This is a genomic window from Georgenia sp. M64, from assembly GCF_038049925.1.
In the GTDB taxonomy this organism is placed as follows: domain Bacteria; phylum Actinomycetota; class Actinomycetes; order Actinomycetales; family Actinomycetaceae; genus Georgenia.
The window spans coordinates 1664202-1778510 of record NZ_CP145809.1; the positions used below are offsets into that span (position 1 = coordinate 1664202).

General features: G+C 70.7%; 102 protein-coding genes and 2 pseudogenes (2 of these 104 running past the window's edge). 53 read left to right on the forward strand and 51 right to left on the reverse strand.

Annotation, left to right across the window (positions count from 1 at the left end; genetic code table 11):
* The 3 genes from AAEM63_RS07515 to AAEM63_RS07525 form a co-directional block, all read right to left on the reverse strand.
* Window positions 1–515, reverse strand: partial view of a prolipoprotein diacylglyceryl transferase family protein gene (locus tag AAEM63_RS07515; protein ID WP_341361334.1) — the 5' portion only. The gene continues 265 nt to the left of window position 1, outside the view; the window shows 515 of its 780 coding nt (coding positions 1–515); the start codon lies at window positions 513–515; its stop codon lies beyond the left edge, outside the window.
* Between the two features lie 180 nt (window positions 516–695).
* A complete protein-coding gene (locus tag AAEM63_RS07520) occupies window positions 696–1712 on the reverse strand; it encodes a M23 family metallopeptidase (RefSeq protein ID WP_341360927.1) in 1017 nt (338 codons plus the stop codon).
* 953 nt (window positions 1713–2665) lie between these two features.
* On the reverse strand, window positions 2666–3109 hold the full coding sequence (locus AAEM63_RS07525) for a hypothetical protein (protein WP_341360928.1): 444 nt from the start codon (window positions 3107–3109) through the stop codon (window positions 2666–2668).
* 215 nt (window positions 3110–3324) lie between these two features.
* Here AAEM63_RS07525 and AAEM63_RS07530 point away from each other — a divergent pair, with 215 nt between their 5' ends.
* From AAEM63_RS07530 to AAEM63_RS07550, 5 genes are all read left to right on the forward strand, one after another.
* Window positions 3325–3567, forward strand: a complete 243-nt coding sequence (locus AAEM63_RS07530) for a hypothetical protein (RefSeq protein ID WP_341360929.1) — start codon at window positions 3325–3327, stop codon at window positions 3565–3567.
* A gap of 52 nt (window positions 3568–3619) precedes the next feature.
* Window positions 3620–4021: a cupredoxin domain-containing protein gene (locus AAEM63_RS07535; RefSeq protein ID WP_341360930.1), complete on the forward strand. Its 402-nt coding sequence runs from the start codon at window positions 3620–3622 to the stop codon at window positions 4019–4021.
* 123 nt (window positions 4022–4144) lie between these two features.
* Window positions 4145–5662, forward strand: a complete 1518-nt coding sequence (locus tag AAEM63_RS07540) for a multicopper oxidase family protein (protein ID WP_341360931.1) — start codon at window positions 4145–4147, stop codon at window positions 5660–5662.
* 244 nt (window positions 5663–5906) lie between these two features.
* Window positions 5907–6551, forward strand: coding sequence for a DUF305 domain-containing protein (locus AAEM63_RS07545; protein ID WP_341360932.1), 645 nt, complete (start codon window positions 5907–5909; stop codon window positions 6549–6551).
* A gap of 107 nt (window positions 6552–6658) precedes the next feature.
* Window positions 6659–7504, forward strand: a complete 846-nt coding sequence (locus AAEM63_RS07550) for a F510_1955 family glycosylhydrolase (protein WP_341360933.1) — start codon at window positions 6659–6661, stop codon at window positions 7502–7504.
* Between the two features lie 415 nt (window positions 7505–7919).
* Here AAEM63_RS07550 and AAEM63_RS07555 read toward each other — a convergent pair whose 3' ends face one another.
* Complete coding sequence (locus AAEM63_RS07555) at window positions 7920–8984, reverse strand: prolipoprotein diacylglyceryl transferase family protein (protein ID WP_341360934.1); 1065 nt, start codon at window positions 8982–8984, stop codon at window positions 7920–7922.
* Between the two features lie 840 nt (window positions 8985–9824).
* On the opposite strand from AAEM63_RS07555, the gene lnt reads away from it, so the two are divergent.
* The 3 genes from lnt (at window position 9825) to AAEM63_RS07570 (ending at window position 14075) form a co-directional block, all read left to right on the forward strand.
* Window positions 9825–11327 carry an apolipoprotein N-acyltransferase gene (gene lnt / locus AAEM63_RS07560; RefSeq protein ID WP_341360935.1) on the forward strand — a complete coding sequence of 501 codons (1503 nt, stop codon included), beginning with the start codon at window positions 9825–9827 and terminating at the stop codon, window positions 11325–11327.
* A gap of 1 nt (window position 11328) precedes the next feature.
* Complete coding sequence (locus AAEM63_RS07565) at window positions 11329–12126, forward strand: class E sortase (RefSeq protein ID WP_341360936.1); 798 nt, start codon at window positions 11329–11331, stop codon at window positions 12124–12126.
* Between the two features lie 701 nt (window positions 12127–12827).
* Window positions 12828–14075, forward strand: coding sequence for an IS256 family transposase (locus tag AAEM63_RS07570; RefSeq protein ID WP_341360937.1), 1248 nt, complete (start codon window positions 12828–12830; stop codon window positions 14073–14075).
* 156 nt (window positions 14076–14231) lie between these two features.
* On the opposite strand, the gene AAEM63_RS07575 is transcribed toward AAEM63_RS07570, so the two are convergent.
* Window positions 14232–14684 carry a cupredoxin domain-containing protein gene (locus tag AAEM63_RS07575; protein ID WP_341360938.1) on the reverse strand — a complete coding sequence of 151 codons (453 nt, stop codon included), beginning with the start codon at window positions 14682–14684 and terminating at the stop codon, window positions 14232–14234.
* 184 nt (window positions 14685–14868) lie between these two features.
* Here AAEM63_RS07575 and AAEM63_RS07580 point away from each other — a divergent pair, with 184 nt between their 5' ends.
* From AAEM63_RS07580 to AAEM63_RS07625, 10 genes and pseudogenes are all read left to right on the forward strand, one after another.
* Entirely contained in the window at window positions 14869–15300 is a 432-nt protein-coding gene (locus AAEM63_RS07580) for a hypothetical protein (RefSeq protein WP_341360939.1), read from the forward strand.
* A gap of 508 nt (window positions 15301–15808) precedes the next feature.
* Window positions 15809–18565, forward strand: a complete 2757-nt coding sequence (locus AAEM63_RS07585; protein ID WP_341360940.1) for a heavy metal translocating P-type ATPase — start codon at window positions 15809–15811, stop codon at window positions 18563–18565.
* 115 nt (window positions 18566–18680) lie between these two features.
* Window positions 18681–18947, forward strand: coding sequence for a metal-sensitive transcriptional regulator (locus AAEM63_RS07590; protein ID WP_123920551.1), 267 nt, complete (start codon window positions 18681–18683; stop codon window positions 18945–18947).
* Window positions 18948–19219: 272 nt separating this feature from the next.
* Window positions 19220–20275: a type II glyceraldehyde-3-phosphate dehydrogenase gene (locus tag AAEM63_RS07595; protein WP_341360941.1), complete on the forward strand. Its 1056-nt coding sequence runs from the start codon at window positions 19220–19222 to the stop codon at window positions 20273–20275.
* Between the two features lie 79 nt (window positions 20276–20354).
* Window positions 20355–22874: a heavy metal translocating P-type ATPase gene (locus AAEM63_RS07600; RefSeq protein ID WP_341360942.1), complete on the forward strand. Its 2520-nt coding sequence runs from the start codon at window positions 20355–20357 to the stop codon at window positions 22872–22874.
* Window positions 22874–23803 carry a DMT family transporter gene (locus AAEM63_RS07605; RefSeq protein WP_341360943.1) on the forward strand — a complete coding sequence of 310 codons (930 nt, stop codon included), beginning with the start codon at window positions 22874–22876 and terminating at the stop codon, window positions 23801–23803. The genes AAEM63_RS07600 and AAEM63_RS07605 overlap by 1 nt, the downstream gene beginning before the upstream one ends.
* A 62-nt stretch (window positions 23804–23865) precedes the next feature.
* Complete coding sequence (locus AAEM63_RS07610; RefSeq protein ID WP_341360944.1) at window positions 23866–27072, forward strand: beta-phosphoglucomutase family hydrolase; 3207 nt, start codon at window positions 23866–23868, stop codon at window positions 27070–27072.
* Between the two features lie 123 nt (window positions 27073–27195).
* Window positions 27196–27795: pseudogene (locus AAEM63_RS07615) on the forward strand (Na+/H+ antiporter NhaA); the annotation flags it as partial.
* Complete coding sequence (locus tag AAEM63_RS07620; RefSeq protein ID WP_341360945.1) at window positions 27735–28442, forward strand: Na+/H+ antiporter NhaA; 708 nt, start codon at window positions 27735–27737, stop codon at window positions 28440–28442. The pseudogene AAEM63_RS07615 and the gene AAEM63_RS07620, both read left to right, overlap by 61 nt.
* A gap of 27 nt (window positions 28443–28469) precedes the next feature.
* Window positions 28470–28871: pseudogene (locus tag AAEM63_RS07625) on the forward strand (hypothetical protein); the annotation flags it as partial.
* A 560-nt stretch (window positions 28872–29431) separates the two neighbouring features.
* Here AAEM63_RS07625 and AAEM63_RS07630 read toward each other — a convergent pair.
* Together AAEM63_RS07630 and AAEM63_RS07635 are read right to left on the reverse strand one after the other, a co-directional pair.
* Window positions 29432–29578: a hypothetical protein gene (locus AAEM63_RS07630; protein ID WP_341360946.1), complete on the reverse strand. Its 147-nt coding sequence runs from the start codon at window positions 29576–29578 to the stop codon at window positions 29432–29434.
* A gap of 145 nt (window positions 29579–29723) precedes the next feature.
* Window positions 29724–29945 (reverse strand): hypothetical protein, encoded by a 222-nt coding sequence (locus AAEM63_RS07635; RefSeq protein WP_341360947.1) that lies wholly within the window; start codon window positions 29943–29945, stop codon window positions 29724–29726.
* A 459-nt stretch (window positions 29946–30404) separates the two neighbouring features.
* Here AAEM63_RS07635 and AAEM63_RS07640 point away from each other — a divergent pair, with 459 nt between their 5' ends.
* The 5 genes from AAEM63_RS07640 to AAEM63_RS07660 all read left to right on the forward strand — a co-directional run bounded on the left by AAEM63_RS07640 (window position 30405) and on the right by AAEM63_RS07660 (window position 34213).
* A complete protein-coding gene (locus AAEM63_RS07640) occupies window positions 30405–31304 on the forward strand; it encodes a hypothetical protein (protein ID WP_341360948.1) in 900 nt (299 codons plus the stop codon).
* A 14-nt stretch (window positions 31305–31318) separates the two neighbouring features.
* Window positions 31319–31891: a hypothetical protein gene (locus tag AAEM63_RS07645; RefSeq protein WP_341360949.1), complete on the forward strand. Its 573-nt coding sequence runs from the start codon at window positions 31319–31321 to the stop codon at window positions 31889–31891.
* Window positions 31892–32112: 221 nt separating this feature from the next.
* The gene (locus AAEM63_RS07650) at window positions 32113–32829 is read left to right on the forward strand and encodes a hypothetical protein (RefSeq protein ID WP_341360950.1); all 717 of its coding nucleotides are present in this window, start codon (window positions 32113–32115) and stop codon (window positions 32827–32829) included.
* Window positions 32829–33905: a cytochrome b N-terminal domain-containing protein gene (locus tag AAEM63_RS07655; RefSeq protein WP_341360951.1), complete on the forward strand. Its 1077-nt coding sequence runs from the start codon at window positions 32829–32831 to the stop codon at window positions 33903–33905. The genes AAEM63_RS07650 and AAEM63_RS07655 overlap by 1 nt, the downstream gene beginning before the upstream one ends.
* Window positions 33905–34213: a hypothetical protein gene (locus AAEM63_RS07660; protein WP_341360952.1), complete on the forward strand. Its 309-nt coding sequence runs from the start codon at window positions 33905–33907 to the stop codon at window positions 34211–34213. The genes AAEM63_RS07655 and AAEM63_RS07660 overlap by 1 nt, the downstream gene beginning before the upstream one ends.
* Window positions 34214–34529: 316 nt before the next feature.
* On the opposite strand, the gene ccsB is transcribed toward AAEM63_RS07660, so the two are convergent.
* From ccsB to AAEM63_RS07680, 4 genes are read right to left on the reverse strand one after another with little or no spacing between them, the layout of a single operon-like run.
* Entirely contained in the window at window positions 34530–35513 is a 984-nt protein-coding gene (ccsB, locus tag AAEM63_RS07665; RefSeq protein ID WP_341360953.1) for a c-type cytochrome biogenesis protein CcsB, read from the reverse strand.
* Window positions 35513–37249 (reverse strand): cytochrome c biogenesis protein ResB, encoded by a 1737-nt coding sequence (locus AAEM63_RS07670; protein ID WP_341360954.1) that lies wholly within the window; start codon window positions 37247–37249, stop codon window positions 35513–35515. The genes ccsB and AAEM63_RS07670 overlap by 1 nt, the downstream gene beginning before the upstream one ends.
* A 5-nt stretch (window positions 37250–37254) precedes the next feature.
* Window positions 37255–37746: a cytochrome c biogenesis protein CcdA gene (locus AAEM63_RS07675; RefSeq protein WP_341360955.1), complete on the reverse strand. Its 492-nt coding sequence runs from the start codon at window positions 37744–37746 to the stop codon at window positions 37255–37257.
* Window positions 37747–37749: 3 nt separating this feature from the next.
* Entirely contained in the window at window positions 37750–38223 is a 474-nt protein-coding gene (locus AAEM63_RS07680; RefSeq protein WP_341360956.1) for a TlpA disulfide reductase family protein, read from the reverse strand.
* Window positions 38224–39165: 942 nt separating this feature from the next.
* On the opposite strand from AAEM63_RS07680, the gene AAEM63_RS07685 reads away from it, so the two are divergent.
* The 8 genes from AAEM63_RS07685 (at window position 39166) to AAEM63_RS07720 (ending at window position 48794) form a co-directional block, all read left to right on the forward strand.
* Window positions 39166–39951 carry a ferric reductase-like transmembrane domain-containing protein gene (locus AAEM63_RS07685; RefSeq protein ID WP_341360957.1) on the forward strand — a complete coding sequence of 262 codons (786 nt, stop codon included), beginning with the start codon at window positions 39166–39168 and terminating at the stop codon, window positions 39949–39951.
* Window positions 39948–41177: a heparan-alpha-glucosaminide N-acetyltransferase domain-containing protein gene (locus AAEM63_RS07690; protein ID WP_341360958.1), complete on the forward strand. Its 1230-nt coding sequence runs from the start codon at window positions 39948–39950 to the stop codon at window positions 41175–41177. Before AAEM63_RS07685 ends, AAEM63_RS07690 begins: the two co-directional genes overlap by 4 nt.
* A 338-nt stretch (window positions 41178–41515) precedes the next feature.
* Window positions 41516–41809 carry a hypothetical protein gene (locus AAEM63_RS07695; protein ID WP_341360959.1) on the forward strand — a complete coding sequence of 98 codons (294 nt, stop codon included), beginning with the start codon at window positions 41516–41518 and terminating at the stop codon, window positions 41807–41809.
* A 756-nt stretch (window positions 41810–42565) separates the two neighbouring features.
* Window positions 42566–44113, forward strand: a complete 1548-nt coding sequence (gene istA / locus AAEM63_RS07700) for an IS21 family transposase (protein WP_341361335.1) — start codon at window positions 42566–42568, stop codon at window positions 44111–44113.
* Complete coding sequence (istB, locus tag AAEM63_RS07705; protein WP_341360960.1) at window positions 44110–44892, forward strand: IS21-like element helper ATPase IstB; 783 nt, start codon at window positions 44110–44112, stop codon at window positions 44890–44892. Before istA (AAEM63_RS07700) ends, istB (AAEM63_RS07705) begins: the two co-directional genes overlap by 4 nt.
* Window positions 44893–45282: 390 nt before the next feature.
* Window positions 45283–46815: an IS21 family transposase gene (istA, locus tag AAEM63_RS07710; RefSeq protein WP_341358078.1), complete on the forward strand. Its 1533-nt coding sequence runs from the start codon at window positions 45283–45285 to the stop codon at window positions 46813–46815.
* Entirely contained in the window at window positions 46815–47624 is an 810-nt protein-coding gene (gene istB / locus AAEM63_RS07715) for an IS21-like element helper ATPase IstB (protein WP_341358079.1), read from the forward strand. Before istA (AAEM63_RS07710) ends, istB (AAEM63_RS07715) begins: the two co-directional genes overlap by 1 nt.
* Window positions 47625–47939: 315 nt before the next feature.
* Window positions 47940–48794 (forward strand): SGNH/GDSL hydrolase family protein, encoded by an 855-nt coding sequence (locus tag AAEM63_RS07720; protein WP_341360961.1) that lies wholly within the window; start codon window positions 47940–47942, stop codon window positions 48792–48794.
* On the opposite strand, the gene AAEM63_RS07725 is transcribed toward AAEM63_RS07720, so the two are convergent.
* The 18 genes from AAEM63_RS07725 to AAEM63_RS07810 all read right to left on the reverse strand — a co-directional run bounded on the left by AAEM63_RS07725 (window position 48765) and on the right by AAEM63_RS07810 (window position 65889).
* Window positions 48765–50417 carry an AarF/UbiB family protein gene (locus AAEM63_RS07725; protein ID WP_341360962.1) on the reverse strand — a complete coding sequence of 551 codons (1653 nt, stop codon included), beginning with the start codon at window positions 50415–50417 and terminating at the stop codon, window positions 48765–48767. The genes AAEM63_RS07720 and AAEM63_RS07725 overlap by 30 nt on opposite strands.
* Window positions 50418–50434: 17 nt before the next feature.
* Window positions 50435–51343 carry a F510_1955 family glycosylhydrolase gene (locus AAEM63_RS07730; protein ID WP_341360963.1) on the reverse strand — a complete coding sequence of 303 codons (909 nt, stop codon included), beginning with the start codon at window positions 51341–51343 and terminating at the stop codon, window positions 50435–50437.
* 1 nt (window position 51344) lies between these two features.
* A complete protein-coding gene (locus AAEM63_RS07735; protein ID WP_341360964.1) occupies window positions 51345–51623 on the reverse strand; it encodes a hypothetical protein in 279 nt (92 codons plus the stop codon).
* A gap of 250 nt (window positions 51624–51873) precedes the next feature.
* The gene (locus AAEM63_RS07740) at window positions 51874–53280 is read right to left on the reverse strand and encodes an NADH-quinone oxidoreductase subunit N (RefSeq protein WP_341361336.1); all 1407 of its coding nucleotides are present in this window, start codon (window positions 53278–53280) and stop codon (window positions 51874–51876) included.
* Between the two features lie 5 nt (window positions 53281–53285).
* The gene (locus tag AAEM63_RS07745) at window positions 53286–55316 is read right to left on the reverse strand and encodes an NADH-quinone oxidoreductase subunit M (protein ID WP_341360965.1); all 2031 of its coding nucleotides are present in this window, start codon (window positions 55314–55316) and stop codon (window positions 53286–53288) included.
* A 2-nt stretch (window positions 55317–55318) separates the two neighbouring features.
* On the reverse strand, window positions 55319–57250 hold the full coding sequence (locus AAEM63_RS07750) for a proton-conducting transporter membrane subunit (protein WP_341360966.1): 1932 nt from the start codon (window positions 57248–57250) through the stop codon (window positions 55319–55321).
* Window positions 57247–57564 carry an NADH-quinone oxidoreductase subunit K gene (locus tag AAEM63_RS07755; RefSeq protein WP_341360967.1) on the reverse strand — a complete coding sequence of 106 codons (318 nt, stop codon included), beginning with the start codon at window positions 57562–57564 and terminating at the stop codon, window positions 57247–57249. The genes AAEM63_RS07750 and AAEM63_RS07755 overlap by 4 nt, the downstream gene beginning before the upstream one ends.
* Window positions 57561–58130, reverse strand: coding sequence for an NADH-quinone oxidoreductase subunit J (locus AAEM63_RS07760; protein ID WP_341360968.1), 570 nt, complete (start codon window positions 58128–58130; stop codon window positions 57561–57563). Before AAEM63_RS07760 ends, AAEM63_RS07755 begins: the two co-directional genes overlap by 4 nt.
* 114 nt (window positions 58131–58244) lie before the next feature.
* Complete coding sequence (locus AAEM63_RS07765; RefSeq protein ID WP_341360969.1) at window positions 58245–59189, reverse strand: complex I subunit 1 family protein; 945 nt, start codon at window positions 59187–59189, stop codon at window positions 58245–58247.
* Window positions 59182–60357 (reverse strand): hypothetical protein, encoded by a 1176-nt coding sequence (locus tag AAEM63_RS07770; protein WP_341360970.1) that lies wholly within the window; start codon window positions 60355–60357, stop codon window positions 59182–59184. Before AAEM63_RS07770 ends, AAEM63_RS07765 begins: the two co-directional genes overlap by 8 nt.
* The gene (locus tag AAEM63_RS07775) at window positions 60348–60689 is read right to left on the reverse strand and encodes an NADH-quinone oxidoreductase subunit A (RefSeq protein WP_341360971.1); all 342 of its coding nucleotides are present in this window, start codon (window positions 60687–60689) and stop codon (window positions 60348–60350) included. Before AAEM63_RS07775 ends, AAEM63_RS07770 begins: the two co-directional genes overlap by 10 nt.
* A 157-nt stretch (window positions 60690–60846) precedes the next feature.
* A complete protein-coding gene (locus tag AAEM63_RS07780) occupies window positions 60847–61728 on the reverse strand; it encodes an ion channel (protein WP_341360972.1) in 882 nt (293 codons plus the stop codon).
* Window positions 61725–62918 (reverse strand): ATP-binding protein, encoded by a 1194-nt coding sequence (locus AAEM63_RS07785; RefSeq protein ID WP_341360973.1) that lies wholly within the window; start codon window positions 62916–62918, stop codon window positions 61725–61727. Before AAEM63_RS07785 ends, AAEM63_RS07780 begins: the two co-directional genes overlap by 4 nt.
* Window positions 62919–62941: 23 nt before the next feature.
* Complete coding sequence (locus AAEM63_RS07790; protein ID WP_341360974.1) at window positions 62942–63679, reverse strand: response regulator transcription factor; 738 nt, start codon at window positions 63677–63679, stop codon at window positions 62942–62944.
* Complete coding sequence (locus AAEM63_RS07795; RefSeq protein ID WP_341360975.1) at window positions 63676–64392, reverse strand: hypothetical protein; 717 nt, start codon at window positions 64390–64392, stop codon at window positions 63676–63678. The genes AAEM63_RS07790 and AAEM63_RS07795 overlap by 4 nt, the downstream gene beginning before the upstream one ends.
* Entirely contained in the window at window positions 64389–64625 is a 237-nt protein-coding gene (locus AAEM63_RS07800; RefSeq protein WP_341360976.1) for a hypothetical protein, read from the reverse strand. The genes AAEM63_RS07795 and AAEM63_RS07800 overlap by 4 nt, the downstream gene beginning before the upstream one ends.
* 180 nt (window positions 64626–64805) lie before the next feature.
* Window positions 64806–65414 (reverse strand): DUF305 domain-containing protein, encoded by a 609-nt coding sequence (locus AAEM63_RS07805; protein WP_341360977.1) that lies wholly within the window; start codon window positions 65412–65414, stop codon window positions 64806–64808.
* A gap of 73 nt (window positions 65415–65487) precedes the next feature.
* On the reverse strand, window positions 65488–65889 hold the full coding sequence (locus tag AAEM63_RS07810) for a four-helix bundle copper-binding protein (protein ID WP_341360978.1): 402 nt from the start codon (window positions 65887–65889) through the stop codon (window positions 65488–65490).
* Window positions 65890–66270: 381 nt separating this feature from the next.
* Between AAEM63_RS07810 and AAEM63_RS07815 the strand changes: the two genes are divergently transcribed.
* Complete coding sequence (locus tag AAEM63_RS07815) at window positions 66271–67932, forward strand: IS1634 family transposase (RefSeq protein WP_341360979.1); 1662 nt, start codon at window positions 66271–66273, stop codon at window positions 67930–67932.
* A gap of 150 nt (window positions 67933–68082) precedes the next feature.
* Here AAEM63_RS07815 and AAEM63_RS07820 read toward each other — a convergent pair whose 3' ends face one another.
* The 5 genes from AAEM63_RS07820 to AAEM63_RS07840 form a co-directional block, all read right to left on the reverse strand.
* Window positions 68083–68994: an ATP-binding cassette domain-containing protein gene (locus AAEM63_RS07820; protein ID WP_341360980.1), complete on the reverse strand. Its 912-nt coding sequence runs from the start codon at window positions 68992–68994 to the stop codon at window positions 68083–68085.
* Window positions 68991–70133, reverse strand: a complete 1143-nt coding sequence (locus tag AAEM63_RS07825; protein ID WP_341360981.1) for an ABC transporter permease — start codon at window positions 70131–70133, stop codon at window positions 68991–68993. The genes AAEM63_RS07820 and AAEM63_RS07825 overlap by 4 nt, the downstream gene beginning before the upstream one ends.
* Window positions 70130–71206, reverse strand: coding sequence for an ABC transporter permease (locus AAEM63_RS07830; protein ID WP_341360982.1), 1077 nt, complete (start codon window positions 71204–71206; stop codon window positions 70130–70132). The genes AAEM63_RS07825 and AAEM63_RS07830 overlap by 4 nt, the downstream gene beginning before the upstream one ends.
* 168 nt (window positions 71207–71374) lie before the next feature.
* Window positions 71375–72856 (reverse strand): gamma-glutamyltransferase, encoded by a 1482-nt coding sequence (locus tag AAEM63_RS07835; RefSeq protein WP_341360983.1) that lies wholly within the window; start codon window positions 72854–72856, stop codon window positions 71375–71377.
* Window positions 72857–73202: 346 nt separating this feature from the next.
* Window positions 73203–74258 (reverse strand): DUF418 domain-containing protein, encoded by a 1056-nt coding sequence (locus AAEM63_RS07840; RefSeq protein WP_341360984.1) that lies wholly within the window; start codon window positions 74256–74258, stop codon window positions 73203–73205.
* A gap of 631 nt (window positions 74259–74889) precedes the next feature.
* On the opposite strand from AAEM63_RS07840, the gene istA (AAEM63_RS07845) reads away from it, so the two are divergent.
* The 3 genes from istA (AAEM63_RS07845) to AAEM63_RS07855 all read left to right on the forward strand — a co-directional run bounded on the left by istA (AAEM63_RS07845) (window position 74890) and on the right by AAEM63_RS07855 (window position 78272).
* Complete coding sequence (gene istA, locus AAEM63_RS07845) at window positions 74890–76422, forward strand: IS21 family transposase (protein WP_341358078.1); 1533 nt, start codon at window positions 74890–74892, stop codon at window positions 76420–76422.
* On the forward strand, window positions 76422–77231 hold the full coding sequence (gene istB, locus AAEM63_RS07850; protein WP_341358079.1) for an IS21-like element helper ATPase IstB: 810 nt from the start codon (window positions 76422–76424) through the stop codon (window positions 77229–77231). Before istA (AAEM63_RS07845) ends, istB (AAEM63_RS07850) begins: the two co-directional genes overlap by 1 nt.
* 732 nt (window positions 77232–77963) lie before the next feature.
* Window positions 77964–78272: a hypothetical protein gene (locus AAEM63_RS07855; RefSeq protein ID WP_341360985.1), complete on the forward strand. Its 309-nt coding sequence runs from the start codon at window positions 77964–77966 to the stop codon at window positions 78270–78272.
* Window positions 78273–78669: 397 nt separating this feature from the next.
* Here AAEM63_RS07855 and AAEM63_RS07860 read toward each other — a convergent pair whose 3' ends face one another.
* The 3 genes from AAEM63_RS07860 to AAEM63_RS07870 form a co-directional block, all read right to left on the reverse strand.
* Complete coding sequence (locus AAEM63_RS07860; RefSeq protein ID WP_341360986.1) at window positions 78670–80196, reverse strand: FAD-dependent oxidoreductase; 1527 nt, start codon at window positions 80194–80196, stop codon at window positions 78670–78672.
* Between the two features lie 82 nt (window positions 80197–80278).
* Complete coding sequence (locus tag AAEM63_RS07865) at window positions 80279–80881, reverse strand: DUF305 domain-containing protein (RefSeq protein WP_341360987.1); 603 nt, start codon at window positions 80879–80881, stop codon at window positions 80279–80281.
* Window positions 80882–81924: 1043 nt separating this feature from the next.
* Complete coding sequence (locus AAEM63_RS07870; protein WP_341360988.1) at window positions 81925–82344, reverse strand: heavy metal-responsive transcriptional regulator; 420 nt, start codon at window positions 82342–82344, stop codon at window positions 81925–81927.
* A gap of 49 nt (window positions 82345–82393) precedes the next feature.
* Between AAEM63_RS07870 and AAEM63_RS07875 the strand changes: the two genes are divergently transcribed.
* Together AAEM63_RS07875 and AAEM63_RS07880 are read left to right on the forward strand one after the other, a co-directional pair.
* Window positions 82394–82705, forward strand: coding sequence for a thioredoxin family protein (locus AAEM63_RS07875; RefSeq protein ID WP_341360989.1), 312 nt, complete (start codon window positions 82394–82396; stop codon window positions 82703–82705).
* 23 nt (window positions 82706–82728) lie between these two features.
* Window positions 82729–84057: an NAD(P)/FAD-dependent oxidoreductase gene (locus AAEM63_RS07880; protein ID WP_341361337.1), complete on the forward strand. Its 1329-nt coding sequence runs from the start codon at window positions 82729–82731 to the stop codon at window positions 84055–84057.
* Window positions 84058–84218: 161 nt separating this feature from the next.
* Here AAEM63_RS07880 and AAEM63_RS07885 read toward each other — a convergent pair whose 3' ends face one another.
* The gene (locus tag AAEM63_RS07885) at window positions 84219–84851 is read right to left on the reverse strand and encodes a DUF305 domain-containing protein (RefSeq protein ID WP_341360990.1); all 633 of its coding nucleotides are present in this window, start codon (window positions 84849–84851) and stop codon (window positions 84219–84221) included.
* 1058 nt (window positions 84852–85909) lie between these two features.
* On the opposite strand from AAEM63_RS07885, the gene AAEM63_RS07890 reads away from it, so the two are divergent.
* Complete coding sequence (locus AAEM63_RS07890) at window positions 85910–86068, forward strand: hypothetical protein (protein WP_341360991.1); 159 nt, start codon at window positions 85910–85912, stop codon at window positions 86066–86068.
* Window positions 86069–86203: 135 nt separating this feature from the next.
* Here AAEM63_RS07890 and AAEM63_RS07895 read toward each other — a convergent pair whose 3' ends face one another.
* From AAEM63_RS07895 to AAEM63_RS07910, 4 genes are all read right to left on the reverse strand, one after another.
* Window positions 86204–88009, reverse strand: coding sequence for a hypothetical protein (locus tag AAEM63_RS07895; protein ID WP_341360992.1), 1806 nt, complete (start codon window positions 88007–88009; stop codon window positions 86204–86206).
* 314 nt (window positions 88010–88323) lie between these two features.
* Window positions 88324–88932: a DapH/DapD/GlmU-related protein gene (locus AAEM63_RS07900; RefSeq protein ID WP_341360993.1), complete on the reverse strand. Its 609-nt coding sequence runs from the start codon at window positions 88930–88932 to the stop codon at window positions 88324–88326.
* Entirely contained in the window at window positions 88925–89284 is a 360-nt protein-coding gene (locus AAEM63_RS07905; protein ID WP_341360994.1) for a cyclophilin-like fold protein, read from the reverse strand. The genes AAEM63_RS07900 and AAEM63_RS07905 overlap by 8 nt, the downstream gene beginning before the upstream one ends.
* A gap of 249 nt (window positions 89285–89533) precedes the next feature.
* A complete protein-coding gene (locus tag AAEM63_RS07910) occupies window positions 89534–90553 on the reverse strand; it encodes a zinc-dependent alcohol dehydrogenase family protein (RefSeq protein WP_341360995.1) in 1020 nt (339 codons plus the stop codon).
* Between the two features lie 1121 nt (window positions 90554–91674).
* Between AAEM63_RS07910 and AAEM63_RS07915 the strand changes: the two genes are divergently transcribed.
* The 3 genes from AAEM63_RS07915 (at window position 91675) to AAEM63_RS07925 (ending at window position 94520) form a co-directional block, all read left to right on the forward strand.
* The gene (locus AAEM63_RS07915) at window positions 91675–92973 is read left to right on the forward strand and encodes a vanadium-dependent haloperoxidase (RefSeq protein ID WP_341360996.1); all 1299 of its coding nucleotides are present in this window, start codon (window positions 91675–91677) and stop codon (window positions 92971–92973) included.
* Between the two features lie 213 nt (window positions 92974–93186).
* Entirely contained in the window at window positions 93187–94095 is a 909-nt protein-coding gene (locus AAEM63_RS07920) for a helix-turn-helix transcriptional regulator (RefSeq protein WP_341360997.1), read from the forward strand.
* Between the two features lie 11 nt (window positions 94096–94106).
* Entirely contained in the window at window positions 94107–94520 is a 414-nt protein-coding gene (locus AAEM63_RS07925) for a cupin domain-containing protein (protein WP_341360998.1), read from the forward strand.
* A gap of 112 nt (window positions 94521–94632) precedes the next feature.
* On the opposite strand, the gene AAEM63_RS07930 is transcribed toward AAEM63_RS07925, so the two are convergent.
* The 5 genes from AAEM63_RS07930 to AAEM63_RS07950 form a co-directional block, all read right to left on the reverse strand.
* Window positions 94633–95451: an oxidoreductase gene (locus AAEM63_RS07930; RefSeq protein WP_341360999.1), complete on the reverse strand. Its 819-nt coding sequence runs from the start codon at window positions 95449–95451 to the stop codon at window positions 94633–94635.
* Window positions 95448–96302 carry an oxidoreductase gene (locus AAEM63_RS07935; protein ID WP_341361000.1) on the reverse strand — a complete coding sequence of 285 codons (855 nt, stop codon included), beginning with the start codon at window positions 96300–96302 and terminating at the stop codon, window positions 95448–95450. The genes AAEM63_RS07930 and AAEM63_RS07935 overlap by 4 nt, the downstream gene beginning before the upstream one ends.
* 78 nt (window positions 96303–96380) lie before the next feature.
* On the reverse strand, window positions 96381–97112 hold the full coding sequence (locus AAEM63_RS07940) for an SDR family oxidoreductase (RefSeq protein ID WP_341361001.1): 732 nt from the start codon (window positions 97110–97112) through the stop codon (window positions 96381–96383).
* Between the two features lie 79 nt (window positions 97113–97191).
* A complete protein-coding gene (locus tag AAEM63_RS07945) occupies window positions 97192–97863 on the reverse strand; it encodes a flavodoxin (RefSeq protein ID WP_341361002.1) in 672 nt (223 codons plus the stop codon).
* A gap of 100 nt (window positions 97864–97963) precedes the next feature.
* Window positions 97964–98842, reverse strand: coding sequence for an aldo/keto reductase (locus AAEM63_RS07950; protein WP_341361003.1), 879 nt, complete (start codon window positions 98840–98842; stop codon window positions 97964–97966).
* 129 nt (window positions 98843–98971) lie between these two features.
* Between AAEM63_RS07950 and AAEM63_RS07955 the strand changes: the two genes are divergently transcribed.
* The 6 genes from AAEM63_RS07955 to AAEM63_RS07980 all read left to right on the forward strand — a co-directional run bounded on the left by AAEM63_RS07955 (window position 98972) and on the right by AAEM63_RS07980 (window position 104340).
* A complete protein-coding gene (locus AAEM63_RS07955) occupies window positions 98972–99904 on the forward strand; it encodes a helix-turn-helix transcriptional regulator (protein WP_341361004.1) in 933 nt (310 codons plus the stop codon).
* 401 nt (window positions 99905–100305) lie between these two features.
* Window positions 100306–101259, forward strand: a complete 954-nt coding sequence (locus tag AAEM63_RS07960) for an ABC transporter ATP-binding protein (RefSeq protein WP_341361005.1) — start codon at window positions 100306–100308, stop codon at window positions 101257–101259.
* Complete coding sequence (locus AAEM63_RS07965) at window positions 101256–102071, forward strand: ABC transporter permease (protein WP_341361006.1); 816 nt, start codon at window positions 101256–101258, stop codon at window positions 102069–102071. Before AAEM63_RS07960 ends, AAEM63_RS07965 begins: the two co-directional genes overlap by 4 nt.
* Before the next feature lie 44 nt (window positions 102072–102115).
* Entirely contained in the window at window positions 102116–103225 is a 1110-nt protein-coding gene (locus tag AAEM63_RS07970) for a sensor histidine kinase (protein ID WP_341361007.1), read from the forward strand.
* Window positions 103222–103827 carry a response regulator transcription factor gene (locus AAEM63_RS07975; RefSeq protein WP_341361008.1) on the forward strand — a complete coding sequence of 202 codons (606 nt, stop codon included), beginning with the start codon at window positions 103222–103224 and terminating at the stop codon, window positions 103825–103827. Before AAEM63_RS07970 ends, AAEM63_RS07975 begins: the two co-directional genes overlap by 4 nt.
* A gap of 72 nt (window positions 103828–103899) precedes the next feature.
* Window positions 103900–104340: a DUF1801 domain-containing protein gene (locus AAEM63_RS07980; RefSeq protein ID WP_341361009.1), complete on the forward strand. Its 441-nt coding sequence runs from the start codon at window positions 103900–103902 to the stop codon at window positions 104338–104340.
* A gap of 75 nt (window positions 104341–104415) precedes the next feature.
* On the opposite strand, the gene AAEM63_RS07985 is transcribed toward AAEM63_RS07980, so the two are convergent.
* Both AAEM63_RS07985 and AAEM63_RS07990 read right to left on the reverse strand, forming a co-directional pair.
* Window positions 104416–105183, reverse strand: coding sequence for a DeoR/GlpR family DNA-binding transcription regulator (locus AAEM63_RS07985; RefSeq protein ID WP_341361010.1), 768 nt, complete (start codon window positions 105181–105183; stop codon window positions 104416–104418).
* Window positions 105184–105358: 175 nt separating this feature from the next.
* Window positions 105359–106405: a zinc-dependent dehydrogenase gene (locus AAEM63_RS07990; protein WP_341361011.1), complete on the reverse strand. Its 1047-nt coding sequence runs from the start codon at window positions 106403–106405 to the stop codon at window positions 105359–105361.
* Window positions 106406–106578: 173 nt separating this feature from the next.
* On the opposite strand from AAEM63_RS07990, the gene AAEM63_RS07995 reads away from it, so the two are divergent.
* The gene (locus AAEM63_RS07995) at window positions 106579–108531 is read left to right on the forward strand and encodes a PTS mannitol transporter subunit IICBA (protein WP_341361012.1); all 1953 of its coding nucleotides are present in this window, start codon (window positions 106579–106581) and stop codon (window positions 108529–108531) included.
* A gap of 302 nt (window positions 108532–108833) precedes the next feature.
* On the opposite strand, the gene AAEM63_RS08000 is transcribed toward AAEM63_RS07995, so the two are convergent.
* Window positions 108834–109574, reverse strand: coding sequence for a glucose 1-dehydrogenase (locus AAEM63_RS08000; protein WP_341361013.1), 741 nt, complete (start codon window positions 109572–109574; stop codon window positions 108834–108836).
* Window positions 109575–109949: 375 nt separating this feature from the next.
* Here AAEM63_RS08000 and AAEM63_RS08005 point away from each other — a divergent pair, with 375 nt between their 5' ends.
* From AAEM63_RS08005 to AAEM63_RS08015, 3 genes are all read left to right on the forward strand, one after another.
* Entirely contained in the window at window positions 109950–110588 is a 639-nt protein-coding gene (locus AAEM63_RS08005; RefSeq protein WP_341361014.1) for a CPBP family intramembrane glutamic endopeptidase, read from the forward strand.
* A gap of 13 nt (window positions 110589–110601) precedes the next feature.
* Complete coding sequence (locus tag AAEM63_RS08010) at window positions 110602–111591, forward strand: serine hydrolase domain-containing protein (RefSeq protein ID WP_341361015.1); 990 nt, start codon at window positions 110602–110604, stop codon at window positions 111589–111591.
* Window positions 111592–111661: 70 nt separating this feature from the next.
* The gene (locus tag AAEM63_RS08015) at window positions 111662–112087 is read left to right on the forward strand and encodes a hypothetical protein (RefSeq protein ID WP_341361016.1); all 426 of its coding nucleotides are present in this window, start codon (window positions 111662–111664) and stop codon (window positions 112085–112087) included.
* Between the two features lie 70 nt (window positions 112088–112157).
* Here the strand turns inward: AAEM63_RS08015 and AAEM63_RS08020 are convergent, their stop codons facing one another.
* On the reverse strand, window positions 112158–112538 hold the full coding sequence (locus AAEM63_RS08020; protein WP_341361017.1) for a hypothetical protein: 381 nt from the start codon (window positions 112536–112538) through the stop codon (window positions 112158–112160).
* A gap of 290 nt (window positions 112539–112828) precedes the next feature.
* On the opposite strand from AAEM63_RS08020, the gene heR reads away from it, so the two are divergent.
* Together heR and AAEM63_RS08030 are read left to right on the forward strand one after the other, a co-directional pair.
* Entirely contained in the window at window positions 112829–113602 is a 774-nt protein-coding gene (gene heR, locus AAEM63_RS08025; RefSeq protein ID WP_341361018.1) for a heliorhodopsin HeR, read from the forward strand.
* A gap of 172 nt (window positions 113603–113774) precedes the next feature.
* Window positions 113775–114309, forward strand: partial view of an RNase H family protein gene (locus AAEM63_RS08030; protein ID WP_341361019.1) — the 5' portion only. Its footprint extends 242 nt past the window's final position; the window shows 535 of its 777 coding nt (coding positions 1–535); the start codon lies at window positions 113775–113777; the stop codon falls past the right edge of the window.

Genomic DNA, 114309 nt, shown 5'->3' on the forward strand with positions numbered 1-114309 from the left:
ACGGCGATGAGTGCGGCAGCGAGGGCCTCGTACACAGGGGTGGGGTGCACCGGCACATCGGTGGCGACGACCCCGGAGGGGAACCGCATGCCCCACGGCAGGTCGGTGGGGCGCCCGTACGTGCCGTCGCCGGAGACCAGGCATCCCAGACGTCCGATGCCGTACGCCACGGTGAGCGGGACCGCCGCCGCACCGGCGACGGTGCCCACCGGCAGGTGATGGCGGCGGATCACGACGAGTGCCGCCCCGAGCCCCCCGACGAGGCCGCCGTACCAGGTGAAACCCATGCCACCGAGGTCGTGCACGGTCACGTCCGGCAGGCTCTCGAGCAGGAAGTAGATCTTCGCGCCGGCGAACCCCCACACCGTGGCCCACAGGACCAGCGCGTGGGCGGAGTCCTTCTTCAGCCCAAGCGTGTCGAACGCGCGACCGAGCAACCACGCGGCCACGAGCGCGGCCAGTGCCTTGCTCAGACCGTAGCTCTGTACGTCGATCCCGAGGATCGAGAAAAGCACCGGTCGCAAGGCATGCTCCGTTCGGCTGCGGACGCGTGCACACCCCCGGCCGGTCGGCCGGTTCGTCGCGTCGGTGCCAGTCTTCCGGGCGCGCCCGAACGGCAGGTGGGCAGTACGGTCAACATCCGGTGAAGTTCGCCCCGACCGGCCGACGGCCGCACATGCCCGGCAGGGATCGCCCTACCGCACCTGCGAGATGTCGACCGCGCCTTGGTCCTCGAGCCACGTCAGCGGCTCGGTGGTGGTGAGGTCGTCGTCGGTGTGCACCTCGAAGTGCAGGTGCGGCCCGGTCGAGCGCCCGTAGTTGCCGACCCCGGCGATGACCTCGCCCGCGCTCACCTGCTGGCCGACCGCGACGTACATGCCGTCGGGATCCTCGTGGTTGTACCAGGTGTAGACGGTGCGGTCGTCGATCTCGTGCTCGAGGATGATGAGCATGCCCGACCGGCCTGCCTTGCCCGGACCCACGTAGGTCACCATGCCGTCGGCGACGGCGTAGATGGGCGTCTTCAGAGGGGCGGCGAAGTCGACACCGGCGTGGTAGTCCCTCCCGGGCCCCACCGGATTGTTGCGCCAGCCGTAGAGGGACGTGATCCGGTAGGTGCCCTGGGCCACCGGCATGACGATCCGCTCCCGTGGGGCAACCGCGGCCAGTGCGCCGTTGGCGCCGTCGATGCCGCCGGTGGGAAGAGCGCCGCGGATCCCTGCCCGCGACGCCTGGGTGATCAGGGCTCGACCGGCTGCCGTGGGATCGGCAAGCAGACCGGTCGGGGGAACCACCGTCGCCCCGGCTGCTGCGGCGTCGAGCGTGACAAGGACGCTCGCCCGCGTCGACACCGACGTCGCGGCGGACGCTTGCGCCCCGTGCCCCGGCTCTGCCGCACCCAGGAACGGGGCACCGATGGTCAGCACACCCAGCACGCCGGCGACCATGGCACGCCCTGCGGTACTGCGGTGCCCGCCCCGTTCGGCGGATCGCCGGCGCCGGTGCGTCGAGCCGGGCCGACGCTCGCACGGTGCCGGGGTCAGGACCTCGGTGCGGTCCTGCCCGACTGCCGGGTGCTCCGTTTCCCTTCGTGCCGCGCCGGCGGTCCCGACGATCGCCTGCCAACGCCGGTCCAGCTCTTCGGGAGCCACCGGCGCCGCCCGGGCGGCCTCCTCCGGTGCTGCCGACGTCGTCAGCGCGCCCTCGGGCACGGTCCGTCCTGAGGCGGCGCGGTCGTCGGGACGGACCGGCCCGACCGCGTGCTCGGGCGGGCGGACAAGGTCGCTGGGCGATGGAGTGGACGGGTTCGCGCCGCCCGCGCGCGAGGACCGCTTCGCCAGTTGAGCCGCTGAGGAGGACGTGGCCCCGTCAGTCGCTGGTCTCGGCTCCTCGGATGCAGCCGGTGCGTCGCTCGGCGACAGGGCCGCGGCAAGGCGTCCATCCGCCAGGGTGCGCAGCTCGCGACGGGTGCTCGCACCAGCTGACGCTGCCGACGGGCGGGACGCGGGGTTCGGTCCCGTGGCTGGTTGGGGGGTGGGCGGCTCGGACCGGTCAGCCTCGGCGGAACCGGCCTGACGGAGCTGGCGCCGGGTCGGTGCGGGAGTCGGCGGTTGGTCGGCCTGGCGGAGCTGGCGCCGGGTCGGTGCGGGAGGCGGCGGTTGGTCGGCCTGGCGGAGCTGGCGCCGGGTCGGAGCGGGAGTCGGCGGTTGGTCGGCCTGGCGGAGCTGGCGCCGGGTCGGAGCGGGAGGCGGCGGTTGGTCGGCCTGGCGGAGCTGGCGCCGGGTCGGAGCGGGAGCCGGCGGCTGGGTCCACGCCACTTCGCGGCGAAGCTCGGCAGATTCCCGGGCCGGAACCGGTGAGAGGCCGCGTCCGGCCTTGTCGCGTACATCGCGCCCGGTCGACCGTGCCCGAGCCTGCGATTCGGGCACAGCAGTGGACATGCGAGCAACCTCCGGACGGCGGGGAACGTGGACCGCGCGACGCCGAGCGGACAGTCACAGAACGATAACGGCCGGTCGGTCGCCCAGCGCACGGCGCAGGCGTCCTTCGTCGAATCTTCACCAACCCCACATCACCGGGTGCGGAGTCGCCTCGGCAACGTTGGTTGCCGTCAACGCTGTCGGCCCTGGGCTCCCGGTCTCCGGGGGTGGTGCCGGCCGCACGGTCAGGAGTCGTGGTGGCCCTCGTGGTCAACGGTCTCGGTGACGGAGGGCTGGGTGGGGCTCTCGGTCCCGCTGTCACCGCTGATTCGTGGCCCGATCACCAGGGAGGAGAGCGCGAACATGCCCGTGAAGACGACGAGGGCGATCGCCGGGGCCCACCAGCTCGTGAAGCGTCGCTTGAGCTTGATGAGCATGGGGATGGAGGCGACCAGACCGAGGGCGCCGAAGATGGCGGTGCCCCCGGCGCCGGCAACGACAGCGGTGCCGACCAGGGGTCCGACGTGGTGCAGGACGTGCGGGGCCAGTCCCATGAGTCCGCCCAGGACGCCCGTCAGGGCTGTCCAGACGCTGCGACGGCGGTTCGGCGCCATACCCGCGGGTAGGGCAGCGGGGTTCACGTCTTGGTCGAGTGCCTTGGCCGGGGTGGAGGCTTGAGTGAGGTTCATGACCATCATCGTGACCCCACGTTCCTGAGAGTGAGGGGCACGGACGGTGAAGGACTGGTGAAGTGCGGACCTGGCGCGGGGCACAGTGTGCGGGCGGCGCACCGGCTTCAGCGTTTCTCCATCGATCGGTCGCGGTGATCTTCGGTGTGCCGGGGAAACATGAGCTTGTGGGACGACGCGCCGGCAGGAGCCGACGCCGGCGGAGGGAGACTCTCGTGAACCACAGCGGTGACGGCCACCTCAAGGGGATCCTCCTCATCAGTGCTGGGGCTTTCGTCCTCCTTCTCCTGCTCGGCCTCACCCTGGCGCAGGCCTTGACTGTTGCGGCGCTCCTCGCGTGCCCCCTCATGATCGTGGGGATGGCGTTCGGTGGTCAGAGCCACCGCGGGGAGGGCCACGGCGAGGCGGACGCACGGGTGCCGCTCGGGGACGAGCACTCGTACCGCTTCCACCGGTAGATCAGGCGACGCGTCCGGATTCCGGCGCCACGACACAGAGAGGGAGGCGGGGATGACGCTTCCACGTGCGCTCGCCGCTCGGATCAGTGGCGCGGCGCAGGCCCCGCCCGCGCCGTCGAGCCCCGGGCTGTGCCTCGCTCAGGGAGACCGTCGCCGTGAGGCACCGACGTCGCAGCGGGCCGAGCTGACGGTGCGCGGCTCGTACTTCCCTCAGGTCATCCCCCTGGCTGCCGGCGTGCCCACGGTGCTGGGCATTCATCGCCAGGAAGGATCCTGGTGCTCCGAGCAGCTTCACATCCCCGAGCTCGGTGTCGTGGTCGACCTGCCCTGTTTCGAGCGCACGGAGGTCGCACTGCCGGCCCTGCCTGTCGGCCGGTACGAGTTCACCTGTGGCATGGAGATGCTCCGCGGCACGCTGGCCGTGGGCGAGTCCGGGGTCTTCAGCGAACCTTGACCGTCCGGCCGAAGGACCTTCGTCCGCACGAGGGATGATTCCAAGGACGGTCGTCCTTGCTGACACCGTCAGCCCCGCACCCCCTCAGGAGAGCACGCCGTGTCCCCCATATCCCCAGAGCGCATGGATCGTCGCCGCTTCCTCCAGGTCGGTGCCGCCGGTCTGGTGGTGATCGGTGGTGGGGCGTTCGCCGGGACGCGGCTGTTCGAGCAGCCCAACCCGGGGCCGGTCGGTCCTGGGTCTGCCGTCGTCGCGCGGACCGAGAAGGCTCGGCGCAGGAGCGGCACGGTGGTGCGTCGTGAGCTACGGGCGGCCGCGACCGAGGTCGATCTCGGAGGCCGGGTGGTGCGGACGTGGGCCTATGACGGCACCGTGCCGGGGCGGGAGATCCGCGTGCGGGCCGGGGACGAGCTGCAGGTCCGGTTGACCAACGACTTGCCGGCCGAGACGACGGTGCACTGGCACGGTCTGGCGTTGCGCAACGACATGGACGGCGTGCCGGGTCTGACCCAGGACGCCGTGGCGCCGGGCGCCGGGTTCGACTACTCCTTCGTGGTCCCCGACCCGGGCACCTACTGGTTCCACCCGCACGTGGGTGTCCAGCTCGACACCGGCCTCCAGGCCCCGCTGATCGTGGAGGATCCTGCCGAGCCCGGTGACTACGACATGGAGGTCGTCCTGGTCCTGGACGACTGGACGGACGGCTGGGGCGAGTCGCCGGAGACCATCCTCGAGCGCATGGGGCGCGAGGGCATGGTCATGGGTGGCACGGCGATGGACGGCATGGACCACGGAGGGACAGCGATGGGGGAAGCCATGCCCTCCCAGGACCGGCCCCTGGGCGCCGACACCGGCGACGTCGCCTATCCCGCGCACCTCATCAACGGCCGCCTGCCCGAGGACGCCTACGTCATCCGATCCCGGCCCGGGCGCCGGCTGCGGCTGCGGCTCATCAACGCCGCGAGCGACACCGCGTACCGGTTCGCGGTCGGCGGGCACACCCTGACCGTGACCCACACCGACGGCTTCCCCGTCGAGCCGGTGGAGGTCGAGACCCTCATCATCGGGATGGGCGAGCGGTACGACGTCGTGCTCACCGCGGGTGACGGGGCCTTCCCGGTGGTCGCGGCGCCCGAGGGCAAGGATGCAACGAGCGGGTTCGCCCTGCTGCGCACCGCCTCCGCGCACGTCCCGGTCCCGGGTGCGAGCCCCGCCGAGCTGCGCGGCCGGCTGCTCGCCTACAGCGCGCTGGTCCCCACCGAGAGCGCGCAGTTGGACCCGCGGGAGCCGGACCGCGAGCTCGAGCTGACCCTGCAGATGGTCGACGGCGGCCGGAGGTGGTTCCTCAACGGCGCCGGATTCGGTGACCACGAACCGCTGGAGGTCCGAGCCGGCGAGCGGGTCCGGCTGGTCCTGCGCAACGAGTCGATGATGTTCCATCCCATGCACGTCCACGGCCACACCTTCGCCCTCGGGGCGGCGGGTCGGTCGGGGATCCGCAAGGACACGGTCAACGTGCTGCCGATGGAGTCCTTGTCGGTGGATCTGCAGGCGGACAACCCCGGTCAGTGGGCGGTGCACTGCCACAACATCTACCACGCGGAGCTGGGCATGGCCACGGTGCTGTCGTACGTCGAGTGATGAAGGACAACGGTGTGCCCGGGGCGTCCGGCCCGGCCCGTTCGCAAGATGGGCGGCGACCGTGACCGCCGTCATGGTGAACCCGGTGCCTTGATGAAGAACCGGTGAAGTTCCGGCTCCCGGGTGGCGTCAGGGTGCCGTCTCCTTGTTCACTCGGACGGACAGGCCAGACCGGCCCGGGCCGGACGCGCTCACGATCATCTCGTGAGGACGCAACCGGACACCCCAGCAGAGAAGGAATCCCGTGAGACTTCGGACCCGCCCCGCCGCAGCCGCCGGCGCCCTCGCCCTGACCCTCGTGCTCACCGCCTGCGGCGGCTCCGCGGACGAGGCCGACAGCGGGGGTGAGGCCACCACGCAGGAGACGGCGACGCAGGTCGCACCGGAGGCGACGGAGCAGAGCGAGGCGGCGCACAACGGCGCCGACACCGCCTTCGCGCAGATGATGATCATCCACCACGAGGGCGCCATCGAGATGGCCGACCTGGCTGTGGAGAAGGCGGACTCCGCGGACGTGCGCAGCCTCGCCGAGGGCATCTCCGCCGCCCAGGGACCTGAGATCGAGGAGATGACCTCCTGGCTCGAGGGCTGGGGTGAGGACGTCACGCCCATGGGCGACATGGAGGGGATGGAGGGGATGGACAGCGGTATGGACATGGACGGCATGGACCAGGAGGGCGCCATGGCCGAGCTCGACGAGCTCTCCGGCGCCGACTTCGACCGCCGCTTCCTCGAGCTGATGATCGCCCACCACGAGGGTGCCATCGAGATGGCAGAGCTGCAGACGGCCGAGGGTGAGAACCCGACGGCCCTGGAGCTCGCCGAGAAGATCGTCCAGGACCAGCAGGGCGAGATCACCGAGATGGAGCAGATGCTGCAGGACCTGTGACCACCCTCCTCACCGCGGTGCCGGCGGCGGCCCACCCCCAGGGCCGCCGCCAACATCGTCCCGTCCGGACGAAAGGGCCGTCCTTGCTCTCGTTCACACGATCGGGCGTGGCGTTGCCGGCCCTGTCCCTCGTGCTCGCAGGCTGCTCCGCGGCACTGCCCGGAGGCACGGCCACCGAGACAGGTGCTGGCGCGGCGCTCGGGCACGTTCACGACCTGGCGCTCAACCCCGGTGACGGCCTGGTCTACGCCGCCACCCACCAGGGCCTGTACGCCCTCGACGGCGGTGAGCCGGCACCGGTCGGTGAGACCAGGTACGACACCATGGGCTTCACGGTGCAGGGGCCGGACACCTTCCTGGCCAGCGGCCACCCCGGACCGGGCCGGGAGGGCCCGGGGAACCTCGGTCTGCTCATCAGCACCGACGCCGCTGGTAGCTGGTCTGAGGTCTCACTCGGTGGCGTCAGCGACTTCCACGCCCTGACAACGGTCGGGGCCCGCCTCTACGGGCTTGACTCCTCCACCGGTACGGTCCGGCGCAGTGACGACGGCGGAGCCACCTGGGTGGAGGGCGCCGCGATCGCCGCCCGCGACCTCGATGCCCATCCGATCGATCCGGACCGCGTCGTCGCCACCACCGCCGAGGGCCTCATGGCCAGCGACGACGGCGGCGCCACCTTCACGTTAGGGGACGGGCAGCCGCCCGAGCCGCTCGTGGTCATCGACCACCTGCCGGCAGCAACCGGGGGCGCCGTCGTCGGCCTCGACGCCGCTGGGATCGCGTGGCGTTCGGCGCCGACGGGCTGGGTCTCCTCCGGTCCCCCCAACGGCGCCCCGGCTGCCTTCACCGCCGTCGACGAGGAGACGTACCTCGGGGCCTTCGACGGGACGGTGCTCCTGAAGAGCGAGGACCGGGGCGAGTCCTGGCAGCCGATCCTTGACGGGGTCAGGTGAGGACCGCGTCACCCCGCCGCTTGTGCGGTTCGGGGCCTCTCCTCGGGTGCGATGGCGGTGCTGAAGCGCCTGTCGCCCCGAGGAGGGGCAACATGAGTGTGCCGGGATAAAACAGGCCACCACGGTGCCGGGCGCGCCCAGCACCGGGTCGACGCGGCACGGGCGTCCCTGGACCTGTAACGGCCGATCGACCCGGCCCGGGCGCTCACCGACCTGGCCGCGGAGATCACCACCGAGGTCCGCCTGCTGCGCGTGGTCGAGGACGAGCTCACTGCTCACGCCCGCGACATGGGGCCGCACAGCCAGGGGCGTTCCGCTCCGACACCAGGCTGGTTCCACGGACCTCGGAGACCGGGAAGACGAGCGGCTAGGACCAGCCGACGTTCCAAGGCCGGCCTCTCCCTGCTTCAGGGAATCAGCCCAGCACCAGAGCGGTGGCAGATCCAGCGAGCACCGCGGCGGCTGCGACCAGGGTGACGTGACGTCCATGTGTCGTGGCGCGGGGGATGCTCCGTAGCGGGAAGAGGGTCTGGCGACCCAGCACGTAGGCCGCGACCGCGAGCACGAGTACCAGACCCGAACCGGCGGCCGGCGACCTCAGGACGAGAACGAGCGCGATGACCCCTAGCGCCGCGGAGAGAGCGGACTCGAGGAGCTGCACGGGTATCCGCCGCACCCCGACCCGACGATCGGAGGACCAGACACCCCACCTCGATGATGTCGGCCGGCCGGCGCAGCACCCGCCCAAGAGACAGCCGAGCCTGCCCACCGCCATCGCCACGAGCAGGCCCGGAGCGGTGACGTCGAGCACGGCTCCCAGTGGCAGATCGAGAAGGGATGTGCCTGCTACGAGCGCGCTCACGGTCGCGATGACAAACCCCTGCACGGACAGCCCCGGTGTCAGGAAGCTCCTCCGTTCCCGGGGGTGGGTAAGCAGGTAGTACACCTTGGCACCTACTAGGCCGAGCGTGCTCGCGGCGACCGTGAGCCCGGCGAGGCCCAGCCCTGGGATGTCGAACTGGCGGGCCAGCAAAGCCTGAAGGATCAGTGCCAGGACAAATCCCGTGCCCACGAGCGCCGGCCAGGCGCCCAGACGGACCCCCGGCGCGAGGCTTCGTACGAAAGGAGCGAGCGCGGTGCGGCCCGAAGCACTGCCCCGCGACAGGCCAGGTCCGGGCGCCTCCACCCACGGGGCAGGTCCTCCGGTTGGCGCGGGCCGTACCGGCGTGGCCACCACCTCCCACTCGCCCGCGGCGACGTCCTGGATCCGAGTCGTCAAGGCGATCCAGCCCGAACCGGGCACAACGTTCTCCAGCGACGACGTCACCGCGAACTCTGTGCGGCCTTCCGGCTTCGCCGAGCTGTCTTCCTCGCCGGAGCCCTGCTTCAGCCGGCCGCGGAGATGCACCGTCATGGTGTAGCGGTCGCCGGTAGGCTCCGCGTCGAACCAGTACGTCACACCCAGCGACTGCTGGTCCACGCCCTCGAGCGCACTGCAGCTCAGATCTGTGATGACGACTGCGGAACTGGGGATGTGCCGCACCAGCCGAGGTGGCGGACCGCTCAGCGAAGTCACAGCGACCGGAACAGCCTCCTCGGTCGATCCGCTCGAAAGGGGACCCTGCGCTGCGGCGACCTGTGTCGTTGCTGGGGCCCCCTCGTGAACGGACGCGACGGCGAGCCCCACGGAAGGTCGAGGGCCGGGACGCGCCGGTCTCACGTCCTTTGGACGAGCGGTAGACGACGGCGGAACTTGTGGACGGGACGGCGGAACTTGGGGACGAGGTGTCCGTACCTGCCGAAGAGCACCAGGGGACGGACGGCGGAGTGCTTTCGCGTCAGTCGGCGCCCGGAAGAAGGCTGCTCCGGCCCCCTGCATTGGCTCCTCATCTGCCGAGGTCTGGGGGGTCGCTCCCGTGGTGTTCACCGTATCGATTGTCGCCTAGCCGGGAGCCGTGATTGTCAACGATCGATGAAGGTTCGACGAAGGAATCTCGCCTGCGTGCCGGAGCGGTGGGCAGTTCTCACTGTCCTCCATGAATGGCCGCACCGGACTCGATCCTTCGACGGCCTGCCTGAAGATCTCCGGTGAGAGGATGTGAGTGCGCACCTGAGGCGCACACGTCCCACGCCCCCGGAGCAGGAGTTACGAATGCCGTCCAGCCCGTCCTCCTCTCGGCACCCCACCTCGGGCACCCGCACCGCGGACCGGGCGGCACACGTCGTCGCAGGCCTCCGGCCGCGCACGGCGCTGCCGGCGTCCTCGTGGAGCGCACCTGTCCCTGACCGCCCTGCGCGAACGTGGTCGGTGGTGCTCGCGGTGACCGGGGGGCTGGCGACCGAGACGGCGTTCCCGGAGCGGTCCTGGTGGCCGATGGCGTTCGTCGGCATCGCGTTGCTCCTGCTTGCGCTCCGGCGTGAGTCTGCTCGCTGGGGCTTCGTGGTCGGCGCGCTGTACGGGCTCGCGTTCTTCCTGCCGCACGTGTGGTGGGCGAACGAGGCGGTGGGGCGGCCGATCGGCTGGGTGGCGTTGGCGATCTTCCAGGCGCTGTACCTCGCCGGGTTCGGCGCGGCCTGGGTGTGGGTGCGGCGTGGGCCCTGGGTGCGCGGGCACCCGTGGGTGCAGGTGGTGGCGGTGGCGGTTCTGTGGGTCGGCGTCGAGCAGGTCCGCGGTCGGTGGCCCTTCGGGGGCTTCCCGTGGGGGACGCTCGCGTTCTCCCAGACCGAGGGCCCGCTGCTGCCTCTCGCATCGGTGGGTGGGGAGCCGCTGGTCAGTGGGGCGGTGGTCGTTCTGGGGGCGTTGCTGGCCCTGGTGGGGTTGCGGTTGAGCCGTCGGCGGTTCGCCGGGGCGGGAGCGTCCGCGACGGTCGCGCTGGCCCTCGCCTTCCTGCCCGCGCTGGTGCCGCTGGGTACTGGCGCCGAGGCGGGCACCCTGCGGGTCGGCGTGGTGCAGGGCAACGTGCCCGTGCAGGGGGCCGAGGCGATGGGCCAGGCTCGGGAGGTGGTCGAGAACCATGCGGACGGCACCCGAGCAATGCTCGAGCGCACGGAGCCTGGGGAGCTCGATCTGGTGCTGTGGCCCGAGTCCGCCTCGGACATCGATCCGCGCACGGATGCGGCCGTGGCGGCGGTGGTCGACGATGCCGCACGGGCCGTGGGTGCGCCGATCCTTCTCGGCACTCAGCAGTTCCTGCCCGGGCTGCGGTACAACAACTACATCCTCTGGGAGCCGGGGACCGGCGCAGATCCGCAGGTGGAGTATACGAAGCAACGGCCGGTGCCGTTCGGTGAGTACGTCCCCTACCGGGACTTCTTCCGCCGGATCACCTCGGCCGTGGACCTGGTGACCACCGACATGGTGGCGGGTACCGGTGAGGCACTGGTCCGGGTGGGGATCGAGCGGCTGGGACGGGCGGTGCCGATTACCGCCGCGATCTGCTTCGAGGTCGCCTACGATGACCTGATCCGCGACGGTGTGCTCGCCGGCGGGGAGCTGATCGTGATCCCTACCAACAACGCCTCCTTCGGGCTGACGCAGGAGTCCGCCCAGCAGATGGCCATGTCCCGGTTCCGGGCTGCCGAGCACGGCCGCGCGGTGGTGCAGGTCTCGACCGTGGGGGTCAGTGGCCTGATCGGGCCCGACGGTGAGGTGCTGGATCGGACGGGCCTGTTCACCGCTGAGCAGATGGTGGCAGAGCTGCCGTTGCGCACCTCGCTCACGACGGCGGACCTGTTGGGGGAGTGGCCCGGGACGGTCGTGAACGTGCTCGCGGTGGTCCTCCTCGTCGGAGGACTCGCCGGCCGTCGCCGGCGTGAGCGGTGAGATGAGGGCGGGCGCCACCGCCCGGCACCGCACGGCTCTCCTGCCGGACGCCGCCGACCCGGCGCGGGCCACCAGCGCCTCTATCCGGCGTCCGCGCCGGGGTCTGGCGGTGCGGGCTGTCGGTCTCGCCGGTGAGCTGCTGCTGACCGGCGGAGTGCTGCTCGCGCTGTTCGTCGTCTGGCAGGTGTGGTGGACCGACGTCGTCGCCGCCAGGGAGCAGCGAGCGACGGTAACGGCGATGGAGGACAGCTACACCGTTCCCGAGGTGCTCGAGCCGGCCCGGGCGCGGACCGAGGAGCCGCCGCCCGAGGTTCGTGCGGTGAGCGAGGGGGAGCCGTTCGCGACGCTGCACGTGCCCCGATGGGGGCGGGACTACGAGGTACCCATCACCGAGGGCGTCGGCACGGACGTGCTCGACACCGGAGCTGCCGGTCACTACCCCGACACCGCGTTACCCGGCGAGATCGGCAACTTCGCCCTGGCCGCGCACCGCCAGACCTACGGTGCGGCCTTCCGGTACGTCGACACCCTCGAGGTCGGGGACCCCCTGATCGTCGAGACCGCCGACGCATGGCTGGTGTACCGCGTGCGGGAGGACTACATCGTCGAGCCCGACAAGGTCGAGGTCCTGGCCCCGACCCCCAACCAACCGGACGTGCCGGCGACTGAACGCCTGATCACCTTCACCACATGCCACCCGCTGTGGAGCACCGCGCAACGGTGGATCACGCACGGAGTCTTCGAGCGGTGGATCCCCAGGTCGGAAGGCGTTCCTGCCGAGCTGTTGCAGGACGGCTGACGCCAGCAGCGCCTGGGTGGACCGGGCGACAGTACCGCCATCACGAAGTACGGAACTCCTGCCCCAGGCTGTACGCCAGGCACGAGGACACCCCGCGGGCCGGGTCGGCCTCCCGAACCGCAGGGTCAGCACGGTCGCCGCAAGGGTGGCACCCGAACCGACGAACGGGTGTGCCGGCAGCCGCCGGCGCACCAGAAGAGCACGGAGCCGGCTCGTCGCGAACCCGGCTGGTGACGCCTCGGCAGGTGGCGAACCCGCCGCAAGGGGGGCGTGGCTCCTACCCAACCCGCCAGGTCGTCGCTCACACGCCCAGTTCGCCCGTGCGTCGCGCGTGGCCGTGAGGAGTGTCGCAGCGTTCGGGCCGGCGGTTGACACCGTCGACGTCAAGGGAACCCGCCGGCCGGTGCAGGTCAGCGCGGCGCCGGCGTCGCGGTCGGCCGTGTCCAGTCCCAGCGGCACACCTCCCGCGCGCAACCGCTCGGGCATGCACCGAGGTGCGAGCCGATGGTCCGACCGCGTCCCCGCACCACCATGTCCAGGCGGAGGATCACCGCCTCCCGTCATGGGACGGCACCGGCTGGAGTTGCGGCCTGCAGAGTGGTGTACCGGTAGCCCGGTGAGCGTGTCGTCGTAGACGAGTGCGGTCACCGCGTGATCCTTCGAGTGATCTCTCACAACCGACTCGAAGAGGACCTACAGCGATGACCGCACCATCGATTATCGACCCTGCCCGCTTCCTGGAGGAGCACCTCGCCCAGGCGTCCCCGGACCTGTTGCGGCAGATGCTCACCACGTTCATCAACGCCCTGCTCTCGGCCGATGCCGACGCGGTCTGCGGGGCGGGTTACCGGGAGGTGAGCGAGGCCCGGTCGAACCGGCGCAACGGTTACCGCCACCGCGACTTCGACACCCGCGTCGGGACCATCGACGTCGCGATCCCGAAGCTGCGCACCGGGTCGTACTTCCCGGACTGGCTGCTCGAGCGGCGCCGCCGCGCGGAGGCGGCCCTGACGAGCGTGGTGGCGACCTGTTACCTCCTGGGCGTCTCGACTCGGCGGATGGACAAGCTCGTCCAGTCCCTGGGGATCACCGGGCTGAGCAGGTCGCAGGTCTCACAGATGGCCAAGGATCTCGACGCCCAGGTCGAGGACTTCCGCACCCGGCCCCTGGACGCCGGCCCGTACACGTTCCTCGCCGCGGACGCGCTCACGATGCGGGTCCGGGAAGGCGGCCGGGTGGTCAAGGTCGCCGTCCTGGTCGCCACCGGGGTCAACGCCGACGGCCACCGCGAGGTCCTCGGCGTCCAGGTCGCCACCGCCGAGTCCGGGGCCGGCTGGCTCGGGTTCTTCCGCGACCTCGTCGCCCGGGGCCTGACCGGGGTCAAGCTCGTGACCTCCGACGCCCACGCCGGCCTGGTCGAGGCCATCGGGGCGACCCTGCCCGGGGCGGCGTGGCAGCGGTGCCGCACGCACTACGCCGCGAACCTCATGGCCAAGTGCCCCAAGGCGCCCTGGCCGGCCGTGAAGGCCATGCTGCACTCGGTCTACGACCAGGTCGACGCCCCCGCCGTCCAGGCCCAGTTCGACAAGCTCCTCGACGCCGTCCAGACCCAGCTGCCCGACCTCCACGCCCACCTCGACGACGCCCGCGGCGACATCCTGGCCTTCACCGGCTTCCCCAAGGCCCTGTGGCGCCAGATCTGGTCCAACAACCCCAACGAGCGCCTGAACCGCGAGATCCGCCGCCGCACCGACGTCGTCGGGATCTTCCCCGACCGCACCAGCATCATCCGACTCGTCGGCGCCGTGCTCGCCGAGCAGCACGACGAATGGGCCGAAGGCCGCCGCTACTTCGGCCTCGAGGCCCTGGCCAAAGCCCGCCTGACCCTCATCACCAACACCGAGACCGGACAGGAGGACCCCACCCTCGCCGGCGCCATCAGCGCCTGACACCCCACGAAGGAATCACGCCGAACCCGTACACCACCCCAGAGGACTTGACCCCGGCTGGTGCGGGCGTGACCACGGGCAGTGCCTCCAGGGGTGTCCCTATCTTCATCGTTCGACGAGCGGGGTTTGTGGGCTGCCTACGCACGCAGCCCACGGTCATTCCAGCGCAGACCCGCGGACAGTGGCTCGATGGGACCGGCGGTGCGCCTCGACACCGCGTCCCGGCTGTCCGGGAGGGCGCGGGCGAGGTGGGCCGATCTCGACTGCGCCGCGCAGCCTGCCCCGACCGCAGGAGAAGTCGTAGCGCCCTTCGGGTAGGCCGGGAAGCGGCACGGTCATGCTACCGAAAGCGGGAACTGCCACGTCCACCCCGAGGTCATGGACGATGAAGAACTCCGAACACGGATTGTCCTCCTCCCGGATGATCTCCAGGCGCGTCGGGACGTACGCCTCCAGCCGCAGCGTCGGTGGCTGGTAGCCGTCCCGGACGGTGACCCCGGCCTCCTGCGTAGCGTTGACGCCTGGTGGCTCGGGGCGGGGCTCGGGCGTCCTCATCGCGTTTCTCACAGTCAGCCACCTCCACACCACGAACGGGTAGGTACAGGTCATCGCAGACTGATGTCGGTGGCCACCGCCGGATGATGAAGACATGACGAAGACTCCGGCCGTCCGCCTCTTCAGGGCCTCGTGCCGGGGCGGGAGATCCGCGTGCGGCCGGGGACGAGCTGCGGGTCCGGTTGGTCAACGACCTGCCGGCGGAGACGACGGTGCACTGGCACGGTTCCACCCGCACGTGGGCGTCCAGCTCGACACCGGCCTCCAGGCCCCGCTGATCGTGGAGGACCCGGCCGAGCCGGGCGGCTACGACATGGAGGTCGTCTTGGTCCTGGACGACTGGACGGACGGGTGGGGCGACTCGCCGCAGACGATCCTCGAGCGCATGGCGCGAGAGGGCATGGTCGTGGGCGGCACGGCCATGGACGGCATGGGCCACGAGGGTAGCGCGATGGAGGACGCCATGCCGTCCCCGGACCGGCCACTGGGCGCCGACACCGGCGACGTCGCCCACCCCGCGCACCTGATCAACGGCCGCCTGCCCGAGGACCCCTACGTCATCCGCTCCCGGCTCGGGCACCGGGTGCGGCTACGGATCATCAACGCCGGGAGCGACACCGCCTGCCGTGGACGTGCATGGGGTGGAACAACCACGCGGGGATCGGCATGACCACGGTCCTCTCCTTCGTCTCCTGGGCACCCAGCCGTCACGAGTGGCCCGGGGTTGAGTGACAGCGACTGTACATCGGATCTTCACCGTCTTGCTGTCCTGACATTCAGGGCAGCAGAACTACCGTCATGGGTACCCCCTGGGGGTACGAAGTCGGAGCAGCTGAGGAGGACATGATGGCCGTGAGTGAGTTCGGGGTCACCGGGCCCGTGTGCGGGGTGTGCTTGGCCGAGCTGTTGGAACAGGTGCGCACCATCGGCGGCGTCACGAACGCCGCTGCGGACCTCGGGTCGGCCGGTACCGCGTTGTTGGTCCTCCGCGGCCCCGCTCAGGTGAGTACCTCCGAGCTTGGCGGAGCTGTGGCGAGGGCGGGCTTCGCGCTCACTCCGGCGCGCCGGGCGAGGAGTCGCGCCCGGTACCGGGAGCCCTTGCTGGCGGCCGGTGCAGCAGGGGATCGGGATGGAAACGATGTCGGAGGTGTTCGGTGATTTCAGGGTCAGAGGTTGTCGTGATTGTGGTCGGGGTCGTGCTGACCGCTCTGCTCTGGTGGTTCTTCTTCGGTCCGAAGAAGGTTCGCCAGGCTGAGATGGACGACGGTGTGCAGGTGGTCAGGATCAGGGTCCAGGGCGGCTACAGCCCGGACGTGGTCCAAGTCGCCCAGGGCATACCGGTGCGGCTCGAGTTCGACCGCCAGGAGGCCGGGGACTGCTCGTCCCGGGTAGTCATGCCCGACTTCAAGGTCAATCAGGTTCTGCCGGCGTGGGAGACCACGACCGTGGAGTTCGTTCCGCAAGCATCCGGCGACTTCGGGTTCGCCTGTGGCATGAACATGATGCGCGGTCGTTTGCAGGTGCTCGAACGAGCCCCTGAGCGCGGGGGAGTGGGAGCGCCTGCGCCAGCGGGCGGTACTGCGGAGACCACCGCCCACGTGGCGGACGTGCCGGCCCCCTCCCAGACCAAGGACGCCCGCCCCACAGCCGCCGGTGAGGGCGACGGCGACGCCGAGGAGCGAGAACGGGCCGCGGAGATCGCCGACCTGGGACGGCGGGTGATCATCGGTTCGATCCTCAGTGCCCCCGTCGTCTTCGCCGTGATGGCGATGGAGGTCTTCGGGGCAACATGGGTGCCGGAGATCTTCATGAACCGGTGGTTCCAGCTGGCCCTGATCGCCCCGGTGTTCTTCTACACGGGCTGGCCGATCCACCGCACCGGCTGGCTCGCGCTGTCCCACCGAACCGCGGACATGAACTCGCTGATCACGCTGGGCACGATCGCGGCCTTCGGTTACAGCCTGGTGGTGACCTTCTTCCCTGGGGCGCTACCGGAGAACGTCCGTGAGGTGTACTACGAGGCGGTCGGTGTCATCATCACCCTGATCCTCCTGGGCCGGTTGCTCGAGACCAAGGCCAAGGCCGGGACGGGCGAGGCGATCCGAGCCCTGATCGGGCTGCAGCCGCGTACCGCCCGGGTGATCCGCGGCGGCGAGGAGATCGAGGTCCAGATCGACGACGTCGTCGTCGGCGACGTCGTCGTGGTCCGCCCGGGGGAGAAGCTCCCGGTGGACGGCGAGGTGGTCGAGGGCACCTCCGCGGTGGACGAGTCCATGGTCACCGGCGAGCCCATCCCGGTGACGAAGCAGGTGGGCGACACCGTCATCGGCGCCACGATCAACCAGACGGGCGCGTTCCGGTACACCGCCACGAAGGTCGGCGCGGAGACGATGCTCGCCCAGATCATCAAGCTGGTGCGCGAGGCACAGGGGTCCAAGGCTCCCATCCAGCGGGTCGTGGACAAGGTCTCCGGCTACTTCGTGCCCGCGGTCATCGCGATCGCCATCTGGTCCTTCGTGGTGTGGGCGCTGGTGGGCCCGCCGCCGGCGATCATCTTCGCCCTCGTCGCCGCGGTGTCGGTACTGATCATCGCCTGCCCCTGCGCCCTGGGCCTGGCCACACCGATGTCGATCACGGTCGGCACCGGCAAGGGCGCCACCAACGGCATCCTCATCCGCTCCGCCGAAGCCCTGGAGACCGCGCACAAGCTCGACACGGTCGTGCTGGACAAGACCGGCACCATCACCAAGGGCGCTCCGGCCCTCACCGACGTCCTGCCGGCCGAAGGGTTCGCGCCGGACGAGCTCCTGGCGCTGGTGGCCGCCGTCGAGGCCTCTTCCGAGCACCCGCTGGCCACCGCGATCGTGATCGGGGCACGGAATCGCGGTTTGAGCGTCCCCGAGACGGCCGCGTTCGACTCCATCACCGGCCAGGGTGTGCGCGCTCTGGTGGAGGGTCGGGAGGTCCTCGTCGGCAACACCCGGTTGCTGTCCGCAGCGGGGATCGAGCCGGCTCCGCTGACCGCCGACCTGCGCCGTCTGGCCGCGGACGGCAAGACCCCGATGCTCGTGGCCGTGGACGGGAAGGCCGCGGGCGTGATCGGCGTCGCCGACACCGTCAAGGAAGGATCGGCGGCGGCCGTGGCGGCCCTGCAGAAGCGCGGCATCGAGGTCGTCATGATGACCGGTGACAACCGTGACACCGCGGCAGCCATCGCCCGTCAGGTCGGCATCACCCGGGTCGTGGCCGAGGTCATGCCCGAGCACAAGGCCGCCGAGGTCAAGCGCCTTCAGGCGGAGGGCAAGGTCGTCGGGATGGTCGGTGACGGCATCAACGATGCTCCGGCCCTGGCCCAGGCCGACGTCGGCTCCGCCATCGGCACCGGCACGGACGTGGCCATCGAGTCCTCGGACATCACCCTGATCTCCGGGGCCCTGTCCGGGCTCGTCACGGCCGTGGACCTGTCCCGGGCGACCATGCGCAACATCCGCCAGAACCTGGTGTTCGCCTTCATGTACAACGGCGCCGGTATCCCCATCGCGGCGGGAGTGCTCTACCCCGTCTTCGGCCTGATGCTGAGCCCGGTGATCGCCGCGCTGGCGATGGCGCTGTCCTCGTTGTCCGTGGTCGCCAACGCCAACCGGCTGCGCCGCTTCAAGGCGCACCCGGTCCCCGACGTCGTCCATGTCCTGGCCACCGACCCGGTGGTGGAGATCGGGCGCGATGAGGAAGAAACCCACACCGAAACACCAATGGAGGAAGACATGTCCCAGAAGTCCGCGAAGGTCACCGACCCGATCTGCGGGATGAGCATCGACCCCGCGACCGCCGCCGACAGCGCCGAGTACGAGGGCGCCACGTACTACTTCTGCTCCAACCACTGCGCGGCGACCTTCAAGGCCGAACCGGCCAGGTACGCCACCACACCGGCATGACACCACCGCCTGCCGGGGCGGCACCGCCGCCCCGGCGGGCGCCGACAGCCGGCCGTGCCGGTCGAAGGAGAGCGGAGCCGTGGGAACGACGACACCGGTGGCCGGCGGCGACGCAATGGCCACTCACCAACTGATCAACCGGCTGCATCGGATCGAGGGCCAGGTCCGCGGAATCGCGAGGATGGTCGAGCAGGACACCTACTGCATCGACGTCCTCACCCAGGTCTCGGCCGCCTCTCGAGCGCTACAGGGCGTGGCGCTGGTGCTCCTGGAACAGCACATGCGCCACTGCCTCGCCGAAGCTGCCCGGATCGGCGGGTCCGTCGAGGAGGCGAGGATCAAGGAGGCGTCCGATGCCATCGCGCGACTTGTGCGCAGCTGAGGCGAGGACACGTTCCGGACCTACCCGCTCCCGGTCCGGGAGCGGACGAACCAGAGGCTGAGCCGGCCGATCTCGTCCGTCGCCGCAGCGGGCCGGCCACCGTCGTCGGTAGCCAACCGGGGCGTACCGGCCAGCCACGTCTCGGTAGTCCCGGTGCACGACGGCCTCCGGCTGACACTCGGCCACAAGATGAGGCACGAAACACCCAGCAACGACACGAGACACACCCACACACGAAAACGACACGAGACGAACGAGCACGGGAGGCTGTCATGACCATCAAGGTCGGCGTCAACGGTTACGGAGTGATCGGCAAGCGGGTCGCGGACGCTGTCCGCGCCATGCCGGACATGGACCTGCTCGGGGTGGCGGACGTCGCCACGGACTGGCGGGTGCGAACCGCCGCCGGGTTGGGTTTCGGGGTGTTCGCGGCCACCCCGGACGCGGACACAGCGATGCGGGCGGTCGGGGTGCCCGTGAGCGGCACATTGACAGACCTGCTTGACCAGGTCGACGTGGTGGTGGATACCACCCCCAAGAGGGTCGCCGCGGGCAACCTGGAGGCGTACCGGGCGGCCGGGGTCAAGTCCGTCTTCCAGGGCGGGGAGTCCCACGACACCACCGGGCACTCCTTCGTCGCCCAGGCCAACTACGAAACCGCCGTGGGCCGCGACACCACGCGGGTGGTCTCGTGCAACACCACCAGCATCGTGCGCGTGCTCGGGGCCCTGGAGCAGGCCGGCCTGCTCGCCCGCGCGCGCGGGGTCCTGATCCGGCGGGCCACTGACCCGGGCGAGTCCCACCACGGCGGGATCATGAACACGGTGGTCCCCGAGGCCTCGATCCCCTCCCACCAGGGCCCGGACGCTCGCACGGTGCTGCCCGACCTGGATGTGGTGACCATGGCGGCCAAGGCCGCGCACACCCAGTCCCACAACCACTTCTGGACCCTGCAGCTGACCCGACCGGCCAGTCGCGAGGAGGTTCTGGACGCACTGCGCGCCGCACCCCGGATCGCCTTCATCCGCATGTCGGACGGGCTGACCGCACTGAACACCACAGTGGAGCTGATGCGCGACCTGGGCCGGCCCCGCGGGGACATGTGGGAGGTGGCCGTGTGGGAGGACGTCCTGAGCGTCGCGGGGGATGAGGCCTACCTGACCTACCAGGTCTACAACGAGGCCATCGTCGTGCCCGAGACTATCGACGCGATTCGGGCGCTGACCGGGACTGTGACCGACGGCGCCGCATCCATCGCGACGACGGACGAAATCCTCGGCGTGCGCCGGGAGTTCCTTCCCGAACGGGTCGAGGCGATGCCGGCCTGATCAGGGAAACGGGCCGGCACCCGCTGAGCCCGTCGGTGCACCACCTGTCGGCCACCGGCCGGGAAGGAAGGAATCGATCATGAAGAATCGGACCACGGTCGTGGAGGTCGGTGGCCTGCACTGGGCCACCTCGGAACCGGTGATCGAGAAGACCCTGCTGAGCCGCCCCGGCGTGCTCGCCGTCGAGGCCAGCGCCGTCTCGCAGACCGCGACGATCACCTACGACGCGGACAAGACGTCGGTGGCCGTGCTCGTCGGCTGGGTCAACGACTGCGGCTACCACTGCGCGGGGCAGTTGGTGCCCGACCACATGTGCCACCCGATGACCGAACCGGGCGCCGCGGGCGGAGCGCATGACGCGCATGACGCGCACGCCGGGCATGACGCGCACGCCGGGCATGACGCGCACGCCGGGCATGACGCGCACGCCGGGCATGACGCGCACGCCGGGCATGACGCGCACGCCGGGCACGCCGGCCACGGCGGCGGCGCCGGCGAGGAGACGGACCGCTCCGCGCAGGCGGTGATGGGCCACGGCGGGCATCACGGCGGCGGGTCGGTGGAGGACATGGCACGGGACATGCGCAACCGTTTCCTGGTCGCCTTGATCCTGTCGATCCCCATCACGATCTGGTCCCCGCTCGGGCGTGATGTCCTGGCGCTGAACCCACCGCTGGTCTTCGGACTTCGTGACGACATCTTCACGTTGATCCTGTCCGTGCCGGTGATCTTCTACTCGGCGTGGATCTTCTTCGACGGCGCCTACCGGGCGTTGCTGGCGAAGACGTTGGACATGATGGTCCTGGTGGCCGTGGCCGTGGGAGCCGGCTGGCTCTACAGCTTGGTGGTCACCCTCACCGGCGGTGGTGAAGTCTTCTACGAGGCAGCCACCGTGCTGACCACGTTCGTCCTCCTCGGCCACTGGCTGGAGATGCGCGCACGTGGCGGCGCCAACGACGCAGTGCGGACCTTGTTGCAGCTGGCGCCGTCGCAGGCCATCGTGCTGCGGGACGGCGAGCCCGTGGAGGTGCCCACATCGGAGGTGGTCGTCGGTGACCTGCTCCTCATCCGTCCAGGGGCGAAGATCCCCACCGACGCGGTCGTGGAGGAGGGCGAGTCCGAGCTCGACGAGTCCATGGTCACCGGGGAGTCCATGCCGGTGGAGAAGGGGCCGGGTGCGCAACTGATCGGTGCGTCGATCAACACCACAGGAACCCTGCGGGCGCGGGCGACCAAGGTGGGTGCGGACACCGCTCTGGCGCAGATCGTCAAGATGGTGCAGGAGGCGCAGAACTCCAAGGCCCCGGGCCAGCGCCTGGCTGACCGGGCCGCGTTCTGGCTGGTGTTCGTCGCGCTCATCGGCGGCACCGTCACCTTCACCGTGTGGATGCTCGCCGGCGCGGGCGTCCCTCTGGCGATGCTGTTCGCGATCACGGTGGTGGTCATCACCTGCCCCGATGCCCTCGGCCTGGCGACCCCGACGGCGATCATGGTCGGCACCGGGCTCGGCGCCCAGCGCGGGGTCCTGTTCAAGAACGCCACCGCGCTGGAGGGCACGGCCAAGATCGACACCGTGGTGATGGACAAGACCGGCACCCTGACGAAGGGCGAGCCGGAGGTCACCGACGTGGTCGCGGCCGGCATGAGCGAGGAGGAGATGCTTGCCGTGGTCGCCGCCGTCGAACGCGAGTCGGAGCACCCCCTGGCCCGAGCCATCGAGGCCTACGCGGCCGAACGGGGTCTGCCCGCGTTGAGCGCGAGCGAGTTCATGAACGTCCCCGGGCACGGCGCGACGGCAACGGTCCGAGGGCGCCGTGTGCTGGTGGGCAACCGCCGGTTGATGGCCAGCGAGAACGTCGAGCTCGGCGACCTGGCCGAGCGACGGGACGAGCTGGCCGCATCCGGGCGCACCGCGGTGCTCGCTGCGGTGGACGGGCGTGCGGTGGGCGCCATCGCGCTGGCCGACGCCGCCCGGGACACGGCCGCGGCGGCCGTAGCGGCCCTGCACGAGTCCGGGATCGAGGTCGCCATGCTGACCGGTGACAACGAGGCAACCGCTCGGCGTATCGCGGAGCAGCTGGGCATCGACACAGTCATCGCCGAGGTCCTGCCCGGCGACAAGGCGGACAAGGTCGCTGAGCTGCAGCGCGCCGGCAAGACGGTGGCGATGGTCGGGGACGGCGTGAACGACGCCCCGGCACTGGCGAAGGCGGACATCGGCATCGCGATCGGAGCCGGGACGGACGTGGCGATCGAGACCGCGGACATCGTCCTGATGCGCTCGGACCCGCTGGACGTGTCCGTCGCACTGCGCATCGGCAAGGGCACGGTGCGCAAGGAGCGCCAGAACCTGGCGTGGGCGATCGGGTACAACGCCATCGCGTTGCCCATCGCGGCCGGGGTGTTCTACCCGGCCTTCGGACTGATGCTGCGTCCGGAGATCGCGGCGCTGACGATGTCCGGTTCCACGGTGATCGTCACGATCAACGCACTGCTGCTCAAGAAGCTGCGGCTGCCGCAGCAGCACGCACCGGCCGCTCCGCAGGACGTGAGCCGCAAGGTGGAGCCCACGGCCCCCGTCCCGGCGGGCACCCGCTGATGTTCCACGCCCGCAGCGCCCCCGCCGCGCCCGCGGCCGGGACGCTGCGGTCGCCCCGGCCCTGGCGCATGGTGGGGATCACCGCCGCCTGGGGCGCCTGCTTCGTGGCGATCGAGTGGGGCCTGAGGGACGCGCCCCTGCTGTGGTACGCCGCGCTGCGGGCCCTGCTTGCCGGGGCCGCACTGCTGGCCCTGGGCGCCGCCCTCCGCCGCCCGGCCCCGTCGGGCGCGCGGGACTGGGGGCGGATCACCGGGCTGGGACTGATCAACGTGACGGTGGCGTTCGGGGCCATGTTCGCCGGCGTCGCCGGCCTGGCCACCGGAACCGCCGCGGTGCTTGCCAATGCCCAGCCCCTGCTGATCCTGCTGCCGGCGTGGTGGCTGTACGGCGAGAAGGTCTCGGTACGTACGAGCGTGGCGCTGGTCGTCGGCTTCACCGGCCTGGTCCTCGTCGCCGTGCCCGGTGGCGGTGGCAGCGGCGCCGCGCTGTCGCTGCTGTCCGCCGCGGCGATCACCGCGGGGACCCTGCTGTCCCGGCGCCTGGGTGGCCTCGACGTGGTGGTGTTCACGGGATGGCACCTCCTCGTGGGCGGCGTCGCGCTCGCCGCGCTCGCCGCGGTGGTGGAGGGGGCCCCGGTGATCGCCTGGACCCCCCGGTTCGTCCTGTCCCTGCTGTTCCTGGCGCTCGTCGGTACGGCGGCTACCACCGTGGTGTGGTTCACGGAGGCGCGCCGCTCCCGCCTCGACGTCCTGACCGCCTGGACCTTCCTCACCCCCGTGTTCGGCATCGTGCTCGCGGCCGTGGCCTTTGCCACGGTGCCGGCCGGGTGGACCGCGGCGGGCCTGGCCGGGGTGCTGGCGGCCATGTGGGTCATCGTGCAACCTCACCCTCGTCCGACGGCACGCCCGGTTCGGGCGGGCCCGCCCTGAGCTGGCCGGCCCGCCACCCGCGCGGTCCAGCGAAACCTGCTCGTCGACCCTGGAGGAGACCCATGACGCGTACCGGTCACGCCGGCCCGACCCCGGCACCCGCCCCCACCGGGGCGGTCCCGCCACAGGAGGCGGTGATCTTCGACATGGACGGGGTGGTGACGGACACGGCGGCCGTGCACGCGGCCGCCTGGAAGCGCCTGTTCGACGACGTGCTGGCCGACCCGCGGCTGAGCGGCGGACCGTACGCCCCGTTCGACATCACCGAGGACTACCGGCTCTACGTCGACGGACGCTCCCGGGAGGACGGCGTGGCCGCCTTCCTGGCCGCCCGCGGCATCGACCTGCCGACTGGCGGCGCCGACGACGGGGCTGACGCCTGGTCGGTGCGCGGCCTCGCGGCGCGCAAGAACGCGATGTATCTGGATCTGCTCGCCGAGCAGGGCCTGCGGGTCTTTCCCGGCACCGTGGACCTGCTGCGCCGCCTCCGGGCAGGTGGGGTGCCGGTGGGCCTGGTCACCGCCAGCCGCAATGCCCAGGAGCTGCTCACGGCGGCGGGCCTCGGCGGGGTCTTCGACGTCGTCGTGGACGGCCGGGAGGCACACGAGATGGGGCTGCCCGGCAAGCCCGAGCCCGCCATGTTCCTGCGCGCCGCCGAGCTGCTGGGGGTCGATCCGGGCCGGGCGGCGGTGGTCGAGGACGCCATCGCCGGGGTGCAGGGCGCCCGTAGCGGTGGCTTCGGCCTCGTGGTCGGGGTGGACCGGGTGGGGCAGCGTCAGGCTCTCGAGGAGGCCGGGGCCGACGTCGTCGTCGCCGACGTCTCCGAGCTGGACCTCGGCTCCCTGCGCACCGACCCGTGGACGCTGGTCTACGAGGGGTTCGACCCGGCCCACGAGCCGCACCGGGAGGCGCTGACCACGCTGGGCAACGGCTACCTCGGCACCCGCGGCGCGGCCCCGGAGCGGGCGGCGGACGGGGTCCACTACCCCGGGACCTACCTGGCCGGCGTGTACAACCGGCTGACCTCGACCGTCCACGGGCGCGACGTGGAGGACGAGCACCTGGTCAACGCCCCCAACTGGCTGCTGCTGGACCTGCGCATCGGTGGCGGAGGGTGGTGGTCGGCCGGGGGGCTCACCGCCGCCGACGAACGCCGGGAGCTGGACCTGCGCCGCGGGGTGCTCACCCGCACGGCGGTCCTCACCGACGGCGCCGGGCGCCGCCTGCGCCTGACGCAGCGCCGCGTCGTGTCCATGGCGCGGCCCCACCTGGCCTGCCTCGAGACGACGCTCGAGGCCGAGGGCTGGGACGGTGCCGTCGACGTGGCGTCCGGAATCGATGCCGGCGTGCGCAACCGCAACGTCGCGGAGTACCGCGCGCTGGCGGACCGGCACCTGCAAACCGTCGCGGTGGACGACGTCGACGAGAACACCCTCATGGTGGAGGTGGAGACCACCCAGAGCCAGGTGCGCATCGCGACCGCCGCCCGCACCACGGTCACCGGGACCGACGCCGCCCCGCCGGTGCACGAGCACCGCGGGGACCGCCACGTCCTGCATTTCGACCTGACGCTCCAGGCGGGCAGGCCGGTGACGATCACCAAGACCGTCGCCGTGTTCACCTCCAAGGACCACGCCATCGCCTCCCCACCGCTGGCCGCCGTCGGGGAGCTGGAGCGGGCCGCCGGCGGGCTCGCCGACCTGCTGCCCGCGCACGAGGCAGCCTGGGCGCGGCTGTGGGACCGCTTCGCCATCGAGCTGGACGCGGACCGCCAGACCCAGTTGGTGCTGAACCTGCACGTCTTCCACCTGCTCCAGTCGGTCTCGGCGCACACCGCGGACGTCGACGCCGGCGTCCCGGCACGCGGACTGCACGGCGAGGGGTACCGCGGCCACGTGTTCTGGGACGAGTTATTCGTCCTGCCGGCGCTCACCGCCCACCTGCCCTGGGTGAGCCGGGCGATGCTGGAGTACCGGTACCGGCGCCTGGACATGGCGCGGCGGGCGGCGGCCGAGGCGGGACGGGAAGGGGCGATGTTCCCCTGGCAGAGCGGCAGCGACGGGCGCGAGGAAACCCCGAGCATGCTCTTCAACACCCGCTCGGGGCGCTGGATGCCGGACAACTCCCGCCGGCAGCGGCACGTCGGCCTGGCCGTGGCGTACAACGCCTGGCAGTACTACCAGACCACCGGGGACGTGGCGTGGCTGGCCCACCGCGGAGCCGACCTGATCATCGAGGTTGCCCGGTTCTTCGCGTCCCTGGCCACCTACGACGGCGCCGAGGACCGGTTCCACATCGTGGGGGTGATGGGACCGGACGAATACCACGACGGCTATCCCGGTGCGCCGGGCCAGGGGCTGCGGGACAACGCCTACACCAACGTGCTCGCCGCCTGGGTGTGCGCCCGCGCGGCCGAGGTGTTGCGCGTGACCGACGGGCACGAGTGCGACGAGGTCTATGCGCGGCTGGGCGTCCGTCCCGAGGAGCCGGCCCTGTGGCAACGCCTCGGCCGCCGCCTGGCGGTGCCCTTCCACGACGGCGTCCTCAGCCAGTTCGACGGCTACGGAGCCCTGGCGGAGCTGGACTGGGCCCACTACCGACGCACGTATGGCAACATCGGGCGCCTGGACCTCGTCCTCGAGGCGGAGGGCGACACCACCAACCGGTACCGGCTGGCCAAGCAGGCCGACGTCCTCATGCTCGTCTACCTCCTGGGCCCCGACGGCGTCCTCAGCACCCTCGAGCGGCTGGGCTACCCGGCCGACCGGGAGCTGCTGGCCCGGACCGTCGACTACTACCTGGCCCGCACGGCTCACGGGTCCACCCTCAGCCGGGTGGTACACGCGTCCGTGCTGGCCCGCATGGACCCGGCCCGCGCCTGGCAGACCTTCCGCGACGCCCTGGCCGCCGACCTCGACGACACCCAGGGAGGGACCACCAGTGAGGGGATCCACCTCGGGGCCATGGCGGGCACCATCGACATCGTCACCCGCGCCTTCGCGGGGCAGCACACCGAGGGGGACACTGTCGCCCTCGACCCGAACCTCCCGGTCGGTCTCCGACGGGCCCGGTTCTCCCTCGTGCACCGTGGCCAGCGGCTGCGGATCAGCCTCGACCACTACTCGCTGACCGTGTCCGCTGACCCGTGCGCCGCCAACCCCCGGGTGCGGGTGCGGTTGGGTGGCCGGACGGAGGCCGTCTCGGCGGCTGGGGAGATGCTGTTCACCCCGTACGACCACGAATGTGGCGGCGATGAGCGCGACGACTGAGGAGATCACCCCCCGCCCCCCGGCCGTGTCGGCGCGCTGGGACGATTCGTGGCGGCCGAGCACAGCAGCGCCCTGCTGATGCTCGTGGCCACCACGGCGGCTCTGGTGTGAGCCAACTCGCCCTGGGCTGGGGGCTACGAGGCGCTGTGGGGCACCGAGCTCGGCATCCGGCTCGCCGACGGCCACGTCTCACTCGAACTGCGTGAATGGGGCAACCAGGGGCTCATGGCGCTGTTCTTCTTCGTCGCCGGCCTGAAGATCCGTCGCGAGCTCGACATGGGCGAGCTGCGCGAACGCCGCCGGGTCGCCGCTCCGGTGCTGGCCGCCCTGGGCGGGATGACCGTGCCCGTCCTGCTGTACCTCGCCCTCAACGCCGGGCAGCCCTCGGCGGCGGGGTGGGGCATCGTCATGGGTACCGACACGGCCTTCGCCCTGGGCGTGCTCGTCCTGGTGCGCGGCGCGTCCGCACGGGTGCGGACCTTCCCCCTGACCCTCGTCGTCGTCGACGACGCCGTCGCCCTGACCGTCGTCGCGCTGGCCTACACCGATGACGTCTCCTGGGCGGCGCTGCTGGTGGCCGTCGCCCTGTTCGCGGCGGCGGCGCTGCTCCGCGCGGCAGGCGTCACCCGGGGCGCTCCCTACGCGCTCCTGGGCGTCGGGGTGTGGGGAGCCACGCTGGCCTCGGGGGTGCACGCCACCGTCGCCGGCGTGGCCCTGGGACTGATGGCCACCGCCTACCCACCCAGGCAGGAGGGACTGCGCCAGGCCGGCGCCCGCTGGCGCGTCTTCCGCGTGAATCCGACGCCCGCGCTGGTCCGCCGCACCAGCTGTTCCGTCATCGCTCCGTCTCTTCCAACGAGCGTTACCAGCACCTCTTCCACTCCTGGACCAGCTACCTCGTCGTCCCGCTCTTCGCCCTGGCGACCGCCGGGCTCGCGCTCGACGCCGGCGTGCTCGCTCGTGCGGCAACGTCACCGATCACGATCGGGATCGTGCCGGGACTGGTAGCGGGCAAGGTGGTCGGGATCGTGGGGGCCACCTGGGCGGCGGCATACAGGGGCGGCCTGCCGCTGCCCCTGCCGTGGGCACAGCTTGTAGGCACCTCCACCCTGGGAGGGATCGGGTTCACCGTCTCGCTCCTGATCGCCGGCGTCAGCTTCACCGGCGAGGCCCTGGAGGAGGCCAAGGCAGGCATCCTCGCCGCCTCGCTCCTGGCCGCCGCCCTGGCCTGGGTGGTCTTCCGGGTGCTGACCCGGCTGCCGGGCCGGGCGCGCACGGCCGGGGCGGATCGCCGCGCCGATCACCGACCTGGCGGACCGCGTCGACCCCGAGGTCGACCCACATCCTCGGCGACCCGGACGCACCCGTGACCCTGGTGTGAGGGCGACGTCGAGTGTCCGCACTGCCGCCACGCCCACGAGGTGGTGAGCCGACCGCGCCGGGAGATCGGTGCGGAGCTGGCCGTGGTCTTCCGCCATCTGCCGCTGCCGGAGATCCACCCCCACGCCCAGCTCGCCGCTGAGGCCAGCGAGGCCGCCGCCGCGCAGGGGCGGTTCCGGCCGATGCTCGAGACGCTCTACAGGAGCGATGGAGGCCTGAGTCGCCAGGACATCACCGTGCGGGCCGCCGGTCCGGGGCTGGACGTCGAGCGGTTCACCAGCGACCTGTTCGAGCGGCGTCACACTCTGCGCGTCGAACGCGACATCGACAGCGCCTACGCCTCCGGGCAGCCAGGACCCCCACGTCCTCCACGGTCATCGCTACCGCGGCCGTCACGACGTCCCGGCCATGGGCGCTGAGATCCACCGCCTGCTCGGCGTCCGGGCGTCGCCGGGCTCCGGCCGCGGAGATGACGTCCGAGGGCGATGACCACCGCTCCGCCCCGGTCGTCCTGTGCCCGCGGCCGTGCGGCGGCGGAATGATGGCGCTGCCCTCCCGGTGGCTGTGCCGCATCCTTCCTGGGGACCGCCCTGTCCTCGATGCTCCCGGGCGGTTGCGGATCGACGTCGGCCGCGGACTCAAGGACAGCTCGCAGCGGCACCCCGCCATCGACGTGCTGGTCAACCGCTTCGACCCCCAGCACAGTTCACTACCGAGGAGCAGGGACGATCGCAGAGTCGACGCAGCACATCCACGAGTCGGCCCGGGGCCTGGACGGGGGCGACGCCTGGGTCATCTGCCCCGACGGCGGCACGTTCACCGAGGCGCGCGGGCGGCAACGCATCGTGGCTCCACCAGACGGCCTGCACCAGATGGAACGCGGGCCGAGGAATGCGCCATGTCATGGCGCCTCGTCCGCGGGATTTCGGCGGCGCTCGACCTCCTGGCAGTACGTCGCCAGCGAGGCCTCAACCATCCGTCAGCCGCCGTTGGGCACGATCGCGCGCCTGATCGGGGTGTCGGTCTGCGGGCCGACGCCGAGCTCGTTGTCCTGGTCGATGTGACCGGGGGCGTAGGCGGTCGTGCCGGCGAGCGTCGGACGGCTCGTGAAGACGGGCAGCTCCAACTCACCCAGGTCTACGCCGAGCTCGGGCCGAAATCCGGGGTGGAGCCCGTCGGCCGTACCCGGGCTGGGGGCCGGCCCGCCCTGGCACGGGCACCGGCGCCTCGGGCTCCTGCGAAAAGGGGTCCGACCCTCTGGCAAACCGGGGTCAGTGCTGGTGTCCTCCGCCCGGCTGCCGACCGGTGCGGGCGGTGGTGTCGGGGCGCTGGACTCCGCCCTGTCCGTGAGTGTGCCCGCCGAGGTGCATGACCATCATGAGCGCCACGAGCGCGAGGGTGACGATCGTTGTCGTGGACACGCCGGCCGTCCACAGGACCACGCCGAGGACCACGACACCCGCGTAGAGCCACAGCTGCTTGCGGTTGATCATGTCGTCCTCCGGCTGCTTGGCGCGCCGCGTACCGGTGCGCTCCCTCGATCCTCTCCCGAGGCGGGGGCCCGAGTCACGAACGTTCGTCGACAGTCCACCGAAAAGACGTCATTTCGTCAGGCTCGCCCTGAGCTCACCGCGGGAGCGGTCAAGCAGTCGCGTCGCCGCTCGGCTCGAGCATCCACGGGTGCGGTGCCGTGAGCCGCTGGGCCTCCGGCGGGCCCCACGACCCCGGCGGATAGGGGAGGGGGAGTGGACGGTCCGGCCCCTGCAGCGGCGCGAACGCGGTGAAGGCCGAGCGCAAGCTGTGCGAGGTGGTGAACAAGGTGTGATCGCCTGCGAGCACGTCGTAGAGCAAGGAGGCGTAGGCGGAGATCGGCTCACCGCCCGGCACGTCACCGGAGCGCAAGGCCTGCGCGGCCCAGGGGCAGCTCCGGGTCCGGCCCAGGAGTCTGGACGGTGACGCCGACGCTGATGTGCCCCGGGCCACTGAAGTCGATCTCGATGGTGTCCGGGGCTGGCGCCTCGCCGGCGAGCGGGCCCTCCGGCGCAGCGCATCACCAGGGTGATCCGTTGCGCCTTGAGCGCCATGCGCTTGCCTGTGCGGAGGACGAAGGGCACACCTCGCCACCGGTCCATGTCGATCCACAGCCGGGCCGCGACGAAGGTGTCCTGAGTGGAGTCCGACGGGACGCCGTCGATGTCGGTGTACCCGTCGAACTGGCCCAGCACGACGTCCCGGGCAGGATCGAGGGGGCGAAAGCGGCTCATGACGGCGTCCCGGGCAGCCACGATCGCCTGCGGGTCGCGCAAGTCGGCCGGCGGGTCCATCGCGGCCTGGCTGGCGACGTGGAACAGGTGCGTGACCAGCATGTCCAGGGCGACACCGGTTGCCTCATAGAAGGCGGCTCGATCGGCGACGTCGAGCGCCTCGGGGACGTCGATCTGGACCTGCTCGATGCTCCGGGCGTCCCACTGGGACCCGAAGAGCCGGTTCGCGAAGCGGAGGGCGTAGATGGACTGCACGGCCTGCTTGCCGAGGAAGTGGTCGATGCGGAAGACCTGGCCCTCGGCCAGGAGCTGCCGGACGGTGGCGTCGAGCTCCTTCCGGACGACCGGCGTCCCGGGGTTCTTGCGGGCATCTGCCGGCTCAGCGGTGGGCCGAGGCTTCGTCGGAACTTCGTCGTCGCCACACCGGACAAGCACGAATTGGGCGTTGACTTGTTGCTGATACATCACGGTTTCGGCAGTCAGCCGGTGCTTGTCGACGCGGGGGGCCCGGCCGACGAGGCGCGGCCTTCTCGGTCAGCGGGATCGTCCCTCGTCCGCCAGTCCATGGACCCCTTCGTCGCGCAGTAGACACTGGAGCCAGGATGACAACCACCATCGGCACCGACCCCGGCACGGCGTCGGTGCAAGCCCATGACGCCGCTGTCGAGAGCGAGCTGATCAGGCTCACGGATGCGCTCCTGGCAGCCGTCGGTGCCCGCGAGACGCACGAGCTCGCTCAGCGAGCGCTCATGCCGGTCCTGTGTGACCAGATCCTGCCTCAGGTCGCCGCCGAGCAGATCGTCTTCGGGGACACGCCGGCCGCTCCACGCACCGACCTTGTCGGTGCCGCCATGGCGGCCCAGGAGCGTCACCTCATCGGTCTCGTCGCGGAGGTGGACCACGCCGCGACGGGCATCGAGGCTGTCCGGGCTGCCGACGCCGTCGCCGCCCTCCCCATGATCCGTGCCGAGGAGATGACGGTGCCAGCGCTCGCTGCCTACGGGTCCCCGGTCGGCGCCGCGGCGCCGACCGGGAGAACCCCGACGTCGTGGACCTGCACGCGATCGGCTACGCCCCGAGGAGGTCGCCGCCGACTTCTCCCTGCTGGCCGCCGCGCTCAACCTCGCCCGCCCGGGGCGTCGTCCGGCGCCCGCCCCAAGACCGGGTCGGGATGAGCCGCGGCCCGGCCTGACCCGGGGCAGGCGGCACTGGCCGGCCCACAGGCCGCTCAAGGCCCACGGGCGACCACCACCCCGGGAAGACGCCTGGACGAGAGGACTTGGCCGAAACTTCATCGTCGCGACGGTGGATCGAGTATCAGGAGCGGCGTTGACTGATGCTTGATCAACTCCGGGCATCGAGAGAAGCGGATACGGACCAAGAAGGGACGCGAACCATGATGGACCTCAACCACTGGCGCCGCGACGACGAACCGGAGGATCCGACAACCCCGCTGCCCGAGGTCAGCCGCGCAGCGCTCGCGTCGCTGCCGGAGCACGACGTCGAGGAGGCACACTTCAGCAGCGGTGACGTGGGCGTCACGGAGGACGGTCGCCCGGTGGGCCGGATCTCCGCGCTCCTCGCCGTGGCTGTCGTCTTCGCCCTCACCCTCTGGGGGCCGCCCGCCTGGGCGAACCCCGACGAGGAGGAGAGCGAGTTCGCGGTCGACCTCGTGCAGCAGGCGATCTCCCTGATCGCCAACAGGGGCGGTGCGGACCGGGCGCTGGAGAAGATGGAGGACGCCCTCGAGGCGCCTGATCCGTCCGGTGTCGACCTGGCGCTCGTGCAGCAGGCCGCGACCGTGGTGGAGGAGGCCGCACCCGGCGCGGCCCGGGAGGAGTCGCTCGCGCAGAGCCGGCAGATCCTGCTGCAGGCGGCACCGGCGCTGAACGAGCCCTCCCCGGTGGCCATGACCGGGGGCCTGATGACCGGCACGACCGTTGTGCTCGACGACCTCACGCCCGCCCGCGGAATCAGTGACGGAGGCGACATCGTGCTGCTCGTGCTCGCCGCCGCCTCCGCCGGGCTGGGCCTGTATCTGGCACGGCTGTGGCGCCCGCATCACAGCCTGCGGCAGCTGCGGGCACGCGGCGCTCGGAAGGGGGTGGCGTGATGAGCGCGCGCACGGAAGGGCACACCTCGTCGCAGGCGGCGGGCCGGCGTCCCACACGGTGGCGTCGCGTCATCGACGCGGTGGACGAGCGGATGGGACTCAAGGCGCTGGCGTACGACGTGCCCGAGCACGCGAACAACCTGGCCTGGAGCATGGGGGCGCTGACGGCCATCTCCTTCTTCCTCCTGCTGGTCTCGGGCATCTACATCGCGCAGTGGTACAACCCCATGCCCGAGGTCGCCAACCAGTCGGTCCGCACGATCATGACGCAGGCCCCACTCGGCGCCTTCGCCCGTGGGTTGCACTACTGGGCGGCGCAGGCGATGTACATCCTGGCGCTGGTGCACATGCTGCGCGTCTTCTTCACCGGCTCCTTCAAGCGTCCCCGCGAGGGCAACTGGATCGTCGGTGCGGCCATGCTGCTGCTGACCTTCCTCGCGGTATTCACCGGCACGGTTCTCAAGTGGGACCAAGAGGGCTTCGAGGCCCTGACGCACAACCTGGACGTCGCCGAGCTGATCGGCGGTCTGGGCATCTGGTTCACGGGTGAGCTGGCACCGGAGGTGCCCCTCGTGCTGCGCCTGTACACCGGGCACGCCGTCATCATCCCCGGCCTCATCCTGGCGCTGTTCGTCATCCACGCGCTGCTGGTCAAGCGTCACAAGATCTCGCCGCATCCGGACATCCTGCCCACCACGCTGGAGGAGCCGGCGCCGTTCACCGAGCACCTCAAGAGGGCCGGCGCCTACGGTCTGGTGCTGCTCGGGATCCTCACGGCGTTGTCGGTGCTGCTGCCGCCGATCATCGGACCCACCCCGGTGGAGGGAATCGAGACCACCCGGCCGCTATGGATGTTCTGGTGGTTCTTCCCCTTCGAGCAGTGGTTCGGCGTCAGCTCGGTGGGCATCATCATGGGTGTCGTCTTCTTCGCACTGTTCTTGGTCCCGTTCCTGGACCGGAGCCCAGAACGTGGCTGGCGCCAGCGGAAGCTGGCCGTCACGCTATTCGGGTTGTTGGCGCTGTTCATGCTCGTGGTCAGCGTGTACGTGTGGATCAACAACGCCCAGGGCCACTGATGGCCTCCGTGGCCGTCAGCGCCGCGCGGCGCCGTGCCCGACGGTGGTTCTGGTCGCTCCTCGTCATCGCCGTCCTGGGCATGGGGGTCGTCTACCGGTCGATCGATGCCCCGTCCTCCCCTGCCGTAGGGACGGCCTTCCTGCTCGGCTCGGTGGTCGTGCTGGCTGCGCTAGTGCAGGCGACCCGGATCTGGGCGGCGCTCGAGGGACCGGTCCGCGTGCCGCGCTGGTTCCGGCGGCACAGGAGCGCGACCACCGCTGGTGGGCCCTCGCGGGACGACCCAGCGGGACCACGGCGGGAACGATAGAAGGGCCCGCAACGGTAGAAGGCTCGCCCCGGGTTCCTGGACCCAGGGCGAGCCTGTACGCCACGGTGGTGCACGCCGCCGGATCCGCGTCGAACATCTCAGCGCAGTGCCCGCAGCAGAAGTAGAGCGCTCAGCCGGGTGGTCGCGCGCCAGCCCGTCCGCCTCGGCCCGTGAGCGACCGTCGCGTTTGCCCTTGGCTCACCGGGGTTGCGGGTGGGTGAGTCCTCCGCCGACCATGATCATTCTCAGTCAGTTGTTGTCTTTGTCGCGGAAGAAACGGGCGATGCGGCGGTGTGGCTCGATGATGGCTCGAGCGTTATCCGATGCCGCTGTAGGAGTGGAGGCTGTTGAAGACGAGGTTGACGAGGAAGTAGTTGGCCAGGATGGCGACGAACCCGGCGATGGAGAGGTACGCGGCCCGGCGTCCTTCCCACCCGCGGGTAGCGCGAGCGTGCAGGTACGCGGCGTAGATGACCCAGATGACGAAGGACCACACCTCCTTGGCGTCCCAGCCCCAGGGGCGGCCCCAGGCGTACTCGGCCCAGATCGCACCCGCGACGAGGGTGAAGGTCCACATCATGAAGCCGACTGCGTTGAGCCGGAAGGCGAGGCGTTCGAGCTCGGCCGAGGAGGGCGCGACGTCGAGCAGGTGCCCCCACAGACCGTGCGGCTTTGTCCGCGCTCGTTCCTGGGCCAGCGTGGTGGTCGCCGCCGCACCGTCCGGCCGAGGCGCCGGAAAGGGGGGTGGGTGCGGGATGGCTGTACGGGACTGGCGCTGCTCGGCGCGTTCCTGGACGAGCTGGAGTGTCGAGAGGGTCGCGGCGATGGTGAAGACGCCGACGGCGAGGGTGGCTATGGAGACATGGATGATGAGCCAGTAGGTCTGCAGGGCCGGTTGGAGGCCGTCGGCGCGGACGTAGAGGACGGAGACGGCGACACCGAGCATGAGGAGCACGGGGCCGAGGACGAAGGTGCCGAGGAAGCGCATGTCCCGGCCGCGTTGCAGGGCGAGGAAGATGACCATCGCGACGAGGGAGGAGAGGATGGAGAACTCGTACATGTTCGCCCACGGCACGCGCGCGGCGGCGACGGACCGGGTGATGACACCGAGCAGGTGCAGGGCGAAGCCGAGCCAGGTGGTGGTCATCGCGATGCCGACCGCGCGACGGCGATCGCGGTGCGGACCGCGGCCGCGCAGTCCGGAGAGGTCGATGGCGAAGGCGGTGAAGCCGACGGTGTAGGCGGCCATCGCTCCGTAGATGAGTACGAGGCTGATCTGGCCCAGGGCGGTCTCGGGCATCAGTGTCCTTTCCGGGCTGGGTCGGGGTCGGCGGGTGCCGTTGTCGTTGGTCCGGTGGTGCCGTCTGCGTCGTGCGTTTCCGTCGTCGTCCGGCGCGGCGGGGCGACGGGGGAACCGGCGCTCCGGAGCACGCGTGCGAGGTCGCGGGCTAGGCCGGGGTCGTCCCCGCGGGCCAGGGCCGCCCCGGAGACGACGGTGCCCCCTCCGCTGGGGGTGTCGGTGAGTTTGACCCACAGGCGTCGGCGGGGGACGAACAGGGAGGCGAACAGGCCGAGCAAGGCGAAGACGGAGGAGCCCAGCAGGTAGGGCAGGGTGGGGTCGTAGCGCAGGTCGAGGCCGACGAAGCGCGGGAGGGAGCCGAACGTCACGGTCCCGAGTCCCTCGGGCAGCTCCACGCTCTCACCCGGGGAGAGGAAGAGGGTCACCGGCTGTTGGCCCTCCTCGGCGGAGCCGGGGGAGCCGTCCGGGGCCTCTTCGTAGATCTGGCGCATGTCGTCGGTGTCCAGGACGTAGACGTTCTGGGGCACACCGTCGTCCAGGCCGAGATCACCGGCCCAGAGGGTCAGGGCCATCAGTGGGGCGTTGGGCTCGGGGTGGGCGGAGTACACCCCCGAGCCGTCCTCAGCCATCATGGCGGTGGGCAGGAAGGCGCCGGTGAGCCCGAGCTGCTCACCGACGCTGACGTCGGGCACCTTCACGACACCGCGGGAGGTGTAGACGGAGTCCTGGGGCAGGAACGGGACCGGCCCGGAGAAGGCGACCTGTCCCGCACCGTCGCGCACGGTGATGTCGGGGGCGAAGCCGTTGCCCATCAGGTAGAGGTTCGCCCCGCCGGCGTCCATCGGGTCGTTGACCTTGATGACCTCTCGGCGGGTCGATCCGTCCGGCTCGCTCACGCGCACGGTCGCGGCGAAGTCACGCGCGAGGGCATCGGGGGTGAACTCCGACGCGAACTCCTCCAACGTGAACGTGAAGGGCGCGAGGGAGTCGGGGTCGAAGAAGGTGCCCGGTTCGAAGGTGTCGTAGTCGAGCACGGAGTTGGCGAAGGACTCCCCCTCCACGACGATGAACTGCCCGCGGTAGCTGTAGAGCTGGCCGGCCGCGAGAGAGAGGAGGACTCCGATGAGGGAGAGGTGGAAGACGAGGTTGCCGCTCTCGCGCAGGTACCCCCGCTCGGCGGTGATGCCCTCGGTCGTGACCGCCGCACGGTAACGCCCCTTCAGGGCGGCCATGAGGTTCGCCTCCACCGCCGGGCGGGACTCGGTGACCGCGAGCTCCTCCCGCACCGGGAACCGCTGGAAGCTGCGGGGCACCCGCGGCGGCCGCGCGTGCAGCGCCCGCCAGTGGACCCGGACGCGCGGCACGATGCACCCGATCAGTGAGATGAACAGCAACAGGTACACCGCGGCGAACCACGGCGAGCCGTACACGTCGAAGAATCCGACCCGCTCGAGCCAAGGAGCAAGGCGCGGGTAGGCGGAGAAGTACTCATCCACCCGTGCAGGGTCCTGCGGCCGCTGGGGAAACAACGACCCCGGCAGTGCGACCACGGCCAGCAGCAGCAGCAGCAGGATCGCGACCCGCATGCTGGTCAGCTGGCGCCACATCCACCGGAGCCAGCCGGTCACACCCAGCGCGGGCGACTGCGCCCGGCCCGTCCCCACCTCGGGGCCATCTTCCCCCTGCCCAGCCTTGGAGCTCAGGTTCGTCGCATCGACCTCAGTGGCGGTCCTCAAGGCGCTCACACCACCGTCTCGAAGTCGGCGACCATGCCCTGCAGGTATCCCGAGAGCAGGCCCCACAGCCCGGTGACCATGGCCAGCCCGAGCGCGACGAGCAAGGCCCCGCCCAGACGTCCCATGAAGGCCAGCCCCATGAGGATGACGAGTACGCCCATCGCGCGCACGATCGCGTCCATCCAGGCGGCGAGAACTATTCCTGCCCAGGCGAACACCACGCCGAGCAGCACGAAGACGGCGGTGAAGCCCGCCACGAAGAGCACCACACCGGTGAGCATCCGCCCGTTGCCGACCCATGATCGACGGTCACGTTCGGAATCTCCTTGAGCGCCGACCATGCCACCGAGGTAGCCGACATAACCGGGAAGCAGGGGGAGCACGCACGGGGAGGCGAAGGAGATGGCTCCGGCGACCCCGGCCACGGGCAGGGCGGCGAGCATCGGTCCGGTGAGCACGGTCGACTGAAAGAGGTTGGCGATCTGGTCCCAGTCCATAGGTCAGATCTCCTCGGCCAGGGCGTCGTCGATCAGGCCTCTGAGGATGGTCGGGTCGACCTGGCCCAGCATGCGGGCGGACACACGCCCCTGGCGGTCCATGACTACCGTCGTGGGCATCGCCTGGAGGGGGACGAGGCCTTCGAAGGCAGCCACCCCGCGGGCGTCGGCGTCGTTCAGCGAAGGGTAGGGGACTTCGAAGGTGCGCTCGAACGCCTGCGCCGTTCCTACATCGTCGCGGGGGTTCACGCCGAGCATCTCCACGCCGTCGGGGGAGTAGTCCTCGTAGATGGCCCTCAGATCTGGTGCCTCGGCACGGCACGGCGGACATGCGGCGTACCAGAAATTCACCACCACCACGTCACCACGCCAGTCGGCCAGGTCCAGCTCGTCCCCGGCGTAGGTGGTGCCCACCAGGGAGATGGGCGCGGCGCGCTCCTCCGGGGCCCAGGTGGCGAAGGTGCCATCTCCGGCCACATAGCCACCGCCTGCGCTGTCGGACGCGGCGACTGTCGAACCGCCAGGCGCGCAGGCGCTGAGCAGCAGGGCCAGGACCGCAGAGATGGCTACTGCGAGGTTTCTACGTGTGCGCAAGCGTGCCGGCCGGGGACGCCAGCGGTGGGACGAACTGCGGCTGACGACTGGGTTCACTGCAGACACTTCACAACTCTCGGTAACGGTCGACCCCGTGGGGCTTTGCCTGCCTGCCTGCCATGGGTGGATACCAAGACTCGGCCGGACATGCCGAAGACGGGACCATCGTCTCTGGTGGAACCAAAAAACTCCAACGACGCCCCTCACGCGACCTAATCTTCATTGAATCTTGATGAGCCCGAGCGGAAATCGAGGCGCCAGACGCAGACCCTGTCGGACCCTGAGGGGAGCTGGGCATCCGGGTTCTGGTTCTCTCCCTGCCCGTCACCACGAGTCGGGCAAGGTCCTACCACGCGCGGGAAGGTCCACCATGCGCGGGCAACGCCTTCATCGCCATACCCAGTATGGGTATAAAGTCCTGCTGACTTTACGCGGATGTCGCCGGCGTGCGTGGTCGACACCCACGAACGTGAGCCGTGAGCTCGGTGGCCCGGGACCCGGTCCGCGCGTACCGGCCGGCGCCGACCGCGGCCGTGGCCTCGATCAGTTCCCGCATCGCGACATGAACACACTCACGGATGGGACACATCGGGTGTCTCGCCGGTGGCTCACCGAAGCCGCGCCACAACCTCCATCCGCACCACTCGACGGGGCTCTGTCGGCCGGCCGAGTCGTCTCACAGGTGCGAGCCACGGGATTTACGGGTCGACTTCACCGCCTCCCGCCTGCTTCCCTTATCGTGACACATAGTGGGGCGTGAACCGTTGGTTCGAACCGTCGCCGCACGACGTCCACACAGCGCCGACGAGCCCCGGGAGACGCCCGATGTCCACTGAGCACGTCCGCCGCAACGTTGTCGATCCGGACGCCGGCCCGACACTGCGCGACTCACCTCAGGCGGCCGCGGCGTGGCGATCGGCATCGGTCCGTCACAGCGTGCTCGCCGTCGCGACGCTGGTGCTCGTCTTCGCCTTCTGGCGCAGCAGAATGGAGTGGACGCCGGACATGAGGCTGTGGCGGGCCCTCGGTGATGCAGCGGTCGTCCTGCTCTTCGCCTCCCTGGCGATGGGGCCGGCGGCGCGGCTGTCGGCGGTCGCTGCTCGAGCGCTGTCCTGGCGGCGACAGGTCGGCGTGTGGGCAGCGCTGGCGGCGTTCGCGCACTCGCTGCTCACGATCGACGGCTGGGCGAGGTGGAGCGTGCGGCGGTTTCTGGGCTACGAGTTCGTCCCTGAGCTGGGGCGGGAAGTCCGTCTGGAGCCCGGGTTTGGCCTGGCGAACCTAATCGGACTAGTTGCGGCCGGCTGGCTGCTGGTGCTGCTCGCGACGTCGTCCGACCGGGCCGTGCGCTGGCTGGGCCCACGCGGATGGAAGTGGCTGCACGGAGGGTCCCACGTCGTGTTCTACCTCGTCGTGCTACACGCGGGATACTTCTTGTTCATGCACTACACCGCGTCCTTCCACCGTGCTGTCCCGGCCGAGAACTGGTTCCGGTTTCCCATGCTCGTGCTCGCCGCGATGGTGCTGGTTCTCAAGTGGGCGGCGTTCACTCGAACCATCCGTCGCAGCCGAGCCCGCGCGGCTGGCCCGGCCCGGATGGACAGGAGGAGGTGACCGTCACCCCGGTTCCGGTCGCGGCGAGGAGCCGGCTGTTGGATCGGCGGCGGCTCCTCGGCGTGGACGTGGCGCGCGGCATCGCCTTGATCGGCATGATGTCGGTCCATGTCATGCCGTCCCTCGCGCCGGACGGGGCGGTTACGTGGGCTTACCGGCTGTTCGCAGGGCGGGCCTCTGCCCTCTTCGCCGTGTTGGCAGGGTTGTCGCTGATCCTGGCCCTGAAGGGGGAGAAGGACGCGCCGCCGGAGTTTGGGGCACGCCGAGGGATCCTTGGACGGGCTGCGGTTGTCGCTGCGGTGGGTCTGTTCCTCGGCTCTCTGGGCTCCGGTGTCGCGATCATCCTGGTGCACTACGCGGTACTCTTCGCGATCGGAGCGTTGTTCATCGGTATGGGTGCCCGGCCACTCCTGCTGACGGCAACTGCGTGGATGGTGCTGAGCCCGGTCGTTGGCCATCTGCTGCGTCAGGACATGCCCGCCGGTCCGGGAGCGAGTCCGTCGCTGGCCTCCCTGGCCGACCCGGGACAACTTGTTCTCACGATCCTCCTCACGGGCTACTACCCGGTGCTGCAGTGGACTGGGTACGTCCTCGTCGGGATGGCGTTGGGTCGCCTGCCGCTCCGGCGGACGGCAATAGGACTTTGGCTGCTGGTCATCGGCGTTTTGCTCGCCGTGGCTGCCAAACTTGTCTCGGCAGTGCTCCTCGGACCGGCGGGTGGCCTGGATCGGCTGACCGTGCCGCGATCGTCGGCGCTCGCCGGTCGTGAGCTCGGCACGATCCTTCAGACGGGAATGTACGGGACGACGCCGACCTCGTCGTGGTGGTGGCTTGCGGTGTCGACGCCGCACTCCGCCGTTCCCCTGGACCTGCTCCACACGACGGGGACGGCCGTGGCCGTGATCGGAGGCTGCCTCGTGCTCGTCACGGGCCTGCGCGCCCGGTGGCGGTGGCTGGTGCTTCCCGTCGCGGCCGCCGGGTCGATGACGCTGACCCTCTACACGCTGCACGTCACCAGTCTCGCGGTCATCCGCGGCGTGACCAGCGCGACGACAACGTCTCCGACGGCCCTCTGGGCGGTGAGCGTCGTCGTTGCCGTCCTACTGGCGCTGGCGTGGCAACTCACCGGTCGCCGAGGTCCGCTCGAGAACGTCGCGTCCGTCATGAGTGCCGCCGCGCGTGGGGGCGCGAGCGCTGGTTACCGCTCGTCCGCCCCGCCGCGCTGACTTCAGCACGTCCACCACCTGGGCTGCGTGTCAAGCCGGGGTTCCGCGCAATCGGTCTGGTCCAGGCGCCTTGTCGGGTTGGTGGCAGTGCGGCGGCGCCGAGTGCTCGGTATCACGACTCGTTCGGGCGGCCGGTGCGGTTCACACCGGCACGGTGGAACTCCTGGCTGCCCGAACCGGCTCGTCGAACCGGGTCTCGCACAGGGTTGTGGCAGGAAGTGCAGGCTCAGACCTGGACGGCCGGCGAGATTCTTCATCATCAATTGACCGGAGCGTGATCGGTCGTTTCTCCCGTGATGCCATGGTGGGTCGCACCGGAGGTCGGAGGGGGTGGACACGTGACGGCATCGGGCAAGGCACTTGAGGTGACGGTGGTCGAGGCGCCCGAGGAGCTCTGCGCCGACCTTCAGGCGCCATCGGCGTCTCTTGCTGGGCGCTTCCCGATCGTGGTCGTCGCAATGGAGCAATGCACTGACGAGGACCGGGCGGTCGTCGAGCCGCTCCGGCCGGCGACAGACCTCTCGGTCATGCTCGACGGCAGGTACGCGGACTTCACCGGCGAGTACGGGCTCCGACTCGAGAAGATCATCCTCACCGCACTGAGGACCGCCATGGCCGCCGGGCGGCCGTAGCCGCTCGGGGCTGCCACCGACCGAGGCCGCACGGTCGAAGGTCGGCCGGCGGAAGGCAGGCCCTCCCGGGTGAGGACCTGGCGACGGCGACGCGCTGTTGTTTGCCGCCGGAGAGCTGCGGGGCGACGGCGGCCGCCGGGACCGGGCGCGGCGGTCGGGCTGGCTCACCCGCTCGACTCGAGCCCCGGTTGTGGTGGGGTCCTCGACGACGACGACGGCGACGACCAGTGCCAGGGGGTCAGTGGTAGCCGGGGTCGGCCCTGGGGGGCGGCGTCCGTTCGGTGGTGTTGGCGCGGCCGGTCGGTGCCGCCGGAGGCTCCGCTGCCCGCGCCGTGGCCGTCGAGGTGCATCACGACCATGGCGCCGAAGAGGGCGAGTGGCAGGATCGTCGCACCTGAGACGCCCGCCATCCACATCACCGCGGCGGCGACGGCGATACCGGCTTTACGGCGTGGCGGGAGCGCTCTTGATCGACATCTCGGTCTTCTGCTTCCCGGGCAGCAGGGCGCCCGTCGGGGTGGATGCCCGGATTCCTCCGTCCGCATGACGCATGCTCGGTGCAAGCGGACATGCCAACCTCCCTGTAGGCGGACACGTACTTCCCTGTTGACGGACAGCTGATCTCCCTGTCTGTGGCCATGGACCGAGTCGTGTCGGTCCCGACGTAGGCGTCCCTCCGGGGATTTGCTCGAGGTCTTCGACCACCACGAGCAGGTTCCACCGGAGGGACGCGTGAAGAAGTCTGACAGGGAAATCATGGAGATTCTCGAGGCGTTCGACGCCACGGAGAGTGCGCACTCGGCCGCGCGGTTGGCCGGGGTCGATCCCAAGACGGTGCGGCGCTACGTCGCCGCCCGGGATTCGGGCCGTCCGGTGACGGGGCCGGGTCGGCGGCCACGGATGATCGACGGGTACATGCCCAAGATCGAGGAGTGGGTCGAGCGCGGCAACGGCAAGGTCCGCGCGGACGTGATCCACTCCCGCCTCGTCGCCCTGGGGTTCACCGGGACCGAGCGGACCACCCGGCGCGCGGTCGCACGCGCCAAGGCGGCGTGGCGGGCCGGGCACCGCCGCACGTACCGGCCCTGGATCACCGAGCCGGGGCTGTGGTTGCAGTTCGACTGGGGCGAGGGCCCCAGGGTGCCGGGCCCGGACGGGACGCTGCGGCGGACGTTGCTGTTCTGCGCCTGGCTGGCCTGGTCGAGGTTCCGGGTGGTGATCCCGGTATGGGACCAGAGCCTGCCGAGCCTGATCGCGTGCCTGGACGCCACGCTGCGCCGTCTCGGTGGGGTGCCGACCTACGTGCTGACCGACAACCCCAAGACGGTCAGCGTCGACCACGTCGCCGGAGTACCGGTGCGTCATCCGCAGATCGTTCAGGTCGCCCGCCACTACGGCACCCAGGTTCACACGTGCGTGCCGTACGACCCGGAGTCCAAGGGTGGGACCGAGGCCACGGTCAAGATCGCCAAGGCCGACCTGGTCCCGACGGAGGCGAACCTGCGCGAGGCCTATGCCTCCTTCGCCGAGCTCGAGGCGGCCTGCGAGGAGTTCTGCGCCAAGGTCAACAGCCGCAAGCACCGCGAGTCCGCGCGGGTCCCGGCCGAGGCGCTGGTGGAGGAACGTGCCCGGCTGCATGTCCTGCCGGCCGCACCACACACGATGGCGTTGGGCCAGACCAGGAGCGTGAACACCGATCAGACGGTGCGGTTCGGGTCGGTGCGGTACTCCACCCCGCCGGGCCTGGTCGGCGCCGAGGTCTGGGTCCGCGTCGCCGGGACCGAGCTGGTCATCGTCGCCGACCTGGACGCCCTCCCCGTCGTGCCGGACTGGGCCGGGGACCGGCGCGGGCTCGTCGAGGTCGCCCGGCACCGGCTCTCCACCCCGGGGAACCCGCGTATCGACCTGGGCCACTACCCCGGTCACCCGCAGGACCCCGACGGGGCGCCACGGACGCCGCGGCCGAGGGCGCGTAGCGCCGCGGAGCGGGACTTCCTCGCCCTGGGCGACGGCGCGCACTCCTGGCTGGTGGAGGCCTCCGCGGCCGGGACCGTGCGGATCCGGGCGAAGATGGCCGCCGCCGTCGAGCTCGCCGCCCTGGTCGGCACCGAGACCGTCGACGCCGCCCTGGGCGTCGCGGCCACCGCCGGCAGGTTCGGTGAGGGCGACCTGCCCGCGATCGTCGAGCACCAAGCGAGCGGCGCGACGTCCGCGGACCTCGTCATCGCCGACGAGACCCACTCCGCCCAGCCCGGCACCGCCGCCTGGGCCAACTTCGGCACCAGCAAGGAGACCACCCGATGAACCCCACCACCACGATGCCGGCACCGCCGCTGCCCGAGGACCTCACCGCGGTCCTGCGGCGCATGCGCCTGCCCTACCTGCGCGCCGCCGCCCCCGACGTCCTGGCAACGGCGAAAGCCCAACGCTGGGACCCCACCGAGGTCCTGCGCGTCCTGCTCGCCGAAGAGGTCCGCGGCCGCGACGAGGCCACCCGGGCCATGCGCCGCAAGGCCGCCGGCCTCCCAGCCGGGAAGACCTTCGCCTCCTGGCGCGAGGCCGACTCCTCCATCCCGGTCCCGACCCAGTCCGCCCTCGCCGCCCTGGAGTGGGTCCACCGAGCCGAGAACCTCGCCATCTCCGGGCCCTCGGGAACCGGGAAGACCCACTTCGTCGAGGCCCTGGCCCACAAGGTCATCGACGCCGGCATGCGGGTCTCCTGGTTCACCCTGGAGTCCCTCACCACCGCCATCGGCCGCGCCGGCGCCGACGGCTCCATCAGCAAGGTCATCGCCAAGATCACCCGCGCCGAGCTCATCGTCGTTGACGACATCGGCATGCTGCCCTCCGGCCAAGCCGCCGCCGAAGCCTTCTACCGCCTCGTCGACGCCACCTACGAACGCCGCAGCCTGGCCGTCACGAGCAACATCCACCCCTCCGGATTCGACACGATCATGCCGAAAACCCTCGCCACCGCTGCCGTCGACCGGCTCCTCCACCACGCCCACGTCATCATCACCGAGGGCACCTCCCTCCGGCTCAGCGAAGCCACCGCCGGACGCGGGGTGATCCCCTTGAACTAACAACCAGGGAGATCAACTGACCGCGGACAGGGAGATGAACTGTCCGCCCACAGGGAAATCACCTGTCCGCCCACAAGGACATCCCACTGTCCGTTGACACTCGGGGAGGACGGTCCTTTGATCACGTCCGTCGGCCGTGGGTGGCCCGGAACAACGATTCACCGAACGTTCATCAGATGGTGCACGCCTGTACCCCCGATGTTGGCGGCCACGGGAGACTGCCCGGAGGCGGCCAGATAGCTGCCCGGTGGCGGTCGTGAGAGTTGCCCGCTGACGGTCATGGGATCTGCCCGACACGACATTCCTGCCCTGCCGCGCTGACGCGGTTCGGGGCCCCTCCTCGGGTGCGATGGCGGTGCTGAAGCGCCCATCGCCCCGAGGAGGGACAACGTGAAGTCTGCCGAGGAGATCATGGAAATTCTCGAAGCGTTTGATCTGACTGGTTCGTACAGGGACGCCGGCGAGCTCGCCGGGGTCTCCCATCACACCGTCGCCCGATACGTCGCCGCTCGTGACGCGGGACGGTTGAGCGAGAGGCCGGCGGCCCGTCCGCAGCTGATCGATGAGTTCTTGCCCAAGGTCGAGGAGTGGGTGGACAAGAGCAACGGCAAGATCCGCGCCGACATCGCCCATGACAAGCTGGTTGCCCTGGGATTCACCGGGTCGGAGCGGACAACCCGCCGGGCGGTCGCGGCGGTGAAGAAGGCTTACCGGCAGGGCAGGGCCCGGGTGCATCGGCCCTGGGTCACCGAGCCGGGGCTGTGGTTGCAGTACGACTTCGGTGACGGCCCGGTCATCGACGGCGCGCGGACGGTGTTGTTCTGCGCGTGGCTGGCGTGGTCGAGGTTCCGGGTCGTGCTGGCGATCAGGGACAAGACGATGCCGAGCGTGTTCGCCGCCCTGGACCAGGTCTTCCGGGTTCTGGGTGGGGTGCCGACGTATGTGCTGACCGACAACGAGAAGACCGTCACCGTCGAGCACATCGCCGGGATGGCGGTGCGGAACCCGCAGATGGTGGCCTTCGCCCGGCACTACGGGGTCAGCGTGCTCACGTGCGAGCCGGCCGACCCGGCAAGCAAGGGCGGGACGGAGGCCACGGTCAAGGTCGCCAAGGCCGACCTGGTCCCGAAGGAGACGAACCTGCTGCCCGGTTACGCCTCGTTCGCCGAGCTCGAGGCGGCCTGTCAGGCGTTCACCGATCTGGTCAATCACCGGGTCCACCGGGTCACCCGGCGGGTCCCGGCGGAGATGCTGGCCGAGGAACGCGCCCGCCTGCATGCCCTGCCGGCGGCCCCGCACACGGTCGCGTTCGGGCTGACACGGCAGGTGCCGGCGAACTCCCCGATGGTGACCTTCGAGGCCGGGCAGTACTCCGTGCCGCATCACCTCCTCGGGGAGAGGGTGTGGGTCCGCACCTACGGCGCCGGGCCTGGGGAGCAGGTCGTCATCGTCCACGCCGGCGAGTCCGGCCCGGTCGAGGTCGCCCGCCACGCCCGCGCCACACCGGGCTCCCCGAGCATCGACGACGCGCACTTCCCGCCCGCCCCGGCCGGTGCCCTGGAGCGCCGGCCGCGTCCGAAGAGCGCCGCGGAGATCGAGTTCCTCGCCCTGGGTGACGGGGCCCGGCTCTGGCTGAGCGAGGCCGCCGCGGCCGGCACGACGAAGATGCGGGTCAAGATGGCCGAGGCCGTCGCCCTGGCCAAGCTCTTCGATCCCGGTGAGGTCGACTGGGCCCTGGGCCACGCCGCCGTCCACGCCCGCTTCGCCGAGGCCGACCTGCCCTCGATCCTGAACCACGCGGGCACGAGCGACGGTGAGGTCCACCGCGCCGGGGAGGACCGCTCCTTGACCCAGGGCACCGCCGGCTGGGCCGCCCTGGGCCAGCAACCGCCCGCCAGCCCCGGCGTCGAGGAGGTGGCCTGATGACCACCACGACCACACGCACGAGCGTGCCGGCCCTGGGAGTGCCGTCCGCGCCGCCGCTACCCGGCGACCTCGAGGCCCTGCTCCGCCGGCTGCGCCTGCCCCACATCCGCCACCAGGCACCCGAGGTCATCGCCACCGCCAAGGCCCAACGCTGGGAACCCGTCGAGGTTCTACGGGCCCTGTTCGCCGAGGAGGCCGCCGGCCGGGACCGGGCCTCCCTGGCCACCCGCCGGACCGCGGCCGGGTTCCCCACCGGCAAGACGTTCGACGCCTGGGACGAGGCCGCGTCCTCGATCCCGGTCCCGACCCAGCACGCGCTACGGACCCTGGAGTGGGTCCACCGCAAGGAGAACCTCGTCGTCTGCGGGCCGTCGGGGACCGGGAAGACGTTCCTGCTCGAGGCCCTGGGGCACCAAGCCGTCGAGCAAGGCCTGCGGGTCTCGTGGTTCACCCTCGAAGACCTCGGCGCCCTCCTGCGCAGGCACCGCGCCGACGACACCGTCACCAAGGCCATCGCGAAGGTGCTGCGCGCCGACCTCGTGGTCGTCGACGACATCGGCCTCCTCCCGGTCGCCACCGACGCCGCCGAGGGCCTCTACCGCCTCGTCGACGCCGCCTACGAGAAACGAGCCGTCGCGATCAGCTCCAACCTCCACCCCGCCGGGTTCGACGAGCTCATGCCCAAGACCATCGCCACCGCGACCGTCGACCGGCTCCTCCACCACGCCCACGTCTGCCAGACCAGCGGCGAGTCCGTCCGCCTGTCCCAGGCCCTCTCCGGTCGAGGAGTGACGCCCTTGGCCTGACCACCCGGGCCGGTGATGGCCAGCCCCTGGGCAGATCCCATGGCCATCACCGGGCAGATCCCGTGACCGTCACCGGGCAGGTCTCACGACCGCCCCTGGGCAGTTCCCACTGTCCCTTGACACCCCCGACGCGGGGGAGACTTCACCCACCCGAAGCCCCTACCCCCTCCGGGTATTCGAACCTGTGACGAGAGGACGACGAAGATGCGAACGGTTGACCTCCAGCGCCCCGGCGACGAGCTCGGCGCCCAACGCGCAGGAGACCGTGTGAGGGGTGGCGCGGTCGGGGCCATCGGAGGAGGGGCACTGGCCCTGATGACGGTGATGACGGCCCTGGCCGCGGCGCTCGCCCGGGCCCAGGTGGCCGCGTTGCGCCGACGGGACTGGCCCTCGACGGCCCCCCTGGCGGTGGATGTGACGGTGACCCCGTCCACGGGCGCCGGTGCCGACGCCGGCGTCGTCGAGCTCGGGGCGTTCGGTGACTCGGCCATGGCGGGCGTCGGCGTCGACCGGCTCGACGACGTCCTGTCGGTACAGCTTGCCCAGCGGGTGGCCGACGCGACCGGGCGTGCCGTGCACGTGGTGGGCTACGCCCGTTCGGGTGCGCGGACCCTGGACGTGCTGACCCGGCAGGTCCCGGCGGTGCGCCGGACACCTGACGTATCGGTCCTGGTTGTCGGGACGAACGACGTCATCCACGCCACCTCACCGCTCGCGTTGACCCGCACTTGTGAGGCGATGCTCGACGCGCTCGAGACGATCGGTGCGCCCGTGGTGATGTCGAGCCTGCCGGAGTTCCGGGCCATGCGGGCGCTGCCGGGCCCTGTGATGTCGGCGGCACGCGGGTACGGCAGCATGGTCGGGGCGGTCCAGCGCCGCGCAGCGGCCCCACGGCCGCGGGTGCGCCTGGTCGACGTCGTCGGTGCCGTGGGTGAGGAGTTCGTCGAGGACCCGGACATGATGAGCACCGACTCCTTCCATCCGTCGGCGATTGGCTACGGCCGGATCGCCGACGCGTTGGCGCCGGCCGTCCTCGCCCACCTGGGGTCGTCCGAGCGCTGGCGGGGCATCCCGCAGGGCGCTACCGGGCATCTCGCAGGCAGGCACGAGGAAGGTGTGGCAGGGGATGCCGGTACCTGTTCAGGTGCCGGGCCGTCCGGGGTCCCGTGAGGAGGTACGCGTCAGGTAGGCGATCAGCGCCGCGAGGCCTCCGGCTCCCGTGAGGACCAGTCGTGCGCGCAGCGCGGACCACCGGTCAGGGGCGGTGAAGACCGCCCGGCCCAGACCATCGACGACAGTGGCTGCGACAACTGCGGCGAGGATGCGGTTGCCCACACGGTCGACGTGGTCGAGCACGGCACGGAGCTCGTCGGTGCGTCCTGGTCCGTCGACACTGCCTTGCTCGAGCGCCTCGATCAGGCCGCGCAGTGCGCGAGGCACGCCGGCACCGGCTGATCGTAGGTCGTGGGTGAGCGCGGTGATCAGCCGGGGCAGGGCGTCGGCGGAGAATCGCTGGGAGACCAGATTTTCGGCGTACGGCGCGAGGACGTCGACGAGTCGGAAGTCGGGGTCCAGCCGTTCCCCCAGCCCCTCGGCCATGATCAAGGTCTTGAACAGCAGAGCCATGTCGGTGGGCATGCGCAGGTGGTGACGGCGAAGGGTCACCAGGAGGTCGTTGATCAGGGCGGTGACCGGGAAGTCGGCGAGCGAGCGGTTGCTGAATGTCTGCACCAGCCGTGCGAGGTCAGCACGCAGGGCGGGCCGGTCGACGGTCCCGCCGGACCGGTTGAGGTGGAGGACTGCGTCGGTGGCCCCGTCGACGTCCGAGCCCATGACGGCGACGAGGAGGTCGCCCAGGTTCTCTCGGAGGGCGTCGTCGATCTCGCCCACCATGCCGAAGTCGATGATCCCGAGCCTGCCGTCGGCCTCGACGAAGAAGTTCCCGGGGTGAGGGTCGGCGTGGAAGAAGCCGTCCTCGAAGACCATCTTGCACAGCACGCTCGCGGCCCGCCGGGCCAGGGCGGGCCGGTCGATCCCTGCGGCGACCAGCGCGTCGGCGTCGTCGATCTTGACCCCCCGGATGCGTTCGAGCGTCAGGACCCGGGAGGTGGTGGTCTCCCACAGCACTGCCGGGATGTGGACCGCGGGATCTGCGGCGAAGGCGGCCGCGAATCGTTCGGCGTTGCGGCCCTCCCGGAGGTAGTCGAGCTCGTTGCGCAGCGTGGCGGCGAACTCCTGGGCGATCCCGACGACGTCGTGGTCGCGGGCGACCTCCCAGTGGCGGGTCGCGCGCGCCGCGAGGTCCTGAAGGATCTCCAGATCCTCGGTGACCACTGCCACCACGCCGGGCCGGCGGACCTTGACCACGACCCGCGCCCCCGCCACGGTGGCCGCGTGTGCCTGACCGATCGAGGCGCTGGCCAGGGGGTCGCGGTCGAGGGTGTCGAAGATGGTGACAGCGCCCAGCTCCTCGGTGATCGTCTCCAGCACCGCGGCGACCGGCACCGGCGCGACGTCGTCCTGGAGCCGGGCTACCTCGGTGAGGTAGCCCGGTGGCAGCAGGTCGGCACGGGTGGACAGGATCTGCCCGATCTTGACGAACGTGGGGCCCAGCTCCTCGAGCGCGAGCCGGAGGTGCTCCGGCTGCGCGTACGTCCGGCCCCTTTGGTGGCCGGGTAGTCCCCGCCGGAACGGGAACCTGCCGGTCATCCCCATGGCGCCGACCGCGAAACCGAAGCCATGCACGGACAGGATCTCCACGATCTCGCGGTAGCGCTGCGTCCTCGGGCTCATGTGTGCCGACCCCCGCGTTACCGGCCGAGCGTGATGGGGTAGCGGACCTCGAAGGTCCTACCGCCGTCGGTCGAGGTGTAGACGCCCGTGTCGGTGGCGACGTGGACGGTGGCGAGGTCCTCGGCCGTCAGGGCTGCGGCCGGTCCGTCCAGGGTGCCGCGCGGCTGCCAGGTCGTGCCCCCGTCGGGGCTGGTGAGCACCGTCCCATCGGGGTCGGTGCCGTACACCACACCGGGGTCCGGCCACGCCAGCGTGGCCAGGACCGGGGTTCCCGGCAGCGGTGTGAAGGACCGACCGCCGTCTTCGCTGCGCCGCAGCCCGCCGTCGGCGGCGACGGCCAGGAGGGTTCCGGTGTCGGCCGGGTTGGCTGCCAGGGCAGTCATCACCATCGTGGACCGCGGCTGCCACGTCTCCTGGTCAACGGTGACGAGCAGCCGGCCGGCGGTGCTGTCGTAGCCGTAGAGGAGGCCGCCCGCGGGCTGCAGGACGTGGAAGTCGCTCACGCCCTGCCGGGAGAGCGCCTCCCAGGTCCCCCCGGCGTCGCGGCTCTCGATGAGGCCGAGCATGTCCGGTTCATCCTCGCGCAGGTCCGGGTGGCCGCTGGCGAGGAACCGGTTGGGTCCGACCACGGTGAAGGCCATGGTGTCCTGCCATCGGTCGGCGACCCGCTCGGCCTTGCCCGAGGGGTCCTCAGGAAGGCGGAACAGGCCCGTGTGGCTCGCCGCGTACAGGACACCGTCGGCGGGGTCGACGCCGAGGCCGTGTACGTGCATGAGGACGTTGGCGAACTCGTCCGTCGGCTGCGCCTGCCCCGGCACCCCCCGCAGCACCAGCCACGTCGCGCCGCCGCCCAGTGCAAGGGCGATGGCTGCGACGGTAAGGGTCGCGTGCCGGACACGCCGCACGGGTCCTGCACCATCGGGCATGTCAGGCGGCGGTGTACGCCAGCGGGTCGGCGTCGAAGGTCTCGGCGCAGTGCCCGCAGCAGAAGTAGTAGCGCTCGCCCTCGAAGTCGCGCACGAGCCCGCTCGCCTCGGCCCGCGAGCGCACGGTCGGGTTGCCCATCACCGCGCAGGTGACCACGTCGTCGCCGGGGCCAGCGACGACGTCGCCGTGGTGGCCGTGGTCGTGGCCCCCGTCGGAGCAACAGCCGCCCCCACCGTTACCCCCGTGCTTGTGGTCGTGGTCCTCGTGCTTGTGATCCATCACGCTCCTCCTTCGGTCGTCGTGCCATCTCGTGTCGAGGCTACCCCCGCGGGGTATGGCGTCAGGCGCGCGGAAGCCCGAACGGGCCATGTCTTCAGCGAACCTTCACGAACTCTCGGCCGGCGCCGCCGTCAGGATCCAGCCGGTGCCGGCGGCCACTGGACGGCGGCACGGGCGATCCGTCCGTCGTGGACTACCGAGACGCGGGTCCGGGCTCCAGCCCACGGTGGGCACTCCGACACTGTGGGGCTCAGGCGGCGACCAGGGTCAGCCACGCGCCGGCGCCGACCCCGAGCACAACGGAAGTCACGGCTGCCGTGTGAGCGGTGAGCAGCGGAAGACTTCGCCGCGCCCGGGTGGTGCTGGATGGGCTGCTGCGCCTCACGGCCGGGCCGAACCACCGCAGGTAGTAGAACAGGCTGGCGACAGTGTTGACCGCTGCCAGCACCACCAACCATCCCAGCGCCCCGTCGGCCGCGGCCGAGAACACGGCCAGCTTCGCCACGAAAACCGCGGTGGGCGGTGTTCCTACCAGGCCGAGGAGGACGACGACAAGGCTGAGCACCAGACCGGGCTGGCCCCGAGAGGCGTCCGCCCACTGCGTCAGGGTCCGAGCCTGCGGTAGCGCCGCCCCCGCGGCAAAGGCGCCGATGTTGGTCACGGCGTATCCGGCGAGGTAGATGGCGAGGGCCGGGAAGGCGAGGTCGGTGCGGGCCGCGACCGCCACCACCATGAAGAGGTATCCCACCTGGCTGACCGTGGAGTACCCGAGCAGCCGCAACACCTCTTGCTGCTGGAACGCCGCGAGGTTGCCCAGCGTCATGCTGCCCGCCGCGATCACCGCGACCACCAGCGGGACGTCGAGCGCGATCCCGGAGAGGGGGTCGCGGACCAACCGGAATGCCGCCACCGCTGCACCGATCTTCGGGATGGTGGTGAGAAAGGCAGCGATGGCCGGGGTGGTTCCCGCGGTGACGTCGGGCACCCAGAAGTGCACCGGTACCACGCCCGCCTTGAAGCCCACGCCGGCCAGCAGCCCGACCACGCCCACCGCGACCAGCGGGACCGGGGCTTCGGGCAGTCCGGCTCCCAGGCTCGCATAGTCGGTGACGCCTGCGGCAAGGACCAGGGCGGCCACACCGAGGAGCATGAGGACTCCCGCGAAGGCCCCCATGAGGTAGTACTTCAGCGTCGCCTCCACCCCGCGGTCGTCCTTGCGGAAGCCCGCCAGGGCATAGAGGGGCACGCTGGCCAGCAAGTACCCGGCGACGAGCATGAGCAGATCCGACGCGGCCGCCAAGACCATCGCCCCGGTCGCGCCGAGGAGCATCAGGACGTAGGCCTCGGTCTGGCGCGGGTGTCCCCGCAGCGAGGAGGAAGCGAGGACGATGACGGCAGCGGTGGCCAACGTGATGGTCAACCGCGCCGCTCCCGCCGCGTCGTCGACGGTCCACGTACCGCCGTACACCACCCGCCCCGAGCCCAGCGCCGAGGCTGACGCGACCGCGCTGCCCAGTGCCGCCAGGACGGCCACCGCCCCGGCGCGGACCTGCAACGCCTGAGGCGTCCACAGGCCCAGAAGCAGGGTGGCGACGGCACCGAGCACCAGGACGAGCTCGGGAAGCAGGTCCACCGGGCTGCCCGACATCCCCTCCATCCCGGTCACCGGGAGACGAGCGACACGAGGGCCGCAGCGGCCGGCTCGACGACGTCCAGCAGGAAGCGGGGCAGCAGGCCGACGATGACGGAGAGCGCGAGCAGGGGCAGGATCGCGGCACCCTCCCGGCCGGAGAGGTCTGCGAATTGCGCCGCACGGAGCGGCCCGTCCGGCCCGTCCGGTGCGACAGGCGGAGCCTGGTCCACCGGGTCGGTCACGGGCGCAGCGTCGCCTGCCGTGAGGTCCTGGTGCTGGTCCTGATCCTGATCCTGATCGTGCCGAGGCGGGTCGTCCGCGGCCTCTTCGGGGGCGGTGTGAGTGTTGTGGTGGTCGGTGTGACCACCGTGAGGTGAATGGCCGGTGGGGTGATCCATCGCGCCGCCGGTGCTGTCACCCCTGGCGTGTCCGTCGTGGCCTCCGTGGTCAGCGGTGTGTCCGTCGTGTCCGTCGTGGTCGGCGGGCCCCCCGCCGTGGGTCTGGTGTGCACTGTCGTGGCCGCTGGTGCTGCTGTCGTCACGGCGACTGTTCAAGCGGGGACCGTCGGGGTGGTGGTGGCCACCGGCCATGTGACCCGCGTGCCCACCAGCGGTGATGACGGCCGGGACCACGGTGTCGTCCACACCGAACTCGTCCGCGCCGAACTCGTCCCCGTCGTCATCTCGGGCCTCGTCGCGCTCCGTCGCGCTCAGCAGGGTGCGGCCCGTGAGCAGTCGCTGCACCGCAAGCAGGAAGAGCCCGGCGGTAACAAGGATCCCGGTCACGGCGATGACCCCCGCCACCGGGGCCGCCTGCAGCGTGCCGGTGAAGATCTGGAACTCGGCGATGAAAGAAGAGAACCCGGGCAGGCCCAGCGAGCCAAAGGCGGCCACGGCGAAAGCGGCGGCGAACAGCGGCGCCGGGCGCGCGAGGCCGCCCCACCGGCTGAAGTCATAGGTCCGGCCGCGCGTCCAGAGGACCCCGGCGAGCAGGAAGAGCGCCCCCGTGAGCAGCCCGTGGCTCACCATCTGCACCAGCGCTCCGACGGTCGCGATGGTGCGCGCCTGCTCGTCGGCCGCCACGAGGCCGGCCGCCCCCAGCCCGAGAATCACGTAGCCCATGTGGTTCACCGAGGTGTAGGCGATCATCCGCTTGGCGTCGCGCTGTGCCAGGGCCACGAAAGCCCCCCACAGCACGCTGATCACCCCGATCACCACGGCGACCATGGCCCAGCGCTGCCAAGCCCCCGGGAGCATCGGCATGGCGATCCGGACGAAGCCGTACGTGCCCAGCTTCAGGAGGACACCGGCGAGGATGGCCGAGCCGGCTGCCGGGGCGTCGGTGTGCGCGTCGGGCAACCAGGTGTGGAACGGGAAGAGCGGCGTCTTCACCGCCAGGCCGAGACCGATCGCCAGCAGTACCAACCCTCCGAGCAGCGGGGAGTCCTCCAGCGGTGGGTTCGCGGCGAGCCGGACCATGTCGAAGGTGCGCTCCTCCCCGCCGAGGAACAACCCGATGAAGCCGACGAGCAGCGCGAGCGAGCCGACGAAGGTGTACAGGAAGAACTTCAGTGCGCTGCGCCGGTTGTTGCCGTGGCCCCATCCCGCGATGACGAAGTACATCCCCACGATCGACAGGTCGAAGAAGACGAAGAAGAGGATGAGGTCCAGCGCCGCGAAGGTGCCCAGGCTGGCGGTCTGGAGGAAGAGGAACAGTGCGGCGTAGCGGCGTGGGCGCCGGTCCTCACGCAGCGACCAGACCGCGGTCGCCAGGAACAGGACCGCGGTCAGAGCGATGAGGGGGAGGGACAGCCCGTCCACGCCCACGTGGTAGGACGCGTCGACGGTCGGGATCCACTGCACGCTCGTCTCGTAGGCGATCCCGTCCACGATGCCGCGGGCGCCGGTCCCGGGGTCGAAGTTCACCCACATCCACACCACGAGGGCGAGGTCGACGGCGGCCGCCCCGACCCAGACGCGCAACGCGGCGCGGTCCGAGACCGGCAGCACCAGCAGGGCGCCGGCCACCACGACCGGGAGCAGGACGACAACGGTCAGCATGGTCACCTCACCAGGAGCACAACAAGAAGGACACCCAGACCGAGCAGTGCCTGGGCGTAGTACTGGTGCAGCAGGCCGGTCTGCGGTCGGCGCATGAATCCGCCGAGGCGTCGAACTGCCGCACCGAAGGCCATCACGGCGGCGTCGACGACGCGGCCGTCGACGGCGGCCATGACATGGCCTCCCCGTCGCGTGCCGGCGGCGAGCGCTCCCACGGCACCATCGACGATGGTGTCATCGGCACGGCGCAGGAGCGCAGCAACGCGCAGCGCAAGGGCACCGGCCGCGTGCACGCCGCGGTCGATGACCTGCTCGTCCACGGTCGCGGCGCCGCGCGCGACCGCCAGCCACGGCCGGGGGCTCAGCAACGACCCCAACCCCGCCCACCCGGCGAGTCCGCCGTGCCGCAACGGCGCGAGTACGTGAGGCCGGGACACGACCAGGCCGAGCGTCACCACGGCGATCCCACCGCTCACGGCGAGCTCACCCAGGCTCGGCGGGTGCGCCGCATCCCCGACCGCGAGGGCAAGCCGCTCGGCGACCGCTGGTACGCCGAGCAGGGCGAGCGCCGGCGTCGCCAGGGCGAACATCCACGCCACGGCGGTGACCGAGACCGGGACCCGACCGGTCCCGCGCGGTTCACGAGCCGGTTCGCCGTCGCCCGCCCCGGGCGGGGCGGCCAGGACCACGGCGAGTACACGCCCGGCGTACACGGCGGAGAGCGCCGCAGCAACCAGGGCCGTCAGGCGCAGCGGGCCCTCCGCCCCGGCCATCGCCCAGTCCTTGGTGACCCACAGGGACAACGGAGGGACCCCGGCCAGCGCGAGCGCTGTCACGGTCACTGCCGCGCCCACGCCGCGATGACGGCGGGCCGCTCCCCGCAGCTCGGAGAGCTTCTTGGTGCCCAGGGAGGTCAGCCACACCCCGGCGATGACGAACAGCCCCGCCTTGACCGCGGCGTGGGCGAGGAGCTGGGCCGTGCCACCCGCCACGGAGCCGACCCCGGCCGCGAGCACGACGAACCCGATCTGCGCCGCGGTGCTCGCGGCGAGGAGCTGCTTGAGGTCGGTCTGGGCCGCAGCCACGAGGCCCAGCACGACGGCAGTCAGGGCCCCGATCCAGGCCGCCGCAGGGCCGGCCCATCCCTCGAGCAGCGGCTCCAGGCGCAGCAGCAGGTACCCGCCGGCTGCGACCATGGTCGCCGAGTGAAGGAGGGCGCTGACGGCACTGGGACCCTCCATCGCGGCAGAGAGCCACGCCGAGAACGGCAGCTGGGCGGACTTCCCCAGCGCCGCGAGGAGGACACCGGCGGCGGCCACGTCCCGCCACCCCCCGGACGCCGTCGCCAGACTCGTCAGCTCCAGGGAGCCCGTCCCGGCGAGCGCCGCCCCGGCCGCGACATACAGGCCCAGATCACCTGCCCGGGTGGCGAGGAAGGCGGTGGTGCCGGCGGCCACCTTGCCGGCCTGGTACCAGTGGAACCCGATGAGCGCGTAGCTGGTCGCACCCATGACCTCCCAGGCCAGCAGCAGCGTCGGCAGCGTCGTCGCGGTGACCGTGGCGAGCATCGCGGCGGTGAAGAGCAGGAGGTAGCCGAAAAAGCGTGCCCGGGCCGCCGCGCGCGCCGTGTCGGCGACGGCGAAGATCATCACCGCCGCGGCGACGACGGCCACCCCCACCACCAGCACCGCGGAGAGGCCGTCGACGGCCAGTGCGAGCTCACCGCCGTCGACCAGACCCAGGAACGGTGCCGTGGCCCTGGGCCGGAGCGTCGCGACGACGGCGGCCAGGGCGCCGGTGAGCGCGGCGGCGACGACGGCCACCGGGCCGGCCGCCCGGTCCGCCCGGCGGCCGGCCAGGAGCAGGGCCAGCCCGGCAAGGGCGGGCATCAGCACCAGCGCGGCCAGGGCGGCGGGCGCGGCCTGGGCGGTCACCCGCGCAGCTCCGTCGCCATGTCCACCATGTCGACCTGCCTGGCCCGGTAGATCGCGATGGTCGCGGCGAAGCCCATGACCATCTCCACCGCCATGACCACCAGGGCCAGGACGACGAGCATCTGCCCGTCCGGTGCGTCCGGACTCAGGAAGTACCAGGCGGAGGCGCCGGCGAGGAGGATGCCGTTGACCAGGAGCTCCAGGCCCATCATCACCATGACGATGGACTGCTGGGACAGGGCCCCGAAGATCCCCACCCCCACCAGGGCCGCAGCCACGGTGAGAAGCAGCTGGAGCAGCAGCGTCTCGCTCATCGCGCCAACCCCCCGGGCACCGGGTCCTGCGGCTGTCGACGGCTCAGATCAGGGCCGAACCGGTCGTAGCGGCCCCGTCCGGTGGCCAGCACGGTCCCCGCGAGAATGGTGGCGAACAGGCTCACGCCCACCACGATCATGACGAGCATGTACTCGCCCATCACTGCCTGGCCGATCTGCACGGTGGCGTCCGCCGGGGTGGTACCGCGGCGGGTCGGCCAGTCGGCCAGCCACACCCCGGCGGTCAGGGCGGCGAACACCGCTGCCCCGGCGACCGCCGAGCCCCTCGCGTTGTGCACCATGGTCATGGGCATCAGCCCCGCCGGGTTCATCATGAACATGATCATGAACACCGCCATGACCGCCATCTCCATGGTCATCATCAGCGCGGTGACAAGCGCCAGGTAGTGCAGGTCGAGAACGAGCATGATGCCGGCGACGGCGAGGAAGGAGCCCAGGAGGGCGAAGGTGGCCCGGGCCATGGAGTCCACCACGAAGACGAAGACGCCCAGGACGACGGCGACCACCCCCAGCGTCAGCGCTGCGACGGGAAGGATCTCACTCATCGACATCGGTACTGACCTCCACGCTCGACTGTGTGTCCCTGCCTGCGGCGGCCGGACCCGACCTCCCCGTCGGCGGGTGCTCCTCCGCTTCGCGCATGCTCCTCGGTCCGGCCCTCATGGGTAGAACCCGTTCACCGCAAGGACGGCCACCACCAGGGCCTGGAGCAGCGTCAGCGGCACAAGAACCATCCAGGCCACCTCGACGAACCGGTCCGGCCGGATCAACGGCAGCCGCCGACCTGTGACGACGACGAGCACGACCACCGCCGCCGTCTTGAGCAGGAACCACACCGGGCCGGGCAGGACCGGGCCGGTGTGCCCCCCGAGGAACAGCGTCGTCGCCATGGCGGCAGTAGCGCCGAGGAAGACCGCCCGGCCGGTCTCGACGAGCAGGCGGTCCGGTCCGGAGAGCTCGGCGAGCACACCGCCTGCGATGTCAGCCCCGGCCGGTGCAGCGAACGGACCCCAGAACGCGAACGCGGCACCGCTGGCGAGGAAGACCGCGAACGCCAGCGGCATGGAGACGATGAACCACAGATCGGCCTGCGCGGCCACGATGTCGGTCGTGCGCAGAGAGCGGGCCGCGACGGCGGTGGTGATGAGCGTGAACATCAGGGGCAGCTCGTACGCCAGCCCCTGGGCAAGGAACCGGTACCCCCCGACGAGCGGGTGAACCGCGTTGGGGGCCCATCCCACGAGCCACACGGCCGCCCACAGCAGCGCCTCGGCGGCGTTGAACCAGACGATGTCCGCGCTGGTGGAGACCAGGCTCCGCCCGGTCAGGGGGATCACCGCCACCGAGAGCAGGGCGAGCACCAGCACGGCACCGGCACCGATGCGGCCGAGCAGTCGGTCGGGCGCGAGAGTGGTGCGTCGCTGCTCGATGAGGGCACGGAGGGCCGACCGCACGGGATCCACCGCCCCGCCGAGCCGCCCACCGTTGAGGACCACACGGTCGACGGCCGCGACCAGCAGGCCCAGCGCCAGGCCGACCGCAACGACCAGGACGACGGCGAGAAGCATGCCGACGGAGTCGGACAGGGTGAGGGACTCAGGCATGGCCCTGCCCGCCGCCCGCCGGAACAGGAGCGTGTCGCAGCTCCACACTGGCTACCGCCAGCCGGGCAGCGGCGAGTTCCATCCCCTCGAGGGCAGGTGCGAGCTCTTCCAGGGTGACGGCGTGGGCGGGTGCCCCGTGCTCAGCCGTGTCGCACCACCGGCGCACCCGTCCCAGCACGTCCCCGCCGCCGAGCGTGGGGGCGATGCCGCGGACCGACCAGGCCAGCGTCCGGGAGCGGCTCACCTTTCGGGTGAGGCGGTTCACCAGCTTCAGGGCCTCCGCCTGATCGGGCGACGAGCGCCGAGCGTCTCGAGCCTCGCGTGCCTCCCGCGCCGCGGCGGGCCAGCCCGCCACGATGAGGAAGCGGCTCAGCGCGTCAAGCGCGCGGACGGCCGGTTCGGTCCCCGCGTCCAGGGGTGGAGCGGCGTCGGCCCAGCTCAGGTTGACGTCAGTGAGCACATCCCCCTGCATGGAGCTTCGAAGCACGAGGCCGGTGGGCCAGCCGGGCAGCACCGGTCCGAGCCGGACGGTCAGGGCGTCGAGCGTAAGTCCGTCACGATCTGCCGAGGTCTTTGCCATCGGCAGACCCGCTACGTCGCCGCCGTGACCGCCGTGGCCGCCGTCGCCGCCGTGACCGCCGTGGCCGCCGTCGCCGCCGTGACCGCCGTGACCGCCGTGACCGCCGTGACCGCCGTGGTCTGCGTGGCCGCCGTGGTCTGCGTGGTCTGCGCCGTGGTCGGCGCCGTGGTCTTCGCCGTGGCCGCCGTGGTCTGCGCCGTGGTCGGCGTGGGCTCCGGTTGAACGCCTCACCGCGAGCAGGACCACGGGGTCGTGGTTGGACTCGTCCCGGGCCCACGCGCCTGCGCTCATCAGGGCTTCGGCGGCGGTGTCGAGCTGGCTGGCAACCGGCCCAGCGGTGAGCGATGTCCGGTGACAGGGCGTCGGTACCTGGGACCACAGCACGTCTGCGGCCGCGGAGAGCTCGTCGCCGAGCCGGCCCACGGTGAGGAGAATGTCCGTGCGGGCCGGCGACTTCGCCAGGACCCATCCCCGCCGGTCGAGCTCCGCCTCGAGATCCCACCGGAGCTCGTTTGTCCCCGGCCCGTCCACGACCAGGACCCTGGGCCGTGCCAGAGCCCAGGGTGCGAGCCGCGCGATCAGGTCCACCGCAGTGCCCCCTCTCGCCACACGTACAGCACGCCGACGAGCAGCAGCAGAAGGAAGACGAACATCTCCACCACGGCGGCGGCGCCGAGCTGGGCGACCACGACCGCCCAGGGGTACATGAAGATCATCTCCATGTCGAAGGCGAGGAAGAGCACCGTCACGGTGTACCAGCGCACGTGGTAGCGCGAGACTGCGTGTTGCTCGGGAAGGCCACCCGACTCGAACGGCAAAGACTGCGCGGGCTGCCGCGTCCGGGTGGCAGCACGAGCCAGCCCGAAGATGCCGCCGACCAGGGCGAGCGTCGCAAGGAGCATCGACGCCGCCGCTGCCATCGGACCTCCTGCGGGCAAATCGTCGGGACTGGGCGGGACCAACAGGGCGCCCCAAGCGAGTGGGTGCCAGGTTAGGTGACGTGTCCGTCCGCGGCCAGCGGAACGGTTGGGGCCGCCGGCGCGCCGCAGCCGGATCGCTCAGGTTCTGACGGACCGATCAGCCGCGACCTCGCGCTGACTCCGCGTGGTCGGCGGTGTAGACGCTCAAGACGTCCGTCGTCTCGCGTCCGGTGTGGAGGAACTGAGCGTCCAGCACGTGCGCCAAGCCCACCAGGGTGTGCTCGAGGACGTCCGCCGCTAGGCGGACGTCCTCTCGGGAGGAGCGCTGGCCTGCCGCGGCCAGCTCGGCGGCGTACCCGATGGTTCGTGCCAAGGAGCCTTCCGGCGTGACCTCGCGGAAGTAGTAGGTCTCCGTGTACTGCGTCAGGTCCATCCGTACCTCGGTCAGCCCGGCGGCGAGGTTCTCCAGGAGCCGAGCGGCGGTGCACTCACTCAGCTGGTCGAGTCGCTCAGCCGTGTGTGCCTTCGCCAGGGCAGCGAGCCTGAGGGAGAGCACTCGTCTGCGGGTCAGTGCCGGGTAGATCTGGAGCGTCCAGGTGACCGCACCGGTCAGGAGCGTGAAGCCGATGAGGGCCTGCAGGGGGATGAGGAGTCGAAGCCACGGGGCGGTGGGCACGATGTCCCCGAAGCCCAGCGTGGCCACGGTGACCAGGGAGAGGTAGAGGGCGTCGACAAGCATGTTGCGGCTCGGCGGGTCCAGGCCGGCGCCGTAGCTGAACGACTCGGGGAGGTGAGGGAGGTAGACGAGGGCTGCGCCGACGACGACGAGCAGTCCCCACGTACCGATCACCATCAGTACACCCGCCGGTCCGGCGAGCCTTCTGGCTGATCGGCCCAGCCGCTTGGACAGCCGCCACGCCAGGGCCAGCAGCCGGCTGCTGAGGGCGCCGTGCCCGCTGGGATGGGCAAGTGTGTGGAAGAGGTCCCACAGTGCGGTCGCCACCAGGGTGCCGCCGAGGATCTGGGTCAGGACGTTCAATGGGTGGTCCTTCCGGGATCGGGGTGGTGTGGCGGCCCTCCGCGTCCGCTCGGCGGGTCCTCCGGCCGGGTCCGCGCCGACCGGGGCCGTGGCGGAGGGCTCGGTCTGTCGAGGTCGGTCGGTAGCTTCACGGAGAATGTCGTGCCTTGGCCCGGGCCTGCGCTCTCCGCTGCGACGTGCCCGCCGTGGGCCTGCGTCAGTGCGCGGACGATGGCCAGGCCGATGCCGCTGCCGCCCTTCTGGCGAGAGCGACCTGGGTCCACGCGGTAGAAGCGCTCGAACACCCGTCGCAGGTGCTCCGGTGCCAGGCCCTCACCGGTGTCGGTCACTGCGAGCTCGACGACGCCGGGCCCGGGCCGTGCGCTGACCGTGACGACGCCCTCGGGCGGGGTGTGCCGCAGGGCGTTGTCCAGGAGGTTGGCCAGCACCTCCTGTATCCGGTCCTCATCAATGCTGATCGGAGGCAGGTCGTCGGCGACGGCGAGCTGGAGGTCCACACCGGCCCGCGCGAACCGTGCCCGCGCCGCGTTGACGGCGGCGGCCACCACGTCGCGCGGTGCCACCGCCCGCAGATGGAGGTCCAGGCGGCGTTCCTCCGCGCGGGACACGGTGCTCAGGTCGTCCACGAGCCGCTCGACGCGCGCGAGCTCGGCGTGCATGGTGTCGACGGCGTCCCCGTCGAGGGGCAGCACCCCGTCAGCCAGGGCATCGATGTAGCCTCGCAGCGCGGTCAGCGGCGACCGCAGCTCGTGCGCGACGTCGCGAAGCATCTCCGCCCGCGTCCGCTCGGTGGCTGCCAGCTCGTGCGCCGTCAGGTCGAGCGCACTGGCCAAGGAGGCCAGCTCGGGGCCCGACCTCGTCATGTGCACCCGTGCCGTGTAGTCGCCCGCCGCGATCCGCCCGGCCGCTGTCGCCATGGCCTCGACGGGCCGGACGACACGCCGGGTCACGAACCAGCTGACGGCCAGCGCGGTGATCAGCGAGGCAAGGATCGCCACGGACAGGGAGGTGAAGGTGGCCCCGCTGAATGCCGCGTCGATGTGCTGCCGGGTCGTGTCGTCGATCGGCTCGGGAACCCTTCGGAGGTGCTCCTCGAAGAGGCCTGGTGCGAGGATGAGCGCGACGACGGCGAGGGTCGATGCTCCGGCCACGATGACGAGGGCCTGGGCGAGGAAGAGTCTCGCCCCCAACCGGGGCCCCTCGGGGGAGCGTTTCACAAGTCCCCGCCGAGGCCGTAGCCGAACCCGCGGAGGGTGCGGATGTAGCGCGGGGACTGCGCGTCGTCGCCGAGCTTGCGACGGAGGTTCGCCACGTGCACGTCCACCACGTGACGGTCACCGAACCACTGGCCGCCCCATACCTGCTCGAAGAGCTGGTCGCGGCTCAGAACCCGTCGGGGATGCTCGGAGAGGGCGTCCAGCAGGTCGAACTCCGTGCGCGTGAGCTCCACACGATGCGCACCGCGACGCACCTCCCGGGCCCCGACGTCGATGGTGAGGTCACCGAGCTGCCGGACCGACTGGCCCTGTCCCGCGCCGGACCGGGGCCGGCGGAGCATGGCCTTGACCCGTGCCACCAGCTCTGGGGCGGAGAACGGCTTTCCGACGTAGTCGTCCGCACCGCTCGACAGTCCCACCAGCCGGTCGATCTCCTCGGTGCGGGCGGTGAGCATGATGACGTAGGCGTCGGAGAAGGTCCGGAGCCGGCGGCACACCTCCAGCCCGTCGATGCCCGGCAGCATGAGGTCCAGCACGACGACGTCCGGCGAGCTCTCCCGTGCAGCGGTCACACCGGTCTCGCCGTCGGCCATGACCACGACCTCGAAGCCCTCGCGCTCGAGGTAGCCACGGACGACCCGGGCGATCGCAGCCTCGTCCTCGATGACGAGGACCCGCGGACGTGAGACCTCGCCACGGTCCGCGGGCTGTCCCGCGCGGCCACCAACGGTCACCCGTCCTCCGACATCGCGACGAACGCACCGTGCCAGCTGTGGTGCCACACCTCACCTGTCACGGCGTTGACGGAGAGCATGCCCTCGATCTCGCCCTCGCGGACGGTGTGCAGGGTGTAGTACCCGGGGAACTCTTCCGGCGCCCCCACGGTGAGGCCTTCCTCGTCGACCTCGCGCTCGGCCACGGCCAAGGCCTCGTCCGCCGAGAGCTTAGGTGCGGTGTCGGCGCCGCGCACCATCCCGTAGCGGGTGTTCCACATCATGGCCGGCCCGTACTCCGGTCGTACCACTCCTGTCCGGGAGTCGACCAAGATCTCGGTGACGCCCGCGCCGTCGGCGTCCAGAAGGTCGGCGTAGTAGTGGTTCTCGAACTCCATGATCTCGCCGACCTGCAGCTCGCCGTCGAGGTCGCCGGCGTACAGCTCTGCCCGATCACGAGCCTCAGCGAGATCGTCGACGGGCGTGCCGTTCCCACTCGACCCACCTCCCGTCATCATGCCGTTGACGCCGTAGCCCATCATGCCGGTGCTGCCGTAGCCCATCATGCCGGTGCTGCCGTAGCCCATCATGCCGGTGCTGCCGTAGCCGTCGCTGGCTCGCGAGGTGGTGGAGGCCCATGCGGGGCTCTCCTGGGTCAACAGCCAGGTGCCGGAGCCGAGCGCTCCGGCCAGGGCGACCGTCGGCACCAGGAAGCGTGTGATGCCGATCCTCATGGCAGCTTCCTTCCGAGCTGGCCTGCGGCGAGCGTGTCCTGCATCGACCGATAGGTCTCGACGTCCAGCTCACCGGCGGCGAAGCGCCGGTCCAGAATCTCCTGGGGGGTCTCCGGTCGCGCTCCGGGCTCATCCTTCGCCGCGCTCGGGAACACGCGCATGACCGCCCAGACGATCAAGGCGATCAGCGCCACCCAGAACACCACCATGGCGATCCAGCCGCCGACACCCATGCCCCATCCCCAACCCATCATCGTCCTGTCCTCTCTCGTGGTTGACCGCTAACGAGGACAACGATGCAGGGCCAGGGTGAAGCGACTGTCAGACGAACCTCTAGATCGGATCAAGATGGCCGGATCGGTCGGCGCCTGTCTGTGGTCCCCGAGGAGCGGACCCCGGGGACCGGTCGCTCCCTACGCGGTCTCGACCGGCCGACCGCCGCGCACGTCGTACCACTGGGCGAGCCAGGTCTGCATCTGCTCAATCTCACCGAGCTGGGCCGCGTAGATGTCCTCGCACAGGCCGAGCAGCTCGGGGTGCTCAGCGTTGTGGAGGCACGTCTCGGCCTCCCGGATCGCACCCCAGTGGTGGCGGATCATCGAGCGCATGAATGCGATCTCGAACTCCGCGCCGTCGAGCTCCATGAGGCGGTGCATGGACTGCATGCCGGTCATGTCCGGTTCGTGGGTTGCGCCGTACCAGTCCTGAAGCCAGCCCTGCATCTGCTCGATCTGCGCGGACTGTGAGGCGATGATCGACTCACAGGTGCTGACGAGCTCAGGGTGGACGGCCTTGTCCACGCACATCTCGGCCATCATCACCGCCATGGCGTGATGGTCGATCATGTCCTTGAGGAAGTCCTCCTCGAACCTGGCGGCCTGCGCGTCGGCGGCCGGGGCCTCGGCGAACGCCGGCACTGCGGTGACAGCGATGCCGGCACCCGTGAAGGCGCTCACACCGAGCGCTCCGGCGGCGAGGAAGGCCGCGGGGCGGCGGGTGCGACGGTGGTGACTGACGTTCATGACTCGCTCCTTCGTTGACTCCTGCTGTTCGGTCGGGATGTGTGTGCTCCAGTGGTGACAGAAGCGACCGGGGTCAGCCGATCGCGGCGAGGAGCTCGGTGCACGCCTGCTCGCAGCGGCGGTAGCTCTCGGCGCAGACCTTGCAGTGCTCGTGCATCTCCGCGTGCGCGGAGCACTCGTCCCCGCAGGAGCGGCACGCCCGGACACAAGCCTCCAGCTGGGCGCGGGTGATGTTGGCGTCGTAGCCGGTGTGCCGGGAGAGCACACGTGCGCTGGTGCCGCAGATGTCCGCGCAGTCGAGGTTGGTGCGGACGCACTGACGGAGCTCGGCGACCATGTCCTCGCTCAGGCACGCGTCGCCGCAGGCGGTACACGCCTGGCTGCACTCGACAAGGGCGTCGACGGTGCGGGCGAGGAGGTCACGGTCGAGGTTGATCTCGGCCGGGTAGGTCTTCATCATCGCTGCTGTCTGCACCGGTTCCTCCGTGTGTCGTCGCTGAGACCGCACGAGGGGCAGTGCCCTGACCAGGTCGACGCTAGACACGGGCCCGCTGGGCCGCACCCCGGGATACCGGTGGGCACCATCAAGATTTGATGAACATGGTGAACACTCCACGACTCGTAGCAGACGTCGGCGGCAGGAGCGGTCGCTCACCAGGTCAGGTGCCCCGCGTGCCCTCGGTCGCACCGTTCGACCGCGCGCCCCCCGTCCGCGGTTCGGCAGGCATCCTGTGCCGATGGAGCCCTGAGTTTGGTCACTGGGTCGCGCTCCGGGGTCGTGTAGTTCGCTGACCTGCGGTGATGGGAGCGTGGGAGGCGGTTCTGAGGCACTAATTGGTGCTCTACCGTGGGGTTTGTGGCGTGGATCCGGCGGGTGCGGACGGCCTCGGGGGCGACGGCGGTGCAGATCGCTGAGTCCGTCGGGGGTCGTCGGCGGATCGTCGTGCACGTCGGGTCGGCGCATACCGAGGCCGAGCTCGGGCTGCTCGTCGAGCGGGCGCGGGAGCTGCTGGACGACCCGGGCCAGGGCGAGCTCGACCTCGGCCTCGAGCCGGCGGCGCCCCGAACGGCGCTGATCGGCCGGCCCGGAGTGGCGGCTCTCTTCGGCGAGCCGGGCTCCCCGGTACGGGAGCGGGGAGCGGTCGCACCGCCTCGGGTGGTGGCGACCTCCTCTCGGGTGCTCTACGACGCACTCGCCGCGGTGTTCACCGATCTGGGGTTCGACGCCCTGGGTGACGAGGTGTTCCGGGACCTGGTGATCGCCCGGATCGTGGAGCCGACCTCGATCCTGGATACCGCCCGGGTGCTGACCGACCTGGGGGTGAGGCCGGTGAGTGAGAAGACGATGCGCCGCACCCTGGCCCGGGCCGCGGCCGGCGAGGGGCCAGGTGCGTACCGGGACAAGGTCGCCGCGTTGTGCTTCACCCGCGCGGTGACCAGCGGTGACGTCTCGCTGTGCTTGTACGACGTGACGACGTTGTACTTCGAGGCGGAGAAGGAGGACGACCTGCGCAAGGTCGGCTACTCCAAGGAACGCCGCGTCGACCCGCAGATCGTCGTCGGCCTGCTCGTCGACCGGCACGGGTTCCCGCTCGAGATCGGCTGCTACGAGGGCAACCAGGCCGAGACCGCCACGATCGTGCCGATCGTCAAGCAGTTCCAGGACCGGCACGGGATCGAGGACATGGTCGTCGTCGCCGACGCCGGGATGCTCTCGGCGGGCAACCTGGCCGCGCTGGAGGAGGCGAACCTGCGCTTCATCGTCGGCTCGCGGGTGACCAAGGCGCCGATGGACCTGGCCTCGCACTTCCGCTGGCACGGGGACGCGTTCACCGACGCCCAGGTCATCGACACCCTCACGCCCCGGACCGGGCGGCACCGCAGCGAGAACAACGAAGCGGTCAAGGTCGAGCCGATCTGGGACCGTGACCGCCACCCCGGGTCGTGGCGGGCGGTCTGGGCCTACTCGACCAAGCGGGCGGCGCGGGATGGGAAGACGTTGACGTTGCAGGAGAACCGGGCCCGCGCAGTCATCGCCGGGGAGAAAGCCACCCGGACCCCGCGGTTCGTCAAGACCACCGGTGACGCGCGCAGCCTGGACGAGGCCGCCCTCGCCAGGGCGCGGCGCCTGGTCGGGCTCAAGGGCTACGTCACGAACATCCCCGCCCGGCTGATGCCCGCGGGTGAGGTCATCGGGTCATACCACGAGCTCTGGCACGTCGAGCAGTCGTTCCGGATGTCCAAGACCGATCTGGCCGCCCGGCCCATGTTCGTTCGCACCCGGGACGCGATCGAGGCACACCTGACCATCGTGTTCACCGCACTGGCCGTCTCCCGCGAGGTCCAGGCCCGCTCCGGGCTCGCGATCCGCAACGTCATCCGCCAGCTCCGGCCGCTGCGCTCAGCGACCATCACGGCCAACGGCGCCACCCAAACCATCCCGCCGCAGATCGACCCCGACCGACGAACCATCATCGACGCCCTCACGACCGGGAAATCTCAGGCACTAAGCGAATGACCGAACTCAGGCCTGACCAGGTCGACGCTAGACACGGGCCCGCTGGGCCGCACCCCGGGATACCGGTGGGCACCATCAAGATTTGATGAACATGGTGAACACTCCACGACTCGTAGCAGACGTCGGCGGCAGGAGCGGTCGCTCACCAGGTCAGGTGCCCCGTGTGCCCTCGGTCGCACCGTTCGACCGCGCGCCCCCCGTCCGCGGTTCGGCAGGCATCCTGTGCCGATGGAGCGGTTCCCTCCGGGAGCCCTCGGTGAACTCGTCGCGGCAGCCCGCTGAGCAGAACCAGTAGATGACTCCACCCCGCTCGAGGTGCGGGCCGGTGCGCTCGACATCCATGCCGCAGACCGGGTCCCGCGCCAGGGATGCGAGCTCACGGAACTGGCCGTCCTCCAGCCACAGCACCCGGTCGGCGATCTCGCGCAGGCGGGTGTCGTGGCTGACGATGACGACGGCCCTGCCCTCGTCAGCGAGCACCCGCAGCAGCCGGGCGAGGTCGCGTCCGTGTGCGGCGTCGAGGTTGGCGGTGGGTTCGTCCGCCAGCAGGACCTGCGGGTCGTTGGCCAGGGCTCTGGCGACGGCGACGCGCTGCTGCTCCCCGCCGGAGAGCTGCGCGGGCCGGAACCGGGCGCGGTCGGCGAGCCCGACCCGGTCGAGGAGGGAAGCCGCCCGTGCGGAGGCCGCCCGGCCCGCGACCCCGGCGAGGGTGCAGGCCACCTCGACGTTCTCCGCCGCGGTCAACGCGCCCAGCAGTGCGTAGTCCTGGAAGACGAACCCGAACGTGACGGCCCGCAGGGCCGGTAGCGCGCGCTCCCCGGCGGCGGTGACGTCCACCGGGCCCACCGGGCCTTGCACGGTGACGTTCCCGGAGGTGGGACGTAGCAGCGCTCCGAGCATGAGCAGCAGGGTGGTCTTGCCCGAGCCGCTCGGACCCATGACCAGGACGACCTCACCGCCGCCGACGTCCAGGTCGACGTCCCGCACCGCGTGCACGACGCTCGGCCCGGACCGGAAGTCCTTGGTCAGTCCGCGCACGGCAAGGATCGCAGAAGGTGTCATCGTGAGCTCCGGAAGGCTGTGGCGGCGTCGATCCGAGCGAGACGCCAGACGGGGATCAGGGCGCCGGCGAGGCCCGCCGCGAGGGCGCCGATCGCGGCGCTCGCGACGCTTCCTGCCGTCACGCTGAGCCCTACCGTGGAAGCGAGGAGGGGCACCAGGGCCGAGAGGACCACCGCCAGCATCGTCGCGATCGCGACGGCGAGGCCGGTGATCCAGAGCACCTGGCTGGTCACCGTTCCGGCGAGCCGGCGGGTGGGCGCTCCCAGTGCCTTGAGGACGCCGTAGTCACGCAACCGGTCCAGGGTCGACGTCATGAGGCCGAGTGCGATGACGGCCAGCGCGATCAGGTACCCGACGAGGTCCATCAGCGTGAGCAGGTCGGCACTCATGTCGCCGACGACGGCGGACTCCGAGGCGATGAACTGCTCCCGTGTCTGCACGGTGGTTCCCGGGAGCACCTTCTCCACCTCCGCAGCCAGCTCATCGGAGTGCGCCGAACCGTCGCCGGCGACCAGGACGTAGGAGACCGTGGGCGCGACGAGATCAGCGAACTGCTCGGCGGAGACGAAGACGGTGGTGTTGGTGATGCTCGTGCCACCCGAGGCGAGACCGACGACGGTCAGCGGGACACCCTGCACCGTGGCGGCCGAACCGACGGCCAGGCCCAGCGCCGAGGCAGCGGCGTCGTCGACCAGGGCCTCTCCCCGCCCGGGGGCCCGTCCCTCCTCGATGCGCACCGGGCCGCCACGGCCGGTCAGCGTGTCGTAGCCGATGAGGTAGGTGAGCAGGCGTCCGTCGGGGCCATCGACAGCGGTGGAGGTGAACGCCACCGGCACCGCCCACGCCACCCCAGGGACGGCGGCCGCCTTCTCCGCGGTGTCCTCGGGGAGCGCGGAAGCACTCATGTGCATGGTGCGCACGCCCTCCTGGGACACGACGACGTCGGCGCTCGAGGTTCGGATGTAGGCCGTGACGCGCTCCAGGGCACCGACCCTGAGGGCATCGAGGACGAGGACCAGCAGGAGCGCCACGGCCACCCCCGTGATGGTGAGAACCCCGCGCCGCCGGTCACCGAAGAGCACCCGGCGACCCAGGGGTACCCGTCGGCGAAGGTCCGTGAGAAGCCGGAGGTGGCTCATGACCCGCTCCGGAACGCGGTCGCGGCATCGACCCGGCTGACCTGCCGGGCCGGGACCCACGCGGCAAGCAGCGCCATGGCCGCCGCGGCGGCGGCGGTCCGGCCCAGCGCCGCCGGGGTGACCGCGACGATGAACGCGGGCTGCCAGGCACTCACCGCGAGCCGGGCCACGACGAGAAGGCCGACGGCCACCAGTGCCCCGACGACACTGAAGCCCAGCGTCAGCGTCAGGGTCACGAGCCGCAGGCGCGCGGCCGGCGCACCGATGGCCTTGAGGACACCCAGGTCGCGGCGGTGCTCCGCGACAATGGTGTAGGAGACGAGCGCGACGATGAGGACGCCCGCGGCGAAGGCCACGGCGACCATCAGCCTGATCGGCACACCGAAGATCCGTGTCGTCAACTCACGTGCGGCACCGGCCAGCTCCTCGGGGGTGCGCACCGTCAGTCCCTGCGACCGCAGGCGCTCGGCCGTGGCTTCCGGGTTTCCGGTGGTCACCAGGACGACACCGGTCGTGCCTGCAGCGCCGAGGACGTCGGTCAGCGTCGACTCGGTGACGAAGACGAGCGGCGTCATGAACATCGCCGTGTCGTCGGTGAGACCCACGACGGTGAGGTTGCGCCCCATCAGCGGCAGGGTGTCGCCGAGCGCGAGCGCGAGCCCGTGCTCCTGGGACAGCAGCCGGTCGACGGCGACCTCGCCGTCCGCCGGGGCGCGGCCCTCGGCGAGGTCCCACGGCTCCCCAGGTCCACCCGGAGCGAAGCCGACGACGGCGGCCGCTGCCTTGTCGCCGTGCAGCTCGAGGATCGTGTACATCGTCCGGGCCCGGCTGGTCCCGGTCACGCCGGGCACGGCAGCGACGACGTCGGCGAGCTCGGCCGGGAGGGTGCTGCGATCGGAGAAGAGCGACTCCGTCCCGGGCGCCACCACGACGAGATCCGCCCCGAGGTGGTCCTCGTAGGTGGTCGCGCGCTCCTGCACGCCTGCCCACAGGCCGTCCAGGAGCAGGATCATCATCAGCGCCAGCCCGATCGCGAGCACACCGGCAACCAGCCGCCCCGGGCGCGCAGTCATCAGCCGACGTCCCAGTGGGACCTTGCCTGCCGTCGCCCACCGCACCACTGCGACCACCTCCGGGCCGGTCCCGGCCCGGGTTTCTGTGGGGCGCTGACGGCCTGTTCACCAGTGTGCGAAGACGGACCACCGGCCAGGGTCAAGACCCGATGAGCGTTCGATCAACTCTTACCGGGCGGTGGCCGTCACGGCGAACGTCGCCTCCCGGCGGTTGTCCTCGGCCCCGGTGATCTCTCCGCTGTCGTGGTCGACCTCGAGGGCCTGGACCGACCCGAAGACGGCCTCCTCGACGGTGACGACGTCGCTGGCCCAGCCGAGGTCGTCCAGTCGTGCGGAGAGCTCGGGGGAGGGGGGCTCCTCGAGGGTGAGCGTGCCGTCCTGGAGGTGGAAGCGGGGCGCCGCGACGGCATCCTCGAGCGGCTGGTCGTGCAGCGCCCAGCGGGCAAGGACATTGGCGAGGATGGTCGGGATCTGGTGGCCACCGGGGGTGCCCACTCCCAGGACCGGGCGGCCCTGTTCGTCGAGGACGACGGTGGGGGTGGCCCAGCTGACCGAACGCCGGCCCGGTGCGGGCTGGTTCTGCGGGGTGTCGAGCGCGGCGAAGCGGGAGAGCTGGTTGTTCAGGAAGAACCCGCCGACGGCCTGGGCGTCGCCGCCGCCCCAGAAGCTCGTGATCGTGTTGGTCATCGAGACCATCAACCCGTCGGCGTCGACGACCGTGATATGGGTCGTGTTGCCCGGGACCAGGTCCGCGGCGCCGGCGACGTTGTCCGACCCGAACACTTCGGCGGACGCGGCGGAGGTCGTGATGTCGTCGGCGAGGTCGGCGTTCCTGGCCTGGTCGGTGAGCTCGTCGACCGGGACGTCGACGAACGCGGGGTCTCCGAGGTGCTGCGCGACCGACCCGTCCGCGACCAGCCAGCTGTTGGAGAGCGTCTCGACGTAGTCCGCCGAACCCGGTTCGGTGCCGGCGATGCCCATCGCCTCGGCGACCTGGAGCATCTGGACGAGGGCCACGCCGGGCAGGGCCGGGGCGGCCGAGACGATCTCGTAGTCTCCGACCCTCCCGCGGACCGGCTCCGAGCGGACCACGTCGTACGCGGCGAGCGAGGCGAGGTCGATCCCGTCGACGTCGTCGAGCCGGTCGGCAATCGAGCCGGTGTAGAAGCTTTGTGGCCCGTCCTCGGCGAGGACGGTGAGCGTCTCCGCGAGCTCTTCTTGGACGAGCTCGTCGCCCGCGCCCAGGGGGAAGATGCCTCCGAGGCCGTTGAACTGCCGCTGGTCGGAGACGGCGGCCGGTCCGTAGTCGCTGCGCATCCGCAGGGCGAGGAAGTCCGAGATCGGGAAGCCGTCGGCGGCGAGGTCGATCGCGGGCTGGACGAGCTGTGCCCAGTCCAGTCGGCCGTGGTCCTCGTGGAGGGCGGCCATACCAGCGACGAACCCGGGGATGCCGGTTCCGGACTCGGGGATGGTGCCGTCCTGGGCGACGACCTCCCGATAGTCGTAGTTCAGCGGCTCGCCGCCCGTGGATGCCACGATCGCCGACCCGCCGCCGCCGACCCCCGATGCGAACGGCTCGACCACCGACACCGCGAACGCTGCGGCGATCGCCGCGTCGACCGCGTTGCCGCCGCCCGCCAGCACGCTCATGCCCGCCTCGACCGCTGCCGGATGCGCCGCACTGACGGCTTGGTTCACCAACGCCGATGGGGACTGCGTCGTCGGTCCCGGGCTCGTCGGCGGCTCCGACGCGTTGGGGGCGGCTGAGGGTGCGGGGGCTGGTGTCGGCGAGGGCGCAGGGGCCGGTGTCTGGGAGCATCCGGCCACGAGGGCGAGGGCGAGCGCCGCGCCGGCGGCAGGGACAGATCGGCTCAGGCGGGCTAGCAACGGGTTTCCTCCTCTGCGCAGCTCACGACGCCGAGACTGCAGAGCGTCTCGTGACGGGCGGCGACGGTTGATGGTCGGCATGGGATCCGGAATGGGGATCCTGGGCGGGTTACCGGGAGGCAGAAAGTCGTCCGGGAGCGGCCGACCGCTGGGTGAGGATCTCGCCGAGCCCGTCCGGGGCGTTCGCCTCTCTCCACGGCGGCCGGAGCAGCCGTTCAAGCGGTCCGCGGTCGAAGTTCCGGCGCCACCAGGTCGCGAAGATCAGTGCTGAGGCGCTCAGGGCGAGGCTGATGGCGATGCCCTCGGCGAGGACGTGAGGCTCGGGCCGGACGAGCAGATCGAGAACCAGGAGGTGGGCCACGTAGATCGTCAGTGCCAGCTGTCCCGCGGCGACCAGCGGCCGCAGTCGGCGTTCCACAACGGTGCCGGCTCGCAACAGCAGACCGAGGACGAGGACACCGCTCCCCGTGCCACTGATCAACCAGAGCGGCATCTGTGAGTGGGCAACCGAGGTCACCAGTCGGTCGAACCCGACGGCCTCTGCTGGATCACCCTGCCATGCGACCAGGACCAGAGACACAGCGCGACCGATCACTGTCGCAAACGCACCGAACAGGATCATCCGGTGCTGAAGGGCCCGGTCAGCCAGATCGAGTCGGCCCAGCCACATGCCGAGCAGGAAAGGCCCGGCCCACGTGATGACGGGATAGGGGCTCGAGAGAAGTACGTTGTGCAGGATCTCAGACGGCGAGTCGGCAGCCGTCGCCGACCGGACGTCCCAGGTGACCCCCTGAATCCTTTGCAGACCGATCCATGCGACTGGGCCAAGCACGGTGAGCGCGACGGCAAGAAGCCCGACGACGCGGCTGCCCGCGCGAACCAGCGGGATCGCGATGACAAACAGCAGGGCGTAGGTCGGCAGGATCACGCTGACGCCGTGGTCCAGCAACTGAAGCGCAAGCCCTCCCGCCATGAGCAGGCCCGCGCGCCAGAGCAGGGTGGACCAGGGTAGGCGGCCCCCCGGCAGACGGGCCCGCCTCGTGAGAAGCGAGATGCCCACCCCGGCGAGGAGGACGAACAGGAGAGAGGCTCGCCCGAGGGGAAGCCGGTAGAGGACCTCGGCGATGCTGTCCCCGCTGCGCGGGCCGACGTTAACGACGATCATGCCTATGACGGCGAGGGCGCGGGCGGCGTCGATCGCCGCGACCCGTCCACGCCCATGGGAGGGCGGTGAGCTGATGGGGGCCGCGGGGGCCGGTCTGACTGCCGTCACCAAGATTCCGATCTCACTGTGGCACGAGGAGCTGCGCCTGCTAGGGGCGGGCACCGATGGGCCTTCTTGTCCGAGTGCCGCAGGGTGTCTCCGAAGTGCATGCTTCTCGCACGCGAGGTTGGGCGGCAGCGGGACACGCCTGTCCGAACGCCGGGTTGCGATCCACAGGGAGCCACGCTAGCTGCACGGCCCACCTGTGTCACATTTTGGTAACGGCCTTCATTGCTTCTTCATACCCGGGCTCGTCCTCGCCGGCACCCGCGGGCCGTACGGAGGGTGGACAAGGGATGTGGTTATCGACACGCGACACGCAGGGCCTGCCGGCGGTGGTCTGTTGGCGGCCACGGGAGACTGCCCGGAGGCGGCCAGATAGCTGCCCGGTGGCGGTCGTGAGAGTTGCCCGCTGACGGTCATGGGATCTGCCCGACACGACATTCCTGCCCTGCCGCGCTGACGCGGTTCGGGGCCCCTCCTCGGGTGCGATGGCGGTGCTGAAGCGCCCATCGCCCCGAGGAGGGACAACGTGAAGTCTGCCGAGGAGATCATGGAAATTCTCGAAGCGTTTGATCTGACTGGTTCGTACAGGGACGCCGGCGAGCTCGCCGGGGTCTCCCATCACACCGTCGCCCGATACGTCGCCGCTCGTGACGCGGGACGGTTGAGCGAGAGGCCGGCGGCCCGTCCGCAGCTGATCGATGAGTTCTTGCCCAAGGTCGAGGAGTGGGTGGACAAGAGCAACGGCAAGATCCGCGCCGACATCGCCCATGACAAGCTGGTTGCCCTGGGATTCACCGGGTCGGAGCGGACAACCCGCCGGGCGGTCGCGGCGGTGAAGAAGGCTTACCGGCAGGGCAGGGCCCGGGTGCATCGGCCCTGGGTCACCGAGCCGGGGCTGTGGTTGCAGTACGACTTCGGTGACGGCCCGGTCATCGACGGCGCGCGGACGGTGTTGTTCTGCGCGTGGCTGGCGTGGTCGAGGTTCCGGGTCGTGCTGGCGATCAGGGACAAGACGATGCCGAGCGTGTTCGCCGCCCTGGACCAGGTCTTCCGGGTTCTGGGTGGGGTGCCGACGTATGTGCTGACCGACAACGAGAAGACCGTCACCGTCGAGCACATCGCCGGGATGGCGGTGCGGAACCCGCAGATGGTGGCCTTCGCCCGGCACTACGGGGTCAGCGTGCTCACGTGCGAGCCGGCCGACCCGGCAAGCAAGGGCGGGACGGAGGCCACGGTCAAGGTCGCCAAGGCCGACCTGGTCCCGAAGGAGACGAACCTGCTGCCCGGTTACGCCTCGTTCGCCGAGCTCGAGGCGGCCTGTCAGGCGTTCACCGATCTGGTCAATCACCGGGTCCACCGGGTCACCCGGCGGGTCCCGGCGGAGATGCTGGCCGAGGAACGCGCCCGCCTGCATGCCCTGCCGGCGGCCCCGCACACGGTCGCGTTCGGGCTGACACGGCAGGTGCCGGCGAACTCCCCGATGGTGACCTTCGAGGCCGGGCAGTACTCCGTGCCGCATCACCTCCTCGGGGAGAGGGTGTGGGTCCGCACCTACGGCGCCGGGCCTGGGGAGCAGGTCGTCATCGTCCACGCCGGCGAGTCCGGCCCGGTCGAGGTCGCCCGCCACGCCCGCGCCACACCGGGCTCCCCGAGCATCGACGACGCGCACTTCCCGCCCGCCCCGGCCGGTGCCCTGGAGCGCCGGCCGCGTCCGAAGAGCGCCGCGGAGATCGAGTTCCTCGCCCTGGGTGACGGGGCCCGGCTCTGGCTGAGCGAGGCCGCCGCGGCCGGCACGACGAAGATGCGGGTCAAGATGGCCGAGGCCGTCGCCCTGGCCAAGCTCTTCGATCCCGGTGAGGTCGACTGGGCCCTGGGCCACGCCGCCGTCCACGCCCGCTTCGCCGAGGCCGACCTGCCCTCGATCCTGAACCACGCGGGCACGAGCGACGGTGAGGTCCACCGCGCCGGGGAGGACCGCTCCTTGACCCAGGGCACCGCCGGCTGGGCCGCCCTGGGCCAGCAACCGCCCGCCAGCCCCGGCGTCGAGGAGGTGGCCTGATGACCACCACGACCACACGCACGAGCGTGCCGGCCCTGGGAGTGCCGTCCGCGCCGCCGCTACCCGGCGACCTCGAGGCCCTGCTCCGCCGGCTGCGCCTGCCCCACATCCGCCACCAGGCACCCGAGGTCATCGCCACCGCCAAGGCCCAACGCTGGGAACCCGTCGAGGTTCTACGGGCCCTGTTCGCCGAGGAGGCCGCCGGCCGGGACCGGGCCTCCCTGGCCACCCGCCGGACCGCGGCCGGGTTCCCCACCGGCAAGACGTTCGACGCCTGGGACGAGGCCGCGTCCTCGATCCCGGTCCCGACCCAGCACGCGCTACGGACCCTGGAGTGGGTCCACCGCAAGGAGAACCTCGTCGTCTGCGGGCCGTCGGGGACCGGGAAGACGTTCCTGCTCGAGGCCCTGGGGCACCAAGCCGTCGAGCAAGGCCTGCGGGTCTCGTGGTTCACCCTCGAAGACCTCGGCGCCCTCCTGCGCAGGCACCGCGCCGACGACACCGTCACCAAGGCCATCGCGAAGGTGCTGCGCGCCGACCTCGTGGTCGTCGACGACATCGGCCTCCTCCCGGTCGCCACCGACGCCGCCGAGGGCCTCTACCGCCTCGTCGACGCCGCCTACGAGAAACGAGCCGTCGCGATCAGCTCCAACCTCCACCCCGCCGGGTTCGACGAGCTCATGCCCAAGACCATCGCCACCGCGACCGTCGACCGGCTCCTCCACCACGCCCACGTCTGCCAGACCAGCGGCGAGTCCGTCCGCCTGTCCCAGGCCCTCTCCGGTCGAGGAGTGACGCCCTTGGCCTGACCACCCGGGCCGGTGATGGCCAGCCCCTGGGCAGATCCCATGGCCATCACCGGGCAGATCCCGTGACCGTCACCGGGCAGGTCTCACGACCGCCCCTGGGCAGTTCCCACTGTCCCTTGACAGTGGTCCCCGACCTTGCTTGCCTCCCTACGGGCAGCTTACGGTCCGACAGGGGAGCCACAACTCTTGTGGGTTGGCGGGTCAGGCGACCGATAGGTGGCGACGCTCATGTTTGTCTGCTGGTGCATCGGCCGAGCGGTCCTCACCTGATCAAGTGGACAGCTACGACGGCTGTTGCCCGGAGCGCCCGCTTCTCCGTGTGCCGTGGTCAGGCCGGCATCGGTGCGCTGACAGATCCGGGCGCGTTCGAAATCGGCGAGGGCCGCGAAGATCTGGAACATCACCCGTCCCGCTCAAATGTCATGGTGGGGTGCAGTTGACGGTATGCCAGGTCCGCATGATCAAGTCCGGGTGCCGCAGCGCCCCGCGCCTCGCGCACCGTGGTGACGGTCCGGTGCCCGACTGCGGCGGTGCCTCCACGCCGACGATGCGTATGAGCCGGCTGACCTGGCCCCCGGTCAACCTCCAGGCCCTTGTGGCGGGCCGGCGTGCCAGAGCCTGTGCCCCCGGCCGGACAGGGCAACGACCCCGCTCCGTCGGCGTTGGGTGGCGCCAGCGCGGCCGCCCGCGCATCGTGTACGTGACTAGGCGCAGCCGGATAAGGAGGTACAGATGACTTACGACGAGCGGGTGGAGGGTTGGGTGGTCGACATGGCTTGCCTGCGTCGCTACGCGTTGGCTGAGTACCGCGCCCGAGCGATGGAGCATTCGACGGAGTGCGCGCTGATGGGCCACTGCGTGGAAAGCGGGTATGGGGTTGTCGACGCTGTCGGTTCGTTGGTCGCTCTAGACACCGAAGCGACGCCGTACGTCGTCGCCGCGCTACGAGCCTGTAGTCAGGAAAGCGGTGTGCGTTTGCAGGTGGAGCGGCAATCCCGTCACGGGGAGATGATGACGACAACGGTCCGCCACATCACGTGACATCCGCCGAACGCGCTTGTCTACGCCGCAACATGGCAGGTGCCGCAGGGCCGCGCCGTGCTTGCGTTCGCGGATGCGGTGGTCGATGGCGATGTCGGTGCGGTGGCGGTACCAGGCCTTGACGTGTCGGACCGACGGTGACACGGCGGCCAGCACTCACGCCAGGGAGAACCGGCGTGCTCAGGACCGTCGGATACGTAGCCATCGCCGTGCTCGCGGTCGTGGTGATCACCACGACCGCCGGATCTGTAGCAGCCTCGGTAGTCCTCAGCACGGTCCTGGCCGCGTTGTGGCCATCGTCCCGACCCTCGAGCGCGACACCGCCGCCCTCTACGATGCAGCGGACCTCATCGATGGTCGCGCGCACCGTTAACTGTAAGACCGGGTCAGACCGGCCTCACTCCGGAGAACGCGGTAGCAGAGGGCTCGTAGCCGGTCCGTGGAGGACCGCCCCGTCGTAGTTGAATCGCGAACCGTGGCAGGGGCAGTCCCAACTTTTCTCGCCGTCGTTCCAGGCGACGTCGCACCCCATGTGTGTGCACACGGCCGAGACCATGTGCAGTTCGCCCTGTTCGTCGCGGTAGGCAGCTGTCCGTTCGCCGCTGACATCGAGGACGGCCGCGTCACCAGCTCGCAGGTCCTGAAGGGAACCGGTCGGCGCACCGCCCACCCGGTCCTTCACCCACGTCTTCGCGACATGGAGGTTGTGTTTGGTGAACCCCTTGCCTGGCAAGGAGGTCTCGGCGCGGCGAGCGTCGAACGTGGCCGCCCAGGGGTTGTGTTCACCCACGATGAGGTCGCGGATGAGTATCGCGGCGGCGGTGCCGTTGGTCATGCCCCACCCGTCGTACCCGGTCGCGGTGTAAATACGATGCGACCCGGGGGCGATGAACCCGACAAACGGGACGTGGTCCGGCGTGCTGGTCTCCTGCGCGGACCAGTGGTTGCGGAACTCGGTGACCCCGAACCGTTCCTGCGCCCACTGTTCCAGCCGCACCCACCGCTCGGCGCTGTCGGTGACATGCCCGACCTCGTGGCCCTCGCCCACCACGATCAACAGCTTTTCCCCACCGAGCGTGGCGCTGCGGGTGGAGTGGGTGGGCGAACCAACGTTAATCGTCATCCCCGCGGGGACCCCGTCCGGGAGCACCCCGGCGATCCCGTACGAGCGGCGTGCGCTCAGCTGAGCGAACTGCCCGCCCCGGTCCAAGAACGGGTACTGGGTGGCGACGACGACGTGCGCGGCCGAGAGACACCCGGCGGTCGTGTCAACCTGGCACACGCCGCCGTCCTCATCGACGTCACGGGCCCGCACCCCCTCGATCACGGTGCCGCCCTCACGGACGAACGTCTCGGCAAGAGCGGCGAGGTACCGCCCGGGGTGGAAATGCGCCTGATTTTCGAAGGTCACCGCTGCTGCCACCGGGAACGGCACCGGCGCCTCGTGGCCGAGTGAGACCGGCAGCCCGATCCGCTGCGCGACATCGGCCTCCTTCTGGATCTGTTCGACCTCATCCTCGCGCTCGGCGTAGATGATGTGCGGGTGTCCGTGCTCGAGCATGCAGTCGGTACTCAGGGAACGGGCGAGGTCCAGGAGCTGGCCGAATCCGGCAACGTTGGCCTGGGCATACGCTGCAGCGGCGTCCAGACCAAGGCCCTGCTCGATCGTCGAGTAGAGCGTTTTGTGGCCGAAGGTGACCTTGACCGTGGAGGCCGTGGTCACTGACCTGCCGACCTGCTCCGCCTCCACCACGACCACCCGCAGCCCGGCTCGCTGCAGCAGAAGCGCGGCCGTGATCCCGGTAATGCCTGCACCGATGACGACGACGTCGGCTGGGACGTCTCGAAACGCGGTGGAGCCGAGATCAGGCGGAGACATCGTCTCCACCCACGGCGAGAGGTGGCGTCCGGCGCGAACGGGCATGTATCGCTCCTTTGGTCGGCGGCTGTCTTCGGTCAGCGTTGCCCGAACCCTGTCGGATGGTGGACGAACGGGCTGTCCAATGTCACTCCGGTGCGCAGGTGCGGTCGGCGGCGACGTCGAAGTCCGGGACCGGGCGAGCCTCAAGCTCCGCTTGCGTAGTCACCACGCCGTTCTCCCGAATGTCCTCAATGAGCCAGTCCATCTCGTCGATCTCGCGGCGCTGTGCCTCGCTGATCTCCACGGCGAGCTCGCACACCCGGACGTCGGACAGCTGGGAACGCTCGGCACGGGTGATGGCCAAGGAGTGGTGCGGGATCATCGCCTGCATGAAGTCGTTGTCAGCCACCGTGGTCTGACTACGGTCCAGGAACACCGCTCCGCCGAACAGCAGGACGCTGACGGCCACGATCGCCACGTTAGCCTTGGTGTTCTTGTACATGTTCAGCATCCAGGCCAGCATGACCAGCCCCATGGAGCCGCCCATGGCCAGCGCCATGAACACCCGGCTCTCGCTGAAGCGGACGTGGCTCCACTCCCATGAGCCGACGAACATCACCCAGTACATGACGACCATCGCCGTCAAGATCATCGCCGCGAACCGCAGGTACATCTTCTTCGTGTGGCCGGACCTGTCTCCGCCGTTGTCGTGCTCCGCGTCAGATCCGTGCTGCTGACTTGTGGACACTAGGGGCTCCTTCCCAGACATCGTCACAGACGCCGCACCGGCTATGGCGCAGCTGGATGCCACCGACGTTATGGGAGCTCCCGGCCGAGCGCACGTGGAGCGGGGGCCAGGCTGGCATCGGTCTCTGATCAAAGAGCCAACGACGGACACACGGAACGAGCTCGAGGGCTACGGCAGCGGGTCGGTCGGCCTGGCCGACGACCGCTACCTCTCCAACGGGCGGCCGTCACCGCAAGGACGTCGGCTCCTCGCCGGGGAGTACGACCCGCCGAACGGGGACTCTCGGTAACATCCGCCTGGTGTTCTCCTACGGCGGCCTGGGCGATGCATCCGCCGGGATCAAGGTTCTTGCTCCGGTCGAGAAGGTGCTCGAGCTGTCCTGCCAGTCGGAGCGCGACACAGCCGGCAGTGGAGGAGCAGGAGAAACGAGCCTGGCGGTGACACGGCCGACACGCCCGAGAACCACGCCGAGCGCTTGTCCGATCGCGTGGCGCACACTTGCGCCTGCGGCACCCGCCCGCTAAAGAGGAGTCTCCTGATGTCTCATCGCATCAGATTGCAGCAGCCGGAAGCGCGATCGAGTGCGCGTCAGGGACCTCGCGGCGGAGCTGAATGTGCATCACCGGGAGGTGATTACGTTCCTCCGCTCGATCGGCGAGTACGTCCCCTACGAGCTAAGTCTCGTCGAAGCGCCGGTTACCCGCACGGTGCGTGACCAGTTCCTCGTCGACCCGAGGGTGACGTTGACACCCACAGCCGCGCCGGACGCGGTGATTGTGGTGCCAGTGAGCACAACGGAGGGACTTTCGGCACCGATGAGGCGTGCGCACCGGGAGAACAATCCGTTTACGGGGGTCCTCAGTCAGTTCTCGCCGCGGCGCGAGCAGATCGACCGACGGGTGCCGCCGAATGGTCGCTACGCGACGCATACGCCGAGCAACGAGCCGGGCGACTACTCAGCTGAGCGGCCACGCTGCCGGACGCAACTGACGGTCGAGAATCTTGCGGCCTCGGTCGTAGCGCGTGGTCGTTCTCGGGGTCGGCTAGTGATCCTTCGGCGCGCTACTGAGGATGTGGCAGATGTCGTTGTCTGTGCAGTCGGCGGGGTCGAGCAGGTGGCTGTGCTCGCGGATTGCTTCGAGCTCGGCCTGTAATGCGGCAAGGTGTCTGATTCGTGTCCGGACGTCAGCGAGCTTGGTGTCGATGAGCGTGGCCACGTGCGCGCAGGGCACGGTCCCGTCATCGCGGAGGTCGATGATGCTGCGGATCTCGGAGAGGGTGAGCCCGGCAGCCTGTGCCACGTTGATGAAGCGCAACCGGACCAGCGTGGAGTCGTCGTAGACCCGGTAGCCGTTGGCGCCCCGTTCGGCGTCGGGCAAGAGGCCCTTGCGCTCGTAGAACCGGACGGTCTGGCTGGTCACGCCGACAGCCTCGGCAAGCTCACCGATCAACATCTCGTCCATCCTCCACCCCTTGACCTTCTACCACGGTACAAGGTTTAGCGTCGCGGGCATGGACGTCTCCTTGTTGTACTTCGAGAACTGCCCGAACTGGCGGATCGCCGACCAGCGGCTGGCCGTGATCGCCGCCGAGCGCCCGGATGTCGTGGTGAGCCGTCACCGCGTCGAGACGGTGGAGGAGGCCGACCGGGTGGGGTTCCATGGCTCGCCGAGCATCGTGGTCGACGGTGTCGATGTCTTCGCCGAGCCGGGCGCCGGGGTTGGGCTGTCGTGCCGGGTCTACTGCACGCCCGACGGCCTGGCGGGCGCACCGACGATGGAGCAGCTCCGGGCAGCGCTCGGGCGTGACAGCGGAGGGGCGTGATGATGCACGGCCATGACTTGATCGTGATCGGAGCGGGCATGGCCGGCGTCGCGGCGGCGAACAAGTGCGCTGCCGCGGGCTGGAGGGTCGCGATCGTCGACGCGCTGCCCTACGGCGGCACGTGCGCTCTGCGCGGGTGTGACCCGAAGAAGATCCTGCGTCGCGGTGCCGAGATCATCGACAGCGCCCGGCTGATGCGGGGCAAGGGCATCGACGATGCCGACCTGTCGATCAACTGGGCCGACCTGATCAAGCACAAGCACGGCTTCACCGACACCGTGCCGAGAAAGACCGAGGACGGCCTCGCCCGCAACGGCGTCGACACGCTCCACGGCCGGGCCCGGTTCACGGGCGCGAACAGCATCGCGATCGGCGGCACCACCTACGAGGCGGCACACTTCCTGATCGCCGCCGGCGCCCGGCCCCGGCCGCTGGACTTTCCCGGCGACGAGCACCTGGTCGACAGCACCGGCTTCATGGAGCTTCCCGAGCTGCCGGAGCGGATCTTGTTCGTCGGTGGTGGCTTCATCTCCTTCGAGTTCGCTCACATCGCGGCGCGCGCGGGCAGCACGCCGGTCATCCTCGACCGCGGGCCGCGGCCGCTCAAGACCTTCGACCCCGACCTCGTCGAGCTCCTCATCAGTCGCGGCGCCGACGCCGGGATCGAGCTGTGGCGCTCCACCACGGTCACCGCGATCGAGAAGTCCGACACCGGATTCAAGGTGAGCATCGAGCGATCCGGCCAACCCGAGACGGCGCAGTTCGACCTCGTCGTGCACGGCGCGGGCCGGATACCCGACCTGGCCGGCCTCGACCTCGACGCCGCCGGTGTCGAGTGGGACGAGCGCGGAGTGCGCGTCGCCGCCCATCTGCAGAGCACCACCAACCCGGCGGTCTACGCCGCCGGCGACTCAGCCAACAGCCCCGGGATGCCGCTGACACCGGTCGCGGTGTTCGAGGGCAAGGTCGCCGCGTCCAACATGCTCAAAGCCACCACCACCATCCCCGACTACACAGGCGTCCCCACGGCGGTCTTCACCATCCCGGAACTGACGCGGGTGGGAATGCTCGAGCAAGAGGCTCGAGACCAGGGCATCGACATCGACGTCCGCTACCACGACACCAGCGGCTGGTACTCCAACTACCGGATCGGTGAGACCGCCGCAGCCACCAAGATCCTCATCGACAGGTCCACTGACCGGATCGTCGGCGGACACCTCCTCGGCCCCGAGTACGGCGAAGTCATCAACTTCGTCGGCCTCGCCATGAAGCTCCAACTCACCACCCGGCAGCTGAGGTCCATGACCGCCGCCTACCCCACCGTCGGATCAGACCTCGGATCCATCCTCTGACCCCGGCAATCCTCGAGTTCGCGGCCAGAACCATCTCTGCTGCCAGGCCCCGCCCCGGTCTCCACCATCACGTCTGATGCCCCGCCATGAGTGCTATCTGACTCTGCTGCGCTGCACCCGATCTCCCCACCAAGATCCGCGCCGGTGTCACGGGAGACCGGTCACGAGCTGGTGCACTCGCGCTCTGCCGGCTCCTCGTACTCGGGCACCGGCCGGGCCTGCGCCTCCTCGGCGGTCGCGGCCACCCCGTTGCGCTCGATGTCCTCGATCAGCCAGTCCATCTCGAAGATCTCCCGGCGCTGCGCCTCGCTGATCTCCACCGCCAGCTCGCACACCCGCACGTCCTCGATGCCGGCCCGCTCCGAGCGGGTGATCGCCAGGGAGTGGTGGGGGATCATCCCGCGCATGAAGGCGGTGTCGTCCACCGTGGCCTGGCTGCGGTCGAGCGCGGCCCCGCCGCCGAGGAGCAGGAGGCTCACGGCGACGACGGCGACGTTGGCCTTGGCGCTCTTGTACATGTTGAGCATCCAGGCGAGCATCACCAGCCCCATCGCCCCGCCCATGGTGATCGCCATGAACACCCGGCTTTGGCTGAAGCGGATGTGGCTCCACTCCCACGAGCCGACGAACATCACGAAGTACATGACGACCATCCCGGTGAGGATCATCGCCGCGAACCGCAGGTACATCCCCTTGCCGTGGGACTGCCCGTGCCCCTCGTGGGACTGCCCGTGTGCCTCGCCGTGTGTGGTCTCGTCGGATCGGCGGTTGTCATGGTGCGACATTTCGGACATGGGACGCCCCTCCTCCGTTTACGGTCTGACCCGCTCCATCATTGACCTCGGACGCCGCGGCGCAACCCGGCCCGGCGAAACCGGCGCCGCGCGGGCGTCGACACGCGTCCGGCGCCGCGGAGATCAGCGCAGCGCGTATACCCGCGCCCAGTGGCGCTGTTGTTCCGCAGACCCGCCCGCGCACCACCCGCGAGATCAGGGTGACGTCTTGGATCGCCGCGGGAAACGGGCGACGGTCACCAGCGTTTCGGCGTGGTTGCCTTCAAGGTCGGCAATCCTGTCGAAGTCGAGGCGGAAGATCTCCTCATCGGAGGAAGATGCTGAGGTCCTTGCGGCGGCGCCGCGCGGTGGGGAAGTTCGGACCTTGACGATGCAGGTGGCGACGAGGTGGGCGACGTCGCAAAGGGGCCATGAGGTGGGGCAGCCCGTCCGCGCCACGTCCGTGGGTGTGGGCGCGCAGGTGGTTGCAGATGTCGACGGCGATGAGTGTGCCGACGCAACGCGGGGTTCTTCTAGGCGGATCTACGTTCTGGTCACGGACTTCGAGACTGGCCACCCGACTGCAGCAAGGTAGCGGAGTAGCCGGGGCAAGACGGTTCCGGTGCGCCGGCCGCTAGAGTGGATGATGGAGCCGCCGCCTGGCGACCAACATCGAGTCGGCGGTTCCACAAGCGGTTCGAGAGTGGCGGTCATGGGGCATTAATGGGGCAAAAACTGTCGCCCCCAGTCCTGCCTGACCGGCCTCGCTCGTACGGCCACCAAGAGCAAACGCGCAGGTCATCTCCCCTGTTCGGGCTTACTCGGCTTCGGTCGAACCTCGTCAAACCGGGGTCGATCTCCGCAAGGGGTCGCAGGTTCAAATCCTGTCAGCCCGACCGCGAAGTCCCGGAAACTCAAGGGTTACCGGGAGTTCTGAGGTTGTGAGACTTGACCCGGTCATCGAAAACCCATCGAAAACCCCTCCCTGGAACCGGCCTGGCCGCAGGGGTGCCCCGGCTGGTGGCCGACCGTGGCGGTCGTCGCCGATCGGCTGGGGGAGGCTGGCACACCTGCGGGGTATGGACACCGACGATGTGACCAGTGGCAACCCGTGGAGCCTGGAGCCCTTGCTCGACGTGAACGACCTGGCCGCGTGTCTGCGCGTTCCGGTCGCCACCGCTTACGACTGGCGCACGAACGGCAGGGACCGCGGGCGTACCGGTTCGGCAAGCACCTGACGTTCGCGGTCTCGGACGAGCCCTGCGCCGAGGTGCTGCGGGTCTGTCGACGCCGCGTCACGTTGCGCCGGGCAGGCGGCCAGGTACGGGCATCAGAGCGGCTCTCCCCGGTGCAGGGAGAGCCGCTTCGCGTGCTTACCGCCTGGGGGTGAGCTTGAGGAGCTGCCAGCCGCCTTCGGGCCGGTCGTCGGTGGGGTCGGTCATGAGGTTCATGGGGTTGGCCATGCCGAGGAACAGGCCGTCCTCGTCGTCGGCGACCATGGTGCGGATGCCGTAGCTGGCGTAGTTGCCCACGCCGTCGGTGCGTTCGCGCCGTGCGGCGGTGGTGGCGTCCGGGAAGCGCCACAGGTCTGCCCCGTAGAGGTCATCCGGCGCGGGGACGTCGGAGAGGTTGAGCACGCCCTCGGCGCCCTTGGCGAGCAGGTAGCTCCAGTCCATCGTGCCGACGTAGAGGTCGTCACGGTAGACGCCCATCGTCCAGGTGTAGTTGTTGAAGAAGTTCCCAAAGCCCGAGGCGCCGTAGAGCGGCAGGGTGCCCATGTTGTTCGGCGCCAGCGTCCACGTCTGGCCGTCGTAGACGGGCAGCGCAGCCGAGCCGTACAGCAGCTCGATGGTGGGGGAGGCGGTGTCAAGGCCGTCACCCCGGAAGATGCTGATCGCCCGGTGGGAGCCGAGCGCGTTGGCCAGCTCGGCGGCGTCGGAGTCCCAGGGGCCGTAGACGTCGGTGTGGCCCAGGGCCGCGGTGAAGGGCACGTGCATGGTCCCCCAGTAGAGCTGGCCCTGGAAGGAGACAAGGGCACCGCCCCCGTAGGTGGCGGCGGTGACGGGGTCGGGTTCGTAGTCGCCCGCGGTCCATACCTGCTGCCAGACGGACCCGGTGTCGAGGACACCGGCCGCGCCGTCGCTGATCGGCGGGCTCATGTACAACGAGGCGTTGTCCGCGGCGGGCCAGGTGGAGACGTACAGGCGGCCCTCGTGCTCGGCGATCTCGGCCGGCTCGCTGGGGACGGTGCCCACGGAGACGTACTGGAAGGGGTCGGCGGCGGTGCTGCCGGTGTAACGCAGCACCTGGCCGCCGTTGCCGGCCCGGACGCCGGTGTAGAGGTGCCCGTCGACCTCGACCCACTTGCGGATGTTGGTGAAGCCGGGGAGGGACTCGCTGCCGACGTAGCCGCCGTCGGTGTCGAAGACGAAGACGTTGAGGTAGCTGCCCATGCCCGGGCCGGCGAAGAAGACTCGGTCACCGATCGACCCGGCGGAACGGATGCCGATGGTGGAGCTGAGCCTGGCCTTGCCGGCCGGGTCAGTGTCCGGGATGGCCAGCTCGGTGAGGGTGCCGGTGGCCTGGTCGTAGCGGAAGAGGTCGGCGGGTCGCCAGTCGCCCAGAGTCGGTGGGAGCGTGACACCGGGTGTCCAGCTCGTGCGGAAGCTGGAGGCTTCGCCCTCACACACCCATGAGTCGTTGATCACGGGGCTGGTGCTGCGGAGGTAGCTGCTGAAGACCAGGCAGACGATGTTCGGGCCGGTGCCGAACCACAGGTCGTCCCCGGTCTTGGTCAGCCCCCAGACGTAGGCCTGGTTGACCTTCGTCTGGCTGCCCTCCGGGCACACGAGGTTGCCTTCGGCGTCGTACGTCCCCGCGGGGTAGGGCTCCCCGACGCCGGCGAAGCACTCGTCGGGTGCGGCGGCGGCGAGCAGGCGGCTCTTGAGCACCGGTGCCTGGGACTTCGCAGCCCTGTCCGGCTCAGGACCCTTGACGGGGTTCGCCGTCCCGGCCTCACGGTCCCAGTGGCGCTGAAGGGTCGTCACCTGCTCCTGCGCGCTCGGCTCTCCCGAGCCTTCTGCCGTCGTGGCGCCGGCTGTGGGCGCCAGCAGCGCCAGCGCTGCACCGAGACCTGCGACGACCAGGGCGGGGGACCCCCGCCGCGCGAACCAGCTCATGACCGATCTCCTCGTCGGAGCGTCCCGCGCCGAGGGCGGTGTCGGGGACCCGCCACCTGCATCCCTCACCGCCGGTTCAGCGGTGCGCGGGATCATCCCCACCTCACCGCCCGCCGACGGTCCGTCACAAGGGGCGAACGTCCCCGCCAACCCCGCAGACCTCCGACATCAGGTGTGTGAGCGTGGCGGATACAAGCGGTGCGAGCGTGGCGGGTACGAGCGGCCAGTCCGGTGTCACGTCGTACCGCGACCCGGGTGCTCGGTCGCGGTGCGGCCGGCCTCCTGGTCTGCCCCGCGGTCGGCGGTTCGCTGGATCAGCTCCTGGAGGACTCGAAGCCCGTCGCTCGGACGAGCTTGGCCGGCACGCCGGCGACGATCGTGTGGGCCGCTACGTCCTTGGTGACGACGGCACCAGCGCCGACGACGGCCCCGTCACCGATCGTGACGCCCGGGACGACTGTCACGGCCGCGCCGAGCCACACGTTGTGACCCATGACGATCGGCGCCGGGGTCATGTCTGCTCGCCGGTCGGGGTCGAGCCTGTGGTTCAGGGTGGTCAGGGTGGTGCCGTGGCCGATGAGTGTGCCGTCTCCGATCGTGATGCCGCCGGTGTCCTGGAAGCGGCAGCCGATGTTGATGAAGACGTTCCTGCCGATGGTCAGGTTCTTGCCGAACTCGCTGTAGAACGGTGGGAAGAGCGTGACCGACTCGTCCACCTCGGTGCCGGTGAGCTTCGTCAGCAGGGCTCGCACCTCCTGGGGTGTGCGGTAGCCGGTGTTGAGCTCGGCGACGATGCGCAGCGCCTCCTGGGCGGCACCGTGCATGAACCGGTGGTGCTCCGAGCCGCCCTCGATCAGTGCGCCGCGGTTCACGTGGTCGAGGAAGTTCTTGAGCTCCGTCGTGGGCGGTGGCAGGTCAGTCATCCTGCACCGCGATCGTGGCCGTGACAGGACCGTCCATCTCGGAGATGCGCTGCGCGGCGTCCCCGTCGAGCCGGCCGAGGATGACGATGCCGGGGAAGAAGGACTGGTCGCCGTAGTAGAGGACGAGATCGTTCCCCGGCGCGTAGTAGCCCACGTCACCCACGTCGGGGTCCGCGCCGTCAGGTTGACCGGCCAGGGAGACCGGTGACGGGAGGGGCCCGGTCTTCTCGACCCCGCCGTGGTCGATCATGTCCAGCGTCACCGGCAGCAGAGCGGCCAGGTCGCCCGCAGCGGCACTCTCGGAGAGGGTGGCCCGGAAGTGCTGCTCGCCGATGGTGATGTCGATCCTCATCTGGTTCTCCTCCTCGGGCGCGGAGCCCGGAGCCGGGCTGGTGTCGCGGCTGCTGGCCGTGTCGCTCGGGCCGGTACCCAGGGGCGTTGCTGCCCGACCGCTGATCGGACCGGTGGACCACGGTGCAGCGCCGCCAGGGGCACCAGCACAACCGCCGGCCACGCCGACGGCAGCGGCGAGTACCACGGTCATCAGCGCCCGAGGCGCGGTCGTCGAAGACATCGGGTTCATGAGGTTCCTGCGGTGTTGTCAGAGGGTGAGCAGGACCTTGGTGGCGGTGCGCTGGTCCATGGCCTCGTAGCCCTCGGCGGCTCTCTCCAGGGGGAGGGTGAGGTCGAGGACCTTGCCCGGGTCGATCGTGCGGTCCCAGATGAGCCGGATCAGCTCGGGCAGGTACTGGCGGACCGGGGCGGGGCCGCCGTGGATGTGCACGCCGGCCATGAAGAGGTCCTCGCCGGGGATTGCGACGTCGTGGGAGACACCCACGAACCCGACGTGACCGCCGGGCCGGGTGGAGTGGATCGCCTGCATCATGGCCTCCTGGGTGCCGACCGCCTCGACGACCGAGTGCGCCCCGAGCCCGCCGGTGAGCTCCTTGACCTTCGCGACACCGTCGTCGCCGCGCTCCTCGACGATGTCGGTTGCCCCGAACCCGCGAGCCAGCGCCTGGCGGTCGGCGTGGCGGCTGAACGCGATGATGCGCTCGGCGCCGAGCTGCTTGGCCGCCAGGATCCCGAGCAGGCCGACGGCGCCGTCACCGACGACCGCGACCGTCTTGCCAGGTCCGGCCTCGGCGGCGACGGCGGCGAACCAGCCGGTACCCAGCACGTCGGAGGCCGCCATCAGGGACGGGATGAGGTCGGGGTCGGGCATCGAGGGGGTCGCGACGAGGGTGCCGTCGGCGAGCGGGATGCGGGCCAGCTCGGCCTGGGTGCCGATGGTGCCCATGAGCACCCGGTGCACGCAGTAGGCCTGGTACCCGGCCCGGCAGATCTCGCAGGTGTTGTCCGAGGCCCAGAAGGACCCGACCACGAAGTCACCGACCTTGACGGTGCGCACGGCGGAGCCGACCTCCTCGACGACGCCGACGTACTCGTGGCCCATCACCTGGTGGTCGACCGGCTCGGCTCCGCGGTAGGGCCACAGGTCACTGCCGCAGATGCACGTCGCCGACAGGCGGACGATCGCGTCCGTCGGCTCGACGATCCTCGGGTCCTCCCGGTCCTCGACGCGGACGTCCCCGGGCCCGTGCATGACAACCTGACGCATCTGTGGCGCTCCTTCTCGTCGTTCCCTCGCGAGGCGTCGGGCCCCGCGACATCGAGTGAACCCCCCACCGAGGAGGGGTGGAAGGCACTGTCGATGGGTGCACTCACAGGACACCCCTTACCGCTCCGGCGTCCCTCGGTCCATTCGTCGCGCTGAGGTTGGCCGGGGTCGTGCGTGCGGCGCCGCTGCCACGCCGACCCGCATCGTGAGCTCGCCGCAAAGCAGCTCTGAAATCAGTCGAGTTGACATTTCAGGGGATATGCGGCCATTTGTCATGGGAGAAGTCAGAAAGCGCGCGAGGCGCGAGAGCTACGGTGAGTGACCGGACTTGTCGTGGGCCTTTAGGGGTCGCCATCCGAGGTATCACTCGGCGAATTCACCGACATCGAGCCGTATGGCACCGGCTCCAGGCACCTCGGGTCCATTGGGGAAATCTGCGGAACGGATATTCCCGCAAGTGAGCGGTCCCTCGGAATCACGTGGCGGGCGGTGACAGCTCGGCCTGAAATCCGAGCACGCGTCTGGAGCGCTGTCCGCTCCGCCGCCGGGCGAGTAGGTGGACTTCCGCAGCCAGTTGCGGACGACGTCGTCCGAGCGGATGCCTCTCAGTTCCCAGTCCGCCTCGCCGGTGGCGGTTTCAGCCTGATTCCGGAGAAGGCCGGCGGTGCCCACCGGAGGGGAGCGTGCCAGGGTGATGAGGCGTGCAGGAGGGGCGGCGCCGGCCGCGGCGACGGCGGCGGTGGCGTCCGCCCCGAAGGCCTCAGCGCCCCGGCCAAGAGGGCGGTCATGCCGCGCACTTCCTCACGCTTGCGCCCATCGTGTCCTTTCGCGCCCATCGTACGGAATTCGTCCCGCTGGTCGGACGGTTCTCCGCCGTATGGAGATCGGGGTTTGCGAGAAGTGTCACGATATAAGGGATGAAGACCCCATACCGTCTCAATCGATCGAGGTCCCGGTATGTTTTTGGAAACTCTCGCCCGCATATGAGCCGGGTCTTGCGCGGCGGAATAGGCAGGTCCACACTTCTCATATCGCGCCCGAAAATGTGACGGTGCACACAAGTGAGTCGGAGGTAGCTCGTGGTGAGCGTGAGCCGTCGCGGTTTCCTTGGTGGCGTACTCGTGGCAGGGGCTGGTGCGTGGTCATCGGGCGCCGTCCCGGCGTTCGCAGCCCCCGCGGCCGCCCCGAGCGTCGTGGCCGGGGCTCCCGGCGCTGTGGCCATCCAGTGGAACCTCATCGCCCAGAACGCCCTCCAGGCGCCGATGACGATGGCTTCCACGGCCATGGCGGGCTTGAGCATGCCGAAGGCTTTCGTGATCCTCTCCTACGCCCACGCGGCGATGTACAACGCGGTGGTCGCGATCGAGGGTGGTTACCAGCCCTACATGGTGGCGACGACGGCGCCCGACGGTGCATCTGCGCCGGCGGCGGCCGCCGCTGCCGTCCATGCCGTGCTCATGAACCACCTGCCGGCGCAGAAGGACATGCTCGACATGGAGCTCTGGGACACGCTCCAGGCCCTGGGGTCCACGAGTGGAGACCGGGCCAAGGGCGCGGCGGTGGGCCGGGCTGCCGCTGCGGCGATCCTCGCCCTGCGGGCCGGGGACGGGTTGGACAAGGCCGACACCTACACGATTCCCACCGCCGCTCCAGGGGTGTGGGAGCCGTTCCCCACGCCCACCACGCCGGCTCTCGACCCGTGGGTCGCCGTCATGAAGCCCTTCGTGATGACCGGCGCGTCGCAGTTCCGCCCCGGACCGCCACCGAGACTCGGCAGCCGCACGTACGTCCGGGACCTCGAAGAGGTCCGGTTGATGGGCGCGGTGGACAGCGCCGCGCGCACCCCGGAGCAGACGGAGATCGCGAAGTTCTGGCAGACCAACGGCGTCATCCAGTACAACGAGATGTTCCGGACGGTTGCGGGGCAACGGGGACTGGGGCTGCTGGAGGCGGCCCGGTTCTTCGCCATGGGCAACCTCATCGGCACCGACGCCATGGTGGCGGCCTTCGACGCCAAGTACCACTACGAGCTCTGGCGCCCCTGGACGGCGATCCGCAAGGCGGACCTGGACGGCAGCCCGGCCACCGCGCCGGATCCGACCTGGATGCACCTCGCGATGCTGCCCAACCACCCCGAGTACGTGGCGGCGCACACCACCTTCGCGTCCGCCATCGCGGAGATGCTGACCGCGTTCCTCGGGACCCGGTCCATCGGCATCTCCCTCACCAGCACCACCACCGGGATGACACCGACGACCAACACCTACGACACCGCAGAGGACCTGCGCAGCCAGGTCATCAACGCCCGGACCTGGGGCGGCCTGCACTACCGCAACTCCTCCGTCGTCGGGAACGACGTCGGCCGTCGCATGGCCGCCTACGCCCTCAAGAACCACTTCAAGCCGGCGGGCCGCCGCTGAGGACGGCGGGTCCGCGGTCGCCCCACGAGCCGTATCCGCGTGCGCGGGCCGGCTCGGCCTGGGTGCCGATCGTTCCTTCGCGAGCATTCGGCCCCCGCGACCTCCAGTGACCGCCCGCCACCGAGGAGCGGTGGAAGGCACTGTCGATGGGTGCACCCACAGGACACCCCTCACTGCTCCACGCCCGGCCGGGTGCGGCCTAGGCTCGACGGCGTGGACAGCCGCAACGACGTTCGCCACGAGGTCCGTGAGTTCCTCACCACCCGCCGTGCCCGGATCACCCCGGAGCGGGCCGGGCTCCCGGTGACCGGCAACCGCCGGGTCCCGGGGCTGCGGCGCAGTGAGGTCGCGACCCTCGCCGGCCTCAGCGTGGAGTACTACGCCCGCCTCGAGCGCGGTCAGATCGCCGGCGCGTCGTCCGGGGTCCTGGAGTCGCTCGTGCGGGCGCTGCAGCTCGACGAGACCGAGCGCGCCCACCTGTTCGACCTCGCCCGGGCGGCCGACGGCATCCCCACCTCCGGTCGGGCCAGGCGCCGTGCCCCGGGCAGGGCGGCATCCCGGCTCAGTTTGCAGTGGACACTCGAGGCCATCACCGGCGGAGTCGCGTTCGTGCGGGACCCGCACCAGAACCTCCTCGCCACCAACACCCTGGGGCGCGCGTTCTACTCGCCCGTCATCGGCGACGGCGGCCGGCCGCCGAACCTGGCCCGCTTCCAGTTCCTCGACCCCGCCTCACGCGACTTCTACCCCGACTGGGACCTGTTCGCCGAGATGTGCGTCGGCATCATGCGCGCCGAGGCGGGCCGCGACCCGCACGACCCCGTCCTCCAGGAGCTCGTCGGCGAGCTCTCCACCCGCAGCCCGACGTTCAGGCGGCTGTGGGCCGACCACGACGTCCGCACGCACGGCACCGGCACCAAGAGGTTCCACCACCCCGTCGTCGGTGAGCTCACCCTCGCCTACGAGGAGCTCGCCATCACCGCCGAACCGGGCCTCGCGCTCCTCGTCTACACGGCCGAGCCCGGGTCGCCGTCAGCCGAGCGGCTCGGCCTCCTCGCCTCGTGGGCGGCGCCGGCTCAGACGGCAACACCCGCCCCGCGGACCACCCCGAACGACCAGTAGAGGGAACTGACATGCAGATCACCCGCAGCTCCGCCGCCACCGCCAGGGGCCCCGCCGACTGGTTCACCGGGGACGTGTACATCGACGCCGTCGCAGCCGCCCCGCCCCCGTCGCGGGTGACCGCGAACCTCGTGCACTTCATGCCCGGTGCCCGCACCCACTGGCACCGCCACCCCCTGAGCCAGACCGTCTTCGTCACCGAGGGCATCGGCCTGTGCCAGCGCCGCGGGGGACCGGTCGAGGTCATCCGCCCCGGCGACCGGGTCCTGTTCGAGGCCGACGAGGAGCACTGGCACGGCGCCGCCCCCAACCGGCTCATGGTCCACCTCGCCATCAACGAGGGCGACGACGAGCACGACGTCGTCCAGTGGCTCCAGCCGGTCACCGACGACGAGTACTCCGCCGCGCCGACCGTCACCGACTGAGGCGGACCCGGCTGGTCCCCTTGGCGTCCATGACCGCAGGGCGGACGCCCACCCCGGCTCGCCGCTGAGGAGCGTCACCGCACGCTCCCAACCGTCGCAGAGGGCAGGGCTGCTACTCGTCGTCGGTGCTTCGGCTGAGCTCCTCGAGCGTGTCGACCTCGGTCGCTGATGCGCGGGCGTCGGCGCGGAACCCCTCGAGGGCGTCGCTTCCGAGAATCAGGAGCTTCGGCGGGGTGTCGAGCTCCGTGGCGGTGAGGATGGCCGCGGCGGCTCTGCGGGGTGAGCCCTTCTGAGGTCCGAGCGCGGAGGTGCCGGACCGGCCGAGGATGCGGTCGTACGCCTCGATCTGCTGCTCGGTGCGGTCCGCCGACCGTCCGCGGAAGTCGGTGCGGAACGAGCTGGGCTCGACGACCATGACCCGCAGCCCGAACGGCTCGACCTCCTTGCGGAGGGCCCCGGAGAGGCCCTCCAACGCTGCCTTGGCAGCCGAGTAGTAGCCGCCTCCGGGGATCTGCACGCGGGCGCCGATGGAGGAGATGTTGACGATCAGCCCACGCCCTCGAGCCCTCATGCCGGGCAGCACCGCCCTCATGAGCGTGACCGGGCCGAAGAAGTTGGTGGCGAACAGACGCGAGACCGCGTCGTCCTCACCTTCCTCGACGGCAGCGGTGTATCCGTAGCCGGCGTTGTTGACGAGGACGTCGATGCCGCCGAGACGGCGCTCGGTCTCCGCCACGGCTTCGCGGATCGCGGCGGCGTCGGTGACGTCGAGGGGCAGGGCCGCGGCGGTGTCCGGATACGCTGCTACGAGAGCGTCCAGGGTCGAGGGGGTGCGGGCGGTCGCGGCGACTCGATGACCGGCAGCGAGGACGCGTTCGGCCAGCGCTCCGCCCAGGCCGCTGGAGGCGCCGGTGATCAGCCAGGTGCTCACCGGTCGCGCGTCCCGTCGGGTCGGGTCGGGTAGTCGGTCGTGGTGCTGAGGCGGGCCCAGGCGTCGATCTCGTCGAGGCGGCTCTGCAGCTCCTCCCGCACGATCGCGACGGCGTCGGACCCCAGCAGGAGCCGGAACGGCGCCTCGTCGGCCTCGACGGTGTCGATGATGACGTGCGCGGCGCGGGCGGGGTCGCCCGGCTGGGTGCCGTGACTGTGGTCGTGCTCCTTGCGGCGACGCCCGGCGGTGTCGGCGTAGTCGGCGATGACGGTGCGGGACTGCATGAGGGAGCGGCCGGAGAAGTCCGTCCGGAACGCCCCGGGCTCGAGAACGAGCACGCGGATCCCGAGCGGACCCACCTCCCGGTTGAGCGCGTCCGAGACGCCCTCGAGAGCGGCCTTGGTCGCGGTGTAGTACCCCGATGCGGGGTTGGAGCGCGGCGCGCCGATCGAGGAGACGTTGACGATGGTCCCGGCGCGGCGGGCGCGCATCTGCGGGAGGACCTGCTTGATCAGCTCGACGGGTCCGAAGAAGTTCGTGGCGAACAGCTCGTCGACCTCGTCGACGGCGGCCTCCTCCACGGCGGCGCGGAAGCCGTGGCCCGCGTTGTTGACCAGCACGTCGACCGCGCCGAACCGGTCGGTGGCGGTGCGCACCGCGTCGGCGACCTGGTCGCGGTCCCTCACGTCGAGGGCGACGGCGAGCGAGGTCTCGGGATGCTCGTCGACGAGCGGCTGGACGGCTGCGACGTCACGTGCGGTGAGGACCGCGTTGTGTCCGCGTGCGAGGACAGCTTCTGCCAGAGCGCGTCCCAGGCCGCTCGAGGCGCCGGTGATGAGCCAGGTCGTCATGATGTGCATCTCCTTGTACTCGAGCGTGGTGAGGTCGTGGGCGATGCCGCGGCGGCGGGCGCCGCCGGCGGAGTCGTGTCAGAGCTGCGTGGCGGGGCGCAGGAGGATCTCGTTGATCGCCAGGTGCCGCGGCCGCTGCACGGTGAACGCGATGATCTCCGCGACGTCGTCGGCGGTCACCGTGGCCTCGCTGTACAGCTCGTTCACGGCGGCGCTGGTGGCCGCGTGCGTGATGTGCGTCGGGAGCTCGGTGGCGACGACGCCGGGCTCGACGAGGGTCACACGGACATCGGGGAGGAGCTCCTGGCGAAGCGACTCGGACCAGCCGTTGATGGCCCACTTGGTGGCGGCGTAGACACCGTTGCCGGCGCGAGCCGTGCGGCCGGCGACCGACGAGATGTTGATGATGTCGCCCCCGCCGTCGACGAGCTGGTCGAGAAACACCTCGGTGGTCGTGAGCGCGCCGAGGAGGTTCACGTCCACCATGCGGCGGTAGTCCGCACGCTGCTCCGAGGCGAACGGGCCCAGGAGCATGATGCCGGCGTTGTTGACGAGGATGTCGACCCGGCCGAGCTCCTCGCGGACCTGGTGCGAGGCGGCCACCAGGGCGTCCCGGTCGGTGACGTCGGCGGTGATGGCGAGAGCGCCTTCGCCGAGCTCGCGGGCGATGGCCTCGACCCGCTCCGCGCGCCTGGCGAGGAGCGCCACCTTGAAGCCCAGGCCGTGGAAGGCACGGGCGGTGGCCTCGCCGATCCCGGACGAGGCGCCGGTGACGAGGGCGATCCGGCTGCTGCGCTGCGTGGGGTTCATGAGAGTTCCCTTCCTTCTTCGGTAGTGATCGCTGTCCCGCGGCCCGTTGCGTGGCCTTCCGCGGTGGTGAGAGGGGCGGTCACAGGCCGATGCGGCGGAGCCACGCCTCGACCTCGGTGCGTGCGGCCGTGGCTTCCTCGCCCCGGACGGCGAGACCGTCGCCGATCGTGGCCGCGGGACAGAGCTCGGCGTAGTCGCGAGCGACTCCTCCCATGCCGCTGACCGCGTAGGTGACGAACGGATGGATGGTCCGACCGGCAAGATCTGCGCCGTCGACGAAGGTGCGCATGATCATCGGGGTCTGCACGTTCCACACCGGGCTGCCGAGCAGCACGGTGTCGTAGGCGGCCAGGTCCGGGAGCGGGTTCGCAATCGCGGGGCGGGCGTCGTCCTGCTCCTCCCGCACGTTGCGCGCGACCGTCTCCTCGTAGCTGTGCGGGTAGGGATCCGCAGCCTCGATCCGGTAGACGTCGACGTCGGCCGCGGCGGCGATCATCTCGGCGACCACCTGCGTGTTGCCGACGTCGAGGTCGATCCGGTCGCCGTAGTAGTAGTTCTCGCCCGGCCTCGAGAAGTACGCCAGGAGCGTGCGTCCCGGCCCGCTCGGCGTCGGGGAGGTCTCTCGGGCGCGTTCGGTGTCACCGGGGTCGGGCAGGGGTCTCTCCGTTCGTGGGGTGCACGCAGACACGATCCCGGCCAGCAGGCCGGAGCCGAGCAGCAGGCCGCCGGTGAGGAAGGTGCGGCGTTCCATCGGGTGTTTCTCCTTCCGACCGACCGACCGACCGACCGGCCGACCGGCCGGCTCGCCGGCGGGCGGGAGCAGGTGCTCCTGGTCCCGCCCGCGCGGATGCTCAGGCCTCGGGGATCGGCATGCCGTAGTTCTCGAGGGTGATGGAGTCCGGCTCGGGGCCGCCGCGCACGCCGGTGTCGAGGGCGTCGATCTGAGCGACCTCGTCGGCGGTGAGCTCGAAGTCGAACACGTCGAAGTTCTCGGCGATCCGCTCCGGCTTCGTGGACTTGGGGATCACCTGGATGCCGTTCTGGATGTGCCAGCGCAGCATGACCTGGGCGGCGGACCTGCCGTACTTCTCGCCGATCGTGAGGATCACGGGCTCGTCGAAGCTGCGCCTCGCCGACTGGCCGTAGGAGGTGATGCCACCGATGGGCGACCACGCCTGGGTGAGGATGCCGTGCTCCGCGTGGAGCGCCTGCAGCTCCTTCTGCTGAAAGTACGGGTGCAGCTCGATCTGGTTCACCGACGGGACGACCTCCGTCTGCTCCAGCAGCTGGGTCAGGTGCTCGGGCATGAAGTTGCTGACGCCGATCGCGCGCACCTTGCCGTCGGCGAGCAGCTTCTCCAGCGCCTTGTACGCGCCGACCGTGCGGGCGAAGGCGGACGGAAGCGCCTGGTGCAGGATCAGCAGGTCGATCTGCTCGACGCCGAGCTTGCCGGCGCTCTTGTCGAAGGCGTGGAGCGTCTCGTCGTAGCCGTAGTCGCTGATCCAGATCTTCGTCTCGATGAAGATCTCGGAGCGCGCGACACCGGACTCGCGGATGCCCTGCCCCACCTCGCGCTCGTTGCCGTAGGCGGCGGCCGTGTCGATGTGGCGGTAGCCGGTCCGCAGGGCGGCGGCCACGGCGGCGACGGTCTCCTCCGGGGGAGTCTGGAAGACGCCGAGGCCGATGGCGGGCAGCTCGACGCCGTTGTTCAGGGTCAGTGAAGTGGTCATGACGTCACCGTAGGCGCGGTGCTCGAGCGAGTGAGAGTCACCAGCATTCACCCCCACGCCGAGGCTCTGCCCGGGGGTCAGTGCTGGTGACTGCCACCGAGGCCGCTCGTCGGGCTAACGTCGATCGCTATGGACACCAGGCGCGAGGTTCAGGAGTTCCTCACGGCACTTCGCGGACGCATCACACCCGAACGGGCCGGCCTCACCGTCTTCGGCGGAGAACGACGCGTGCCCGGGCTCCGCCGTGAGGAGGTCGCCCAGCTGGCCGGTGTGAGCACCGCGTACTACACACGCATGGAGCGCGGCGACCTCGGTGGTGTCTCCGAGAGCGTGCTGTTCGCGCTCGTGAGTGCCCTCCAGCTCACCGACGCCGAGACGCAGCACCTGTTCGACCTCGCCCGCACCGCGGGTCCGCGTCGCGCCCCGCGACAGCGGCCTGCAACCCGCGTGCCCGCGGCCGTCGCGCAGCTCGTCGACGCCATGAGCGACGTCCCGGCCGTCGCTCTCTCGCGGCTGGGCGATCCCGTGGCGTCCAACCGTCTCGGTCGAGCGCTCTTCCCGCACCTGTTCCCGACCGGTGCCGCGCCGGTGAACACCGCCCGCTACATGTTCCTGGACCCACGCTCCCGCGACTTCTACCCCGACTGGGACGTCGTCGCGCGCGACTCGGTCTCGTCCCTGCGGCTGCTCGTCGGCCACGACCCCAGTGACCGCGCCCTCGCAGCACTCGTCGGCGAGCTCGCCACGCGCAGCGACGAGTTCCGCACCTGGTGGGGAAGCCACACCGTCCGCGCCCACAGCGCGGGGACCAAGCGCATCAACCACCCCGTCGTGGGCGAGGTCGCGCTCACCTACCAGTCCCTCGCGGTGCAGGCGACGCCGGGGCTCTCGGTCGTGACCTATCTCGCCGAGCCCGGATCGCCGTCGGCCGATGCCCTCGACCTCCTGCGCAGCTGGGCAGCGGAACCCGCGTCGTTGCACCCTGCGATCCCAGGAGTCGATCGCAACGACCACTCGGCGCCACGGTCCGTCGCGGGCGAAGCGCTGGACCCGCGCGGATAGTCGGTCCCCGGACCCGCCAGCCGTCGCGGCGGGAGTGCACTCCAGGCGGCGACGTGTTGCTCCGCAACCTGGGGTGCGATGCCGACCTCGAGGTGGAACCGCCGGCGCGGGGTCCCGTGCTCGTCGGCGTCCCCGAACCACAGGTTCGGTACCCGTCGCGTGGCGTCGAGGATCTCGTCGCCGAGGGACCCGTGGCCCTGCGCCTCGGCGTCGCCGGTCAGCTGGGCGGCCCGCTCCGGGGTGACGGTCATCGGGTACGCCGTGTCGACGCCCGACGCCCGACGCCCGACGCCCGACGCCCGACGGCGCCGGCTGACCGAGACCTCGGCATGACATCTGTCATGCCGAGGTCGTGATTCCCGGCACTACTGCCGCAGCACCCGGGGGATGAGCATGGATTCATGACAACCACGCGGCAGCAGCACCGGGACCTCGCCACCAGCCACGACACGTCCGTCGTGGCCGAGCTGCTCGGTACCAGCAAGCAGTTCGGCAGGGGCCCGACGGCGGTCCAGGCCGTCAGTGGTCTCGACCTGGAGGTCCGATCGGGCGAGCTCCTGGCCATCCTGGGGCCCAACGGGGCCGGCAAGTCCACGGCGATCGGCATGCTGACGGGCCTGACGGCACCGACGTCGGGACGGGCGCGGCTCTTCGGGCGCGACCCCCGCGACGTGCGGGCGCGGCGGCGTCTCGGCGTGATGCTCCAGGCCTCGGGCGTACCGGAGACGCTGCGGGTGCGCGAGCTGCTCACCCAGTTCCGGGGCTACTACCCCGATCCCCTCCCCATGGCGCAGATCGTCGCCGCGGCCGGCCTCGACGGGCTGGAGGGCCGGATGTTCGGTGAGCTCTCCGGAGGCCAGCAGCGTCGCGTGCTGTTCGGGATCGCTCTGGCGGGTGACCCCGACCTCGTGGTGTTCGACGAGCCGACCACCGGCCTGGACGTCGAGTCTCGGCGGGGCCTGTGGGCCACGTTGCGCGACCTCGGCCGGTCGGGGCGCGGTGTGGTGCTCACGACGCACTACCTCGGGGAGGCCGACGCCCTCGCGGACCGGATCGTGGTGATCGACCACGGTGTCGTGCTCGCCCAGGGCGGGCCCGCAGAGATCAAGGCCCGGGTACCGGGGCGACGGGTCCGTGCCAGGACCTCCGTGAGCCTGGCCGTGGCACGGCACTGGAGCGGCGTGGCACGCGCCTCACGCGAGGGTCCCTGGCTCGAGCTGCTCGCCGCGTCCGCCGAGCCCGTGCTGCGCGCCCTGCTCGACCTCGACCGCTCGGCCACCGAGGTGACCGTCACCGAACCAAGCCTCGAGGAGGCCTTCCTCGCCCTGACCCATGACATGGAGGACGCACGATGACCACCCCGACAGCGGTACGGATGACGACCGACGGCGAGATGACCCGAACGAGCACCGCGAGGATCTACGTCACCGAGGCGCGACACGAGTTCCTCAAGCTGATCCGCATCCCCATCTTCGCCGTGAGCACGATCGCCCTGCCGGTGATGTTCTACGTGCTGTTCGGGTTGGCCTTCGGTGGCGGCGACGACGCCGGCGGGGTCGGCAGGAGCACCTACATGCTGGCGACCTACGGCACCTTCGGGGTCATCGGTGCGGCTCTGTTCGGCTTCGGGGTCTCGGTCGCCGTCGAACGCGGGCAGGGCTGGATGCGACTCAAGCGGGTCTCGCCGATGCCTCCGCAGGCCTACTTCGTGGCCAAGGTCGTGATGAGCACGACCGTCGCGGCTCTCATCATCGGGGCCCTGTTCACCCTCGGGGCCACGCTCGGTGGTGTGCGCATGCCTATCTCCCAGTGGAGCAGCCTCGCCCTCGTGCTCCTCGTCGGGGCGCTGCCGTTCTCGGCCATGGGTCTGGCCTTCGGCTACCTCGCGGGCCCGAACTCCGCCCCGGCCATGCTGAACCTCGCCTACCTGCCGATGGCGTTCGCCTCGGGGTTGTGGATCCCCATCGACCAGCTGCCCGCCTTCGTGCAGGGGATCGCCCCAGCACTCCCGCCCTACCACTTCGCCCAGCTCGCCCTGGGCACCGTCGGTGCCGCGGAGGGCGGATCCCCGGTGCTGCACGCCATCGTGCTGCTAGCGTTCACGGCGTTCTTCCTGACCGTCGCCGCGTGGGGATTCCGGCGCGACGAGGGACGGACCTACGGATGAGGCGCACCCGATGAGCCAGAGCCCGCCGCACCCCCACCGTTGACATGCGCTACGTCTGGCTGGTCTACCTCGGTGCGCTGTTCTACCAGCCCGTGTTCAACCCCACGACCGACGCCCTGGACTGGCTCGCTGTCGCGGTGCTGATCGCCGTGTTCCTGCCGATCTACGCCGCGACGTTCCGGGCTCGCGGCGACCGGCAGATCCTCGTCCTCATCGCGGCCCTCGGCGTTCTGGCCCTGGCCGGGTCGCTCGTCAACAGCGGGGCCGGCGTCTTCGCCATCTACGCGGCAGCCGTCGCCAGTCGCCTGCACCCGGTTCGTCGGGCCGTCCAGGTGATCGCCGTCCTGGTGGGACTGCTCCTCCTGATCTTCGTGATCTCGCCGGTCCCGATGCCGTGGCGGCTGGCGGCGCTCGGCCCCGCGGTCTTCTTCACCCCGGTCGTCGGGGCGACGAGCATCTTCGACGCGGAACGCCGCCGGGCGAACCAGCGTCTCCTGCGTGCCGATGCGGAGATCGAGCGGCTGGCGACCATCGCGGAACGGGAGCGGATCGCGCGGGACCTGCACGACCTGCTCGGGCACACGCTGTCGGTCATCGTCCTGAAGTCCCAGCTGGCCGCCCGGCTGGTGCGCGTCGACCCGGACCGGGCAGCGGTCGAGGTCGAGGACGTCGAGAAGATCAGCCGCGAGGCCCTGGACGAGGTGCGCGCCGCGGTCGCCGGCTACTGGATCCGTGGCCTCGGCGCCGAGCTCGACGGGGCACGGGTGGCGCTGAAGGCCGCGGGCGTCGAGGTCGAGGTCCGGGCCGATCACACCGATCTGCGTCCCGAGCAGGAGTCTGCCCTGGCCATGGCGCTGCGCGAGGCCGTGACCAACGTGGTGCGTCACGCCGGTGCCCAGCACGCCGCCATCAGCATCACCACGGACGGGACCGGGGTCCGGCTGGAGGTGAGCGACGACGGCCGCGGCTACGCGGGGCTGCCAGGGTCCGGGATCACCGGCATGCGCGAGCGGATCGCCGCCGTCGGTGGGATCGTCGAGGTGGGCAGGCCGGATGTCGACGACGACCGGCACGGGACCGTCGTCCAGGTGCGGGTGCCCCGGGCGGGTGTGCCGCACGACGGGCACCAGGCGGGGGAGCGGGGTGGGCGATGACGATCACCGTGGTCCTGGCCGAGGATCAGCTCATGGTCCTCGGTGCCCTCAGCACCCTCCTGGGGCTGGAGCCCGACATCACCGTGGCCGGCACCGCCACCGACGGCGAGGAGGCCGTGCGCCTGGTCGAGGCGCTGCGGCCCGACGTCCTGCTGACGGACATCGAGATGCCCAGGATGAGCGGGCTCGAGGTCGCCGCCGAGGTCCGACGACGGGGCCTGAGGTCCCGGGTCGTCATCCTCACCACGTTCGCCCGGAGCGGGTACCTCCGGCGGGCGCTGGACGCCGGCGCCGTCGGCTACCTGCTCAAGGACGCGCCGGCCAGCGCCCTGGCCCAGGCCGTCCGCGACGTGCACGCCGGAGGCCGCGCCATCGACCCCCAGCTCGCGGCCGACGCGTGGGGCGAGCCGGACCCGCTGACCGACCGGGAGCGCCGGGTCCTGCGCCTGGCCGGCGACGGGCTGGCCAACGGCGAGATAGCGGAGCAGCTCCACCTCTCCGAGGGCACGGTGCGCAACTACCTGTCCGAGGCGATGAGCAAGCTCGGAGCCCCCAACCGGATCGCGGCGGCCCGCAAGGCGCGGGACCGGGGATGGCTGTGACCTTCCTGGGCGAGGACCTCGTCGGGCACCTCGGGCTCCTGCCGCACGCCGGGCGCCGATAGGCTGGGCCCTGTGAGCGAGTCGTCGTCGGTCGGTCCCAGCGCGGCGTCGGTCGAGGAGTTCATCACGACCAACGACCCCGACGGGTCCCTGGCGAGGCTCGACGCCGTCATCACCGCGGCCCTCCCCGGCGCCACCCGGGTGCTGTGGCAGGGCGTGTCCTGGGGCGGCACGGACCAGTCGATCATCGGCTACGGGATGATCGAGCAGCCGCGGCCGAGGGGCCGGACCGCCGAGTGGTTCCTCATCGGCCTGGCCCGGCAGAAGAGCTACCTGAGCCTCTACGTGAACGCGGCCGAGGACGGTGCGTACCTGTCCAGGACCTACGGTCCGCGGCTCGGGAGGACGAAGGTCGGTTCGGCGAGCGTGTCGTTCCGCTCGTCCGACGACGTCAACCTGGGTGTCCTCGACGAGCTCGTCCGCCACGCCGGGCGACTCGTGGACTGGTCGTAGGCCCCGGACTCGCGGACTGGTCGTCGGCCCCGGCCGACGACAGCGGGGTCGCCGGACTCTCCCGCGCAGTGGCGGTCAGGCGACCACGACCTCCACGCCCGCCTCGTCCAGGGTGCGCCGGTCGTCGGGGCTGATGCCGGAGTCGGTGACGAGCACGTCCACGTCGGCGATCGCCAAGAACCGCTGCGACGACTCGACGCCGATCTTGCTGGAGTCGGAGAGCACGACCGTCCGTCGCCCGGCGGCCGCGATGGCGCGCTTGGTGGCGGCCTCGTCCCGGTCGGGGGTGGTCAGCCCGTACGTCGTGCTCAGGCCGTTCGTCGCGAGGAACGACACGTCGGCCCGGATGTCGGCGAGGGCCGCGACCGTGTCGGCACCGACGGCGGCGTGGGTGGTCCGGCGCACCCGGCCGGGGAGCAGCACCAGGTCGATGTAGGGCAGGCCGGCCAGCCGGGCGGCGATCGGGACGGCGTGGGTGACCACGGTCAGCCGGTGGTCCCGGGGCAGGATCGCGGCCAGCCGGACCGTGGTGGACCCCGCGTCGAGGATGATGGTCGACCCCGGCGGTGGGAGCAGGGACAGCGCCGCGGCGGCGATCTGGTCCTTGGCGGCGGTGTTGGCGACGTCCCGCTCGGTCAGTCCCGGCTCGACGACGGCGAGCGAGCTCGCCGGGACGGCGCCCCCGTGCACCCGCCGGACGAGACCCAGGCGCTCGAGCGCCGAGAGGTCTCGCCGGACGGTCTCGGTCGTCACGGAGAACTCCTCCGCCAGCTCCACGACGGAGGACCGGTGCTGCCGGGTGATCACCTGGGCCATGGCGTGCTGGCGTTCCTCGGCGTACACCGGCGCTCCTTGGTGGGATGCGGGACAGGGCGCCGCTCCCGCGGCGCCCGTCCTCTGGGTCTCTGTGGGGTTGTCCCCGGATCCTGCCACCCGGGCAGGATCCGGAGGGGACCGTCCGCCGACGTGTCGCGGTCGGGCGGTCAGGTCGTGCAGATCGGACAGGTCGGTCGGGCCGTCAGGGCTCGACGGTCACCTTGATCGCCTCGCCCTTGGCCACGATGTCGAAGACCGACATGACCTCGGCCAGCGGGACGTGCCGGGTGATGAGGTCCTTGACGGGCACCTGGCCGGTCGAGATGTACTCCAGCGCCCGCTTGTTGTGGTCGGGGGAGGAGCCGTTCGCGCCGTGGATGTGCAGCTGGCGGTAGTGGACGAGGTTGGAGTCGAGCTTGATGTACGGGTCGGTCTTGGGCAGTCCGCCGAAGAAGGAGATCCGGCCCTGCCGTGCGGCCATGGCGACGGCCTGCTCCTGGGTGACGTTCGCCGGCGTGGCCGTGATGACGACGTCCGCCCCACGGCCACCGGTCAGCCGCATGATCTCCTCGACGACGTCGACCTTCGAGGCGTCGATCGTGTGGTCGGGGGAGACGGCGTCGGCCGACATCTGCAGCCGCTCGGCGTTGACGTCGACGAGCACGACGGTGCCGACCTTGTGGACACCGCGGGCGATCCGCACGTGCATGCACCCGATCGGGCCGGCGCCGAAGATGACGGTGAAGTCCCCCTCCTCGATGCCGAGCTGCTCCTGGGCGTTGATCGCGCAGGCGAACGGCTCGGCGGCCGAGGCCTCGTCGAACCCGACGTTGTCGGGGATGCGGTTGAGGCCGTCGACCTTGAGGACCTGCTCCGGCACGATCATGTACTCGGCGAACCCGCCGTCGTACTGGTAGCCGACGGAGGTCTGGTTCTGACAGACCTCCATCCACCCCTTGCGGCACTCGTGGCACTCCCCGCAGGGGACCGCGGCAATGCACTGCACGCGGTCGCCGACCGCGAACCCGCCCAGCGCGTCGGCGCCGACCTCGACGACCTCGCCGGCGACCTCGTGGCCCATCGTGGTCTCGCCGGTGATGTTGACGTGCCCGTTCTTCTTGATCTTGACGTCGGTCCCGCACGTCGAGCAGTTCTTGACCTTGATCTTCACCTCGGCCGGGCCGCACTCGGGCTCGGGGACGTCGACGAGCCGGACGTCTTCGGGGGCGTAGAAGCGCAGTGCCTTCATCGTGATTCCTTCCTTGGCATTCCGATGGGGCCCACAGTAGCCGCCTCGATGGTCGAACGCCACAGGTTCGGGCATGAAAGTCTGCCCGAGTGGTTGGCAACTGACCCGATCATGATGTTTACTGGGCACCACTGCGTGATCGGGGTCAATGACGTCTCCTCGGGAGGATCCGAATGTCCACCACTACAACAGCCGCACCACGCGCCGGAGCGCGCGTGCACGTCCAGAAGTTCGGCACGTTCCTGTCCAACATGGTGATGCCCAACATCGGCGCGTTCATCGCGTGGGGTCTCATCACAGCGCTCTTCATCGAGGTCGGCTGGCTGCCCCAGCTGGGCATCGGCGACGACCCGGGCAGCTGGGTCGCCGAGATCGGCGGGTGGGGCGACTCCACCAGCGGCGGCATCGTCGGCCCGATGATCACCTTCCTGCTGCCGATCCTCATCGGCTACACCGGCGGCAAGATGGTCTACGACACCCGCGGTGGCGTCGTCGGGGCCATCGCCACCATCGGCGTCATCGCCGGCACCGACATCCCCATGTTCATGGGCGCGATGATCATGGGCCCGCTCGGCGCATGGACCATGAAGCACATCGACGCGATCTGGGACGGGAAGATCCGGCCCGGCTTCGAGATGCTGGTCAACAACTTCGCCGCCGGCATCTGGGGCGCGGTCGTGGCCACCTTCGGCTTCTTCATCATGAGCCCGATCGTCACCTGGCTCAGCGACCGGCTCGGCTCCGGCGTCGACTTCCTGGTCTCCAACGGCGTGCTGCCGCTGACCTCCGTGGTCATCGAGCCGGCCAAGATCCTGTTCCTCAACAACGCCATCAACCACGGTGTGCTCACGCCGCTCGGCACGGCCGAGGCCGTCGAGCAGGGCAAGTCGGTGCTCTTCCTCCTCGAGGCGAACCCCGGCCCGGGGCTCGGCCTCCTCCTGGCCTTCTCGCTGTTCGGCCGCGGGATGGCCAAGGCCTCCGCGCCCGGCGCGGCGATCATCCACTTCTTCGGCGGGATCCACGAGATCTACTTCCCGTACGTCCTCATGAAGCCGAAGCTGATCATCGCGATGATCGTCGGCGGCATGACCGGCGTCTTCCTCAACGTCCTCTTCGGCGTCGGGCTGCGCGCCCCGGCGGCCCCGGGCTCGGTCTTCGCCGTGTACGCCCAGGTGGCCAGCGAGAACATCTTCGGCGTGACCGTCGCGATGGCCGGCGCCGCCGCGGCCTCCTTCGCCGTCGCCGCGCTCCTGCTCAAGACCGACCGCTCCACGGACGAGGGCGACCTCGTCGCCGCCACGGCCGACATGGAGGCGATGAAGGGCAAGAAGTCCGTCGCCTCGACCGTGCTCGGCGCCCGCGCGGCCGCCGGCGGGGAGATCCGCAGCATCGTCTTCGCCTGCGACGCCGGCATGGGCTCCTCGGCCATGGGCGCCTCGGTGCTCCGCAGGAAGATCCGCGACGCCGGCCACCCCGAGGTCACGGTGACCAACGCGTCCATCGCCAACCTCAGCGACACCTACGACCTCGTCGTGACGCACCAGGACCTCACCGAGCGGGCTCGCCAGCGGACCCCCTCGGCCACCCACGTCTCGGTGGACAACTTCATGAACAGCCCCCGCTACGACGAGATCGTCGCGATGCTCGGGGCGGGCTCCGGGGCCGCGGCAGCGGCGGACGACGACGTCGTGGCGGACGCGGTCCTCACCGACGACTCCATCGTCCTCGACGGCACCGCCGCCACGCGCGACGAGGCCATCACCGAGGCGGGCCGGCTGCTCGTGGCCAGCGGCGCCGTCGACCCGTCCTACGTCGACGCCATGCACGAGCGGGAGACGTCGGTCTCGACCCACATGGGCAACGGCCTCGCCATCCCGCACGGCACGAACGAGGCCAAGTCGTCGATCCACCGGACGGCGATCTCCTTCGTGCGCTACCCGCGGGGCATCGACTGGAACGGCAAGCCGGCCGAGTTCGTCATCGGCATCGCCGGCACCGGCAACGACCACCTGGGCCTGCTACGGAAGATCGCGGGGGTCTTCACCGACCCGGGGCAGGTCGAGCTGCTCCGTTCGGCGACCTCGACGGCGCAGGTGCGCGAGATCCTCGAGGGTGCCCGGGTCTGAGGTCCGGCGGGCCAGTCGCCCGTGTCCCTCGCCCGCCGGCCGGCGTCGTCGCGAACGCGACGGCGTCGGCCGGCTCGGTGTCAGCCGCCGGCGGCTGGTCAGGGCCCGCGGTCCGGTGTCGCCGGGCCGGACACCGCGGGCCGTCCACAATCCGATGACGGCGCACCTCGCCAACCGGCCACCACACCGAACAGCAGCGACCGCGCCACCTCCCGAGGACAGATCGGCCTGGTGCTCGTGGCACGTCGGGACGCGCCCAGTACGGGAGCTCTCGTCGACAGTCTCGTCAGTCCGTCGGCCGCTCAGGTCACCGGCGCGATGGACCCGAGCACGGCGCCGCCGTCGACGGCGAGCTCGGCGCCGGTCATGAACGACGACTCGTCGCCGGCCAGGAACAGCACCGCCGCCGTCACCTCCTCCGGTCGCCCGAAGCGGGGGATGCGTTGGGTCTCGACCATGCTCGTGTCCAGGCCGGCGGTCATCGGCGTGGCGATCGGGCCCGGGTGGATCGAGTTGACGCGGATCGTGGGCCCGAGGTCGAGCGCGGAGGCCTTGGTCAGCCCGCGCACGGCCCACTTCGATGCCACGTACGGGGCGATGCCCGCGTAGCCCATGAGCCCAGCGGTCGAGGAGATGTTGACGATCGTGCCGCCGCCCGCGGCCTTCATCCCGGGCGCCACGGCGTGGATGCCCAGGAACACTCCGCGCAGGTTGACGGCGACCGTCCTGTCGAAGTCCTCGACCGAGACGGCGTCGACGGCACCGAAGACGACGATCCCCGCGTTGTTGACCAGGACGGTCACCGGGCCGAAGGCCTCTTCTGCCCTGGTCAGAGCCGCGGACCACGAATCTGGGTCCGTGACGTCGAGGCGCACGAACACCGCGGCGTCGCCCAGCTCCGCCGCGAGCGCCTCGCCCTCGTGGTCGAGCACGTCGCCGATGACGACCCGTGCTCCCTCCGCGGCCAGAGCGCGGACGTGGGACTCGCCCATGCCTCGAGCGCCGCCGCTGACCAGCGCCACCTTGCCCTCGAACCTGCCCATGACGTCTCCGTCCGACCGGACTCCGTCGTCCGGCCACTCTCGGCCGCCTGAGCCTGCGGGTCGCGGGCCAGCTCGGCCCCGTTGAAGGTACAACTGACGCTACGCGCGCGCGCCGGGACCGGCCCGGGACGTACGTCCCCGGAGACCAGCGGACCGTCACGCGAACCGGCTGACCACCGACCGGGGAGCGGTTCGCGCGGACAGGTGGTGGACCAGCCGCGTCCGGGCACTGTGCGGGTGCTGACGCGCGTGGCCGTCGGCTGGTACCTGCTCGCGGTCCTCTGCGTGCCCCGTGGTCGCCCTCGGCATCGCCTTCGCCCTGCTGACGCGCCCGCGGGAGAGACCGGCGAGCTGCTGCCCCTCCTCGCCTCAGGGGTGCTGCTGCCCCTGGCGCTGACCTTCCTGCCCAACAACTGGTGGGAAGAGGTCGCCTGGCAGGGGTTCGTCCAGGCCCGCCTGCAGGACCGCAGGGGTCCCGTCATGGCGGCCGTGCTCACCGGCGTCCTGTTCGCCCTGCAGCACATCGCCCTGGTCGCAGGAGCCGACCTCGTGAGCGCCGTCGTGCTGATGCTGGTCCGAGTCGTCCTCGCCATCCCGTTCCGGTTCCTGACCGGCTGGGTGTACATCCGCACCTCGAGCCTGTTCCTGGTCGGCCTGCTCCACGCCATGAGCAACGCCGTAACCGGCGGCAGCGGCTTCCACCCCGGCCTGCTCGCCCGGCTCTACCCCGAGCAGCAGGTCGCGACGACGGCGCACCTCTTTGCCTTCTTCGCGCTCGGCCTCGTCGTGCTCGCCGTCACCAGGGGCCGCCTCGGCAGCCGGAGTCCGGTCGGCTCGCTCGAGGCAGCGCCCGAGCGACTCGCCGGCCCCGGCACTCACAGCCGGTCACCGCTGACGACTCGACCGGCGACCGGCGACCGGGGACGGGGGACGGCGAGCACGACGGCGCCACCACGCGGCGGGGGCCGGTCCACGTCCGCCGAACCGGTCGGTCCGGTCCGATCTCCCGGGTGACTAGGCTCGCGAGATGGAGCTCCTCCGGGAAGCGGTGGACGAGGTGGCCGAGCGCACCGGGTTCTCGGGTGTGGTCCGTCTCGACCGCCAGGGTCGGACCGAGTTCTCCGTGGCGTACGGGTTCGCGGACCGGGCCCACGGGATCCCCAACTCGCCCGAGACACTGTTCGCGACCGCGAGCGGGTCGAAGAGCTTCACCGCCCTGGCGGTCATGGCCCTGGTCGAGCGCGGGACGCTCGACCTCGCCACGCCTGCGCGGTCGTTGCTGGGCCCGGACCTGCCCCTGGTGGCGGACGACGTGACGATCGAGCTCCTGCTGGCGCACCGGTCCGGGATCCGGGACTACCTCGACGAGGACGCCCTGGGCGACGTCAGCGAGTACGTCATGCCCGTACCTGTGCACGAGCTCGCGACGACCGAGCAGTTCCTGCGGGTGCTCGGCGGGTGCGACGCCGTGTTCCCGGCCGACGAGCGGTTCGCGTACAACAACGGCGGCTACGTGCTGCTCGCGCTGCTGGCCGAACGGGCGAGCGGCGTCGGCTTTCATGAGCTGGTCCGCTCACTGGTCTGCGAGCCGGCGGGCATGGTCGACACGAGCTTCCTGCGGTCCGACGAGCTGCCCGGGCGGGCCGCCCGCGGCTACCTCGCCGTCGACGGCCTGAGGACGAACGTGCTCCACCTTCCCGTGCTCGGGAACGGTGACGGGGGAATCTACTCGACGGCCGCTGACCTCACCGCCTTCTGGGACGCCTTCTTCGCCGGCCGGATCGTCTCGCCGGAGCGGGTCGCGCAGATGGTGCAGCCGCGCAGCGTCTGGGCGGAGGGATCCAGGCGCTACGGCCTGGGGTTCCACCTCGGCGCGACCAGCGACAGGGTGTGGCTCGAGGGTCACGACGCGGGGGTGTCCTTCGTCAGCCAGCACCTGCCGTCGTCGTCGACCACCTACACCGTCGTCTCGAACTGGTCGGAGGGCGCCTGGCCCGTCGTCGACCTGCTCGGGTGACGGCCCCGTCGCTCACCTCGGTATACCCGGGGGAAACCCAGCGCGCGCACGACGCTCGTAGGCTCGCCCCATGACCTCACGGCGAGTGCTGGTCGCGGTCTCGGCTGCTCAGCTGGCGGCGGGGGCAGCGGGGCAGATCATTGCTCTGCGTGAGGGCCGGTCCTTCGACATCGACCTCCTGGGTTGGCGTGGATCTCCCGAGCGGGTGGGCCGCGACTCGTGGCTGCTCGGGACCGGCTTGTCGGCTCCGGTCCTGATGCTCTCGGGCCAGGCCGTGACGACCGTCCGTCTGGCGGCGGGGCCCAGCCGTGGCGCGACGCGGGTCCTCGGGTCGCTGGGCGCGATGATGACGTGCGGGTACCTCATCGAGAAGGAGGTCCGCGGCGCGCTGTCGCCGGCAGGCTGGAACCCGACGACGACGCCCGTCGCTGCGGCGGGGCTCACCCTCGCCGTCACCATGGCCGTCCTGGGCCTGCGGCACGCGTCCAGCAGCTGATGCGCGAGCACACCCGCGAGCCCTCACGGCGGGCGGTCGAGCCGGGGCCGCGAGAGCCCGCAGGGCGCTCTCAGCGGTGGGCGCGCGCGTGGCTGCGGGCGCCGAACATGCCGGCGTGATCCACCAGCTCGACGGCCCACACCACGAGGAGCAACACCATGAACACGCCCAGGAGCGCACCAGCGACCGCTGCCTCAGCCCAGATCAGCGCGGCGACGCCCAGCGCCAGCGTGACACCTGCGAGGGCGATCTCGGCCTTGCCGAGGTTGTCGAGACCGTCACCGCTGCGGATGACGAGGAAAGCGGCGACGCCCAGGACCAGTCCGATGGCCGACATGCCGCGAGGGTCCTGGACGAACGGCATCTCGCCGCGGACGAGGTAGCCGACGTAGGGCACCGCGATGAGTGCGATGAGAACGGTGGCGATCAGGTCTCGTGCTCCGAGCTTCATGAGAAGCCCTCCCTCGTTGTTGTTGGGTGGAGACCAGGTGCCGAGGGCGATGGGCGCGACATCGCCTCGCCGAGAGGCGAGGTGCGCCCCGGGGCTCGTGACGGTCATGACCCGGTGGCCATGGACATGCCCCTCGCGGACGACTTCATCCTCACGCTAGGTCCGCCGTTCGAGGTCGGCGAGAGGCGATGGTCCCTCCCGACAGACGCAGGCGATCAGCCGGCAACCACCTCGCAGAACAGCCCCGCCCGTTCGAGGACGAGCCCGGCCGGCGGGTGGGACCATCAGGCATGGAAGGCCGGTTGAACAAGGCGGACGGCAGCCAGATCAGATCTCTGCGTCGAGCGAATGCAGGAGCAGCGGTACTGCATGCGGTCCAGGCCGTCGCCGTACTCGTGCTCGCCACGGAGTTCGCCCTTCCGGTGACCGCGAGCTACATGGCCGGTCCGCCGGGTACGCCGCCCTCGGAGCCCGTGGTTCTCCTTGACATCGCCACCGGCGCGGCGGTCGCTGGGTTCCTGGCCCTGTCCGCGCTGGCGCACCTCCTCGTGTCCACGGTGTGGTGGCGCCGGTACGTCGCTGACCTGCGCCGCCAGCGCAACCCGGCGCGGTGGGTGGAGTACTCGCTCTCGTCGTCGCTGATGATCGTCCTGATCGCCCAGCTGGTCGGCATCTCGGACGTGGCCGCCCTGCTGGCCCTGTTCGGCGTGAACACGGCCATGATCCTGTTCGGCTGGCTGCAGGAGCGCTACGAGCGCCCCGGCGGCGGCTGGCTGCCGTTCGTCTTCGGGTGCGTGGCCGGTGTGGTCCCGTGGGTGGCGATCACCGTCTACCTGCTGTCGCCCGGCTCGACGTCGTCGGCCTCACCTCCTGGCTTCGTCTACGGCATCTTCGTGTCCCTGTTCGTCTTCTTCAACGCCTTCGCCCTCAACCAGTGGCTCCAGTACCGCGCCAAGGGGCGGTGGCAGGACTACCTGTTCGGTGAGAAGGCCTACATCGTGCTCAGCCTGACCGCGAAGTCGGCCCTGGCGTGGCAGGTCTTCGGCGGCACGCTGGCTGCGTGACCGTCGCGTCGACGAAGCACGGCGTGGTCGACCGGGTGGCGGGAAGGGCGGCCCGGCGGGGAGACGCGGCCCAGTAGTGTGGAAGGCGGTCGCGGCGCCTCGAAGGAGGCGGGACGCGGCACGTCCGTGCACGGGGCGGTCGGCTCACTGCCGACCGGGGAAGGAGCGGATCGTGGAGACCTGGGCCACCCAGGAGGAGCTCGGCCGGCGTCTCGGGGTCGACACCCAGGCTGCCGGAGAGCTTCTCGTGACTGCTGGACTGAAAATGGGCCGGGAGGCCACCCCCGACGCGCTGGCGCGCGGTCTCGCGGCGCCGGACGTCTCGCCGCTCGGCCGACCGTTCGTCCGTTGGCAGGCGGCGGAAGTCCTCCCGCTCCTCGAGCCACTGGCGCGGCGCCTCGAGGCGGCGCCGACCGTCCCGGCCGCCCGCCGGTCCAGCACGCCTGCCAAGCGTCGCCCCGCTGCCACCCGTGCGCCGGCCACCCGGCCGCCTGCTACCGCGCCGGTAGCCGGCACGACCTTCGACGCAGTGATCGCGGTGCACGCCGTCGCCGACCCGGACCCGGGCCCGACCGGCTGGGCCTACATGAACCAGCGCACCAGGGTGACCACGACGGGTGCGATGCCGTACGCGACCGGGAAGGAAGGCGAGCTGCGCGCCGTCCTGCACCTGCTGGACCACGCACCCTCAGAGGCCCATCTCCTCA

Excerpts from the sequence above, each read along its gene's own strand:
- AAEM63_RS08020 (WP_341361017.1), bottom strand. The coding sequence starts at position 112,538 with ATGAAGCTCGGAGCACGAGACCTGATCGCCACCGTTCTCATCGCACTC.
- AAEM63_RS07650 (WP_341360950.1), top strand. The coding sequence starts at position 32,113 with ATGATGGACCTCAACCACTGGCGCCGCGACGACGAACCGGAGGATCCG.
- AAEM63_RS07590 (WP_123920551.1), top strand. The coding sequence starts at position 18,681 with ATGGCCACTCACCAACTGATCAACCGGCTGCATCGGATCGAGGGCCAG.
- AAEM63_RS07605 (WP_341360943.1), top strand. The coding sequence starts at position 22,874 with ATGTTCCACGCCCGCAGCGCCCCCGCCGCGCCCGCGGCCGGGACGCTG.
- AAEM63_RS07840 (WP_341360984.1), bottom strand. The coding sequence starts at position 74,258 with ATGATCGTCGTTAACGTCGGCCCGCGCAGCGGGGACAGCATCGCCGAG.
- AAEM63_RS07950 (WP_341361003.1), bottom strand. The coding sequence starts at position 98,842 with ATGACCACTTCACTGACCCTGAACAACGGCGTCGAGCTGCCCGCCATC.
- AAEM63_RS07595 (WP_341360941.1), top strand. The coding sequence starts at position 19,220 with ATGACCATCAAGGTCGGCGTCAACGGTTACGGAGTGATCGGCAAGCGG.
- AAEM63_RS07610 (WP_341360944.1), top strand. The coding sequence starts at position 23,866 with ATGACGCGTACCGGTCACGCCGGCCCGACCCCGGCACCCGCCCCCACC.
- istB (WP_341358079.1), top strand. The coding sequence starts at position 76,422 with ATGACCACCACGACCACACGCACGAGCGTGCCGGCCCTGGGAGTGCCG.
- AAEM63_RS07800 (WP_341360976.1), bottom strand. The coding sequence starts at position 64,625 with ATGGGTGTCGGCGGCTGGATCGCCATGGTGGTGTTCTGGGTGGCGCTG.
- AAEM63_RS07645 (WP_341360949.1), top strand. The coding sequence starts at position 31,319 with ATGACAACCACCATCGGCACCGACCCCGGCACGGCGTCGGTGCAAGCC.
- AAEM63_RS07935 (WP_341361000.1), bottom strand. The coding sequence starts at position 96,302 with ATGACGACCTGGCTCATCACCGGCGCCTCGAGCGGCCTGGGACGCGCT.
- AAEM63_RS07805 (WP_341360977.1), bottom strand. The coding sequence starts at position 65,414 with ATGAACGTCAGTCACCACCGTCGCACCCGCCGCCCCGCGGCCTTCCTC.
- AAEM63_RS07540 (WP_341360931.1), top strand. The coding sequence starts at position 4,145 with ATGGATCGTCGCCGCTTCCTCCAGGTCGGTGCCGCCGGTCTGGTGGTG.
- AAEM63_RS07730 (WP_341360963.1), bottom strand. The coding sequence starts at position 51,343 with ATGCCCGATGGTGCAGGACCCGTGCGGCGTGTCCGGCACGCGACCCTT.
- AAEM63_RS07775 (WP_341360971.1), bottom strand. The coding sequence starts at position 60,689 with ATGGCAGCGGCGGCGTCGATGCTCCTTGCGACGCTCGCCCTGGTCGGC.
- AAEM63_RS07925 (WP_341360998.1), top strand. The coding sequence starts at position 94,107 with ATGCAGATCACCCGCAGCTCCGCCGCCACCGCCAGGGGCCCCGCCGAC.
- AAEM63_RS07890 (WP_341360991.1), top strand. The coding sequence starts at position 85,910 with ATGGACACCGACGATGTGACCAGTGGCAACCCGTGGAGCCTGGAGCCC.
- AAEM63_RS07860 (WP_341360986.1), bottom strand. The coding sequence starts at position 80,196 with ATGCCCGTTCGCGCCGGACGCCACCTCTCGCCGTGGGTGGAGACGATG.
- AAEM63_RS07745 (WP_341360965.1), bottom strand. The coding sequence starts at position 55,316 with ATGCTGACCGTTGTCGTCCTGCTCCCGGTCGTGGTGGCCGGCGCCCTG.
- AAEM63_RS07725 (WP_341360962.1), bottom strand. The coding sequence starts at position 50,417 with ATGAGCCCGAGGACGCAGCGCTACCGCGAGATCGTGGAGATCCTGTCC.
- AAEM63_RS07720 (WP_341360961.1), top strand. The coding sequence starts at position 47,940 with ATGACGGTGATGACGGCCCTGGCCGCGGCGCTCGCCCGGGCCCAGGTG.
- AAEM63_RS07765 (WP_341360969.1), bottom strand. The coding sequence starts at position 59,189 with ATGCCTGAGTCCCTCACCCTGTCCGACTCCGTCGGCATGCTTCTCGCC.
- AAEM63_RS07825 (WP_341360981.1), bottom strand. The coding sequence starts at position 70,133 with ATGAGCCACCTCCGGCTTCTCACGGACCTTCGCCGACGGGTACCCCTG.
- AAEM63_RS08000 (WP_341361013.1), bottom strand. The coding sequence starts at position 109,574 with ATGGGCAGGTTCGAGGGCAAGGTGGCGCTGGTCAGCGGCGGCGCTCGA.
- AAEM63_RS07570 (WP_341360937.1), top strand. The coding sequence starts at position 12,828 with ATGACCGCACCATCGATTATCGACCCTGCCCGCTTCCTGGAGGAGCAC.
- AAEM63_RS07900 (WP_341360993.1), bottom strand. The coding sequence starts at position 88,932 with ATGACTGACCTGCCACCGCCCACGACGGAGCTCAAGAACTTCCTCGAC.
- istB (WP_341360960.1), top strand. The coding sequence starts at position 44,110 with ATGAACCCCACCACCACGATGCCGGCACCGCCGCTGCCCGAGGACCTC.
- AAEM63_RS07905 (WP_341360994.1), bottom strand. The coding sequence starts at position 89,284 with ATGAGGATCGACATCACCATCGGCGAGCAGCACTTCCGGGCCACCCTC.
- AAEM63_RS07575 (WP_341360938.1), bottom strand. The coding sequence starts at position 14,684 with ATGACCTGTACCTACCCGTTCGTGGTGTGGAGGTGGCTGACTGTGAGA.
- AAEM63_RS07855 (WP_341360985.1), top strand. The coding sequence starts at position 77,964 with ATGACTTACGACGAGCGGGTGGAGGGTTGGGTGGTCGACATGGCTTGC.
- AAEM63_RS07755 (WP_341360967.1), bottom strand. The coding sequence starts at position 57,564 with ATGAGCGAGACGCTGCTGCTCCAGCTGCTTCTCACCGTGGCTGCGGCC.
- AAEM63_RS07990 (WP_341361011.1), bottom strand. The coding sequence starts at position 106,405 with ATGAAGGCACTGCGCTTCTACGCCCCCGAAGACGTCCGGCTCGTCGAC.
- AAEM63_RS07995 (WP_341361012.1), top strand. The coding sequence starts at position 106,579 with ATGTCCACCACTACAACAGCCGCACCACGCGCCGGAGCGCGCGTGCAC.
- heR (WP_341361018.1), top strand. The coding sequence starts at position 112,829 with ATGGAAGGCCGGTTGAACAAGGCGGACGGCAGCCAGATCAGATCTCTG.
- AAEM63_RS07655 (WP_341360951.1), top strand. The coding sequence starts at position 32,829 with ATGAGCGCGCGCACGGAAGGGCACACCTCGTCGCAGGCGGCGGGCCGG.
- AAEM63_RS07945 (WP_341361002.1), bottom strand. The coding sequence starts at position 97,863 with ATGGAACGCCGCACCTTCCTCACCGGCGGCCTGCTGCTCGGCTCCGGC.
- AAEM63_RS07870 (WP_341360988.1), bottom strand. The coding sequence starts at position 82,344 with ATGGACGAGATGTTGATCGGTGAGCTTGCCGAGGCTGTCGGCGTGACC.
- AAEM63_RS07660 (WP_341360952.1), top strand. The coding sequence starts at position 33,905 with ATGGCCTCCGTGGCCGTCAGCGCCGCGCGGCGCCGTGCCCGACGGTGG.
- AAEM63_RS07795 (WP_341360975.1), bottom strand. The coding sequence starts at position 64,392 with ATGAGGATCGGCATCACACGCTTCCTGGTGCCGACGGTCGCCCTGGCC.
- AAEM63_RS07600 (WP_341360942.1), top strand. The coding sequence starts at position 20,355 with ATGAAGAATCGGACCACGGTCGTGGAGGTCGGTGGCCTGCACTGGGCC.
- AAEM63_RS07965 (WP_341361006.1), top strand. The coding sequence starts at position 101,256 with ATGACCACCCCGACAGCGGTACGGATGACGACCGACGGCGAGATGACC.
- AAEM63_RS07565 (WP_341360936.1), top strand. The coding sequence starts at position 11,329 with ATGAGGGCGGGCGCCACCGCCCGGCACCGCACGGCTCTCCTGCCGGAC.
- AAEM63_RS07910 (WP_341360995.1), bottom strand. The coding sequence starts at position 90,553 with ATGCGTCAGGTTGTCATGCACGGGCCCGGGGACGTCCGCGTCGAGGAC.
- AAEM63_RS07830 (WP_341360982.1), bottom strand. The coding sequence starts at position 71,206 with ATGACTGCGCGCCCGGGGCGGCTGGTTGCCGGTGTGCTCGCGATCGGG.
- AAEM63_RS07635 (WP_341360947.1), bottom strand. The coding sequence starts at position 29,945 with ATGATCAACCGCAAGCAGCTGTGGCTCTACGCGGGTGTCGTGGTCCTC.
- AAEM63_RS07685 (WP_341360957.1), top strand. The coding sequence starts at position 39,166 with ATGTCCACTGAGCACGTCCGCCGCAACGTTGTCGATCCGGACGCCGGC.
- AAEM63_RS07740 (WP_341361336.1), bottom strand. The coding sequence starts at position 53,280 with ATGGAGGGGATGTCGGGCAGCCCGGTGGACCTGCTTCCCGAGCTCGTC.
- AAEM63_RS07885 (WP_341360990.1), bottom strand. The coding sequence starts at position 84,851 with ATGTCCGAAATGTCGCACCATGACAACCGCCGATCCGACGAGACCACA.
- AAEM63_RS07735 (WP_341360964.1), bottom strand. The coding sequence starts at position 51,623 with ATGGATCACAAGCACGAGGACCACGACCACAAGCACGGGGGTAACGGT.
- AAEM63_RS07975 (WP_341361008.1), top strand. The coding sequence starts at position 103,222 with ATGACGATCACCGTGGTCCTGGCCGAGGATCAGCTCATGGTCCTCGGT.
- AAEM63_RS08015 (WP_341361016.1), top strand. The coding sequence starts at position 111,662 with ATGACCTCACGGCGAGTGCTGGTCGCGGTCTCGGCTGCTCAGCTGGCG.
- AAEM63_RS07820 (WP_341360980.1), bottom strand. The coding sequence starts at position 68,994 with ATGACACCTTCTGCGATCCTTGCCGTGCGCGGACTGACCAAGGACTTC.
- AAEM63_RS07940 (WP_341361001.1), bottom strand. The coding sequence starts at position 97,112 with ATGAACCCCACGCAGCGCAGCAGCCGGATCGCCCTCGTCACCGGCGCC.
- AAEM63_RS07955 (WP_341361004.1), top strand. The coding sequence starts at position 98,972 with ATGGACACCAGGCGCGAGGTTCAGGAGTTCCTCACGGCACTTCGCGGA.
- AAEM63_RS07875 (WP_341360989.1), top strand. The coding sequence starts at position 82,394 with ATGGACGTCTCCTTGTTGTACTTCGAGAACTGCCCGAACTGGCGGATC.
- AAEM63_RS08010 (WP_341361015.1), top strand. The coding sequence starts at position 110,602 with ATGGAGCTCCTCCGGGAAGCGGTGGACGAGGTGGCCGAGCGCACCGGG.
- AAEM63_RS07895 (WP_341360992.1), bottom strand. The coding sequence starts at position 88,009 with ATGAGCTGGTTCGCGCGGCGGGGGTCCCCCGCCCTGGTCGTCGCAGGT.
- AAEM63_RS07835 (WP_341360983.1), bottom strand. The coding sequence starts at position 72,856 with ATGAGCGTGCTGGCGGGCGGCGGCAACGCGGTCGACGCGGCGATCGCC.
- istB (WP_341358079.1), top strand. The coding sequence starts at position 46,815 with ATGACCACCACGACCACACGCACGAGCGTGCCGGCCCTGGGAGTGCCG.
- istA (WP_341361335.1), top strand. The coding sequence starts at position 42,566 with ATGGAGATTCTCGAGGCGTTCGACGCCACGGAGAGTGCGCACTCGGCC.
- AAEM63_RS07960 (WP_341361005.1), top strand. The coding sequence starts at position 100,306 with ATGACAACCACGCGGCAGCAGCACCGGGACCTCGCCACCAGCCACGAC.
- AAEM63_RS07525 (WP_341360928.1), bottom strand. The coding sequence starts at position 3,109 with ATGAACCTCACTCAAGCCTCCACCCCGGCCAAGGCACTCGACCAAGAC.
- AAEM63_RS07970 (WP_341361007.1), top strand. The coding sequence starts at position 102,116 with ATGCGCTACGTCTGGCTGGTCTACCTCGGTGCGCTGTTCTACCAGCCC.
- AAEM63_RS07760 (WP_341360968.1), bottom strand. The coding sequence starts at position 58,130 with ATGAGTGAGATCCTTCCCGTCGCAGCGCTGACGCTGGGGGTGGTCGCC.
- AAEM63_RS07535 (WP_341360930.1), top strand. The coding sequence starts at position 3,620 with ATGACGCTTCCACGTGCGCTCGCCGCTCGGATCAGTGGCGCGGCGCAG.
- AAEM63_RS07675 (WP_341360955.1), bottom strand. The coding sequence starts at position 37,746 with ATGGACTGGGACCAGATCGCCAACCTCTTTCAGTCGACCGTGCTCACC.
- ccsB (WP_341360953.1), bottom strand. The coding sequence starts at position 35,513 with ATGCCCGAGACCGCCCTGGGCCAGATCAGCCTCGTACTCATCTACGGA.